Genomic DNA, 115343 nt, shown 5'->3' on the forward strand with positions numbered 1-115343 from the left:
CGCCGGCGCCTGGTACACCGGCACGCGCCTGGAAGGCGTGCTGCAGGATGCGGTTCGCCAGGCCAACGAACAATTCGCCCAGTCCGGCACCACCGCCGAAGGCAAACCGCAGTTCAGCGCCGAGCTGGTCTCCCTGGACCGCCACCTGTTCAGCAGCACCGCCCACTACCGCCTGAACGTGCAAATGCCGCATTCCCAGGTGGCCCACTTCCAGTTGGTCGACCATATCGAACACGGCCCCTTTCCTTTGTCGCGGGTGACATCCCTGCGCCTGACACCGGTGATGGCCGCCAGCAACACGCAGTTGGAAAAGACCGCCGACACCGAGAAGTGGTTTGCCCTGAACAAGGACCAGACTCCGGTGACCGGCCACGCGGTCATTCATTACGACCGCAGCAGCGAGACCACCTTCGAGTTCCTGCCCCTGGAAGCCAAGGAACCGGGCAAAACCGTGAAGTTCTCCGGGCTTACCCTGCAGGTCAACGGCACCGCCGACGCGCAGAAGTACGAGCTCAATGGCAGCATGGACAGCCTGTCCGTGGACGTGGCGGGCGAGAACGGCCCGGTACATGCCGACGCCAGCGGCCTGACGCTATACAGCGGCGGCACCAAGGGCCAGTCCGGCTTCTACCTGGGCCACACCGAATTGAAACTGGCCACCGCCAACGTGCAGGCGCCGAATGCGCCGGCGGTGGCCGTGAAGGACTTTTCCGGTGCTGGCCTGATGCAGGAAGTGGAAGGGAAACTGTCTGCCGAAGCCACCTACCAGATCGGCGGCCTGACCCTGGGCAACCAGGACGTAGGTAGCGCGCAGATGGTGTGGAAACTCGACAACTTCGATATCCAGGCCACCAAGTCGCTGTATGCCCTGTACCTGAGCAAGATCGCCCCGCAGCAGCAGGCGGCCGCGGCCCAAGGCGTGCCTCTGCAAGTACACCTGAGCGATACCGACCAACAGCAGCTCAATGCCGACCTGCTGACCTTGCTGGCCGCCAAGCCGCACATCGAACTGCAACGCCTGTCGCTGAAAACGGCCAATGGTGAGAGCCAGGCCAGCCTGGCGGTGGATTTGACCAGCCCCGGCTCGCTGGACGACCAGACCCAGGACCTGGGCAAGAAAGCCATTGGCCTGGTGGACGCCAAGGTGACCTTGTCCAAGCCCATGCTGGCGGACCTGGCGACCGTACAGGCGCACCTGCAGGGCCAGACCGACAAGGACGCCGTGGCGCTGCAAGCCAAGAACGTCAGTGACTCGGTCGGTGGCATGGCGGTGATGACCCAGTTGGGCAAGGTGGAAGGCGACAACATCACCAGCCGCCTGCATTACGCCGACGGCGTGGTCGACTTCAACGGCCAGAAGATGACGCCCGAGCAATTCGCCGGCTTCATCGCCAACCTGCTGGGTCAGCAGCAAACCCAACGCTGATCACCGGCGTTGCATCGCTCCGTGTGGGGCCGCTCCGGAAGGGGAGCGGCTCAATGGCTGAGCAACGCCGCCGCCCCCGCGCCGCCGAACAGGGCGGCGCTCACCCGGTTGAACCAGCTCTGCCCGCGCCCGGTACGCAGGTAGCGCGCCGCGCCGTGGGCGCCCAGGCCGTAACCCAGTTTGCACAGCAGGTCGAGCACCGCCCAGGTGGCGATCATGATGCCCAGCTGCGCCGCCAGGGAATGCTCGGCGTTGAGAAACTGCGGCAAAAACGCGGCGAAAAACAGAATGTCCTTGGGGTTGCTGGCGCCCAGCGCAAAGGCGCGCCAGAACAGCGGGCCAAAGCGTGGGGCGGGCAGGGCAGCGGGCACCTCGGCGGCGCTGGGCGCCTGGCGCGACTGCTGCCAGCTTTGCCAGGCCAGGTAGAACAGGTACAGCGCCCCCAGCAGTTTCAAGGCGCTGAACACCTGCTCCGACGCCATCAGCAACGCACCCAAGCCCAGCGCCGAAGCGCTGAGCAGGCAGATGGAGGCGCTGACCCCGCCCAGGAACGCCGGGTAGGAGCGGCGCACGCCGTAGTTCAGGCTGTTGCCGATCATCAGCAGCGACAGTGGCCCGGGAATCACGATCACCACCAGGGCCGCGGCGCTGAACAACAGCCAGGTTTCCACACTCATTGTGCTCTCCTCTACAGAAACACGAACTTGGCGATGAAAATGACGCACAGCACCCACAGGCTCAGGGAAATCTCCTTCCACTTGCCTGTGCCCGCCTTCAGCGCCACATAGGTAATGAACCCCAGGGCGATACCGTCCGCCACCGAGAAGGTCAGGGGCATCATGATGGCCGTGACGATGGCTGGAATGCTGTCGGTAGCGTCATCCCAGTTGATGTGCGCCATGCCGCTCATCATCAGCATGGCCACGTAGATCAGTGCGCCGGCCGTAGCATAAGCCGGAATCATGCCAGCCAGCGGCGCGAAAAACATCGCGGCGATGAACAGCAAGCCCACGGTGACGGCGGTCAGCCCGGTACGGCCACCCGCCGCCACACCGGCGGCGCTTTCCACGTAGCTGGTCACCGGCGGCACGCCGACCATGGCGCCGAACACACTGGACGCGCTGTCAGCCTTCAACGCCCGGGACAGGTTGTCGATGCGCCCATCGGCCTGCACCAGACCGGCCCGTTGGGCCACGCCCATCAGGGTGCCGGCGGTGTCGAACATGTGCACGAACAGAAAGGCGAGCACCACGCTGATCATGCTGACGTTGAACACCCCGGCGATGTCCATGGCCATCCAGGTAGGCGCCAGGCTGGGCGGCAGCGAGAACACCCCGCCGTACTGGACGATGCCCAGGCCCCAGCCGATCAAGGTGACCGTGACGATGCTGATGAGAATGGCGCCGAACACCCGGTGGTAGCTGAGCACGGCGATCATCAGAAAGCACAGGGCACTGAGCAGCGGCCCGGCCTGGTGCAGCGAGCCCAGCTTGATCAGCGTGGCGGAGCTGGCGACGATGATGCCCGAGGTCTTCAGGCCGATCACCCCCAGGAACAGCCCCACGCCCGCACCCATGGCATGGCGCAGGCTCACCGGGATGCTGTTGAGCAACCATTCGCGCACCCGCGACAGGGTCAGCACCATGAACAGCACGCCGGAAATGAACACCGCACCCAGGGCGGTCTGCCAGGAATAGCCCATGGTGCCTACCACCGTGTAGGTGAAGAAGGCATTCAGGCCCATGCCGGGCGCCAGGCCTACCGGCCAGTTGGCGTACAGGCCCATCAACAGGCAGCCCAGGGCGGCGGCGATGCAGGTGGCGACGAAGGCGGCGCCATGGTCGATGCCGGCGTCGGCCATGATGTTGGGGTTGACGAAAATGATGTAGGCCATGGTGATGAAGGTCGTCAGCCCGGCGATCAGTTCGGTGCGCACCGTGGTGCCGTGCAGGCTGAGCTTGAACAGGCGCTCCAGCAGGCCGCGGCGCGGCGGCGATGCGAGGTCCAGGGGTGCGGCTTCGGTTTTGTGGCTTTCCACAGCAAGTTACTCCTCAAGGCTTTTGTTGTTGTCCGGTGCCGCCGTGCGAAGGACGGCGGCACCGTGAGGCAGGTAAAAGTGGCGGAGCGCGCGACGGTTTGTTATTTGACCTTTGAGTCAGGTTTGTCGCTGTGACGGATTATGCGGTTGTATACAAATAAATCCAATAATGTTTTTTGATTTGTACTCAGGTTATTTTCCGATGCTGGCATATGGGGGCCAGGGGTAGTTGCCAAGTGCCGCTATGCTTGACCTGACACAAGCCCGTGGCCCTGTGTACAATGGGCCATACTGCCGCCGCAACCACGCCTTCGAGTGCCCATGAACGAACAGCTGCAACCCCTCAAGAAACCTTCGCGCACGGCCAAGGCCGGGCGCCTCGGTACCCAGGACGACATTGTCTACGCCCACATTTTCGAGGCCATCCTCGAACAGCGCCTGGCACCCGGGACCAAATTGAGCGAGGAAGCGCTGGGCGAGATCTTTGGCGTCAGCCGCACCATCATCCGCCGTGCCTTGTCGCGCCTGGCGCACGAAGGGGTAGTGTTGTTGCGGCCCAATCGCGGCGCAGTGGTGGCCAGCCCCAGCGTTGAGGAAGCCCGGCAGGTGTTCTTCGCCCGGCGCATGGTCGAGCGCGCCATCACGGAGCTTGCGGTAGAGCACGCTACGGGCGAACAGTTGGCCGAGCTGCGGCAGATGGTGCTGGATGAGCGCGAGAGCTTTTCCCGGGGCGACCGTGGCGCCGGCATTCGCCTGTCGGGTGAGTTCCACCTCAAACTGGCCGAGGCGGCGAAGAACGCGCCACTGATCAGCTTCCAGCGCAGCCTGGTATCGCAGACTTCGCTGATCATCGCCCAGTACGAAAGCGGCAACCGCTCGCACTGCTCCTACGACGAGCACACCCAGCTGATCGACGCCATCGAAGCACGGGACGTGGTCAAAGCGGTGGACCTGATGATGCACCACATGGACCACATCGACAGCAAGCTCAACCTGGACGACGACAGTGCATCGGATGACCTGCACGCAGTGTTCTCACACCTGCTGCAAGGCAAGAAAACCACCAAAGCGTAGCAGCGGACCCGGCCGCGTCACAGGCGCCGCGCGGCATCAGGCACACCGCATGCACCGCCGACGCGGCCAGGTCCGCTGCTACGCGGCTCGCAAGGACCCGGCCGGCGCGGGTTAACGCTGGTGTACCTTGGCGCCAGCGGCGTAGGTGGCCTGCACCGTGCGGTCGTCACCCAGGGTGGTCAATACGAACAGGGTCTCTTCGATGCTTTTGGACTGCTTGATGCGGTACGACAGCAACGGCGTTGCGTTGTAGTCCAGTACCAGGAAGTCGGCATCGCTGCCCGCCTGCAGGCTGCCCACCTTGTCTTCCAGGCGCAACGCCCGCGCGCCGCCCAGGGTCGCCAGGTACAGCGACTTGAAGGGGCTCAACCGCGCACCCTGCAGCTGCATCACCTTGTAGGCCTCGTTCAGGGTCTGCAGCAGCGAGAAGCTGGTACCACCCCCCACGTCCGTGCCCAGGCCTACGTTGAGCTTGTGTTTCTCGGCCATGGGCAGGTTGAACAGGCCGCTGCCCAGGAAGAAGTTCGACGTCGGGCAGAAGGACACCGCCGAGCCGGTTTCGGCCAGGCGCGCGCATTCGGCGTCGCACAGGTGCACGCCGTGGGCGAACACCGAGCGCTCACCCAGCAGCTGGTAATGGTCGTAGACGTCCAGGTAGCCCTTGCGCTCGGGGAACAGCGCCTTGACCCATTCGATTTCCTTGAGGTTTTCGCTGATGTGGGTCTGCATGTACACATCAGGGTATTCGGCCAGCAACTGCCCGGCCACGGTCAGCTGTTCTGGGGTGCTGGTGGGGGCGAAACGCGGGGTGACCGCGTAGTGCAGGCGGCCCTTGCCGTGCCAGCGCTCGATCAGCGCCTTGCTGTCGGTGTAGCTGCTTTGGGCCGTGTCCACCAGGTAGTCGGGGGCGTTGCGGTCCATCATCACCTTGCCGGCGATCATGCGCAGGTCGAGCTTCTCGGCCGCTTCGAAGAAGGCATTCACCGACTCGGGGTGCACGCTGCCGAACACCAGGGCGGTGGTGGTGCCGTTGCGCAGCAGTTCCTTGATGAAGATGTCGGCCACTTCGTCGGCGTGGGCCTTGTCGGCGAACTGGCTTTCAAACGGGAAGGTGTAGGTGTTCAGCCAGTCCAGCAGTTGCTCGCCGTAGGAGCCGATCATGCCGGTTTGCGGCAGGTGGATGTGCGTGTCGATGAACCCTGGGGTAATCAGGGCATCGGTGTACTGCTCGATGATGAGGTCGCCAGGCAGCGTCGGCAGCAACGCTTCGGCATGGCCGACGGCACTGATCTTGCCGTCCTCGACCACCAGCAGGCCGTCGGCGAAGTATTCGTACGAGGCGTCGATGCCCACGTCGGCAGGGTCGCCAATGCTGTGCAAAATGGCGGCGCGATAGGCTTTGCGGGTCAGGCTCATGGGGTTCCTTGTTTCAGGCTTGGCTGCGTCGCGAGTGCGGCAGCAGTTGGGCAATGGGTTCGGCGCTGGCAGTGGCCTGGCCGAAGTTTACGTTGTAGGTGGCAATGATTTCAGCGGCGACCGACACGGCGATCTCCATCGGCAATTTGCCTTTGACGTCCGCCAGGCCCATGGGGCACTTCATGCGTTGCACCACCTGCGGGTCGAAGCCGCGGTCGCGCAGGCGATGCTCGAACTTGACGCGTTTGGTTTTCGAGCCGATCAAGCCGAACCAGGCGAAATCGTTGCGCTTGAGGATGGCGGCGGTCAGTTCCAGGTCCAGGGCGTGGTTGTGGGTCATGACGATGCAATAGCAGCCCTTGGGCAGGTCAGCCACTTCATCCACCGGCTCTTCATTGACGATGGTGCGCACGCCTTCGGGGATGAGCGCAGGGAATTCCTGAGGCCGCGAGTCGATCCAGCGTACCCGGCAGGGCAGGCTGGCCAGCAAGGGCACCAGGGCGCGGCCGACGTGGCCGGCGCCAAACACGGCGATGTGGGCCTGCACCTGGCCCATGGGTTCGAACAACAACACCGTGACGCCGCCGCAGCACTGGCCCAGGCTGGCCCCGAGGCTGAAGCGCTCCAGGCGCGTGCCGTGCTGGCCGGTGGCGAGCATCTCGCGGGCGATGTGCATGGCCTTGTATTCCAGGTGGCCGCCACCGATGGTGTCGTACAGCCGGGTGGCGCTGACCACCATCTTGGAGCCAGCATTGCGCGGCGTGGAGCCCTGTTCCTCGATGATGGTCACCAGTACGCAGGGTTCGCCTTGCTGCTGCAGTTCGGCCAGGGCGCTGATCCAGTTGTTCATGATCGCATGCACCTCAAATTTCCGTGGGTGCGGGCGTTGCCCGGGAAGGGGACGGTGTGGCCACCGCCTTGCGCATCTGCTCACACCCCCACAACACCCGCTCGGGTGTCGCGGGCGCATCGATCAGCGGCTGCACCTTGTAGTCAGCCAGGCTCGCCACCGCGTCCTTGATCGCGCACCAGGCGGCAATCCCCAGCATGAACGGCGGCTCGCCCACGGCCTTGGAATGGAACACCGTGTCTTCCGGGTTCTTGCGGTTCTCCACCAGCTTCACCCGCAGGTCGGCGGGCATGTCGGCCACCGCCGGGATCTTGTAGCTGGCCGGGCCGTTGGTCATCAGCTTGCCCTTGGCGTTCCACACCAGTTCCTCGGTGGTCAGCCAGCCCATGCCCTGAATATAGCCACCTTCCACTTGGCCGATGTCGATGGCCGGGTTCAGCGACGCACCCACGTCATGCAGGATGTCGGTGCGCAGCATCTTGTACTCGCCGGTCAGGGTATCGACCACCACTTCAGCGCAGGCCGCGCCGAAGGCAAAGTAGTAGAACGGCCGGCCGCGCGCCTGGCTGCGGTCGTAGAAGATCTTCGGGGTTTTGTAGTAGCCGGTGCTGGACAGCGACACCTGGCCCATCCACGCCTGCACGATCAGGTCAGCAAAGGGCATGATCAGCTCGCGCACGCGCACGTGGCCGTTGCGAAATTCCACGTCTTCATCGCTGACGCCGTATTTGCGCGCAGCGAACTCCACCAGCCGCTGCTTGATGGTTTCGGCAGCGTTCTGCGCGGCCTTGCCGTTCAGGTCGGCGCCGCTGGAGGCCGCCGTGGGCGAGGTGTTGGGCACCTTGTCGGTGTTGGTGGCGGTGATCTGGATGCGGTCTATGCCCACCTGGAACACTTCGGCCACCACCTGGGCGACCTTGGTGTTCAGGCCCTGGCCCATCTCGGTGCCGCCGTGGTTCAAGTGGATGCTGCCGTCGGTGTAGATGTGGATCAGGGCACCGGCCTGGTTGAGGAAGCTGGCGGTGAACGAGATGCCGAATTTGACCGGTGTCAGCGCCAGGCCTTTCTTCAGCACCGGGCTGTGGGCGTTGAAGCGGCGGATGGACTCGCGGCGCTCGTGGTATTCGCTGCTGGCTTCCAGTTCCGCGGTCATTTCGTCCAGCAGGTTGTGTTCCACCGTCTGGTAGTAGTGGGTGACGTTGCGGTCGGTCTTGCCGTAGTAATTGGCCTTGCGCACGGCCAGCGGGTCCAGGGCCAGGTGGCGGGCGATGCGGTCCATCACTTCCTCGATGGCGACCATGCCTTGCGGCCCGCCGAAGCCGCGGTAGGCGGTGTTGGAGGCGGTGTTGGTCTTGCAGCGGTGGCCGTTGATGGTGGCATCGCCCAGGTAGTACGAGTTGTCGGCGTGGAACATGGCGCGGTCGACGATGGAGGCCGACAGGTCCGGCGAGTAGCCGCAGTTGCCCGCCAGGTCCATGTGGATGCCGTGCAGGCGGCCACTGTCGTCGAAGCCCACGTCGTATTCCACGTAGAAGGGGTGGCGCTTGCCGGTCATGGACATGTCTTCCACCCGCGGCAGGCGCATCTTGGTGGGCTGGCCGGTGAGGTGGGCGACCACCGCGCACAGGCAGGCAGGGCTGGCCGCCTGGGTTTCCTTGCCGCCGAAGCCGCCGCCCATGCGGCGCATGTCCACCACCACCTTGTTCATCGACACGTCCAGCACCTCGGCCACCAGTTTCTGCACTTCGGTGGGGTTCTGGGTGGAGCAGTAGACGATCATGCCGCCGTCCTCGGTGGGCATCACCGAGGAGATCTGGGTTTCCAGGTAGAAGTGCTCCTGGCCGCCGATGTGCAGGCTGCCTTGCAGGCGGTGCGGGGCGCTGGCCAGGGCGGTGTCCGAATCGCCGCGCTTGTGGGTGTGGCTGTCGAGCACATAGTGCTGCTTGCGGAAGGCTTCGACCACGTCGAGCACCGGTTCCAGGTCCTCGTATTCGATGATCGCCGCCATCGCGGCCTTGCGCGCAGTTTCCAGGTCGCGCGCGGCCACGGCCACCACCGGCTGGCCAACGAATTCCACCCGGTCGATGGCCAGCAACGGGTCGCCAGGCAGTAGCGGGCCGATGTCCTTCAACCCCGGGATGTCTTCGTGGGTGATGGCGATGCGCACGCCCGCGAAGGCGTAGCAGGGCGCGGTGTCGACCTTGAGGATGCGCGCGTGGGCGCGGTCGGACAGCCGTGCATACACATGCAACTGGTTGGGAAATTCCAGGCGGTCATCGATGTACTGTGCCTCGCCCGAGACATGCTTGTCGGCGCTGTCATGCTTGACGCTGCGGCCCACGCCAGTGGTCAGGCCGGCGGCGAAGCGCTCGGCCAGCTGCGCCTGGGTCAGGGGTTCTGCGTGGTGGTTAGACATAGGCGGTCACCCGGGTCTCGGTGTGGGGCGATTGCTGCTCGATGAAATACTTGCGCAGCAGGTTCTGGGCGGCCAGCAGGCGGTATTCCTTGCTGGCACGAAAGTCCGACAGCGGCGTGAAGTCTTCGGCCAGGGCCGCGCAGGCGGCTTCCAGGGTCGCGTTGTTGAACACCTTGCCCAGCAACGCCGCTTCGCAGGCGTGGGCGCGTTTGGGAATGGCGGCCATGCCGCCGAAACCGGTGCGCACCTCGGTGATCACCTGGTCTTCGATGCGCAGGCTGAACGCCGCGCACACCGCCGAAATATCGTCGTCCAGGCGCTTGGACACCTTGTAGGCGCGGAAGCGGTGGCTGGCCTGGGCGCGTGGCACGATGATCTTCTCGATGAACTCGCTGTCCTGCCGCGCGGTGATGCGGTAGTCGATGAAATAGTCTTCCAGCGCCAGGGTGCGAGTGGTGTCGCCCTTGCGCAGCACGACCTGCGCGCCCAGGGCGATCAGCAGGGGCGGGCTGTCGCCGATGGGCGAGGCGTTGCCGATATTGCCGCCCAGGGTGCCCTGGTTACGGATCTGCAACGACGCGAAGCGCTGCAGCAGGTCACCGAAGTCGGGGTACTCGGCCTTCAAGGCTTCGTAGCAATCGGTGAGCGGGGTGGCGGCACCGATCTCCAGGCGGTCGTCGAAGTGCTCGATGCGTTTCATCTCCGCCACGTTGCCCACGTAGATCATCACCGGCAGCGTGCGGTGGAACTGGGTGACTTCCAGGGCCAGGTCGGTGCCGCCGGCCAGCAGCCGGGCTTCGGGGTGCGAGCCATAGAGGTCGGCCAGGTCCGCCACGGTCAGCGGCACCATGCAGCGTTTGTCGCCGCTGTTGAGTTCACCGGTTTCGCGCGGGGCGATGGCTTTCAGTTGGGCGATGGTCTCGGCCCGGGCCTGGTCGAACTGGTCGGGGCCCTGCTGGCCGCAGGCCTGGTCGGCGGCGGCGAGGATGGGCCGGTAGCCAGTGCAGCGGCACAGGTTGCCAGCCAGGGCTTCATGGGCCTTGTGGGGGTCGGGTTGGTCGATGTTCTTCTGCAGGGCAAACAGCGACATCACGAAGCCTGGGGTGCAGAACCCGCATTGGGAGCCGTGGCAATCGACCATGGCTTGCTGCACGCTGTGCAGTTGGCCCTTGTACTTGAGGTCTTCGACGCTGATCAGCTGCTTGCCGTGCAGTGAGGCGACGAACGTCAGGCAGGAGTTGAGGCTGCGGTAGCGCAGGCCATCACCCTCCAGCTCCGCCACCACCACGGTGCAGGCGCCGCAGTCGCCGCTGGCACAGCCTTCCTTGGTGCCGGGCTTTTTCAGGTGCGTGCGCAGGTACTCCAGCACGGTCAGGTTGGGGTCCAGCGCATGTTCACTGCGCAATTCCCGGTTGAGTAGAAACTGGATCACGGTATGGCCTCACTGACACATTTTGTTGTTGTCGGCCCAGAATCTCGCAAGTCTGGCTGGGCGGTCAACAATTTTCTGACTTTAAAGTCAGGTTTTCAGGCGAGCGGCATTTCCCCAGTCCCAGGGGTGCTTTTTTGTGGGACCAGGCGAAGCTCGGGAAACAGGCGACGCGTTCTCTCTGCTGGACGGTGGTGTTGCCTTCCCGAGCTGCGCCCGGTCCCACAAAGGGGTGCGTGGCCTGTCCTTCCCCGATTTTTTTGCTTAATTCATGCCAATAGGCCATGAACCCCTCTGCGATTGTGGGGGGCAAGTGCGCTACACTTCGCCGCTTGCCACGTTCAACGAGTTTGAAGGACAACCATGACGTTCAAGGCGCCGGACAGTCTCTCCGAGCAAATCGCCGATTACCTGGCCGAACGCATCATTCAGGGCGAACTCGCGCCCGGTGAGCGCATTCAGGAACAGAAAGTCACGGCTGCCCTCAATGTCAGCCGCGGCTCGGTGCGCGAGGCGCTGCTGATCCTGGAACGCCGCCATCTGATCGCGATCCTGCCGCGTCGTGGTGCACACGTGACCGAGTTGAGCGCCCATAAGGTGCAGAGCCTGTGCGCGCTGATGAGCGAGATGTACATCCTGCTCGGCACCGCCGTGGCCGAACGCTGGAAAGCCCAGGCCGACCTGGCGCCGTTCCTGGTGATCCAGCAACGCTTGACGGCGAGCCTGGAGCGCAAGGACATCAAGGCCTTCGTTGAGGATAGCTTCAACGTGATGCGCGCGACCTATCCGTTCGCCGACAACCCGTACCTGCAGGAAACCGTCGAGAACCTGCAGCCGGCCATGAGCCGTACCTATTACCTGGCGCTGGAACAGCGCAAGGCCACCATGGGCGATTACATGCACCTGTTCAACAGCCTGCTCGAAGCCGTGGTGGCCCGTGACCTGCCGCGTATTCGCCAGGTGCTGGGCGACTACACGCAGCGCAGTTGCCAGTTGGTGCTGGCCGCGCTGGCGGCGGACTGACCATGCGGCTCAAATGCATCAAGCTGGCCGGGTTCAAGTCGTTCGTGGACCCCACCACGGTGAACTTCCCCAGCAACATGGCGGCGGTGGTAGGCCCCAACGGCTGCGGCAAATCCAACATCATCGACGCCGTGCGCTGGGTGATGGGCGAAAGCTCGGCGAAGAACCTGCGCGGCGAGTCGATGACCGACGTCATCTTCAACGGCTCCACCAGCCGCAAGCCCGTGAGCCAGGCCAGCATCGAACTGGTGTTCGACAACAGTGACAGCACCCTGGTGGGCGAATACGCCGCCTACGCGGAAATTTCCATCCGCCGCAAGGTGACCCGCGACAGCCAGAACACCTACTACCTCAACGGCACCAAGTGCCGACGCAAGGACATCACCGACATTTTCCTGGGCACCGGCCTGGGCCCGCGCAGCTATTCGATCATCGAGCAGGGCATGATCAGCAAACTGATCGAGGCCAAGCCCGAAGACCTGCGCAACTTCATCGAGGAAGCGGCCGGCATCTCCAAATACAAGGAGCGCCGCCGCGAGACCGAGAACCGCATTCGCCGCACCCACGAGAACCTGGAGCGCCTGACCGACCTGCGCGAAGAGCTGGAACGCCAGCTCGAACGTCTGCACCGCCAGGCCCAGGCCGCCGAGAAATACCAGGAGTACAAGGCCGAGGAACGTCAGCTCAAGGCGCAACTGTCGGCCTTGCGCTGGCAGGCCCTGAACGAGCAGGTGGCCCAGCGCGAAGCGGTCATCGGCACCCAGGAAGTCAGCTTCGAAGCCCTGGTGGCCGAGCAGCGCAACGCCGATGCCGCCATCGAGCGGCTGCGGGACGGCCACCATGACCTGTCCGAGCGCTTCAACCTGGTGCAGGGGCGCTTCTACTCGGTGGGCGGCGACATCGCCCGGGTCGAGCAGAACATTCAGCACGGCCAGCAGCGCCTGCGCCAGTTGCAGGATGACCTGCGCGAAGCCGAGCGCTCGCGCCAGGAAACCGAGTCGCACCTGGGCCATGACCGCACCTTGCTCGCCACCCTGGGCGAAGAACTGGAAATGCTCGCGCCCGAGCAGGAAATGACCAGCGCCGCCGCCGAAGAGGCCGCCGCCGCCCTGGAAGAATCCGAAGCCACCATGCAGGGCTGGCAGGAGCAGTGGGATGTGTTCAACACCCGCTCCGCCGAGCCCCGGCGCCAGGCCGAAGTGCAGCAGTCGCGCATCCAGCAGTTGGACCAGTCCATGGAGCGCCTGGGTGAACGCCAGCGGCGCCTGAGTGAAGAGCGCGCGCAACTGGCCGCCGACCCCGAGGACGCGGCCATTCTGGAACTGGGTGAGCAACTGGCCGCCAGTGACATGCTCATCGAGGAGTTGCAGGCCGGCGAAGCCCAGCAGGTGGAGCGCCTTGAACAGGTGCGCGAGCAACTGCAGCAGGCCACCCGCGAGCAGCAGCAGGCCCAGGGCGAACTGCAACGCCTGAATGGCCGCCTTGCCTCCCTGGAAGCCCTGCAACAGGCCGCCCTGGACCCCGGCACCGGTACCGCCGAGTGGCTGCGCGACCAGCACCTGGACCAGCGTCCGCGCCTGGCCGAGGGCCTGCGGGTGGACGCCGGCTGGGAGCTGGCGGTGGAAACCGTGCTGGGTGCCGACCTGCAAGCGGTGCTGGTGGATGATTTCAACGGCCTGGCCCTGGGCGCCTTCGAGCAAGGCGACCTGCGCCTGCTCACCGCCGCCAGTGGCAGCCCGAGCCTGCCTGGCAGCCTGCTGGACAAGGTGCACAGTAGCACCGACCTCAGCGCCTGGCTGGGCCAGGTCAAACCGGTGGAAACCCTGGACGACGCCCTGGCCGGTCGCGCTCAACTGCAACCGGGCCAAAGCCTGATCAGCCGTGACGGCTACTGGGTGGGCCGGCACTTCCTGCGCGTCAGCCGTGCCAGCGATGCCCAGGGCAGCGTGCTGGCCCGCGGCCAGGAGCTGGAAAACCTGGGCCTGGAGCGCGACGAACGCGAAGCGGCCCTGGCCACCCTGGAGGAGCGCCTTGAGCACCTGCGCGAGCAACAGGTCGTGCAGGAGGAAGCCCGCGAGCAGCTGCGCCGCCAGGTGGCCGCCGAGGCCCGCCAACAAGGTGAACTGAAGGCGCAGCTGTCCGCCGGCCGCGCCAAGGCCGAGCAGTTGGCCCTGCGCCGCCGTCGCCTGGATGAGGAACTGGCCGAACTGGCCGAGCAGCGCGCCCTGGAGAGCGAAGAGCTGGGCGAGTCGCGCCTGCAACTGCAGGACGCCCTCGACGCCATGGCCCAGGACACCGAACAGCGCGAACGGCTGATGGCCCAGCGCGACAGCCTGCGCGAGCGCCTCGACCAGGTGCGCCAGGACGCCCGCCAGCACAAGGACCACGCCCACCAGTTGGCCGTGCGCTTGGGCTCATTGCGCGCCCAGCACGATTCCACCCGCCAGGCCCTTGAACGCCTGGAATTGCAGGCCGAGCGCCTGACCGAGAAGCGCGAGCAGCTGTCGCTGAACCTGGAGGAGGGCGAGGCCCCCCTGGAAGAGCTGCGCCTCAAGCTCGAAGAATTGCTGGAACGGCGCATGGCCGTCGACGACGAAATGCGCCTGGCCAAGGCCGCCCTGGAAGACGCCGACACCGAGCTGCGCGACGCCGAGAAGCGCCGCACCCAGGCCGAGCAGCAGTCGCAGATGATCCGCGGCCAACTGGAACAGCACCGCATGGAATGGCAGGGCCTGAGCGTCAAGCGCACGGCCCTGCAGGAACAGTTGCACGAGGATGGCTACGACCTGCAAGGCGTCATCGCCACCCTCGACGCCCTGGCCAACGAAAAAGAAGCCGAGGAAGAACTGGAACGCATCAACGCCCGCATCCAGCGCCTGGGCGCCATCAACCTGGCGGCCATCGACGAGTACCAGCAGCAGTCCGAACGCAAACGCTACCTGGACGCCCAGAACGATGACCTGGTGGAAGCGCTGGACACCCTGGAAAACGTCATTCGCAAGATCGACAAGGAAACTCGCAACCGCTTCAAAGATACCTTTGATCAGATAAATGGTGGTTTGCAGGCCCTGTTTCCGAAGGTTTTCGGCGGTGGTAGCGCTTATTTGGAACTGACGGGCGAAGATTTACTCGATACAGGGGTCACAATCATGGCGAGACCCCCTGGCAAGAAGAACAGCACCATCCATTTGCTGTCCGGTGGCGAAAAAGCACTGACAGCCCTGGCCCTGGTGTTTTCCATCTTCCAGCTCAACCCGGCGCCGTTCTGCATGCTCGACGAAGTTGACGCACCGCTGGATGACGCTAACGTTGGACGCTATGCACGGCTGGTGAAAGAGATGTCCCAGACGGTTCAATTCATCTACATCACCCACAACAAGATCGCCATGGAAATGGCCGACCAGTTGATGGGCGTGACCATGCACGAGCCCGGTTGCTCGCGCCTGGTGGCGGTGGACGTAGAGGAGGCGATGGCGATGGTTGACGCCTGAAGCGCGAGCGAATTTGGACCGCTTGCACTTAATTGGCGTATCTGCTGCGACAGACGGTGTAAAGTTATCTTTGGTCGTGCTAGTTTATTGGACATATTTTCGTACGCGTGGGGAAAACGCCTGTCAGAACATAGAGTTGGCGCCACGTTTTAAAGGGGTTTAAACCCTTTATTTTTCAGCATTTTTCATAGAGGCACAGGATTAAATGGAAATCGGTCTGCGCGAATGGCTGATCGTCATCGGCGTGATTGTCATCGCCGGTATTCTCTTCGATGGCTGGCGCCGCATGCGCGGCGGCAAGGGCAAATTGAAATTCAGGCTCGACCGCAGCTTCTCCAACCTGCCGGACGAAGAGCACAGTGCCGAGGTACTGGGCCCGTCGCGGGTACTGGAAGAGGCCCGCGAGCCGTCGCTGGACGAGCATGACCTGCCGTCCATGAGCGCCCCTGCGCGTGAGCCGGTGGCCAAGCGCGGCAAGCGCGACAAACAGGAACAGCGTGAACGCGAGCGTGAGCGCGTGGCCGCCGAGTCCACCCAGGGCGACCTGGCGCTGGAACCCGAGCAACCGACCCTGTTCAGTGCCCGCGATGACGACTTCCCGGACGACAAGGCCCCGGCTTTCAATGCCTCCGGCACCGCGCCGGCCGAGCACCGCGACGTGCCCCAGGCCGAGGAAGTGCTGGTGATCAGCGTGATCTCCCGTTCCGAAGGTGGCTTCAAGGGCCCGGCCCTGCTGCAGAACATCCTGGAAAGCGGCCTGCGCTTTGGCGAAATGGATATCTTCCACCGCCACGAAAGCATGGCCGGCAACGGCGAAGTGCTGTTCTCCATGGCCAATGCGGTGAAGCCCGGCATCTTCGACCTGGACGACATCGACCACTTCAGCACCCGTGCGGTCAGCTTCTTCCTGGGCCTGCCAGGCCCGCGCCATCCCAAGCAGGCCTTCGACGTCATGGTCGCCGCGGCCCGCAAACTGGCCCACGAACTGGACGGTGAGCTCAAGGATGACCAACGCAGCGTGCTGACGGCCCAGACCATCGAACACTACCGCCAGCGCATTGTCGAATTCGAACGTCGGGCGTTGACGCAAAAGCGTTGAGCGGTGGTGGCTTGTTCCCGGGCTAAGCTCGGGAAGGCCACACCAGGAAAACCTCGCCGAACACCCGAAGAGCAGCCCAGGCTGCTCTTTTGCTTTACACGAGAACACACAAGATGACCGCCGCCAACACCCGGATCCTCGAGCTGCGCGCCGAACTGGACCAGCACAACTACCGCTACCACGTGCTCGATGAACCGAGCATCCCGGACGCCGAGTACGACCGCCTGTTCCGCGAACTCAAGGAACTGGAAGCCGCGCACCCCGACCTGGTGACCGCCGACTCGCCGACCCAGCGCGTGGGCAACGTGGCCCTGACCGCGTTCAGCCAGGTGCGCCACGAAATCCCCATGCTCAGCCTGGGCAACGCCTTCGAAGAAACCGACATGCGCGAGTTCGACCGCCGGGTGAACGAAGGCCTGGACCTGCCGGTGGGTGACCTGTTCGGTGGCGGCGCGGCGGTGGAATACAGCTGCGAACCCAAGCTCGATGGCCTGGCCGTGAGCCTGCTGTACCAGGACGGCCTGCTGGTGCGCGGCGCCACCCGCGGCGACGGCACCACCGGTGAAGACATCAGCGTCAACGTGCGCACCATCCGCAACGTGCCGCTCAAGCTGCACGGCAGCGGCTGGCCCGCCACCCTGGAGGTGCGCGGCGAAGTGTTCATGTCCAAGGCCGGTTTCGAACGCCTCAACGAAGGGCAGATGGAAGTGGGCGGCAAGACCTTCGCCAACCCGCGCAACGCCGCCGCCGGCAGCCTGCGCCAACTGGACTCGAAGATCACCGCCAGCCGGCCGCTGGAATTCTGCTGCTACGGCTTGGGCCAGGTCTCGGAAAACATCGCCGAGACCCACATCGGCAACCTGGAAAAACTCAAGACCTGGGGCATGCCCATCAGCCGCGAGCTGAAACTGGCCAAGGGCATCGACGAGTGCCTGGCGTACTACCGCGACATCGGCGAGCGCCGCAACGCCCTGGCCTACGAGATCGACGGCGTGGTGTTCAAGGTCAACAGCCTGGCCAGCCAGCGTGAGCTGGGCTTCCGCGCCCGCGAACCGCGCTGGGCTATCGCCCACAAGTTCCCGGCCATGGAAGAGCTCACCGAGCTGCTGGACGTGGAATTCCAGGTGGGCCGTACCGGCGCCGTTACCCCGGTCGCGCGCCTGAAGCCGGTGAAGGTGGCCGGCGTGACCGTGGCCAACGCCACCCTGCACAACATGGACGAAGTGGCGCGCCTGGGTCTGATGATCGGTGACACCGTGATCATCCGCCGTGCCGGCGACGTGATCCCCCAGGTGATGCAGGTGGTCACCGAGCGCCGCCCGGAAAACGCCCGCCCTGTGCACATCCCCGAAACCTGCCCGGTGTGCGGCTCCCACGTGGAGCGCACGCAACTGGTCAAGCGCAGCAAGGGCAAGGAAACCGTCAGCGAAGGCGCGGTATACCGCTGCGTCGGCCGCCTGGCCTGCGGGGCGCAACTGAAGCAGGCGATCATTCACTTTGTGTCTCGCCGCGCCATGGACATCGACGGCCTGGGCGAAAAAAGCGTCGAACAACTGGTTGACGAAGGCCTGGTGAGCTCGCCAGCGGACCTGTACATCCTCACGCCCGAGCAGATCATCGACCTGGAAGGCTTCGCCGAGGTGTCCACCCGCAAGCTGCTGGACGCCATCGCCGCCAGCAAGCGGCCGACCCTGGCGCGCTTCATCTTTGCCCTGGGCATTCCCGATGTAGGCGAGGAAACCGCCAAGGTGCTGGCCCGCTCCCTGGGCTCGCTGGAGCGCATCATGGTGGCGCTGCCCCAGGTGCTGACCTACCTGCCCGACATTGGCCTGGAAGTGGCCTACGAAATTCACAGCTTCTTCGAAGACCCGCACAACCGCAACGTCATCGCTGAATTGCTGGGCCATGGCCTGGAACTGCAAGACCAGGGTGATGTACACGCCGAATTCGCCGCCAGCACCAGCCTGGCCGGGCTGATCGCCAAACTGGACATCAACTCGGTAGGCCCCACCGGCGCCGAGAAACTGGTGGCCAAGCTCGGCAGCCTGGACAAGATCATCGCCGCCGACGGCATCGACTTGCGCCAGGCCCTGGCCGCCAAGCAGGCGGACGCGGTGCGCGATTACTTCCGCGACCCGGCCAATGCCGAGCGGGCACTGAAGCTGGAACAGCAGCTGCAAGCCTTCGGCATGCACTGGGCCAGCGAGAAAAAGGTCGTCGAAGGCCTGCCGCTGGCTGGCCAGACCTGGGTGCTCACCGGCAGCCTGGAGCGCATGAGCCGCGACGTGGGCAAGGAAAAACTGGAAAGCCTGGGCGCCAAGGTGGCCGGTTCCGTGTCGGCCAAGACCCATTGCGTGGTCGCAGGGCCCGGTGCGGGCTCCAAATTGACCAAGGCCAACGAACTGGGCATCAAGGTCCTGGACGAAGACGCGTTCATCGCCCTCCTTGAAGCCCACGGCGGTTGAAGCGGCTGCTTTCCAATGCAACGATCCGACCGCCAGGCACTCATAAGGAAATGCCAAAATAGCGGGGGTCACCCATGTCAAAGCCGGACAAGGACTACATTCAATGGCTCGTGGACCAGTCCATGCTCCACGCGGCCAAACAGCGCGCCCTTCACTACGCCGGCCAGGCCCGGCTGTGGCAACGGCCTTTCGCCGAAGCCCGGCCACGGGACGCCTCGGCCATCGCCTCGGTCTGGTTCACGGCCTACCCAGCCTCCATCGTCACCCGTGATGGCGGCTCGGTGCTGCAAGCGCTGGGCGATGAAACCCTGTGGCATGCGCTATCGGACATCGGCATCCAGGGCATCCACAACGGCCCGCTGAAACTCTCCGGCGGCCTGCGTGGCCGCGAACGCACCCCCAGCGTCGACGGCAACTTCGACCGCATGAGCTTCGACATCGACCCCGACCTGGGCACCGAAGCGGAAATGCTCAACCTCAGCCGCATCGCCGCCGCCCACAACGCCATCGTCATCGACGACGCCATTCCGTCGCACACCGGCAAGGGCGCCGACTTCCGCCTGGCCGAGCGCGCCCACGCCGACTACCCCGGCCTGTATCACATGGTCGAAATCAAGGAAGAAGACTGGACGCTGCTCCCCGAAGTCGCCGACGGCCGCGACGCCTGCAACCTGCACCCTGAAACCGTCGACCTGCTCAAGGCCAAGCACTACATCGTCGGCCAGCTGCAACGGGTGATCTTCTTCGAGCCGGGGGTCAAGGAGACCGACTGGAGCGTCACCCCGGTCATCGTCGGCGTCGACGGCAAGGCGCGTCGCTGGGTGTACCTGCACTACTTCAAGGAAGGCCAGCCCTCGTTGAACTGGCTGGACCCCACCTTCGCCGCGCAACAGATGATCATCGGTGATGCCCTGCATTCCATCGACATCATGGGCGCGCGCATCCTGCGCCTGGACGCCAACGGCTTCCTGGGCGTGGAGCGCCGCGCCGAAGGCAACGCCTGGTCCGAGAGCCACCCGCTGTCGGTCAACGGCAACCAGTTGCTGGCTGGCACCATCCGCAAGGCCGGCGGTTTCAGCTTCCAGGAACTGAACCTGACCATCGACGACATCGCCGCCATGGGCAAAGGCGGCGCCGACCTGTCCTACGACTTCATCACCCGCCCGGCCTACCAGCATGCGCTGCTGACCGGTAATACCGAATTCCTGCGCCTGATGCTGCGCCAGGTGCACAGCTTCGGCATCGACCCGGCCTCGTTGATCCACGCCCTGCAGAACCACGACGAACTGACCCTGGAGCTGGTGCACTTCTGGACCCTGCATGCCCACGACACCTACCTGTACCAGGGCCAGACGTTCCCGGGCAACATCCTGCGCGAGCACATCCGCGAGGAAATGTACGAGCGCCTGGCGGGCGAGCACGCGCCGTACAACCTGAAGTTCGTCACCAACGGCGTGTCCTGCACCACCGCCAGCATCATCACCGCGGCCCTGGGTATACGCGACCTGGACGCCATCACCCCTGAGGATGTACGCAAGATCCAGCACATCCACCTGCTGCTGGTGATGTACAACGCCATGCAGCCGGGGGTATTCGCCCTGTCGGGCTGGGACCTGGTGGGCGCCTTGCCGCTGCCGGCCGAACAGGTGGCGCACCTGATGCAGGATGGCGACACCCGCTGGATTCACCGCGGCGCCTACGACCTGGTCGACCTGGACCCTGAAGCCGAGGTGTCTGCCGGTGGCATGCCGCGGCCGAAAACCCTGTATGGCAGCATCACGGCCCAGTTGCAGCAGCCGGACTCGTTCGCCACCCAGCTGAAAAAGATCCTGGCCGTGCGCCGCGCCTACGACATCGCCGCCAGCCGGCAGATTCTCATTCCTGACGTGCAGCACCCGGGCCTGTTGGTACTGGTGCACGAATTGCCGGCGGGGAAGGGCACGCAGATCACCGCGCTGAACTTCAGTGCCGAAAGCCTGGTGGAAACCCTGCACCTGCCGGGCATCGCCCCAGGCCCGGTGGTGGACATCATCAACGAACGGGTGGAAGGCGACCTCACCGACAGCGGCGACTTCACCATCACCCTAGACCCTTATGAAGGCCTCGCCCTGCGCGTGGTCAGCAGCACACCCTTGTAAGTACCACCACCGCTGGCCCCTGTCGTCCGGAGAAAGTGCATGTACCGTCTTTTCGAACAGTTGAGCACCCGCATCGCCGCCCCCTTCGTGCGCCAGCCCGAACGCAACAGCAAGGTCTGGCAGTGCCAGTGTGGCCAGGCGGTGTTCTTTCGCAACAGCCAGTGCCTGGCCTGCACCGCGGCGCTGGGCTACTGGCCGGACGCCAACGTTCTCTCCTCGCTGCAGCCCGCTGCCGACCCCGGCACCTGGCAGCTCGACGCCCGCCCGGACGCCGGCCCGTTCCGCCGCTGCGCCAACCTGGAAACGGCAGCGGCCTGCAACTGGCTGATCCCGGCCAGCAGCGGCCAGACCTTCTGCGCCTCGTGCGCCCTGAACCGCACCATCCCCGACCTGTCCGTACCGGAAAACCCCGAGCGCTGGTGCAAAGTGGAAACCGCCAAGCGGCGCATGGTTGCCCAACTGATCAACCTGGGCCTGCCCGTGGTGCCCAAGAGCGTGGACGAGGCAACCGGCCTGGCCTTCGACTTCGTCGGCATCGACCTGGAAGGCAACGCCCCCACTACGGGCCACGCCAACGGCCTGATCACCCTGGACATCAAGGAAGCGGACGACGCCCACCGGGAAAAAGTGCGGGTGATGATGCGCGAACCCTACCGCACCCTGCTGGGCCATTTCCGTCACGAAGTGGGCCACTACTACTGGGACCGTCTGGTAGCCCCCAGCCATTGGCTGGGTGAATTCCGCAGCCTGTTCGGCGACGAAACCCAAAGCTACGCCGACGCCCTGCAGCGCCACTACGACCAGGGCGCGCCGCTGGACTGGCAACAGTCCTACGTCAGCGCCTACGCCACCATGCACCCCTGGGAAGACTGGGCCGAAACCTGGGCCCACTACCTGCACATGATGGACGCCGTCGACACCGCCCAGGGCTTCGGCATGAGCGCCCACGACATGGACCTGGACTACCAGCCGTTCCCCCTGGACACCCTCTACGACCCCCAGGACCCTCACGGCCCCGCATTCCTGGCCTTCGTTAACGCCTGGATCGAACTGGCCGGCATGCTCAACGAACTCTCGCGCAGCATGGGCCAACCCGACTTCTACCCCTTCGTGGTACCGCCCGCCGTCATCGCCAAACTGCACTTCATCCACCTGGTGGTGCAGCAAGCCGGCGGCCGCGCCGACAGCGTCCTGTAGCAGCGGACCCGGCCGCGTCCCAAGCGCCGCGAAGCATCAGGCACACAGCAGCCGCCAACGTCAGCCCAACAAAAAAGGGCGCCCTGAGAGGCGCCCCTTTTCTACCGAATCACGTCTTACTGCAGCGCAGGCTGCTGAACCCCATTGATCGGGATACGTTTGGCCTTGGCCTCTTCCGGCACCACGCGCAGCAGATCGATGTTCAACAGGCCATTGCTCAAGCCTGCGGCCTTGACCTCGATATGGTCGGCCAGGCGGAACGACAACTTGAACGCACGCTGGGCGATGCCCTGGTGCAGGTAGGTCACGGCCTCACCGTTGCCTTCACGCTTGCCACCGCTGACGGTGAGCACGCCTTTCTCCACTTGCAGCTCCAGGTCGGATTCCTGGAAACCTGCCGCGGCGACCACGATACGGTACTGATCATCGCCATGTTTCTCGACGTTGTAGGGTGGGTAGCTGCTACCCGATTCATTGCGCAACGCCGACTCGAACAGATCATTGAAACGGTCGAAACCCACGGAATGGCGGAACAGTGGGGCGAGGGAAAATGCAGCAGTCATGGTAAATCTCCTGAACAATCAGCAAGGTTGAATGCGCGACCCGACTTCGGCATCGCGTACTAAACAGATAGGGCTGGCCAATTGGATTTCAAGAAACGACCCAAAAATTTTTTTCAACTCGTCAATCGCAATGCCTGCTCTTACCGCTGTGCTAACGCCCACCCCTCAAGACTTGCACAACCCCCCTGTGGGACCGGGCGAAGCTCGGGAAGCAGACACCGCGCACCACCAGACACACCGCGGCGCTCCCTTCCAGAGCTAACGCCCACCCTCAAGACCTGCACAAATCCCCTGTGGGACCGGGCGAAGCCCGGGAAGCAAACACCGCGCACTACCGGGCACACCGCGGCGCTCCCTTCCCAAGCCAACACCCACCCCTCAAGGCTTCCATAAATCCCCTGTGGGACCGGGCGAAGCCCGGGAAGCAAACACCGCGCACCACCAGACGCCCCGCAGCACTCCCTTCCCAAGCCAACACCCACCCCTCAAAACTTGCACAAATCCCCTGTGGGACCGGGCGAAGCTCGGGAAGCAGACACCGCGCACCCTCCAGGCACACCGCAGCGCTCCCTTCCCAAGCCAACGCCACCCCTCAAGACTTGCACAAATCCCCTGTGGGACCGGGCGAAGCTCGGGAAGCAAACACCGCGCACCCCCAGACACATCACGGCGCTCCCGTCCAGAGCTAACGCCCAGTCCCACGCTGTATCTGAGCAACATTGCACCGTGGGACAAAAGTGTGCCCGCGAAGAGGCCCACGCTATCTCTACAGCTCTAGAAGACCTGCACGATAATCCCGTCAAACAACCGTCAAATCCGGCCGCCCCAAAGCCCGCGGCTCTGGCCCGTCCCGCCCCTCCACCCGCCGCTCGATCACACCCATCACCCCGCAGCCATCCTCCAGCAGCACCTGGGCGGCACGGGCGAGGTAGCGGTAATCACACTCGTCTGCACCTTCAAGGGCGGCGAGTACATGGCGGGCGAGGTTCAGGCGTTGGTCAGCAAAACCGAAAATGTCGGAGAGTGCGGCTTGAGTGTCCAGATGGACGACAGGCGATTGAGTCAGCGAAGAGGGAAGGGCAGAAAATCGAGGATCCATGATAAGCACTCCTAGCAGTATGAGGAGCCGCCAACATCCACTTCCACATGAAGGGTGGCAGCTGTACACAGGTGTGGAAGACCGGGCATAGGCCGGCACACCCGAAGGTGTCCTGCATACAGCCGCCATGACGCGAACGCGTCTATCCACAAAATTCGGGATAGTCGTTCAAAGCTGTATCACTATGCTCGGGCTTCCACACCCGTTCGCTGATTTTGCAGCGAAGCGCGGACTATAAGCGCTCCTCGCCGTCCCCGCAATCCATCCCGCAGGCAAGTGCTTGACCCACCTCAAAATTTTTTCTGCAATCAATGGTTGTATCTTCGCCCCAGACCGGTACAATGGCACCGCTCGCTGCCAGGCGAGTGTTGTTATGGTGACCCCATCGGTCCCCCCGCAACGATTACCCGTTAACCTGGTCAGGCCCGGAAGGGAGCAGCCACAGCGGGAACATTGTGTGCCGGGGTGTGGCTGGTGGGGTTGCCTCCATTCTGTTTTAAATCCCTGATTTTAAACGACTTTTCGCTCTTTCACCGCGTAGTGATCCAGAGCGATGATCCATCGCATCCTGTATCCCGCCCGACCTTTGGTTGTTCCGACACTCGGTTTCCTACTTCCGAATGGTTGTGCCCGATGTAATTTGTCCTCTCTTTCCTAAACTTAAAAAACCGAAGATCTTTACAGGCCCATTGCAAGCGCGAAACGTTGATCCGTACCGGCCTAAGTGAACAGGCTGCCTCAGCGAGGCTATAGCCTTGGTCGACCACTAAGATGGCAGCTTCTCGCTTGAACTCGCGCGTAAAGGTACGTCGTTGCTTGCTCATCGGACATCTTCCTATGGCGAGCATTCTCGCCTAAACGGGTGTCCGGTTTCATTCGACCGCTACACCATGTGCCGAACTATTAAACACCACATTCGGCACCACCGGCCGCATCCCCCGCGCAGCCCAAGGCATCATGACCGGCGGCGAGTTGACCACAAGCATCGCAATCAACAACGCCAACTGATACCGACGCATCACCTATACCGCCCGTGAGTAGGATGTTCCGCGTCCACCAGCAAGTGCCCGCTCAACGCGCGAATCCGGCTTTCCGAGTGGTAGGCGCCGTCGTCGTTGTAGCGCAGGTAGCTGCGGTTGCACGCCGTGCATTGCCATACGCCACACTGGTTATAAGGGTGGTAGAGCGGGGCGATGGGCGCTTCGGCGGACCAGTAGCTGGTGCCCTGGGGGTGGTATTCGTCCAAGGTGGCTTCTTCTTCCTCGAATTGGGCCAGGGTGCCGATCTGCTGCAATTGTGTTTCGCGCAGGGTCACGGGCCAGCCTTCCCAGCCGGTCAGGGGTTTGAGGGTGCACTCGCACGGTTCAGTGATAGCGGAGGTTTGAGTGGCCAGGTCGAGGAGGGTGGCGTAATCCATTACGGCTTGCATGGGAATTCCTTGTTCTTTTTTGTGTAGGGCTGTTGAACGCGATGTTCGCCGCCTCCCTGCAGGGCCGGGTGATACTCGGGAAAACTACGCCGCGTATAGCCGTTTTACCGCGGTGCTGCTTTCCCATGCTTCACCCGGCCCCACGAGGAGGCGTGGGAACGAGTTAACAGGTCCCCCCACATTACCGCTGCCTAGCAATTTCTGAAAGGTGGGGTACTCCACCTAGCCGGCTGGTGTGCGTATTACGCCCTTGGCGGTTTCTGGTCGCCCTTGCTTATGCATGACCGGCAACCTGTTCATCTTCATCACATTTTTTTCATCTGTTTCAGGCTATGATGCAAGCCTTCGTTGGGGAGTAACCTGTTTCAGGCCCGGTGCCTGAAGCGTTCGCATCAACATTCTCGGCCACCTGCCGTGGTGCGAACACCCATTTGGGTTGGAGAGACCAGCGACACTGCCATGCCGATAGTCGGGCGTGTGGCTGTGTCGTTGATTCCTGGCCCGACTGGAAGTGAACCGTGAATCCCGTTGCCCTCGTTTTTCTTGCCCTTGCCATGTCCACCGACGCCTTCGCGGCGGCGATCGGCAAAGGCTCCAGCCTGCATAAGCCGCGCTTTATCGAGGCCCTGCGCACCGGCCTGATCTTTGGTGTCATTGAAGCCATCACGCCCATGATCGGTTGGGCCATCGGCCATGCCGCCACCCGCTGGGTGGAGAACTGGGACCACTGGATTGCGTTCACCCTGCTGGTTGCCCTGGGCCTGCACATGATCTGGAATGGGGTGAAGCACGAGGCCGAAGAGGAAGAGAAACCTCAGCAGCATTCCTTCATGATTTTGGCGGTGACCGCCGTGGCCACCAGCATCGATGCGCTGGCGGTGGGGGTTGGCCTGGCCTTTGTGAACGTGAACATTCTGGTGGCCGCTGCCGCGATCGGCCTGGCCACCATGACCATGGTGACCCTGGGCGTGATGCTGGGCCGGGTGCTGGGGCATCTGGTGGGCAAGCGGGCGGAGATTGTCGGGGGCGTGGTGCTGATGCTGGTGGGCGCCACTATTCTTTACGAGCACCTGAGCGCGTGATGCATTACCCGGCTGCGGGTCATCGCGCAAAGCGCCGCGCCCCGACCACGCAGCCGATCACCCCCACCGTCACGGCCAGCATGCCCGGGCTTACCTGTTCACCCAGCAAGGTGGCCGCCAGGGCCAGGCCGAAGAACGGCTGCAGCAATTGCAATTGCCCCACCGCTGCAATGCCGCCCTGGGCCAGCCCGCGGTACCAGAACACAAAACCGACGAACATGCTGAACACGGACACGTAGCCCAGGCTCCACCATCCCGCCGCATGCACCTGGGTGAAGCTGGCGGGCATCAGCAGCCAAGTGGCGATGCCCATGAAGGGCAGCGACAGCACCAGCGCCCAGGAAATCACCTGCCAGCCGCCCAGGCTGCGCGACAGCCGCGCGCCTTCGGCGTAGCCCAGCCCGCACACGATGACGGCGCCCAGCATCAGCAGGTCGCCCAACGGCGCGGCGGCCACGCCCTGGGCCAGGGCGAAGCCCACCACCAGCGCGCTGCCCAAGGTTGAAAACAGCCAGAAGGCCGGACGTGGCCGCTCGCCGCCACGCAGTACGCCGAACACCGCCGTGGCCATGGGCAGCAGGCCGAGGAAGACGATGGAGTGGGCGGAGGTGACATGCTGCAGCGCCAACGCGGTCAACAGCGGAAAACCGACGACCACGCCCAGGGCGACCACCACCAGGGGGATCAATTGCTCGCGGGCAGGGCGTCGCTGCCTGAACATCAGCAATACGCACAGCGCCAGCAGGCCGGCCAGGGTGGCGCGGGTGACGGTGAGCCACAGCGGGCTGAAGTCCAGCACGGCCAGGCGGGTGGCGGGCAGCGAGCCGCTGAAGATCAGTACGCCGATGAACCCGTTGAGCCAGCCGTTGCTGGTGCGGATGAGGGGAGTGGTGGGAAAAGGCCCGGTCTGTTCCATGATAAGTCTCTAAGGGTGAAGGTGCTGCCAGGGATGCGAGGTGCTGTACGAAATGCATCCCTGCTCGGCCATGCTGCGTTGAAAACAGGCTCGCCTGGCTTCGCTGGAATCCAGTTCATACAGACCCTAGAGTGTGTGGGTAGTACAATCAAATAATTGTCATGGATACATCCGTATGCCCACCTCGCGCTATCAATTGCTGGTCGACCGCTTTGCCGCTGATATTCGTGCCGGGCGCTTGCAGGCGGGCGTGCGTTTGCCCACCCACCGTGCGCTGGCCCAGCGCGAAGGGGTGGCGTTGGTCACGGCGTCGCGGGTATACGCGGAGCTGGCCGCGCTGGGGTTGGTGAGCGGTGAGACCGGGCGGGGCACCTTCGTGCGCGAAACGCAGCTGCCACCGGGGCATGGCATTGATCAGGCGACCGTGGCCAGGGGCATGCTGGACCTCAACTTCAATTACCCTTCGGTGCCCGGCCAGGCCGAGCTGCTGCGCACGGCGCTGCGCAACCTGGCCGCGGCGGGCGACCTGGAAGCCCTGCTGCGCTACCAGCCCCACGCCGGGCGCCCGGTGGAACGCGCGGCGGTGGCCGACCACCTGGCGCAGACGGGCCTGCACGTGAGCGCCGAGCAGGTGCTAGTGGTGACCGGCGCCCAGCATGGGCTTGCCGTGGCGGTGCTGGGCCTGTTGCAGCCCGGGAATGTGGTGGCGGTGGATGCGCTGACTTACCCGGGCTTCAAGATTGTCGCCGAAACCCACCGGGTGGAACTGGCGCCCATCCCGGCCCGGGGGCAGGGGCCCGACCTTGAGGCGCTGGATGCCTTGTGCCGGCAGCGTCGGGTGCGGGCGGTGTACTGCATGCCCACCCTGCAAAACCCTCTGGGCTGGGTGCTGGACCGCCCGCAGCGCCAGCGGCTGGCCGAGATTGCCCGCCAGCACGACCTGATACTGATCGAGGACGCTGCCTATGCGTTTCTGGTCAGCGACGTACCGCCGCCGCTGGCGGCGTTCGCCCCGGAGCGCACGGTGTACGTGTCCGGCTATTCGAAAAGTGTCGCGGCGGGCCTGCGGGTGGGTTTCGTGGTGGCGCCGCTGCGCTGGGTCGCCACGCTGGAGCGGGTGATTCGCGCCACCAACTGGAACACCCCGGGGGTGATGACCGCCATCGCTTGCCAGTGGCTGAAAGATGGCACCGTGGCCCGCTGCGAAGCGCAGAAGCGCCTCGACGCTCAGGCGCGCCAGGCCTTGGCCGCGCAGGTACTGGCCGGCATGCCGACGGTGGGCCACCCCAGTTCCTATTTCCTGTGGCTGCCATTGCCCGAGGACATGCGCGCCGACCAGGTGGCCATGGCGCTGATGCGCGAGCAGGTGTCGGTGTCCACCGCCGAGCCGTTCGCGGCGTCTGCCCAGGTACCCCATGCGCTAAGGCTGGCGCTGGGCTCGGTGCCCCTGGGGGCGTTGCGTGGGGCACTGGAGCAGGTCAGGCGGGCAGTGGGTGATTATTGAGGCTCGGCACGTATGACAGTCGCCTGAATGCTTTAGGAAATTTCACTCCAACCCTTGGGAACGGTCCCGCTTCTTTCTCTCGGGGCTTTGCCTAGAGTCTGCGCTCTGGACCAGCCGTGCGAGACCCGCCCCATGAGTGAACAACCCGCCCTGCACATCGAATACGTGGACGCCGACCCCGTGACACAGGCGCTGTGCCTGCGTTATTGGCGCGTGGAGGGTGGGCGCTTCGTCGAGACCGTGGCCAGGATCTACCGCGACGAAGGCATCAGCCAGACCGAGTTCACGGCCCTGGTCAAGCGTCACTCCCGGGCCTGGTCGACGGTCATCAAGTGCATGCGCTGTGGCGAACCGATGCAGTTCGCCACCCGCAGCGACTACATTTCCCGCGCCGAGCGGCGCCTGTTCCGATGCCCGGCGTGCATCGCCACCGAGCAGGAGCAGCTGGAAACCGCCAAGCGGCTACGCATCATCGAGGCCCTGGACCGGGGCATGGCCAACGCACGGCCACTGGCGCAGCTGGACCCCCGCCATTGCCTGTACCTGTGGGCACTGCTCAAGTATGCCGGCAGCGAAGACCTGGGCTACATTCGGGCTTACTGCAAGGTTCGCCACGAGCGCCTGACGCCCATGCGCGACTTCGACCGTGAGCTGATCAACGAACTGTGGCGCAACGGTGTGATCGCCGTGGACCCGGACTCGATTTCCACCGCGGTGGAGCTCGACAGCGAACAGAATGCCCGGGTGCATTTCACCGAGGTGCAGTGGCTGCCCACGGTGCGCGGCGCCAGCGGCGTGTTGCTGTACGAGCTGCTGGAGGCCCACGTGCTGGATCCCGGCTTCATCACGGCGGGCGCCGCCTCATTGCAGGCCTGCTGTGATCACCTGGCGTTGCTCGAATGCCTGGCGTTCCTGGAAATGGCGCTGGAGGAATATCGCCTGGGTTACCGGGCGGGGGAGAAGACCCGGGCGATGATCGTCACGGCGTTGAAGGTATTTACCGTGGCCCAGGTGTGCAACATTCTGTTCCGCGCCGCGCGCGATGCGGCCGCGTTCTACCAGCGCGGCGGGGTCAGCCGCGACCATGCGGCGAAGTCGGTGGTGGGCAGTTTCGAGCGGTTGATGGAGAAAAGCATCGCCAACGAATGGGTGGTGACCCCCTTTCGCCGCAACTACAACTTGCCGCAATCGGTGCTCAGCCGGCTGTTGTACAACCGCTTGCTGGGCACCGATGACGGTGGGTTCACCGGCGGCGGGAGCCTGTTGCAGGGGCACGCCGCGGCGGTGCCATAGGGCGGGTCAGCCGTTGCGCTTGAACAGCTTGCGCAGGAACGCGCCCACGGCCACGACGCCGACGATGATGAACTTCTTGAACGCCAGCAACAGCACGCCCAGCTTGGCGAACAGGCCGGCCTTGCTGGCCACGCCGCCGGCGACCAGGGCCGCCAGGCCATAGGAGGCCAGTTTGTCCGTGGCCGGGCTGTAGTCCGCGTAGCGGTTGCCATCGGTGAAGTCGGCAAAGCGCATGACCTGTGGCAACTCACGCTTGATGGTGGGCAGGTCGTTCATGGTCGCGACGGCATTGAGTTCCAGCACGCCTTTGCGGCCCAGTACGCGAATGCTGTAGTTCAGGCTGTTGATGTCGGCGTGGTCGGCCCTGAGCTCCTTGGCCCAGTAGATCTTGTGGGTCTGGCCGTCGTAGTGCGGCGGCTCGGCCCAGCCCACCAGGCTGATGCCGTCATAGCCTTGTTCGCGGCGCTGCTTGTTGTCGTCCTCGTCCTCGGCCTGCATGTCCTTGAGCAATTGGCCGTAGTCGATCTTGGCGGCGTCGTCGTCGGAAATATGACCGTCTTCCTGGTAGCTGACGATCACCCCCCAGCCACGTTCCGACAAGGGGTTGGTGGCCTTGGGGACGATCATGCCCAGGGTTTCGATACCGGGCGGGTTGCCCCAGCCGATGTTGAGCACGCGCTCGGTGTCTTCCGGGGAGAGGTAATAGAAGTCGCCGTTGAGCGTGAGGGTGGCAATGCCACCGGGCAGCTCGATGGTGCCGTGCTGGGGCTTGAGCGAGGCCAGCAATTGTTCGGCGGTCATGTGTGGCTGCGCCTGCGGGGTGCCGGGCGGGGTGGCGGCGTGGGCAGGCAAATGGACGGCGCACAGCAGGGCTGCGGCCAGGAGGGGGCGCAGGTATTTCATCGTAGTCCCTTACATTTGGTATCAAATTTGACGCACAGGATACAGAGACGGCTGCGTTGCCACCAGCGCCTAGGGTCTCAGGGCGCTGCCGCCTGGGTGTAGTGCTCGACCAGCCGATCGATTTCACCGCTCATCTTCATGCGCAGCAACGTGCGCAGAATGCGTTGCACCGGTACCGCCGGGTCATTGCGCACGTAGCAGCCCAGTGCCTGCTCCTCGACGAAGGCCACCGGGCGCAGTTGTTGCGCGGCGGGCAGCAGGTGGTTGAACCAGTCCAGCGACAGCTGGTTGGCCACGGCATAGCGATAGCGCCCGGCCTGCAGCTTCTGTAGCACCTGGTCCTGGCTGCGGGCGTCGTCGCGGCTCAGTTGGCCGCTGGCGAAGCGCGCCTCCAGGGCGTCATAGGTGTAGCCCAGCACCGTGCCGATGACCTGTGGGGCGAGGGTGGCCAGGTCCACAGGGGCATTGTCGCCAGGCTGGGCCACCAGGTAGTCGCGCTGGGTGATCAGCGGCAGGCTCCAGATATAGTCGCCACTCAGGCCCGGCAGCCACGACTGGGCGGCGTAGCAGCGCACATCCACATCGCCGTGCTCCATGGCGGCGCCCAGGCGCAGGCGGGCAATCACATGGAATTCGGCGGGCGCGCCCACCTGTTGGGCGAGGCTGCGCATCAGATCATAGAGAATGCCCTGGACGGGCTGGCCGTCCACCACCTGCGCCAGGGGCATGGCCCAGCTCTCGGCGATGGGAAAGCGCAGGGGGGCTTCAGCCCCCAGGCAGTGGCCAGCGACCAGGGCCAGCGCGGTCAAGGTCAGACGCATCGGCTGCTCCGTGCCATGAAAAGACGTGCACGCCATAGCGTAGCCACTATCTGCCTGGCCGAGATGAAAAGGGCAGCATTGCCGGATGCTTCCGGCTTCTGCTTGGGAAGGGTCTGATGGTCGAGTTTGCCCGCCTTGCCTATAGTCGCTGTTCCGACTGGCACCACGGGGGCATTTCCCATGTTTGACCTGAGCGAATACCTGCACGATTTCACCTTGCCTGCCTGGCAACCCTGGGCCGGCATGACGCCTTGGGCGCTGGTCGCCGATGCCCCTGGCCAGGTGGCGGCCTGGCTGGCGATGCTTTCCCCCCACGACTACCGCATCGCCGATGGCCAAGCCATTCATCGCACGGCCACGGTGGAACCTGGCGCGTTGCTCAAAGGGCCGCTGGTGGTCGGGCCAGGGTGTTTCATCGCTGCCGGCGCCTTGCTGCGCGGTGGCTGTTGGCTGGGGGAGGGGTGCATCATCGGCCCCGGGGCGGAATTGAAGACGTCTTTCGTCTTCGCCGGCAGCAAACTCGCCCATTTCAACTTCGTCGGTGACTCGGTGCTGGGGCGGGATGTGAACCTGGAGGCGGGCAGTATCGTCTGCAATTACCGTAACGAGCGGGACGACAAGCAGGTGCGGGTGCGCCTGGGTGGCGCGCTGGTGTCCACCGGCAGCGACAAGTTCGGTGCGCTGATCGGCGACGGTGCGCGCCTGGGCGCCAACGCCGTGCTGGCCCCGGGGGCCCTGTTGGCACGCGGGACGGTGATCGGCCGGGCGGCGCTGTATGATGCCGAGGCGCTGTAATACAGGTTACGCGAGCCATTGGATGCTTTTTTGCCCCTGCTCCGCTACGATTAGCGGTCTTTGGCATTCTAGTTGCGACGGTTTTCGATGAGTTATCAGGTTCTTGCACGTAAATGGCGTCCGCGCTCCTTCCGCGAAATGGTTGGCCAGACCCATGTGCTCAAGGCTCTGATCAACGCGCTGGACAACCAGCGGTTGCACCACGCCTACCTGTTCACCGGTACCCGCGGGGTGGGCAAGACCACCATCGCCCGTATCATCGCCAAGTGCGTGAACTGCGAAACCGGCATTACTTCCACCCCGTGCGGTGAGTGCTCGGTGTGCCGGGAGATCGACGAAGGGCGCTTCGTCGACCTGATCGAGATCGACGCCGCCAGCCGCACCAAGGTCGAGGATACCCGCGAACTGCTCGACAACGTGCAGTACGCGCCAAGCCGCGGGCGCTTCAAGGTCTACCTGATCGACGAAGTGCACATGCTCTCCAGCCACTCGTTCAACGCCTTGCTCAAGACGCTGGAAGAGCCGCCGCCCTACGTCAAGTTCATCCTCGCGACCACCGACCCGCAGAAGCTGCCGGCCACCATTCTGTCGCGGTGCCTGCAGTTCTCGCTGAAGAACATGACCCCCGAGCGCGTGGTCGAGCACCTGAGCCACGTGCTGGGTGCCGAGAACGTGCCGTTCGAAGACGATGCATTGTGGTTGCTGGGCCGCGCTGCCGACGGTTCCATGCGTGATGCCATGAGCCTGACCGACCAGGCCATTGCCTTCGGCGAGGGCAAGGTACTGGCCGCCGACGTGCGGGCCATGCTCGGTACCCTGGACCACGGCCAGGTGTATGGCGTGCTGCAGGCGTTGCTCGAAGGGGATGCCCGTGCGCTGCTGGAAGCCGTGCGCCACCTGGCCGAACAGGGCCCGGACTGGAATGGCGTGCTGTCGGAAATGCTCAATGTGCTGCACCGCGTGGCGGTGGCCCAGGCCCTGCCGGACGCCGTGGACAACGGCCATGGCGACCGCGACCGCGTGCTGGCGGTGGCCCAGGCGCTGCCCGCCGAGGACGTGCAGTTCTACTACCAGATGGGTTTGATCGGGCGCCGTGACCTGCCGCTGGCCCCGGACCCGCGCAGTGGTTTCGAAATGGTCCTGCTGCGCATGCTGGCGTTCCGCCCGGCGGATACCGGCGACGCCCCCAGGCCGGTGTTAAAGCCGGTGGGGACCAGCCAAGCCACGGCTGAGTCCCCGCAAGCCCCGGCTATCGCAGCTGCTCCGGTGGCCATTGCTGCCCCGGCGCCGGCCCCAGCGCCAACACCGGTCGCTGCGCCTGCGCCCCCGCCAGCACCTGTGTCGGCGCAGGCAGCGCCCGCGCCCGTGGCCGAAGAAGTCGACCTGCCGTGGAACGAGCCCAAGCCCATCGAGCCGTCGCCGGCGCCGGCGGTCGAGCCCGACCCGCTGCCCGTTCCCACCGAAGAGCCGGTGCTGGACGTGGTCGCCGAACAGCCCGCCCTGACGCCAATGCCGACGCCAGTGCCCGCCAGCGTGGTGCCGCCGGCGCCGGAAGCCGATTCGCCGCCCATCGAGTACGTGCCCGCAGGCATGGACCGCGACGACGAGCCGCCGCTGGACGAAGATTATTACGAGCCCGACGTCGACAGCGCTTCGTATAGTTACCTGGACGACCTGGCCAGCGAGAGCGTGCCGGAGCCGACGCCTGAGCCTGAGCCGTTGCCGGCCTCGAAGCCGGCCACGGGCCTGGCCCTGCAATGGCTGGAACTGTTCGCGAAACTGCCGATTTCCGGCATGACCGGCAGCATTGCCGCCAACTGCAGCCTGATCGCCGTGGACGGCGACCACTGGTTGCTGCACCTGGACCCGGCCCACAGTGCGCTGTTCAACAGCACCCAGCAGCGGCGCCTGAACGACGCCCTGAACCAGTACCACGGGCGCACCCTGACGCTGACCATCGAGCTGATCCGCCCCGAGCAGGAAACCCCGGCCCAGGCCGCCGCCCGTCGGCGTGCCGAGCGCCAGGGCGAGGCCGAGGCGTCCATCCACAGCGATCCGTTCATCCAGCAGATGATTCGGGAGTTCGGTGCGGTGGTGCGTGAGGATACTATTGAACCTGTCGAGGCGTTGGTCAGCCAAAGCCAGTAACCCGTTAACCACGTGCGGTACGTTGCCTTGGCGCGTGCCGCACGGCAAACCAAACAACCGATGAGGTGATCCCCATGATGAAAGGTGGCATGGCCGGCCTGATGAAGCAGGCCCAGCAGATGCAGGAAAAAATGGCCAAGATGCAGGAAGAACTGGCCAACGCCGAAGTGACCGGGCAATCCGGCGCAGGCCTGGTCAGCGTGGTGATGACCGGTCGTCACGACGTCAAGCGTGTCAGCCTGGATGACAGCCTGATGCAGGAAGACAAGGACGTGCTGGAAGACCTGATCGCCGCGGCCGTCAATGACGCCGTGCGCAAGATCGAAGCCGCCAGCCAGGACAAGATGGGCGGCATGACCGCCGGCATGCAACTGCCGCCGGGCTTCAAGATGCCGTTCTAAGGCACCTTGCGCTGCACCCCGATGCCAGGCTCATGCCTGGCATCGTCGTTTCCACCACCGCGATTCCCCCGGTAGCAGCGGCCCCGGCCGCGTCACGAACACCGCGCAACGTCAGGCCCACCGCGTGCATCGCCGACGCGGCCAGGTCCGCTGCTACGCGGACGAGGTAGCAGCGGACCTGGCCGCGTCACAAACGCCGCGCAACATCAGGCCCACCGCGTGCACCGCCGACGCGGCCAGGTCCGCTGCTACGCGGACGAGGTAGCAGCGGACCCGGCCGCGTCACGAACGCTGCGCAACACCAGGCCCACCGCGTGCACCGCCGACGCGGCCAGGTCCGCTGCTACGCCGACCGCTGTAGCAGCGGACCCGGCCGCGTCATAAACACCGCGCAGCATCAGGCACACCGCCTACACCGCCGACGCGGCCGGGTCCGCTGCTACGCAGACGAGGAAGCAGCGGACCCGGCCGCGTCACGAACACCGCGCAACGTCAGGCCCACCGCGTGCACCGCCGACGCGGCCAGGTCCGCTGCTACGCGGACGAGGTAGCAGCGGACCTGGCCGCGTCTCGAACGCCGCGCAACATCAGGTCCACCGCATATTCCCCTCAAATGCCTTCACCCAACACGGTGTCGCTGCAAAAGGTTGAACGCCTTCAACCCCGTCACGGTCTGGTCTAGAGTGTTGTTCTCACCAAGGAGCCCCCCATGTCCCAGGACCTGATCCTCAACCAGCGTTTCGTGCTGGCCTCGCGCCCCAAGGGCGCGCCAACCCCCGAGAATTTCCGCCTGGAACGCCAGGCGTTGCCTGAGCTGGAAGACGGCCAGGTGCTGCTGCGCACGCTTTACCTGTCACTGGACCCCTACATGCGCGGGCGCATGAGCGACGCCCCTTCCTACGCCGCCCCCGTGCAGATTGGCGAAGTCATGACCGGCGGCGCGGTCAGCGTCGTCGAGCAGTCGCGCCACCCGAAATTCCACCCCGGTGACCAGGTGGTAGGCAGTACCGGCTGGCAGACCCACAGCATCGCCAAGGGCGATGACCTGGTGGTGCTGCCCGCTGGCATCCCGTCGCCCTCGCTGGCATTGGGCGTGCTGGGCATGCCCGGCATGACCGCCTACATGGGCCTGATGCACATCGGCCAGCCCCAGGCCGGAGAGACCCTGGTGGTAGCCGCCGCGTCGGGTGCCGTGGGCTCCGTGGTGGGGCAGGTGGCCAAGTTGAAGGGCTTGAAGGTAGTGGGCGTGGCCGGCGGTGCCGACAAGTGCCGCTACGTGGTGGACGAGCTGGGCTTCGATGCCTGCGTCGACCACAAGTCACCCACCTTCGCCCAGGACCTGGCCGCGGCCTGCGACCAGGGTATCGACGTGTACTTCGAGAATGTCGGCGGGGAAGTGTTCGAAGCGGTGATGCCACTGCTCAACCCGCGCGCCCGAATCCCGGTGTGCGGGCTGATCGCCGCCTACAACGCCACCGATCTGCCCGAAGGCCCCGACCGCTTGTCGCTGTTGCCGCGCCTCTTGCTGACCAAACGCATCCGCATGCAAGGCTTCATCGTCTTTGACGACTTCGGTGACCGCCATGCCGAATTCCTCGCCGCCATGGTGCCGTGGGTACGGGACGGCAAGGTGCGTTATCGCGAGCACGTGGTCGAGGGACTGGAGCAAGCGCCCGAAGCGTTTATCGGCCTGCTGCAGGGGCACAATTTTGGCAAGCTGGTGGTCAAAGTGTCTGAGGCGTGAGCATTTGACGCCACCCCGGGGCGCGGGTATAAACCGCGTCTCGTTGTTTTTTGCCAGGCATTGACCCCATGAGTTTCAGCCCCTTGATCCGCCAACTGATCGACGCCTTGCGCACTTTGCCCGGCGTGGGTCAGAAAACCGCGCAGCGCATGGCGCTGCAATTGCTGGAGCGCGATCGCAGTGGCGGCACGCGGCTGGCCCAGGCCCTGAGCCAGGCCATGGAAGGTGTGGGCCATTGCCGTCAGTGCCGCACCTTGACCGAAGAAGAACTGTGCCCGCAATGCGCCGACCACCGGCGGGACGACACCTTACTGTGCGTGGTGGAAGGGCCGATGGACGTGTACGCGGTGGAGCAGACCGGCTATCGCGGCCGCTACTTCGTGCTCAAGGGCCACCTGTCGCCGTTGGACGGCCTGGGCCCGGACGCCATCGGCATACCGCAGCTCATGGCGCGTATCGAAGAGCAGGGCAGCTTCACCGAGGTGATCCTGGCCACCAACCCCACGGTTGAAGGCGAGGCGACCGCCCACTACATCGCGCAACTGCTGACCAGCAAGGGCCTGACCGCCTCGCGCATTGCCCACGGCGTGCCGTTGGGCGGCGAACTGGAAATGGTCGACGGCGGCACCCTGGCGCATTCGTTCGCCGGGCGCAAACCGATCAGCCTGTAGCGGCCGCGCCGCTGGCAGGGGCCACCTGGCGGCCCTGGGCCAGCACTCGCCAGCCGGCCAATGCCGACAAGAGGATGCTGGCGACCAATAGCCCGGCAATCGACCAGCCCTGACGATCGAACCAATAGATCAACAGCCCGACCACGGGCAGGATCGACTGGTTCACGAGGCTGATCATGGCCGACACGCTGGCCAAGTGCGCCTGGGGAATCAGGCTGATGCGCATGACCCGCATGTAATTGCCCATCATCACCTTGGCGGCGATGCCCAGCGCGTAGCAGGCCAGGAATGCCCACAACGCCTCCATCACCGCGACCAGCAGGGCGCTGGCCGCGAGGGCCAGGGCCAGGGATGCGGCGAACAGCCCATGACGTCCCAGGCGTCCGATCAGCCGGGCGTACAGCATCGTGGCCGCGACGCCGCACACGCCGGCGCACAGGTCGATCAACCCGTAATACTGGATGGGCAGCGCCATGAGCCGGTCCACCAGCGCCGCACCGCTGGCCTCGATGGTGCCATCGAAGGCGTTGTTGCCCACGGCAAGCAAGGTCATCAGCCATAACAGTGGGCTGCCCATGAAAATCAGCAACGCTGCTCGCCAGTGGCCAGCAGGGGGCTGGCCGGCCAACCGCTTGTCGGCCGTGTCGGGAAGCCCGGTATAGAAAAGAAAGAACAGTGCGTTGGCCAGATACAGGCTGGCAGCCAGTGCCAATAGCAGCGTATAGCCGGTTGTGAAGAGCATCATGCCCAGCAGCGGTCCGAGCACCATGCCCCCTTGGTCGAGACGACTCAGGCGATTCGCGTCACGATCCAGGTGCTGGGGGCGGGCCGCGATGATTTTCTCGCAACTCAGCAGTGTCTGGGCATTGCCAATGCTGATCAGGCTACCCAGCAACCCGGCGCCAACCGTCAGCACCAGACCAGGCGCCTGGCCCTGAATCAGCGCCAGCACGCCCAGGCAGGCGGCGCATTTGATCAGGTCGGCGGTGATGGACAGCGGCCGTACGCCCCAACGGTCGATCGCGCCCCCCACCAACGGCATCAGCACCAGGCGCGGCAACCAGGACACCAGGTAGGCCAGCCCGGCGTAGCCGAGGCTGCCGGTCAGGCCGTACACCACCAGCGGCACCAGAAAATTCATCAGGCCGTCGCCCACCAGGATGGCGCCAATGAAGTACAGCAGGGTTCGGTGCATGGCGGGTCTCTGAGGGATCAGTCGCGTTGAGGGTGCCTTGGGGGATAAATAGCGGGTGGGCGACAGCAAAACAAGAACGACAAAGCAGATGGCCGGCCTCCCTGTTTGCTGGTCCTACAGGGTTTTGGCCAAACGTTAGGAAGCAGACCACGGCTACCGATACACCGAGCCGTCTGCCACACGGCGAGCGTGTTTCAGGTGGGAGAAATGTGTAGGACGTAAAGCGGCAGAGGCATTGCCTGCTTTCTTGTATCTTGATGTTTCGCGTGGCCGGCAAACGCAGCTGCCGGCCACAGGGGCGTTTACATATCGGTCAAGGCGAAGTTGGTCAGGCAGAACGTCGGGATGCCCATGTCTTCCAGGCGCTGGGAACCCAGCAGCTCCGGCAGGTCGATGATGGCGCTGGCTTCGTGCACGCGCGCGCCCATGCGGCGCACCAGGTTGGCAGCGGCGATCAGGGTGCCGCCGGTGGCGATCAGGTCGTCGAACAGGATGACCGAGTCACCTTCGCACAGGCTGTCGGCGTGCACTTCCAGGAAGGCTTCGCCGTACTCGGTCTTGTAGCCCTCGGCCAGCACGTCGGCGGGCAGCTTGCCTTGCTTGCGGAACAGGATCAGCGGCTTGTTCAGTTCATGGGCGACGATGGAGCCGATCAGGAAGCCGCGCGCGTCCATGGCGCCGATGTGGCTGAAGTCGGCGTCGATGTAGCGGTGCACGAAACTGTCGATCACCATGCGCAGGGCCTTGGGCGACTGGAACAGCGGGGTGATGTCACGGAAGATGACACCGGGCTTGGGGAAGTCCACGACGGGGCGGATCAGGGATTTGAAGCTGAAGGTGTCGATAACCATCGTGGTGAAGTCCTGGCAGGCAAAATATGCCCGCCAGTATACCTGTTCGATCGGTCAGGTCGTAGTCACGCTTCCAGGGTGCCACCGGCCAGGGCACACAGTTGGATAGGGTCCAGGATATGGATCTCCTTGCCTTCGGCGGCCAGCAGTTCGCTCTGCTGGAAACGGGTGAAGACCCGCGACACCGTCTCCACGGCCAGCCCCAGGTAGTTGCCGATTTCGTTGCGCGACATGCTCAGGCGAAACTGGTTGGCCGAGAAGCCACGGGCACGGAAACGCGCCGAGAGGTTGACCAGGAAGGTGGCGATCCGTTCGTCGGCTGACTTCTTCGACAGCAACAGCATCATCTGCTGGTCATCACGAATTTCGCGGCTCATGACCCGCATCAACTGGCGGCGCAACTGGGGCAGTTGCACACTCAGTTCATCCAGGCGCTCGAACGGAATCTCGCACACCGAGGTGGTTTCCTGGGCCTGGGCCGAGACGGGGTAGGCCTCGGCGTCCATGCCCGACAAGCCCACCAGTTCGCTGGGCAGGTGGAAGCCGGTGATCTGTTCTTCACCGCCATCGCTGAGGCTGAAGGTTTTCAGCGCGCCTGAGCGCACCGCATACACGGAACCGAAGCGGTCCCCCTGGCGGAACAGGAATTCGCCTTTCTTCAGCGGGCGGCCGCGCTTGACGATTTCGTCCAGGGCTTCCATGTCTTCGAGGTTCAACGACAGGGGCAGGCACAGGGGTGCCAGGCTGCAATCCTTGCAGTGGGCCTGAGTGACAGTGCGCAGTTTGACTGGCTCGGACATCGGTACAAATCCTTTGGTGAAACACACAATGACTGTAAGGGTACCCCTTTGATACGGATCAAACCAGCCGCGCTTTAGTCGCACCCTGCGGCTCCGACCAGATGTGCGGCGCTCAGATCACCCGGGAAAAGCGTTGGCGGTTCTGCTCGCCCAGGTGCACGTCGAACAGCATGCACACCCCCCGCACCAGGAGCCGGCCCACTGGCAACACCCGGATGCCGTGGGCATCGAGGCTGACCAGGCCTTCCTCGGCCATGGCGCGCAGGGGCGCCCAGACGGGGGCGAAGTAGCCGTGGAAGTCGATGTTGAAGCGCTGCTCGATGGCGGCGAAGTCCAATTCGAAATGACAGATCAGTTGCTGGATCACCGCCCGGCGTATGCGGTCATCGGCGTCGCACACCAGGCCGCGCGCGGTGGCCAGTTGTGCGTCGGCCAAGGCGTTCTGGTAGTCGTTGAGGTCGCTGCTGTTCTGGCAGTACAGGTCGCCCACCTGGCTGATCGCCGAGACGCCCAGGCCGATCAGGTCGCAGTGGCCATGGGTGGTGTAGCCCTGGAAATTGCGTTGCAATTGCGCCTCTTCCTGGGCGATGGCCAGTTCATCGTCGGGCAGGGCGAAGTGGTCCATGCCGATGTACCGATAACCGGCCCGGGTCAGTTGCTCGATGGTGGTCTTGAGCATTTGCAGCTTCGCGCCGGGGGGCGGCAACTGCACGTGGTCGATGCGCCGTTGGGGCATGAAGCGTTCTGGCAGGTGCGCATAATTGAACACCGACAGGCGGTCGGGTTGCAGCTGGATGACCTCGTCCACCGTGCGCGCGAAGCTGTCGACGCTTTGCCGGGGCAGGCCGTAGATCAGGTCCAGGTTCACCGACCGAAATTGCAGGGTGCGCGCGGCCTCGATGATGGTGCGGGTCTGTTCCAGGCTTTGCAGGCGGTTGACCGCCCGCTGCACCTGGGGGTCGAAATCCTGCACGCCAATGCTGACCCGGTTGAAGCCCAGTTCGCGCAACAGCCCCATGGTCGACCAGTCGGCCTCGCGGGGGTCTATCTCGATGCCGTAATCACCGCTGTCGTCCAGGCGCAGGTTGAAATGGCTGCGCAGGCAGGCCATCAGCCGGCGCAATTCGTCATGGCTGAGAAAGGTGGGGGTGCCGCCGCCCAGGTGCAGTTGCTCGACGCTCTGGCGTGGGTCCAGGTGGCAGGCGATCAGCTGGATTTCCTGCTCCAGGCGCTGCAGGTAAACCTGGCTGCGGCCGCGGTCCTTGGTGATGACCTTGTTGCACGCGCAGTAGTAGCAAATGTTGGCACAGAACGGCACATGCACGTACAGCGACAAGGGGCGCATGGCCTTGCGGCTGTCGCGCAGGGCGTGCAGCAGGTCGAAGGAACCTACCTGGTTGTTGAACTGGACGGCGGTCGGGTAGGAGGTGTAGCGGGGGCCGGGCTGATCGTGGCGGCGGATCAGGTCATCGTCCCAGACAAGAGTGTCGAGCATGTGGGTGGTTCCCGGTTGGCGTGCGTGTTCGCCAGTCTAGGGACGCCCGTGCCAAGGGGTATTGATGTGCATCAAAAGGCCTTCAGTGGCCCATCAGCCAGTGCTGGTGGGGCCCAGGCAGTGTCCACAGGCCGAACAAGACCACCAGCAGGCCCGCCGCGGCCCGCACCCCGCGCCGGCGCAACAGCTGGCGCGTGCGCTCCGCCGCCAGCCCCGTGGCCAGCAGCACTGGCCAGGTGCCCAAGCCGAAGGCCAGCATCAGCAGGGCGCTGTGGCCGGCATTGCCCTGGCTGGCGGCCCACAGCAAGGTGCTGTAGACCAGGCCGCAGGGCAGCCAGCCCCATAGCGCGCCCAGCAACAAGGCGCGCGGTAAACTGCTGACCGGCAGCAGCCGGCCGGCCAGCGGCTGCACCCGGCGCCACAGGCCGCGGCCGGCGCGCTCTATATAGGTAAGCCCGCTCCACCAGCCGCCCAGGTACAAGCCCATGGCGATCAGCAAGAGCGCCGCGGCTACCCGCATGGCCGTGACGGCGGGGCTGTTGGCCAGCGCCCAGCCGGCCAGGCCCAGCAACAGGCCGGCGGCTGCGTAGCTGAGGATGCGGCCCAGGTTGTAACCCAGCAGCAGGCGCAGGCGCCGGCCCCGCTGCTCGGCGGGGATGGCCAGGGTCAGGGCGCCCATCAGGCCGCCGCACATGCCCAGGCAATGGCCGCCACCCAGCAGGCCCAGCACCAGCGCCGAGGCCAGTTGTGGCGCCAATTCAAGCATCGGGCGGGGCCTTGTCTTCACCGCGGGGTGGTTTTACCGCCGCCTGGTGCATCGGGTCCTGGTCGTCGAACAGGATGCTGTGGGCCGGGCTGTCGAGGTCGTCGTACTGGCCGCTGTCCACGGCCCAGAAAAACACGTAGAGGGCGATGGCGACGATGACCAGGGCGGCGGGGATCATGATATAGAGCGCGGGCATGCTGGCTCCGGTTCGGCAGGGGCAACGGTGGCGGGTGCCGGCCGTGGCGGGGCGGGCGTGCGCGCCAGGCGCAGGGCATTGAGCACCACGGTGAGGGAACTGATCGACATGCCCACCGCCGCCCACACCGGGGTCACCCAACCGGCAGCGGCGAAGGGCAGCATCAGGCCATTGTACACCGCTGCCCAGGCCAGGTTCTGAATGATGATGCGGCGGGTGCGACGGGCCAGCGCCACGGCCTGCACCAGGGTGCCCAGGTGGTTGTTGAGCAGCACCGCGTCGGCATGGGTCTTGGCCAGGTCCGTGGCACTGCCCATGGCCACGCTGATGTCGGCGGCCGCCAGCAAGGGCACGTCGTTGACGCCGTCACCCACCACCAGCACCGTGCGGCCTTCGCGGCGCAGGCGTTGCAGCTCGGCCAGCTTGGCCTCCGGTGCCAGGCTGCCCTGGGCCTGGTCGATAGCCAACTGGTTCGCGACCCGCTGGACCATGGGCGAGCTGTCGCCGGACAGCAGCAGGGTCTGCCAGCCCTGGGCCCGACACGCGGCCAGCAGCTGGGGTGCATCATCGCGCAGGCGGTCGTCCAGGCCGAACCAGGCCAACGGGCGTTGGTGGTCCGCCAGTAACAGCCACTGGCCTTGGGCATCGGGTGCCCGTGGTGGCGGCACGGTTGCCAGGCCGCACGCCCACGCCGGGTTGCCAATGCGCAGACGCTGGCCGTCCACCCAACCTTCCAGGCCCTGGCCCGGCTGGCTGGTAACCTGCTCGGCAGGTTGCTGGCTCAGGCCGAAGGCACGGGCGATGGGGTGTTCGGAGCGGCTTTCCAGCGCGGCCGCCAGGGCCAGGCAATGGTCGCTGTCCCAGTAGGCCAGGGGGCGAATGCTGTGCAGGTGCAGGCGCCCTTCGGTGAGGGTGCCGGTCTTGTCGAAAACCACCGTGTCCACCTGGTTGAGACCCTCCAGCACATGCCCGCGGGTCAGCAGCAAGCCCAGGCGGTGCAGGGTGCCGGTGGCCGTGGTCAAAGCCGCAGGCGTGGCCAGCGATAGCGCGCAGGGGCAGTTGGCAACCAGCATGGCCAGTACCACCCAGAAGGCGCGGTCCGGGTCCAGGTGCCACCACAGCAGGCCCACCAGCACGGCGCAGACCAGGGAGAACAGCAGGAACCACTGGGCCGCGCGGTCGGCCAGTTGCGCCAGGCGCGGTTTCTCCGCCTGGGCCCGTTCCAGCAGGCGCACGATGGTGCACAGGCGCGTGTCCTGGCCCAGCGCGCTGACCTGCACGGTCAGGCTGCTATCGACATTGAGTGTACCGGCGGTGACGGGTTGGCCCAGCTGGCGCGGCTGGGGCAGGTATTCGCCGGTCAGCAGCGACTCGTCGACGCTCGATTGCCCTTCCACCACCAGGCCGTCGGCGGGTATTACCGTGCCTGGCAGCACCTGCACCCGGTCGCCCACGGCCAACTCACTGAGCAGCACGCGCTCACCGATGCCTTGCGGATCGAGGCGCACGCAGGATGGGGGCAGCAGGTTGACCAACTGCGCGGTGGCGGCGGCGGTGCGCTCGCGGGCACGGCGTTCCAGGTAGCGGCCGGCCAGCAGGAACAGGGCGAACATGCCCACGGCGTCGAAATACAGGTCGCCCTGGCCGGTGACGGCGGTCCAGATGCCGGCGCAGTAGGCGCCGCCGATGGCCAGGGAAACCGAGACGTCCATGGTCAGGTGACGGGTACGCATGTCGCGGGCAGCGCCACGGAAAAACGGCGCACAGCTGTAGAAAACGATGGGCGTGGTCAGGAACATCGCCACCCAGCGCAGAATGATGTGCAGTTCCGGGCTGAGGTCGAGGTTGAAGGTGGGCCAGGTGGCCATGGTCGCCATCATCGCCTGGAACCACAGCAGCCCGGCCACCCCCAGCTGGCGCAGGGCGCGGCGGTTGTCGGCGGCCAGTTGTTCGGTGGCGCGGTCAGCCTGCCAGGGGTACGCGGCATAGCCGATGTGGCGCAGTTCGCCGAGCAGCGCGCTGAGGGCGCGCTGGCCGGGGTGCCACTGCACGAACAGACGGTGGTTGGACAGGTTCAACCGGGCCTCGACCACACCGGGCAGGGCGCGCAGGTGTTTTTCGATCAGCCAGCCGCAGGCGGCGCAGGTAATGCCTTCGACCATCAGGGTAGCGTCGCGCAGTTCGCCCTGCAGGTGCACGAAGGGTTGCTGGACATCGTCGCGGTCGTACAGCGCCAGTTCGTCGGGCCATTGCCTGGGCAGCGCCTGAGGGTTGGCCGAGGCCTGGTCGCGGTGTTGGTAGTAGCTTTGCAGGCCACCGGCGACAATGGCTTCGGCCACGGCCTGGCAGCCCGGACAGCAGAAGGCGCGGGGCTGGTCGAGCACCGTCGCGGTGAAGCGCTGGCCGGCGGGAACGGGCAGGGCGCAGTGGTAGCAGGTGGCAGGTGTGTTCATAGGGTTCACAAGGGGCGCCGCTCGGCTTGCCGGTCAGCGGCGCAGGTCTTCGGCGCCTTGCAGCGGTTCATCGCCGAGCACCAGGGGTTTGTCGGGCGCCACTTGTTCTTCCTCGAACAAGCGCCAGGTCTGGCCATCCTGCACGCCCAGCAGTTCGACGAAACGCCGGCCCTGGACGTTGTCCACCACGTGGCCGACATAACGGCCGCCACCCGCGGTGTTGAGGTCGATGCGCCGGTCTTTCTCGGGCTGGGTGGGCGAGATCAGGTTCAGGGTCAGTTGCGCCGGCTGGCTGCGCCCGCTCAGGCGCACGTCGACCTCGCCAGTCAGGCTGTCCAGGCTGACTTCGGCGCGCTGCTGCAGGTCCTGGGCCAGGCGTTCGCGGTCCAGCGAGCGGTTGATGCCCTTGCCGGCCTCGTAGTAGTTGTCGTTCACCAGGTTGTCGGGGTGGCGCACGGCGATGGTCACCATCGACAGGGTCAGGGCCACCGAACACAGCAGCATGCCGATCAGAATCCAGGGCCAGAGGTGTTTGTACCAGGGGGTGGCGGCGGTGGCCGTGGCGTTGAACATGGGGATTCCTTAGCGTACTTGGGGGCCGATGAAACGGCTGTTGGCCTGCACGTGGACATCGCCGTCGTCGACATCCCGGAGGCTGAACCGCACCTCGTTGGTGCTCGACGGCAGGTGCTCCGGGGCCACGGACAATTCGGCCGGCAGGCTGACGATATCGCCCGCCGCCACCTGCACCTGGTTCCGGCCTTGCAGGCGCAGGTCGGGCAGGCCGCTGGCTTCGATCAGGTAGGTGTGCGCGCGCTGGTCCTTGTTCATGATCTTCAGGCTGTAGACATTCTCGATGCGGCCTTCGGCGTTCTCGCGGTACAGCACGCGGTCCTTGCTGACGTCGAAGCCCACCAGGCTGCGGGTCATGAACGCCGTGGCCAGCACGCCGATCATTACCAGCAGCACCACTGCGTAGGCAATCAGGCGCGGGCGCAGGGGGTGAGTCTGCTGGCCGTTGAGGTTGTGCTCGGTGGTGTAGCTGATCAGCCCGCGCGGGTAGTCCATCTTGTCCATGACGCTGTCGCAGGCATCGATGCACGCCGCACAGCCGATGCACTCGATCTGCAAGCCGTCGCGGATGTCGATACCGGTGGGGCACACCTGCACGCACATCGTGCAGTCGATGCAGTCGCCCAGGCCCATGGCCTTGTAGTCGGCGTCTTTCTTGCGCGGCCCGCGCTTCTCGCCCCGGCGCGGGTCGTAGGACACGATGAGGGTGTCCTTGTCGAACATCACGCTCTGGAAGCGCGCGTAAGGGCACATGTAGATGCACACCTGCTCGCGCAGCCACCCGGCGTTGCCGTAGGTGGCCAGGGTGAAAAAACCGACCCAGAAATACGCCCAGCCGTCGGCATGGCCGGTGAAGAACTGGGTCGCCAGTTCGCGAATGGGCGAAAAGTAGCCGACGAAGGTCATGCCGGTGACGAAGCCGATCAGCAGCCACAGGCTGTGCTTGGCCAGTTTGCGCGCGAATTTGCTGGCGCTCATGGGCGCCTTGTCCAGCTTGATGCGCTGGTTGCGGTCGCCTTCGGTGACCTTTTCACACCACATGAAAATCCATGTCCACACGCTTTGCGGGCAGGTGTAGCCGCACCACACCCTGCCTGCGAAGACGGTGATGAAAAACAGCCCGAAGGCGCTGACGATGAGAATCCCCGACAGCAGGATGAAGTCCTGAGGCCAGAACGTGGCCCCGAAAATGTAGAACTTGCGCTCCGGCAGGTTCCACCATACCGCCTGGTGGCCGCCCCAGTTCAGCCACACCACGCCGAAGTACAACGCGAACAGCAACGCCCCGCCTACCCGCCGCAGGTTGCGGAACACCCCGGTGAAGGCCCGGGTGTAGATCTTCTCCCGTGAGGCGTACAGGTCGACGCCCTCGCCCTTGGGGGGCGGCGGGGTGACGTCGTGCAGCGGAATCTGCTTGCTCATCAGTGAGCCTCACGGTGTGCCGCCTCGGTACTTGCCGCAGCGGTCATTGTCGATCTGGTGCGAGGAGTCAGTCTTGCACGTCTGCTGTTTTCGCTTCCCCATGCGACAGGCTGTACACATACGCCGCCAGCAAGTGCACCTTGTCCTTGCCCTGCAACAGTTCCTGCGCCGGCATCTGGCCCTGGCGACCGTAGCGGATGGTCTGTTGCAACTGGGCGAAGCTGGAGCCGTAGATGAACGCCTGCGGGTGGGTGAGGTTGGGCGCGCCCATGGCCGGGGTGCCTTTGCCTTCGGGGCCGTGGCATGCCACGCAATTGGCGGCGAAGATTTTCTGGCCGTTGGCGGCGTCGGCCTTGGCGCCTTCGGGCAGGGGGCGGCCGTCCAGTTGGGCGATGACGAAGGCCGCCACGTCGGCCACGCCCTGTTCACCGATCACCTCGGCCCAGGCTGGCATCACCGCATGGCGGCCACCGAGGATGGTGGTTTCGATGGTTTGCGGGTCGCCGCCCCAACGCCAGTCCTGGTCGGTGAGGTTGGGGAAGCCGTAGGCGCCCTTGGCGTCGGAGCCGTGGCACACCGAACAGTTGCTGGCGAACAGCCGGGCACCCATTTTCAAGGCCTGCGGGTCCTTGGCCACCTCATCGATGGGCATGGCGGCGAATTTGGCATAAATGGGGCCGAAGCGCGCATCGGCCCGGGCCATTTCCTTTTCCCATTCGTGCGCGCCCGTCCAGCCGGTCTTGCCGTCGGAAAACTGCTTCTGGGTGTCGTTGTCCAGGTACTGGTAGCCTGGCAGCAGCCCGGTCCAGCTGCCCAAGCCGGGATACAGGCTCAGGTAGCCGAGGGCGAAGACGATGGTGCCCACGAACAGCAGGAACCACCACTTGGGCAAGGGGTTGTCGTATTCCTCGATGCCGTCGAAGGAGTGCCCCACCGTTTCCTCGGTGGCCTCGCTGCGCTGGCCGCGGCGGGTGGAAAACAGCAGCCAGGTCAGGGCGACGATGGTGCCCAGGGTCAGGATGGTTACGTACAGACTCCAAAACGTGGTCATTGCTTGTCACTCCTGGACGCGCGCTGTTGCGCCTGGGCTTGTTCTACCTTGGCGATGGCGTCGGGGTCGTCGGCGAACGGCAGCAAGGTGGCTTCGTCGAAGTCCTTCTTGCGCCGGCTGCTGAACACCCATAACGCCAGGCCGATGAAGGCCACCATCACCACGACGGTGCCCAGGCCTCGGATGGTTCCGATATCCATGTGCGTCACCGTTTGCTTTTGATGAGGGTGCCAAGGCCTTGCAGGTAGGCCACCAGTGCGTCCATTTCGGTCTTGCCCTTGACGGCCGCTTCGGCGCCGGCGATGTCGGCGTCGGTGTAGGGCACGCCCAGTTCACGCATCACTTGCATCTTGCGCGCCGTCAGCTTGCCGTCCAGGCGGTTTTCCACCAGGAACGGGTAGGCCGGCATCACCGACTCGGGCACCACGTTGCGTGGGTTGTACAGGTGCGCGCGGTGCCAGTCATCGGAGTAGCGCCCACCCACCCGGGCCAGGTCCGGGCCGGTGCGCTTGGAGCCCCAGAGGAAGGGGTGGTCCCACACGCTTTCGCCGGCCACCGAGTAGTGGCCGTAGCGCTCGGTCTCGGCGCGGAACGGGCGGATCATCTGCGAATGGCAGCCCACGCAGCCGTTGGCGATGAACACGTCGCGGCCTTCCAGCTCCAGGGCCGGGCGCGGCTTCATGCCTTCGATGGGCTTGTTGGTCACGTCCTGGAAAAACAGCGGGACGATCTGGGTCAGGCCGCCGATGCTCACGGCAATGACCATGAAGAAGGCCAGCAGGCCGATGTTCTTCTCCAGCGTTTCGTGTTTCATCAGTGAGCCCCCACGACGGCGATCCGGGTGGCGGCTTCGGCTTCCTCGGGGGTGGCCGCGCGCACGGTGCGCCATACGTTCCAGGCCATCAGCAGCATGCCGCTGGCGAAGAACGAGCCGCCCAGGGCGCGTACGATGTACCCCGGTTTGCTGGCCTGCAGGGCCTCGACGAAGGAATAGGTGAGGGTGCCGTCATCGTTGATGGCACGCCACATCAGGCCTTGGGTGATGCCGTTCACCCACATGGAGGCGATGTAGAGCACGGTGCCGATGGTGGCCAGCCAGAAATGCGCGTTGATCAGGCCGATGCTGTGCATCTGCGGGCGGCCGAACAGTTTCGGGATCATGTGGTACACGGCGCCGATGGAAATCATCGCCACCCAGCCCAGGGCACCGGCGTGCACATGGCCGATGGTCCAGTCGGTGTAGTGGGACAGCGAGTTCACCGTCTTGATGGCCATCATCGGGCCTTCGAACGTGGACATGCCGTAGAAGGCCAGCGACACCACCAGGAAACGCAGGATCGGGTCGGTGCGCAGCTTATGCCACGCGCCTGACAGGGTCATCATGCCGTTGATCATGCCGCCCCAGCTGGGCGCCAGCAGGATGATCGACATCACCATGCCCAGCGACTGCGCCCAGTCGGGCAGCGCGGTGTAGTGCAAATGGTGCGGGCCGGCCCAGATGTACAGCGTGATCAGCGCCCAGAAGTGCACGATGGACAACCGGTAGGAGTAGATGGGCCGCTCGGCCTGCTTGGGCACGAAGTAATACATCATGCCCAGGAAACCGGTGGTGAGGAAAAAGCCCACGGCGTTGTGGCCGTACCACCACTGGATCATGGCATCGGTGGCGCCGGCGTAGGCGGAGTAGGACTTGAACAGGCTCACCGGCAGCGAGATGTGGTTGACGATGTGCAGCATCGCCGTGACCAGGATGAACGCGCCGTAGAACCAGTTGCCGACGTAGATATGCTTGGTCTTGCGCTTGACGATGGTGCCGAAGAACGTGATGGCGTAGCACACCCAGACAATCGCCAGCAGGATGGCGATCGGCCATTCCAGCTCCGCGTATTCCTTGGTGGTGGTGTAACCCAGCGGAAGGGTGATGATGGCGCTGACGATCACCGCCTGCCAGCCCCAGAACGTGAACGCTGCCAGGCCGTCGGAGATCAGCCGCGTCTGGCAGGTTCGCTGCACCACGTAGTACGAAGTGCCGAACAGCGCGCAGCCGCCGAAGGCGAAAATCACCAAGTTGGTGTGCAGGGGGCGGAGGCGACCGAAGGTGGTCCAGGGCAGGTCGAAGTTCAGTTGTGGCCAGATGAGCTGCGAGGCGATGAACACCCCGACGCCCATGCCCACAATTCCCCAGACCACCGTCATGATGGCGAACTGCCGCACCACTTTGTAGTTGTACGCAGTCGGAGCGAGTGCTGTGCTCATTGCTGGTTGTCCACGGTTTAGGTGTTGTTATTAGGGTTGTAAACCGGCGGCAGTATGGAGAATGCGTGGGGGCGATGCAAGGGTTGCTAGCAATCTTGGCTAGCAATTATTGCCTGCGCTCCGAGGTCCATCTGGCGGGCCCTCCAGCGAACCGGGAGCCTTGCCGGAATCGACGGCGGCCGCGTTTTCGAACATTCGGAAACACATTCGCCGAGCCCACTTTGTCATCCGTTTGAGCTTAGCCCCTGCGGCGCGACTTGTCCCTTGGCCCACAAGCCGCTGCCCACTCGTTATGATGGCGGACGATTCTATTTGGGTGGGTAAAGCATGAAACAGGCGCAACGTTGCCACATTGACGCAGATCAGTTGGCCGCACTGGCGCAGGACCACGGCTGGCTCTGGACACCGCCCCAGGGCCAGGCCGTGGCCTGCCTGATTCTGGCTCACGGCGCGGGGGCACCCATGGACAGCGGCTTCATGAACCTGATGGCCGGTAAGCTGGCCGCCCGTGGGGTAGGGGTGGTGCGTTTCGAATTTCCCTACATGGCCCAGCGTCGAATTGACGGCAGCAAGCGGCCGCCCAACCCCACGCCTAAGCTGCTGGAGTGCTGGCGCCAGGTGTACGAGCAGGTAGAGCCGCGGGTGCAGGGCACCCTGGCCGTTGGCGGCAAGTCCATGGGCGGGCGCATGGCTAGCCTGCTGGCCGACGAACTGGGGGCCGATGCGTTGGTGTGCCTGGGGTACCCGTTCTATGCGGCCGGCAAGCCGGAGAAGCCGCGTACCGAACACTTGGCGCAGCTGCGCACGCCCACGCTGATTGTCCAGGGCGAGCGGGACGCGTTGGGCAATCGCCTGGCGGTCGAGGGGTATACGTTATCCCAGCGTATCGAGCTGTGCTGGCTGGTGGCAGGGGACCATGACCTGAAGCCGTTGAAGGCGTCGGGGTTCAGCCATGAGCAGCACCTGGAGGCGGCGGCGGAGGCGGTGGCGGGGTTTCTGCAGGCCGACGTCAGCAGCGGGCCAGGCGGCGCGCGCGGCGTACCGGCTGCATCGCGGCGCCTGTGACGCAGCCGGGTCCGCCGCCATGCGGCGGCGGTGACCCGGCAGCGTGGGTCAGCGGTTGAAGCGCTCCACCAGCGAATACTGGCTGTGGGCAGTGCGCGTCAGTTCCTCGCTCAGCAACGCCGAGCTCTGCGCCTGCTCGCTGGTCTGGTCGGCCAGGTGGGCGATGGTGCTGATGTTACGGCTGATTTCTTCGGCCACGGCGGTCTGTTCTTCGGTAGCGGCGGCGATCTGGGTGGTCATGTCGGTGATGTTGGCCACCGCTTCGCTGATGCCCACCAGCGCCTGGTCCGCTTCCAGTACCCGCGCCACGCCTTCTTCCGCCTGGCGGTGACCGGCGTCCATGGTCTGCACAGCGTTGCTGGCAGTCTGTTGCAGCTTGGCGATCAGGGCGTGGATCTGCCCGGTGGATTCGCTGGTGCGTTGCGCCAGTTGCCGGACTTCGTCGGCCACGACCGCGAAGCCACGGCCCATCTCGCCAGCGCGGGCGGCCTCGATGGCGGCGTTGAGGGCCAGCAGGTTGGTCTGGTCGGCAATGCCTTTGATCACATCGACCACACCGCCGATTTCATCGCTGTCCTTGGCCAGCTGGGTCACGGTGTGGCCGGTTTCGCCCACCACCACCGACAGGCGCTGGATGGCTTCGCGGGTTTCCCCGGCAATGCTGCGGCCCTGGCTGGTGAGCAGGTTGGCCTGCTGGGTGGCGTCGGCGGTCCGTTGGACGTGGCTGGCCACTTCCTGGGTAGTGGCGGCCATCTGGTTGACCGCAGTGGCCACCTGTTCGGTTTCCACACGCTGGCGCTCCAGGCCTTCGGAGCTCTTGTGGGCCAGGCTGTCGGACTGGGTGGCCTGGTCGTTGAGGTGCTCGGCGGTGTCCTGCAGCCGGGTCAGGCAGGTTTTCAGGCGCGCGTCCTGGCTCAGGATGGACATCTCCAGGCGCGCCTGGGCGCCGCGGCTGTCGGTGTACATCTGCGCGATCAAAGGGTCGGACGTGGTCTGTTCGGCCAGGCGCAGCAGGCGCTTGATGCCCCGTTGTTGCCAGCTCAGGCCCACCAGGCCCAGCGGCACCGAGAGCACGGCGGCCACGGCGAAGCCCCAGGAGGTGCCTAGCCAGCTGCCAATGCCAAAACCGACCTGGCTGACCAGGATGAACGGCAGCCAATCCTGGACCACGGGCAGCCACTGGTCACGGCGCGGCACGGCGGGTTTGCCCTGGTTCAGGCGCTCGTACAGGTTCTGGGCCCGGCGGATCATCTCGGCGGTGGGCTTGACCCGCACCGACTCGTAGCCCACCACCTGGTTGTTCTCGAAAATAGGCGTGACGTAAGCGTTCACCCAGTAGAAGTCGCCGTTTTTGCAGCGGTTCTTGACGATACCCATCCACGGTTGACCTTGGCGCAGGGTCGCCCACATATGCGCGAACACCGCCTGCGGCACGTCCGGGTGGCGCACGGTGTTGTGCGGCGCGCGGATCAGTTCTTCACGGGAAAAACCGCTGATCTCGACGAAGGCGTCGTTGCAATAGGTGATCACGCCTTTGGCGTCGGTGGTGGAGATCAGGCGCTGTTGGGCAGGGAAGGTCCGTTCGCGCTGGGTGACTGGCTGGTTGTTACGCATGGCAAGAGGGTTCCGCAAGGCTTTCACAGGTTGTCGGCCTGAACGGACTAAAATTGAATATATATTTTGATCAGAGACAGGGCGCAGCCTTGTCTATACCCCTGTGGGACAGAACCCACAGGGGCTTGCGTGCGGGCGCTGTTACCCGGCGATCAACTGCCGCAATACGTAATGCAGAATCCCCCCGGCCTTGAAGTACTCCACTTCATTGAGGGTATCGATCCGGCACAACACCACGGCTTTTTCCGTTTCGCCGCTTTCACGGGTGATACGCAGTTCCAGGTCCATGTGCGGTTTCAACGGCACGCCGGCAAGTCCGCTGATGTCCAGCGTTTCGCGGCCGGTCAGGCCCAGGGTCTTGCGGCTCTGGCCATTCTTGAACTGCAAGGGCAACACGCCCATGCCCACCAGGTTGGAACGGTGGATGCGCTCGAAGCTTTCGGCGATGACCGCTTTCACCCCCAGCAGGTTGGTGCCCTTGGCGGCCCAGTCGCGGCTGGACCCGGTACCGTATTCCTGGCCCGCCACCACCACCAGCGGCGTGCCGTCGGCCTGGTACTTCATGGCCGCGTCATAAATGGCCAGCTTTTCATCGGTGGGAATGTACAGGGTATTACCGCCTTCTTCGCCGCCGAGCATTTCGTTGCGGATACGGATGTTGGCGAAGGTGCCGCGCATCATCACTTCATGGTTGCCGCGCCGCGAGCCGTAGGAGTTGAAATCGCGCGGCTGCACGCCTTTTTCCTGCAGGTAGCGGCCGGCGGGGCTATTGGCCTTGATGTTGCCCGCGGGCGAGATGTGGTCAGTGGTGACCGAGTCACCCAGCAAGGCCAGAATGCGCGCGCCGTGCACGTCGGTGATGTCTTTCAGCGGCGCGGTAATGTCGTCGAAGAAGGGCGGATGCTGGATGTAGGTCGAGTCGTCCTGCCACACGTAGGTAGCGGCCTGGGGCACCTCGATGGCTTGCCATTGGGCGTCACCGGCGAAAACCTCTGCGTATTCCTTGTGGAACATGGCGGTATCGACGCTGCGCACCGCGTCGGCGATTTCCTGCTGGCTGGGCCAGATGTGCCGCAGGTATACCGGTTGGCCGTCGCTGCCCGTGCCCAGGGGCTCGCGGCTGAGGTCGATGGTCACGCTGCCCGCCAGGGCGTAGGCCACTACCAGAGGCGGGGAGGCCAGCCAATTGGTTTTGACCAGCGGGTGCACGCGGCCTTCGAAGTTGCGGTTGCCCGACAGCACCGAGGCGACCGTGAGGTCGGCCTGCTGGATGGCTTTTTCGATGGGGTCGTCCAGGGGGCCGGAGTTGCCGATGCAGGTGGTACAGCCGTAGCCCACCAGGTCGAAGCCCAGTTGGTCCAGGTATGGGGTCAGGCCCGCCGCCTTGTAGTAGTCGGTGACCACTTTGGAGCCAGGCGCCAGGGAGGTCTTCACCCACGGCTTGCAGGTCAGGCCCTTTTCCACGGCCTTTTTCGCCACCAGCCCGGCGGCCATCATCACGCTGGGGTTGGAGGTGTTGGTGCAGGAGGTGATGGCCGCGATGACCACGGCGCCATCCTTGAGCCGGTGGTGCTTGCCCTGCCAGCTGTACTGCGCTTCGCCGGCCTGGGCGGCGTTGCCCACGGCCACGCCCCCGCCGCCTTCGCTTTCCAGGCGGCCTTCCTCCTTGTTGGACGGCTTCATCTGCAGGCCAACGAAATCGGAGAACGCCTGCGGTACCTTGGCCAACGCGACCCGGTCCTGGGGCCGTTTGGGGCCGGCCAGGCTGGCTTCCACTTCACCCATGTCCAGCGCCAGGCTGTCGGTGAACTGCGGTTCCTGCCCAGGCAGGCGCCACAGGCCCTGGGCCTTGCAATAGGCTTCAACCAGTTTCACCGTGGCGGCCGGGCGCCCGGACAGGCGCAGGTAGTCCAGGGTGACGTCGTCCACCGGGAAGAACCCGCAGGTAGCGCCGTATTCCGGGGCCATGTTGGCGATGGTGGCGCGGTCGGCCAGGGGCAGGTCCGCCAGGCCGTCGCCGTAGAATTCGACGAACTTGCCCACCACGCCCTTCTTGCGCAGCATTTGCGTGACGGTCAGCACCAGGTCGGTGGCGGTGATGCCTTCGCGTAGCTTGCCCGTGAGCTTGAAGCCGATGACCTCGGGAATCAGCATCGAAACCGGTTGGCCGAGCATGGCCGCCTCGGCCTCGATACCACCCACGCCCCAGCCCAGCACGCCCAGGCCGTTGATCATGGTGGTGTGCGAGTCGGTACCCACCAGGGTGTCGGGGAACGCATAGGTGCGGCCGTCTTCGTCCTTGGTCCACACAGTGCGGCCCAGGTATTCGAGGTTCACCTGGTGGCAGATGCCAGTGCCCGGCGGCACCACGCTGAAGTTGTCGAACGCGCTCTGGCCCCAGCGCAGGAAGGCGTAGCGCTCGCCGTTGCGCTGCATCTCGATGTCGACGTTTTCGCCGAACGCCTGCTCGGTGCCGTATTTGTCGACCATCACCGAGTGGTCGATCACCAGGTCCACGGGTGACAACGGGTTGATGCGTTGCGGGTCGCTGCCGGCCTTGGCCACCGCGGCGCGCATGGCGGCCAGGTCGACCACGGCGGGTACCCCGGTGAAGTCCTGCATCAGCACACGGGCAGGGCGGTACTGGATCTCGCGGTCGCTGCGCTTGTCGCGCAGCCAGCCAGCCAGGGCCTTGAGGTCGTGACCGGTGACGGTAGTGCCGTCTTCCCAGCGCAGCAGGTTTTCCAGCAGCACTTTCAGCGACATGGGCAAGGCATGCAGGTTACCCAGGCTCTTGGCGGCTTCGGGCAGGCTGAAATAATGGTACTCAAGGTCGTCGATCTGCAGCGCCTTGAGGGTCTTCAGGCTATCAAGCGAGGGCATGAAATCACTCCTTGGCAGGTGCCGCGAAGGCCGGTGGATGCAGCCCTCGCCGCCTCTGTGAACGTCCGCACGGTACGGACCCGGACAAAAAGCATAGCTAACTATCAATACACTGGACTGCCTCGGCGTGTCGCTGGTTCCGAACTTCCTTTATCATGCGCCGTTTTGTGCGGTGTGCCAGTGGCGCGCCTGCCATGGCGGTGGCCCAGTGTCGGGCGGCCGTTCCAGGAGTGCTGAATGAATACGCTGTTTATGCATTGCCGCCCGGGCTTCGAAAACGAAGTCTGCGCCGAAATTTCCGAACTGGCCGCCTACCTCGACGTGCCCGGTTATGCCAAGGCCAAGCCGGCCAGCGCCTGTGCCGAGTTCATTTGCCACGAGCCCGAGGCCCTGGCCCGGCTGATGGACGAGGTACATTTCAGCGACCTGATTTTCCTGCGTCAGTGGGCGCGGGGTTCGTTCGTCGAGCTGCCGGAAACCGACCGCATCAGCGTACTGCTGGACGCCCTGAGCGCTTATCCGACCTGCGGTAGCCTGTGGTTGGAGGTGCTGGACACCAACGACGGCAAAGAGCTGTCGACCTTCTGTCGCAAATTCGAAGGGCCACTGCGCAAGGCGCTGCTCAAGGCCGGCAAGCTGGTGGACGACCCTGCACTGCCGCGGTTGTTGCTGACCTTCAAGAGTGGCCGGGAAGTGTTCCTGGGCCTGGCCGACGCCGACAATTCGGCCATGTGGCCCATGGGTATCCCGCGCCTGAAATTCCCCCGCGAGGCCCCCAGCCGCTCGACCCTGAAGCTGGAAGAGGCCTGGCACCACTTCATTCCGCGCGAGGAATGGGATGAGCGCCTGAATGGTGACATGACCGGTGTCGACCTGGGCGCCGCCCCAGGTGGCTGGACCTACCAACTGGTACGCCGCGGCATGCTGGTCACCGCCATCGACAACGGCCCCATGGCGCAGAGCCTGATGGATACCGGGCTGGTGACCCACCTGATGGCCGACGGCTTCACCTACAAGCCTCGCCCGCCGGTGGACTGGATGGTGTGCGACATCGTCGAGAAACCCGCCCGCAGCGCCTTCCTGCTGGAAACCTGGCTGGGCGAAGGCCTGTGCCGTGAGGCGGTGGTCAACCTCAAACTGCCGATGAAACAGCGTTACGCCGAAGTACGCCGCCTGCTGGAACGCATCGCCGACGGTTTCAAGGCCCGCGGCATCGAGGTGGAAATCGGTTGCAAGCAGCTGTACCACGACCGCGAGGAAGTGACCTGCCACCTGCGCCGCCTGGCCACGCCCGCCAAGAAGCCCGCACGCAGGGGGTGACCCGTGCCGGAGCGTTAGGCGACAATACCCGTCAGATTCTGGAGCCTTTTATGTCTGAAACCACTGAAATGGCCGTGGATGGCGTACTCGACGCCACCGGTCTGAACTGCCCTGAACCGGTGATGATGCTGCACCAGCACGTGCGTGACTTGCCGGCCGGGGGCTTGTTGAAGGTCATCGCCACCGACCCGTCGACCAAACGGGACATTCCCAAGTTCTGTGTGTTCCTGGGGCATGAGTTGGTAGAGCAGCAGGAAAGCGCCGGGACCTACCTGTACTGGATTCGCAAGAAGGCCTGACGGTTACGCCGATTACAGCCGGTAGAAGTCCCGCGCATTGCCCCACAGCACCATCTGCACGCCGTCGTCATCCAGCTCGTCTTCGATCAGGGTCAGGTCATCGGTCTGGAAGGGGCGCGGGGCCCGGGTGGACGGCAGGTCGGTGCCAAACATCAGCGCATGGGGGTTGGCCGCATACAGCGACTGCAACGCCGGCCCCACCGGAAAATCCACCCGCCCGAACCCGCAGGCCTTCACCCGTACCCCACGCTCGGCCAGGCGCAGCAGCGTGGGCAAGCCATCGCGGCTCAGGCCCAGGTGGTCGATACTGACTTCCGGCAGGCGCAGCAAGCGCGCCTCCAGCGCGTGCAGGTCGCGAGAGTCGACGTACAGCTCGGCGTGCCACCCCAGCAGTTCATGCACGCGCTTGGCGAAGGGCTCCAGTTTGTCCAATTGCTCCGAACCCCCACGGCGAAGGTTGAAGCGCACGCCCCGCACACCGCAGGCGTCGAGGCGTAGCAGCTCCGCGTCGCTGACCGATGCCGGCAACTGGGTGACCCCCACGTAGCCCGGGCCCAGTTCCTTCAGTGCGGCCAGCAGGTACTGTTGGTCAAACGCCTGGAACGACCCCGACACCACGGCGCCGCCACGCACGCCCAATGGCGTGGCCTGGGCCAGGTATTCCTCCACCGGGAACGGTGGGGGCAAATAGCCGTCATTGGCGACCAGCGGGAAGCGCGGGTCGATGATGTGGCAGTGAGCGTCGAATACCTGGCGGATCATGGTGCGCTCCTGGGGGGAATCAGCGGGCGATATGGCTCACGTAGGTGCCGGTGCCGTCGAGGATGTTGCGCAGGGTTTCTTCCACTTCCGGCAGGTCTACCTGGCTGCTGTCATAGTGGATCACCAGTTCCACGTCGCCGTTCAATACGTCGGCGTCGTCGGCGGCCAGTTCGAACGTCAGGGTCTTGTCGTCCAGGGTCACCTTGAAGTCGCGCACGTAGCAGGGGTCTTCATCGCCCAGGGTGAACTCCACGTCCTTGTCTTCGGCCAGGCGGGTGATCAGGATCATGCCGCCCTTTTCGTCATGGCAGCACACCAGCGCCATGTTGTCTTCTTCGTCATCGCACGGGTTGACCATCAACTGGCTGGCTTGAAATTGCATGATTATTACCAAGGTAAGAGGGCAGGCAGCGATTCTGACACTGTTTGCCCGGAATCCGAAATTGGCGTGTGCAACGCCCTGTGTAGCTCGTACGACAACTCCCGGTTGACCGAATATGTCGCAGCCTCGCAAGTATCCGACTGCCGCCACTGGGTAAGCTGGGCAGTTGAGGGGGGTGTTCCATTTTGGTGCAACGTCCAATGGGCCTTATGGCTACCCTTTCGTTTCGGGCCCGTACCGGAATTTCCTCCCCTGTTGCAGCGGGTTGGCTATGGTTGATCCCAGCAGGGGAATACACGCGACGCTTCATTCAAAAACAAGCCCAAGCGGAGTACCACAGATGGCGTTCTTCACCGCGGCCAGCAAAGCCGACTTCCAGCAACAACTGAAAGCGGCCCTGGCGCAGCACATCAGCGAACAGGCACTGCCACAAGTAGCGCTGTTCGCCGAGCAGTTCTTCGGCATCATCTCCATGGACGAACTCACCCAGCGCCGCCTCAGCGACCTGGCCGGCTGCACCCTCTCGGCCTGGCGCCTGCTGGAGCGCTTCGACCACGCCCAGCCCCAGGTTCGGGTGTACAACCCCGATTACGAACGCCATGGCTGGCAGTCCACCCACACCGCCGTGGAGGTCCTGCACCACGACCTGCCATTTCTGGTGGACTCGGTGCGTACCGAGCTCAACCGCCGTGGCTACAGCATCCATACCCTGCAGACCACCGTGCTGAGCGTGCGCCGCGGCGCCGACGGTACCCTGCTGGAAGTCTTGCCCAAGGGCAGCCAGGGCGAGGGCGTGCTGCAAGAGTCGCTGATGTACCTGGAGATCGACCGCTGTGCCAATGCCGCTGAACTGAACCTGCTGGCCAAGGAGCTGGAGCAGGTGCTGGTGGAAGTGCGCGTTGCCGTCGCCGATTTCGAGCCGATGAAGGCCAAGGTGCGCGAAGTGCTGGCGTTGGTGGACCAGAGCGCCTACGCCGTGGATGAAGGTGAGAAGGCCGAGGTCAAGACCTTCCTGGAATGGCTGGTGGGCAACCACTTCACCTTCCTGGGTTACGAAGAATTCGTGGTGGCCGATGAGGCCGATGGCGGCCACCTGGTGTATGACGAACAGTCGTTCCTGGGCCTGACCCGCCTGCTGCGTGCCGGTCTGACCGCCGATGACCTGCGCATTGAAGACTACGCCGTCAGCTACCTCAACGAACCCCTGCTGCTGTCGTTCGCCAAGGCCGCGCACCCCAGCCGCGTGCACCGCCCGGCCTACCCGGACTACGTGTCGGTGCGCCAGATCGACGCCACCGGCAAGGTCATCAAGGAATGCCGCTTCATGGGCTTGTACACCTCGTCGGTGTACGGCGAGAGCGTGCGCCAGATCCCCTACATTCGCCGCAAGGTGGCCGAGATCGAACGCCGCTCCGGCTTCGACCCCAAGGCGCACCTGGGCAAGGAACTGGCCCAGGTGGTGGAAGTGCTGCCCCGCGACGACCTGTTCCAGACCCCGGTGGACGAGCTGTTCACCACGGTGATGTCCATCGTGCAGATCCAGGAGCGCAACAAGATCCGCGTGTTCCTGCGCAAGGACCCGTACGGGCGTTTCTGCTATTGCCTGGCCTACGTGCCGCGTGACGTCTATTCCACCGAAGTGCGGCAGAAGATCCAGCAAGTCCTGATGGAGCGCCTGAAGGCCAGCGACTGCGAGTTCTGGACCTTCTTCTCTGAATCGGTGCTGGCGCGGGTGCAACTGATCCTGCGGGTAGACCCGAAGAACCGCATCGACATCGACCCCCTGCAACTGGAAAACGAAGTGGTGCAGGCCTGCCGCTCGTGGCAGGACGACTACGCCGCGCTCACCGTCGAAGCGTTCGGTGAAGCCCAGGGCACCAACGTGCTGGCCGACTTCCCCAAGGGTTTCCCCGCCGGCTACCGCGAGCGCTTCGCCGCCCACTCGGCGGTGGTCGACATGCAGCACCTGCAGACCCTGTCGGAAAAGCGCCCGCTGGTGATGAGCTTCTACCAGCCGCTGGCCCAGACCGGCAAACAGCAGTTGCACTGCAAGCTCTACCACGCCGATACGCCGCTGGCGCTGTCCGATGTGCTGCCCATCCTGGAAAACCTCGGCCTGCGGGTGCTGGGTGAATTTCCTTACCGCCTGCGCCACACCAATGGCCGCGAGTTCTGGATTCACGACTTCGCCTTCACCGCCGCCGAAGGGCTGAACCTGGATATCCAGCAGCTCAACGACACCCTGCAGGACGCCTTCGTGCACATCGTGCAGGGCGACGCCGAGAACGATGCCTTCAACCGCCTGGTGCTGACCGCGGGCCTGCCATGGCGCGACGTGGCGCTGCTGCGTGCCTATGCCCGCTACCTCAAGCAGATTCGCCTGGGCTTCGACCTGGGCTATATCGCCAGCACCCTGAACAACCACACCGACATTGCTCGCGAGCTGACCCGGTTGTTCAAGACCCGCTTCTACCTGGCCCGCAAGCTGACCGCCGAAGACCTCGATGACAAGCAGCAGCGCCTGGAACAGGCCATCCTCACTGCGCTGGATGACGTGCAGGTGCTCAACGAAGACCGCATCCTGCGTCGCTACCTGGACCTGATCAAGGCCACCCTGCGCACCAACTTCTACCAGCCGGATGCCAAGGGCCACGCCAAGTCGTACTTCAGCTTCAAGTTCAACCCCAGGCTGATTCCCGAACTGCCCAAGCCGGTGCCCAAGTTCGAGATTTTCGTCTACTGCCCGCGGGTGGAAGGCGTGCACCTGCGCTTTGGCAACGTCGCCCGTGGCGGCCTGCGCTGGTCGGACCGCGAGGAAGACTTCCGCACCGAGGTGCTGGGCCTGGTGAAAGCCCAGCAGGTGAAGAACTCGGTGATCGTGCCGGTCGGCGCCAAGGGTGGCTTCGTACCGCGCCGTCTGCCTCTGGGCGGCAGCCGCGATGATATCCAGAACGAGGCCATCGCCTGCTACCGCCTGTTCATTTCAGGCCTGCTGGACATCACCGACAACCTCAAGGAAGGCGGCGTGGTGCCGCCGGCCAATGTGGTGCGCCACGACGATGACGACCCCTACCTGGTGGTGGCGGCCGACAAGGGCACCGCGACGTTCTCCGACATCGCCAACGGTATCGCCATCGACTACGGCTTCTGGCTGGGCGATGCCTTCGCCTCGGGTGGCTCGGCAGGCTACGACCACAAGAAGATGGGCATCACCGCCAAGGGTGCCTGGGTGGGCGTGCAGCGCCACTTCCGCGAGCGCGACGTCAATGTGCAGCAGGACAGCATCAGCGTGATCGGCATCGGCGACATGGCCGGTGACGTATTCGGCAACGGCCTGCTGATGAGTGACAAGCTGCAACTGGTGGCCGCGTTCAACCACCTGCACATCTTCATCGACCCGAACCCGGACCCGGCCACCAGCTTCGCCGAACGCCAGCGCCTGTTCGACTTGCCGCGCTCGGCCTGGAGCGACTACAACACCGCCATCATGTCCGAAGGCGGCGGTATCTTCCCGCGCAGTGCCAAGAGCATTGCCATCACCCCGCAGATGAAAGCCCGCTTCGATATCCAGGCCGACAAGCTGACGCCTACCGAGCTGCTGCATGCGCTGCTGAAGGCGCCAGTGGACCTGCTGTGGAACGGTGGTATCGGCACCTACGTCAAGTCCAGCAAGGAAAGCCACGCCGACGTGGGCGACAAGGCCAACGACGCCCTGCGCGTGGACGGCAACGAACTGCGCTGCAAGGTGGTGGGCGAGGGCGGCAACCTGGGCATGACCCAACTAGGCCGGGTGGAGTTCGGCCTGCTGGGCGGCGCCACCAACACCGACTTCATCGACAATGCCGGTGGGGTGGACTGCTCCGACCACGAGGTCAACATCAAGATCCTGCTCAACGAAGTGGTGCAGGCCGGCGACATGACCGAGAAGCAGCGCAACCTGTTGCTGGGCAGCATGACCGACGAGGTTGGCCACCTGGTGCTGGGCAACAACTACAAGCAGACCCAGGCCCTGTCCCTGGCGGCGCGCCGTGCCTACGAGCGCATCGCCGAGTACAAGCGCCTGATGGCCGACCTGGAGAGCCGCGGCAAACTGGACCGGGCCATCGAGTTCCTGCCCACCGAGGAGCAACTGGTGGAGCGCGTGGCCGGCAACCAGGGCCTGACCCGGGCAGAGCTGTCGGTGTTGATCTCCTACAGCAAGATCGACCTCAAGGAAGCGCTGCTCAAGTCCCAGGTACCGGACGATGCCTACCTGACCCGCGACATGGAAACGGCGTTCCCGCCTACCCTGGTCAACCAGTACGCCGAGTCCATGCGTCGCCATCGCCTCAAGCGCGAGATCGTCAGCACCCAGATCGCCAACGACCTGGTCAACAACATGGGCATCACCTTCGTGCAGCGCCTCAAGGAGTCCACGGGCATGAGCCCGGCCAACGTGGCGGGGGCTTACGTGATCGTGCGTGACATCTTCCACCTGCCCCATTGGTTCCGGCAGATCGAGGCCCTGGACTACCAGGTCTCGGCGGATGTGCAGCTGGCGCTGATGGACGAGTTGATGCGCCTGGGGCGCCGTGCCACGCGCTGGTTCCTGCGCAGCCGGCGCAACGAGCAGGACGCAGGGCGCGACGTGGCGCATTTCGGGCCGCACATTGCCGCGCTCGGCCTCAAGCTCGACGAATTGCTGGAAGGGCCGACCCGCGAACACTGGCAAACCCGCTACCAGGGCTACGTGGAAGCGGGCGTGCCGGAGCTGCTGGCGCGCATGGTGGCCGGCACCAGCCACCTGTACACCCTGCTGCCGATCATCGAGGCCTCGGACGTTACCGGCCACAACGCGGCGGAGGTGGCCAAGGCATTCTTCGCCGTGGGCAGCTCGCTTGACCTGAACTGGTACCTGCAGCAGATCAGCAGCCTGCCGGTGGAAAACAACTGGCAGGCGCTGGCCCGCGAGGCGTTCCGCGACGACATCGACTTCCAGCAGCGGGCCATTACCATCTCCGTGCTGCAGATGGCCGACGCGCCGGCGGACATGGACGAGCGCATGGCGCTGTGGCTTGAACAGCATGCGTCGATGGCCCAGCGCTGGCGCACCATGCTCGAAGAGCTGAAGGCCGCTACCGGGACCGATTACGCCATGTACGCGGTGGCGAACCGCGAACTGATGGACCTGGCCCTCAGCGGCGCCACCGTCGCCGCCTGATGGACCGCGGTGGTGCAGTTGTTTGCACCACCGCGCTCCAACCTCCACGCGCTGCCATGGCGCTCGATCCATCGCCCACTATAACTTCATGCAGAGAATGACTGTGAATTCGGAAGTGTGTCGTCCGAATCGTTGTTTATTCGCTTGTGTGTAGTCGGTTATATACATCAAGTTGCCCTGTCATGATTAGATGCTGTCGTGTCCCCAGGCGCTTAGCCGTCGTGGATATATACGACTGTCAATCAATAGGAGTCTTTGACTATGAGCGATCTCATAGGGAGTTCGTTTCGCGCTCGGCTTGTGTGCGTAACGTCTGGTCATACAGGATGGGTGGCTCCTTTCAATGGTGAGCGAAGCTTGGTATTGAAGGGGCGCCAGGCGCCGGCTGCTTTCTTTGACTTCAACTATTCGGGTGGTGATGGGCGTCACTTTCATTACGCCATTACCGCGGCATCGAACGAAAAAGAGTATGCAGACGCCGCCGTCGAGATCAGCGCCAATGGCTACGTGGGGTTCTACCCTCCTGCGAGGACAAGCACTGCGTGGCGGTTGGAGGTCACGGTCAATGGTTACGCGGGTACCGCTATGCGCTTCAAGTTGCAGGACGCGGAAGGGCGAAAAGTCGGTGTGCTGAATGTTCCCGGCGCGCGAAAGATATTGATGGGCGGATTTTACACCGTGAATAGACTGCCCGGGAATATCGCCTATTTAAAAGTTGGACACGGGGCCAGTCTGGAATTTGAAGTGACGGATGTCAAACGCCGCGACTGACGGCTGCGCCGTAGGGAATAATAATATTATCAAAGGACGTTTTCATGAATACATTGAACGCATCGTTCGTGGCAGCGCTGTATTGTGTCGCGCAGAAGCATCATGGGCCTGTCAATGTCGTAACCGCCCCAGGGCGGTCGGCAACGGGCAGGTTACGCATTGAAAGGGGCGACCACTCGCCTACTTTATTTTCCTTTAGCTCGGTGGGCGGTGAAGATACTTCGTTGGGCTTCGAAGTGCTGTCCATCGACGGCGCAGATACCTATGTCGGCACCGCCTTGGGTATCGACAGCGCGGGTTACCTGGGGCTGCATTCCGCCGATCAGGGTATGGATAGATGGTACTTGCAAGCCATGGACGAAGGCGAAGCGCAGGCGCCTGCGCGCTTCACCCTTCAGGATGAGTATGGCCAGGCTGTGTTTATCGAGGCGTTGGGGGATACCAATGACCGGTTTTTCAATGTCATGGACGGCAACGTGCCCGCCATTTTCGAGCTGCGAGCCGTTGTATAGCGCTCGGGCCATTTCCTGGAGGATTTCATGATGAGCGATTTAATGGGTTGCACATTCTCGGCTCAGCTTCACGCGGCCAGTGACCAGGTCAATGGCTACATTGCCCTTGCGCCGAAAACCCCATGGCTTGTGGTCGGCAAACATCGAGAAGCAGCGGTGTCGCTGCGCTTCGAATACTTGGGGCGGCTGGAGCAGAGGTTTCATTATGCGATTACCGCTGCTCAGGGGGCGGGGGCGTATGAAGGGTGGGCATTGGGTATCAGCCTCAATGGTTACCTGGGCTTTTATCAGCCAGGCAGCGTGCGTAATCAATGGAAGGTCGAGGTGACCGCCAAAGGTAACGGCAAGGAGCCCATGCGCTTCTGGCTGAGGGATGCCGAGGGCTCGCGGGCGGGCGTTTTCAGCAAGTCCTCCTACCGCCTGCCAGGGGTAGGGCAGCTCGAAATTCCCGTGGAGCAGAATGATTACTTGAACGTCAAGAGTGGCCCGATCCTGGAGTTTCAGCCTGATTTGACGCGGTGCGTCAGGGAGACATAAGGAACCAGGCCCCTGGTCGCAAGACCAGGGGCTTTGGGTGCCGCAAGAACGGGGTCAACATCGCCGGGCGTTAATGCGGTGATACCCATTCCAGAATCCTTGCCTTGAAGCGCAATACATAAGCGGCATTTTTGTCCACGCTCAGATAATCGATAAACCGGCCATTGGGTTTCGCCGGGCCTCTGTCCGATGGGGCGCCTTCGTATTCCCGGCGTAGTGATACCCGGTGGCCCTGATGGTCGCGCCACGTGAAGTGCAGCTCCTGGTTGGGCTCGCTGAACCGCACCACTTCCACCTTCCAGAAGTCGGTGACGGCCGAGACGCTGTAAGCGCCCAGGTAGCCATTGCGACTGATGCCTACCCTGGCCCCCTCATGGTTCCCTCTCCCGGCCGCGACGCTGACGTGATAGTGGTGCCGGTCAGGGGTGTGTTCGATGTAATCGAAGCGGAAGGTGGTCAGGCTGGTTGGCGTACTTTCACAGATCAGCCAGCCATTTTTGGCCGGCCCCCACTCTTCGCTGAGCCCTATGGTGCCTTCAACACCCGTGCTGAGGCTGTCGATGCGCGCGATAAACGACTTCCCATTCAGATGATGCATGCGGACCTCCTGGTCCTGTTCGGTGAGGCTGACGAGCATGAAATATCCAGGGGAGTAGGTTCAGCAGGAAACGCTTCATGACAATGTCCACGCCTTGAATGGGCCTATTTCACCCTGTCTTGCCCGTTCGCCCCCGGTTTATCTTCCCCTTGCGCCGTGCCACGGCGCTCGATGACGGCCACGGGGTGGCCGTGCAAAGGTTCACTACAACAGGGGCACTATCATGGATGATCTCCTCAAGGCAGGCTCTTTCACCGCCAAGGTGTATTGCGATACACCGGGGTATCTGGGGGCACTGAGCCATACCTCATCCGGCGAGCCCGGCCAGAGCGGCTGGCTGGTGCGGCGCGGAGGTAGCGGGGGCACGCTGGAGCTGTGTTTCAACTACCTGGAACACACCGCGGACCGTATTCACTACCGCATTACGGCGGCGCCCGGCGGCGATTATGGGGGGGCCGGGCTCGGGGTGAGTGCCCGAGGCTACCTGGGGTTTTATCACCTGGCCTCCGTAGGGTTCTGGAAGGTGGAGGTGCTGGAGTACGACGAGCAGGCGCAAGCGTTCTCGTTTTCGTGGCGCGATCAATGGGGCCATCGGGTATCCATCACCCAGGAAGGCTTGACGCTGAAGCCAGCCTACCCTGGGGCCAGGCCCACCATCGCCCAGTACCTGTGCATTGGACGGGAGGGGGCATGGCCGTTGCAGTTCCGCGCTGAGCTGTGACCCAAAAAAAAGGTTCTTCACGGATTGCCGGGAAGGTTGTGGCACCACCACAGATCTGTAGTGAGCACACAGAGCGGACCAGGTAATGCCCCAGGCATAACTGGCCCGAAACAAATGTGGGAATGGGGGGGGCGCCGAGCCCTTGCCCGGGAAGCGCCGCGCGGGCGGCGCTCGATCTTAGCAGCGACACTCCAACATCGCCTGGCACTTGGAGGCCCTGATGCAATCCCCAGTCAGGAGCTTCGATGAACATTTTGTCGGCCTGCCTTGCAATTGCATCAAGGCCATCAGATACATGCCTTGGTATTCTCTGCGCCCTCGAAACCGAGCGCCGCCCGCGCGGCGCTTCCCGGGCAAGGGCTCGGCGCCCCCCCATTCCCACATTTGTTTCGGGCCAGTTACGCCTGTGAGATCACCTGGTCTGCCTTGGTTGTTCACTGCAGATCTGTGGTCGCGCCACCCACGTTCCCGGCAATCCGTGAAGAACCAAAAAAAAACCGCCCACATCAGTGGGCGGTTTTTTCATTGCCGGTCAGGCTCAGGCCTGGACCACCGGGATGTTCGCGTTGGCAGCAGCCTCGCGGAACTCGGCGATCTGGTCGAAGCTCAGGTAGCGGTAAACGTCGGCAGCCATGCTGTCGATGTTCTTCGCGTATTCCATGTACTCTTCCACGGTTGGCAGCTTGCCCAGGATCGAGGCAACGGCGGCCAGTTCAGCGGAAGCCAGGAACACGTTGGCACCATCGCCCAGACGGTTCGGGAAGTTACGGGTCGAGGTCGACACCACGGTGCTGTTCGGCTCGACGCGTGCCTGGTTACCCATGCACAGCGAGCAGCCCGGCATTTCCATGCGCGCGCCAGCCTTGCCGTAGATGCCGTAGTAGCCTTCCTCGGTCAGCTGGTGAGCGTCCATCTTGGTCGGCGGCGACAGCCACAGGCGGGTCGGCAGCTGGCCTTTCACCTGGTCCAGCAGTTTGCCGGCGGCACGGAAGTGACCAATGTTGGTCATGCACGAACCGATGAACACTTCGTCGATCTTCTGGCCCTGGACAGTGGACAGCAGACGCGCATCGTCCGGGTCGTTCGGGGCGCAGAGGACGGGCTCCTTGACGTCGGCCAGGTCGATTTCGATGATTTCGGCGTATTCGGCATCGGCGTCGGCCGACAGCAGCTCAGGGTTGGCCAGCCAGGCTTCCATGGCCTGTGCGCGACGCTCCATGGTGCGGGCATCGCCGTAGCCTTCGCTGATCATCCAGCGCAGCAGGGTGATGTTCGACTTCAGGTACTCGGCGATGGCCTTTTCCGGCAGCTTGATGGTGCAACCGGCGGCGGAACGCTCGGCCGAGGCGTCGGACAGCTCGAATGCCTGTTCAACGGTCAGCTCGTCCAGGCCTTCGATTTCCAGGATGCGACCCGAGAAGGCGTTGATCTTGCCTTTCTTCTCGACGGTCAGCAGGCCTTTCTGGATGCCGTAGTAAGGAATGGCGTGTACCAGGTCACGCAGGGTGATGCCCGGTTGCAGCTTGCCCTTGAAGCGCACCAGCACCGACTCCGGCATGTCCAGCGGCATGACGCCGGTGGCGGCGGCGAAGGCCACCAGGCCGGAACCGGCCGGGAACGAGATGCCGATCGGGAAGCGGGTGTGCGAGTCGCCGCCGGTGCCGACGGTGTCAGGCAGCAGCATGCGGTTCAGCCAGCTGTGGATGATGCCGTCGCCTGGGCGCAGGGACACGCCACCGCGGGTGCGGATGAAGTCCGGCAGGGTGTGGTGGGTGACCACGTCGATCGGCTTCGGATAGGCAGCGGTGTGGCAGAACGACTGCATGACCAGGTCGGCGGAGAAGCCCAGGCAGGCCAGGTCTTTCAGCTCGTCGCGGGTCATCGGGCCAGTGGTGTCCTGGGAGCCCACGGTGGTCATCTTCGGTTCGCAGTAGGTGCCAGGGCGCACGCCTTTGCCTTCTGGCAGGCCGCAGGCCTTGCCGACCATCTTCTGCGCCAGGGTGAAACCCTTGCCGGTGTCGACCGGGGCTTCGGGCAGCTTGAACAGGTCGGTAGGGCCCAGGCCCAGCTCGGCGCGGGCTTTTTCGGTCAGGCCACGGCCGACGATCAGCGGAATACGGCCGCCGGCGCGGACTTCGTCCAGCAGCACGGGGGTTTTCAGTTCGAAGGTGGTGATGACTTCGTCGCTGTCATGCTTGCAGACCTTGCCCGCATGCGGGTACAGGTCGATCACGTCGCCCATGTTGATGTTCGAGACGTCGAATTCGATCGGCAGGGCGCCGGCGTCTTCCATGGTGTTGTAGAAGATCGGGGCGATCTTGGAGCCGAAGCAGAAACCACCGGCGCGCTTGTTCGGCACGTAAGGGATGTCGTCGCCGAAGAACCACAGCACCGAGTTGGTTGCCGATTTACGCGACGAACCGGTACCGACCACGTCACCGACGTAGGCGATCGGGAAGCCCTGGCCGCGCATTTCTTCGATCTGCTTCATCGGGCCGATGGAGCCTTGCACATCCGGCACGATACCGTCGCGGGCCATTTTCAGCATGGCCAGGGCGTGCAGCGGGATGTCCGGGCGCGACCAGGCGTCAGGCGCCGGGGACAGGTCGTCGGTGTTGGTTTCGCCGGTCACCTTGAACACGCGCAGGCTGATCTTGTCGGCCAGGGTAGGGCGCTTCTTGAACCACTCGCCGTCAGCCCAGGACTCGATCACGGCCTTGGCGTGGGTGTTGCCGTTCTTGGCTTTTTCGGCCACGTCGTGGAAGGCGTCGAACATCAGCAGGGTGTGCTTGAGCTGCTCGGCCGCGACCGGGGCCAGCTCGGCGCTGTCCAGCAGTTCGACCATGGTGGCGATGTTGTAGCCGCCCTGCATGGTGCCCAGCAGTTCAACGGCGCGCTTCTTGTCGATCAGTGGGGAGGTGGCTTCGCCTTTGGCGATGGCGGAAAGGAAACCGGCCTTGACGTAGGCTGCTTCGTCCACGCCTGGCGGCACGCGGTTGGTGATCAGGTCGACGAGGAAGGCTTCTTCGCCAGCGGGAGGATTCTTCAGCAGCTCGACCAGGCCGGCTGTCTGTTCGGCGTTAAGCGGCTGGGGCACGATACCCTGGGCGGCACGCTCTTCGATGTGTTTGCGGTAGGCTTCAAGCACAGTTATTACCCTCATCAGTGGTCCCTGTCCGGGACGCTCATCCAGTCATTCCCGCGCCCATGCGCTGCACGGCTTTCCCGCCGTTGGGGCCGGGGCTGCAGGAATTCCTTGTAGAAGCTGCTTTCAAAGTTTTACGCCTCCAGAACGGGGAGCTGATGAGGGCTGGCGCCAGGTATCTTTGCCTGAAAATACCTGCGCCAACGCCGTTCTGTCGGATAACTGTGCTCGTGACGCTTTGAAAACAGCTTCTAGCGGACATTGGTGCCTAAAAAGGCAGCGTGATTCTACGGCAAAAAAACAAGAAAGGTAAGTTTAGCCCTACCACTTCGGGGGTGATCATCCTTAGACAAAGGGCTAACATGGCCGCCTGTCTTACTTTTCAAAGCGTTGCCAAGCCATGTCCAACCAGTCCATCAAGACCCCCTGCGTAGGCCTCTGTTCCACGGTTTACGGGGACCTTGTGTGCCGCGGCTGCAAGCGCTTCCACCACGAAGTCATCCACTGGAACGGCTACGACGACGAGGCCAAGCGCGCGGTGTGGCTGCGCCTCGAGCAACTGCTGGTACAGGTGATGGAGGCCAAGCTGGAAATCTTCGACAAGGACAAGCTGCGCCAACAACTGGAACAACGCAAGATCCGTTTTGTGCCGCAGCAGTCCGAGTACTGCTGGGCCTACCAGTTGATTGCCCGTGGTGCACGGGTGATCAACCAGCTGGAGGCCTACGGCATGGTGTTGCTGCCGGAATTTCGCGACTGGGAGCTGCCGGCGTTGCGCGATGCCATTGATCGGGAATTTTTCCTGCTCTCCGAAGCGCACTACGAGCGCTACATCGCCCCGGGGTTCCTTCAGGATGCGTTTCCGGCCGGTTGAATACCAGGCGCGACTCGGCCTCAGCCACGCGCCAACTCTTCGAGATGCGCCACGATCGCGTCGGTCTTGAGCACCAGCACATCACTTTCCAGCGTGTCGAGCACCACTTCGGCGGTGTTGCCGATCAGCGCGCCGGCCACGCCCGTGCGCGCCACGGTGCCGATCACGGTCACGGCGGCGTTGAGTTTCTGCGCGGTGAACGGGATCAGCACGTCCGCTGGCCCTTCGGCGATGTGCAGATGCGCATGGTCGATTTCGAATTCAGCCTGGAACGCCAGGCATTGTTCCCGGTATCGCGCCTCGATGGTTTCCGAGCGCTGAAAGGTCGGGTCGGGCGCCGACAGCATGGGCGAGGGGTGCGCGGCGATCACATGCAGGTCGCCTTTGGCCAGCCGGGCAATGTCGAAACCATGCTCGACGATGGCCGCGTGCAGCTGCCGATGCTCGCCGTCCGCATTGCCCACGTCTACCGCTGCCAAGATCACCCCATGGCTCCAGGGCCGTTCGCTCTTGACCATCAACACCGCGCAAGGGCAGTGGCGCAGCAGTTTCCAGTCATTGGGGGTCAGTAAAAAGCGCTTCAAGGCGCTCTCGTGACGGTGCTGCTTGATCACCAGCCCGCAGCCTTCGCTTTGCTGGACCTTGATGATGGTTTTCTCCAGGCTGCCTTCCCACGCCTGTTCGGCGCTGGCGCTGAAGCCATCGTCATGCAGTTGCTGCTTGAGCAGGGTCAGCAGGGCGCTATGGTCATGATGAGCGTCGCACATCAATAAATGCAGATGGGCCTGGGTGACGCCGGCGATCAGTTTCGCGCGGGCCAGCGCCAGGCTGTGCGCGTGCTCGGGGTCCAGTACCACCAGAAGGCTGCGAATCGCTTGCATGACGGGTCTCCTGCGAGGTAGGCATGCCACTACTATAGACAGCCGTCAGTCCGCCGCCCTGTCCTGTATCAAGCATAGCGGCTGGCGCTTGGCCGTGGCGTCCGTATAATCGCCGGCTTTTGCGCCCCTTGAGGAGTCGAGCATGCTGTCTGAAATCCATGAGTTCCTCGGTTGCAGGACGCCGCAGGCCTGGGTCGACGCGGCCCTGGCCGACCAGGAAACCATGCTCGTGGACCACAAGAACTGCGAGTTCAAGGCCGCCAGCACGGCATTGAGCCTGATTGCCAAATACTGCACACACGCCGACCTGATCAACATGATGTCGCGCCTGGCCCGCGAGGAGCTGGTGCACCACGAGCAGGTCATCCGCTTGATGAAAAAGCGCAAGATCGAGCTGCGTCCACTGTCGGCTGGCCGCTACGCGTCGGGCCTGCGCAAGGTGGTGCGCAACCATGAACCGGTCAAGCTGGTGGACACCCTGGTGGTGGGCGCCTTCATCGAAGCGCGCAGTTGCGAGCGTTTCGAGGCCCTGGTGCCGCACCTGGACGAAGAACTGGGGGCGTTCTACCACGGGCTGCTCAAGAGTGAGGCGCGGCACTATCAGGGTTACCTGAAGCTGGCGCATCAGTATGGCGAGGCCGAGGATATCGCCCGCACCGTGGAGAAGGTGCGGGCGGTGGAAGCTGACTTGATCCTCAGTCCTGACGCGGAATTCCGCTTTCACAGCGGCGTGCCCGCCGCCTGACACCCCGCCGAACCCTGTGGGACCGGGCGAAGCTCGGGAAGGCCGCACCACAGGGACACTGAATTTCCCCCGCCCCTGAACGTCTGAATAATAAGCAAGCTAACAAATTTATTTGACATTAGCTGCCTAGGCAGTAACATCGTGTATAAATTACTGCCTAGGCAGGCTTTTGCACGATGAAACATTTCACTCCGGAAAATTTCCGTACCTGCACCATCGGCCTGCTGCTGGGCCGGGCTTCGTCCGTTAAAGACCGCATCCTGGACACCCACTTGGTGGCCGAAGGGGTGACCGCGGCGCAGTTCAAGGTGCTGATCATCATCGAACAGTTTGATGTCGACCGGCCGGCTGAGCTGTGCCGCTACCTGTCGCTGGACAGCGGCTCGATGACGCGCATGCTCGACCGCCTGGAACAAAAGGGCTTCATCAGCCGTCGACCTTGTGCCGATGACCGCCGACAGGTGCGCGTGAGCCTCACCCCCGCCGGCCTGGAATTGGCGGGCAAGCTGCCGGTAGTGGGCGCCGAGGCCATGAACGAACTGGTGGGCGTGCTGGCACCGGACGAACTGGAAAATCTGGAACGAATCTTAACCAAAGTATTGCTGGCGGCAGGGGACACCCTCACCGCCTTGCGGGTAGGTGCTAAATGAGCGGCAATTCTTTACGCAACCGGTTCAGCCTGGTGTTCCTGGCCATGAGCCTGGCCGGCTGCGCCAATTTCCACGGCCTCGATACCTCGGGCGTCGCCACTGATGCAAAAACCCTTCACGCCGACGCCACGCTCAAGGGCGTGACCCTGTCGCCGGCCGCATGGCCGCGGGCCGATTGGTGGAAGAGCCTGGGCGATGACCAGCTCGACGGCCTGATTCGCGAAGCATTGCGCGACAGCCCCGACATGCAGGTGGCCGCGGCCCGTGCCCACCAGGCCGACGCCGCCGCTTACGCCGCCGATGCCGCGCGCATGCCCACCCTGGATGCCCAGGCCGGCGTGACCCGCGAGCGCCTGCCCAAAGTGCAGGACCCGCAAGGCATCGGCGGCCTGTATGCCACCGTGCGCCAGGCGGACCTGTCGTTCAACTACAACTTCGACCTGTGGGGCGGTCAACGTGACGCCTGGGAAGCGGCCCTGGGCCAGGCCCGTGCCGCCGAAGTGGACCGCCAGGCCGCGGCCTTGACCCTGGCCGCCGACGTCGCCCGTGCCTACAGCAACCTGGGCCAGGCCTACATCATGTACGACCTGGCCCAGGACGACCTCAAGCGCACCCAGCAGATGCTCGAACTGGGCCAGCGACGCCTGACGGCGGGTATCGACAGCGACTATCAGTTCCAGCAAACCGAAAGCCTGGCCGCCAGCTCCCAGGCGTCGGCCGAAGACGCCAGCAAGCGCTTGCAGAGCGCCAAGATCGCCCTGGCCGTGCTGCTGGGCAAAGGTCCGGACCGGGCTAACGACATCGCTCGCCCCAAGGTGTTGCAACCTGCCGCCGTGGCGTTGCCATCGGTGCTGCCCGCCGAACTGCTGGGCCGTCGCCCCGACCTGGTGGCTGCCCGCTGGCGCGTGGAAGCGGCGAGCAAGGACGTTGCCGCGAGCAAGACGCGGTTCTACCCCAACCTCAACCTGAGCGCCGCCGCCGGCACCCAGTCGCTGTTGGGTGATGCCCTGTTCGGCAGCGCCAGCAAGTTCTTCAACATCGCCCCCACGGTGTCGCTGCCGATCTTCGACGGCGGCCGCCTGCGCGCCAGCCTCGACGCCACCGACGCCGACTACGACCTGGCCGTGGCGCAGTACAACAAGAGCCTGGTGAAGGCCCTCGGCGATGTCAGCGATGCGATCAACCAATTGCACGCCATCGACCTGCAGATCAAGGCCCAGCAGCGCGCGGCCAGCATCGCCAAGCAGTCCTTCGACACCGGCACCCTGCGCTATGGCTCGGGTATCGGCAACTACGTGGACGTGCTGACCATCGAACAGCAACTGCTGCAGGCACAACGACAACTGGCCAGTCTCAACGCCGAACAGATCGACCTGTCGATCCAGTTGATGCAGGCCCTGGGCGGTGGTTATCAGGGTGAAGACGTCGCCCAGGCCGCCACCCCTTCCGCACACGCAACGCAGACTGAATAAGCAAGGTATCTGTCATGGCTACTGCCTCCGCTACACATGCACCGGACAAGGCTCCGCAATCGGACACCCCCAACGCCGGCAACCCGCGCAAGCGCAAAGTACTGCTGTTCCTTCTGTTGCTGGTGGTGATCCTGGGTGGCCTCGGCGTATGGGGCTGGTACGAATTGTACGGCCGCTGGAATGAAAGCACCGACGACGCCTATGTGAATGGCAACGTGGTGGAAATCACCCCGCTGGTCACCGGGACCGTCACCAGCATCGGTGCCGATGACGGTGACCTGGTGCATGCCGGGCAAGTGCTGCTGGAGTTCGACCCGGCCGACGCCAAGGTCAACCTGCAAAGCGCTCAGGCCAACCTGGCCAAGGCCGTGCGCCAGGTGCGCGGCCTGTACAGCAACGTCGACGGCGCCAAGGCGCAGTTGCTGTCGCGCCAGACCGACCTGAAGAAGGCCCAGGACAACTACGACCGCCGTCGTACCCTGGCCGCCGGCGGGGCGATTTCCCAGGAAGAGCTGTCCCATGCCCGTGACGACCTGAACGCCGCCCAGGCCGCGGTCGCCAACGCTCAGCAAGCCCTGAAGAGCAATACCGCCCTGGTGGATGACACCACCGTGGCCACCCACCCCGAAGTGATGGCTGCCGCGGCGCAACTGCGCCAGGCCTACCTGGCCAATGCCCGCACCACGCTGATCGCGCCGGTGACCGGCTACGTGGCCAAGCGTACCGTGCAACTGGGCCAGCGTATCCAGCCAGGGACCGCGACCATGGCGGTCATTCCCCTGGATCAGGTGTGGATCGACGCCAACTTCAAGGAAACCCAGCTGAGCAAGATGCGCATCGGCCAGCCGGTGGATATCACCGCCGACCTGTATGGCAGCGACGTCAAGTTCCGCGGCACCGTGGACAGCCTCGGCGCCGGTACCGGCAGTGCCTTTGCGTTGCTGCCCGCGCAGAACGCCACCGGTAACTGGATCAAGATCGTTCAGCGGGTGCCGGTGCGTATCCACCTCAACCCCGACGAACTCAGCCAGCACCCGCTGCGCATCGGCCTGTCCACCGTGGTCGATGTCAACCTGCACGACCAGAGCGGCCCGGTACTGGCCCAGCAGCCGCCGCAGAAAGCGTCGTTCAGCACCCAGGTCTACGACCGCCAACTGGGTGAGGCCGATGAGATGATCAGCCGCCTGATCCACGACAACAGCGTCGGCGCCGGCAATACCGCCCAACGTTGATTCGCCAATCCGCAGGCCCGGGGCGCAAGCCCCGGGCCTGACTGACTTCTTTTCCGGGGATTTGCGATGAGCAACGCTTCCTTCAAGCCGCCCAGCCTGCTGCTCAGCACCATCGGCCTGTCGCTGGCGACTTTCATGCAGGTGCTCGACACCACCATCGCCAACGTGGCGCTGCCGACCATTTCCGGCAACCTGGGGGTCAGCTCCGAGCAGGGCACCTGGGTCATCACCTCGTTCGCGGTGAGCAACGCCATTGCCTTGCCACTGACCGGTTGGTTGAGCCGACGCTTCGGCGAGGTGAAGCTGTTCCTGTGGGCCACCATCCTGTTCGTGCTGGCGTCGTTCCTGTGCGGTATTTCCACCTCGATGCCAGAACTGGTGGGCTTCCGCGTGCTCCAGGGCGTGGTGGCCGGGCCACTGTACCCCATGACCCAGACATTGCTGATCGCGGTGTACCCGCCGGCGAAGAGGGGGATGGCACTGGCACTGCTGGCCATGGTGACGGTAGTGGCCCCCATTGCCGGCCCGATTCTGGGGGGCTGGATCACCGACAGCTACAGCTGGCCGTGGATCTTCTTCATCAACGTGCCGATCGGTATCTTCGCCTGCCTGGTGGTGCGCCAGCAGCTGGCGGCGCGGCCGGTGGTCACCAGCCGCCAGCCCATGGACTACGTGGGCCTGATTGCCTTGATCATCGGGGTCGGGGCGTTGCAGATCGTGCTCGACAAGGGCAACGACGCTGACTGGTTCGAGTCCAACTTCATCATTATCGGCGCAGTGATATCGGCCATTGCCCTGGCGTTCTTCGTGATCTGGGAGCTGACCGACGAGCACCCGGTGGTGAACCTGAAGCTGTTCAAGTACCGCAACTTCCGTTTCGGCACCATTGTGCTGATATTGGGTTATTCCGGGTTCTTCGGCATCAACCTGATCCTGCCCCAGTGGTTGCAGACGCAGTTGGGCTACACCGCCACCTGGGCGGGCCTGGCGGTGGCGCCGCTGGGCATACTGCCGGTGCTGATGTCGCCGTTCGTGGGCAAATACGCCACCCGGTTCGACCTGCGGATTCTCGCGGGGCTGGCGTTCCTGGCCATCGGCACCAGTTGCTTCATGCGGGCGGGCTTCACCAATGAGGTGGACTTCAACCATGTGGCGCTGGTGCAGATGTTCATGGGTATCGGGGTGGCGCTGTTCTTCATGCCGACCTTGACCATCCTGCTCTCGGACCTGCCGCCCGCGCAGATCGCCGACGGCTCGGGCCTGGCGACCTTTCTGCGGACCCTGGGCGGCAGCTTCGCCGCCTCGCTGACCACCTGGATCTGGATTCGCCGGGCGGACCAGCACCATGCCTACCTGACGGAAAGCATCACGCCGTACGACCCGGCGACCCAGCATGCGATTCAGCAGATGGGCGGGGCGGGGCTCAAGACCTATCAGCAGTTGGATGGGATTGTCGAGGCGCAGGCCTACATGCTTTCCACCGTCGATTACTTCACGCTGCTGGGCTGGATGTTCATGGGCTTGATTCTGATCGTCTGGCTGGCCAAGCCGCCGTTCAGCGCCAAGGCCGGGCCGGAAGCCGCGGGCCACTGACGATTCGCCCCCCCTGCGGCCGCTGGCTTGCCAGGGGGGTCAGAAGGTCAGTGCTGAGCCCAGTACCATCCCCAGCGCGTTGCGTGCATCGTCCAGTTGCACCAGCGTGGCCTGGCGGGCCGCCAGGGCATCACGGTTCTCGATCGCCGTGAGGATCGCCTTGTGCCGCGGCATCGCCAGTTCATGCAGGTTGGGCCGCTGGTTGGAGTGTTTCAATGCCTCGCGCAGCGCCAGCGCCAGCATGTTGCACAGGTGGGCCAGCAGGTCGTTGTGGGTGGCTTCGGCGATGCGGCTGTGAAAGTCCAGGTCCGGCTGCAACAGCGCTTCGGGCGTGGGCGCCGCTTCCATGCGCCCATAGGCTTCGCCGATCGCCGCGATATCCTCGGCCGTGGCGTGCTGCGCCGCCAGGGCCGCGGCGGCCGGCTCGATGATTGCCCGTACGCTGGTCAACAGCGCGAAGAATTCGTTCTGCGGGCTGCTTTGCATCAGCCAGTGCAGCACGTCAGGGTCCAGCAGGTGCCAGTCGCGTCGGCCCTTGACCACCGTCCCCACCCGCGGCTTGGAATACACCAGGCCCTTGGCCACCAGCACGCGGGTCGCCTCGCGCAGCACCGGCCGACTGACCGCATATTCCTCGCACAACAGCGCCTCGGCGGGCAGCTTGTCATCGGGCTTCAGCCGCCCGGAAACGATCTGCATGCCGATGTCCTGGACGATGCGCGCGTGCATGCTTTTGCGGTCGGAGGGTTTGCGGTAGTCCATGGGGTGGGTGGGGGTCCTGAGCGGTGATGGGGGCGATCATAGCATTGCCTGGCAATAGCACCCCACTGGTGAGTGTGCGGCGCCTGGCGGCGCCGCCTCCCCAGGCGCGCTAGTGCGAATGCCGTGGCACCTCCGCCCCTCGGCAGCCTACCAGGAAGTCAAAGTCACAGCCCTGGTCGGCCTGCATCACATGGTCCACATACAGTTGCCGGTAGCCCCCGGCCAGCAGGTTGTTCACCGGCGCCTGCCAGTCCGCCAGCCGCGCCGCCAGCTCCGCCTCGCTGATGTCCAGGTGCAGGCGCCCGGTGCTGCAGTCCAGTTCGATGTAGTCACCTTCCTTCACCGCCGCCAACGGGCCGCCGGCCGCCGCTTCGGGGGCGACGTGCAGCACCACGGTGCCGTAGGCGGTGCCGCTCATGCGGGCGTCGGAGATACGCACCATGTCGGTCACGCCCTGGGCCAGCAGCTTGGCCGGCAGGCCCATGTTGCCGACTTCAGCCATGCCCGGGTAACCCTTGGGGCCGCAGTTTTTCATCACCAGGATGGAGTCGGCGTCCACGTCCAATTCCGGGTCGTTGATGCGCGCCTTGTACTGGTCGAAGTTCTCGAACACCACGGCACGGCCGCGGTGTTTCATCAGGGCCGGGGTGGCCGCGGAAGGCTTGAGCACCGCGCCCAGGGGCGCGAGGTTGCCGCGCAGCACACAGATGCCGCCGTCGGCCACCAAGGGGTTGTCGATGGCGCGGATGACTTCGTCGTCTCCGTAGATGGGCGAGTTGCGCACGTTGTCCCACAGGCTCTTGCCGTTGACGGTGAGGGCTTCGGGGTGGGGGATCAGGTTGTTCTCGCCCAGCCGGCGCAGTACAGCGGGCAGGCCGCCGGCATAGTAGAACTCCTCCATCAGGAAGCGCCCGGACGGTTGCAAGTCCACCAGGGTGGGGGTGCCGCGGCCGATGCGGGTCCAGTCGTCCAGTTCCAGGTCCACGCCAATGCGCCCGGCGATGGCTTTCAAGTGGATGACGGCATTGGTCGAGCCCCCGATGGCCGCGTTGACGCGGATGGCGTTTTCGAAGGCCTGGCGGGTGAGGATCTTCGACAGGCGCAGGTCTTCCTTGACCATCTCCACCGCGCGCATGCCGGACATGTGCGCCAGCACGTAGCGGCGCGAGTCCACGGCGGGAATGGCGGCGTTGTGGGGCAGGGAGGTGCCCAGGGCTTCGGCCATGCAGGCCATGGTCGAGGCGGTGCCCATGGTGTTGCAGGTACCGGCCGAGCGCGACATGCCGGCTTCGGCCGAGAGGAATTCATCCAGGCTGATCTGCCCGGCTTTCAGCGATTCATGCATTTGCCAGACGATGGTGCCGGCGCCGATGTCGCGGCCCTTGTGCTTGCCGTTGAGCATCGGCCCACCCGTGACGACGATGGCCGGCACATCGCAACTGGCAGCGCCCATCAGCAGGGCCGGGGTGGTCTTGTCACAGCCAGTGAGCAACACCACGCCGTCGATGGGGTTGCCGCGGATGGCTTCCTCCACGTCCATGCTTGCCAGGTTGCGGGTGAGCATGGCAGTGGGGCGCAGGTTCGACTCGCCATTGGAGAACACCGGGAACTCCACCGGAAAGCCGCCGGCCTCCAGCACGCCACGCTTGACGTGTTCGGCGATGGTGCGGAAGTGGGCGTTGCAGGGGGTCAGCTCCGACCAGGTGTTACAGATACCGATGATCGGCTTGCCATGAAATTGATGGTCGGCGATGCCCTGGTTCTTCATCCAGCTGCGGTACATGAAGCCGTTCTTGTCGGCAGTGCCGAACCACTGGGCCGAGCGCAGGGTAGGTTTCTTATCAGACATGGGAGTTCTCTTATTGTAAGACTTAATGGCGGCGCTGATAGGTAAAATAGGCCTAAACGCTCGGCTTGTGAAGCCGTTGTCGGTTAAATAGTAATACTATATAGTCGGTCGCAACGGAGGACGAACAGCCGCCCCGCGCGCCTGACGATCCCCATTTCCATAACAAGAACAATTGGAGACCGTTGCCATGAGCGAAGAACTTCGCCTGGTCAGGCGTATCACCCTCAAGCTGATCCCCTTCCTGATCCTGCTGTACCTGGTGGCCTACGTGGACCGCTCTGCCGTGGGCTTCGCCAAGCTGCACATGGGCAGTGACGTGGGCATCGGTGATGCGGCCTACGGCATGGGCGCGGGGCTGTTCTTCATCGGCTACTTCCTCTTGGAAATTCCCAGCAACCTGCTGCTGTCGCGCTTTGGCGCGCGACGCTGGTTCGCGCGCATCATGATTACCTGGGGTGCCATCACCATCGGCATGGCATTCGTGCAGGGGCCCAACAGCTTCTACGTGATGCGCTTTCTGCTGGGGGCCGCTGAGGCGGGCTTCTTCCCTGGCGTGTTGTACTACATCACCCAGTGGTTCCCGGTGCGCCACCGGGGCAAGATCCTCGGCCTGTTCATCCTCTCCCAGCCCATCGCCATGATGATCACAGGCCCCGTGTCCGGTGGCCTGTTGGGCATGGACGGCGTCCTCGGGCTCCACGGCTGGCAGTGGCTGTTCATCGCCATCGGCACCCCGGCCATCCTGCTGACCTGGCCGGTGCTGCGCTGGCTGCCGGATGGCCCTGCGCACGTGGCGTGGATGACCGACGTGGAAAAAGGCTGGTTGGCCGGTGAGCTGAAAAAGGACCTGGAGGTATACGGCCAGACCCGCCACGGCAACCCGTTGCACGCGCTCAAGGACTACCGGGTGCTGCTGCTGGCGCTGTTCTACTTGCCCGTGACCCTCAGCATCTATGGCCTGGGCCTGTGGTTGCCGACCCTGATCAAACAGTTCGGCGGCAGTGACCTGGTGACCGGTTTCGTCTCGGCGGTGCCGTACATCTTCGGCATCGTCGGCCTGCTGATCGTGCCGCGCAGCTCCGACCGCCTCAATGACCGCTATGGCCACCTGGCCGTGCTGTATGTGCTGGGCGCGGCAGGGCTGTTCTTCAGTGCCTGGCTGAGCGTGCCGGTGCTGCAACTGGCGGCGCTGTCGCTGGTGGCCTTCTCGCTGTTTTCCTGCACGGCGGTGTTCTGGACCCTGCCGGGCCGTTTCTTCGCCGGTGCCAGTGCTGCTGCCGGGATTGCCCTGATCAACTCGGTGGGCAACCTGGGCGGCTACATCGGCCCGTTCGTCATCGGTGCGCTCAAGGAGTACACCGGCAACCTGGCCAGCGGCCTGTATTTCCTCACTGGCGTGATGCTCTTCGGCCTGCTGCTGACCGGCGTCGTCTACCGCTTGCTGGAGCGCCGCCATGCGCTGCCGGCCGAGCAGTTCGCTGCCAGTGCCCGCAGCGCGCAACCCAGCGCGCGTACCTGATCAAACAAGGGAGTTTTCACCATGCGTCTAGTGCAATTCCAATTGATGGATGGCCAGCGCCGCGTCGGCCTGGTCGATGGCGACCGCGTTCATGAAGTGCGCGGTGCCGACAGTGTGCGCGAGCTGGCCCTGGCGGCCATCGAGGCCGGCACCGGGCTGGCGCGCCAGGTCGATGACCTGGGGCTGGGCCAGCATCACGACTACCTGCAATTGCTGGACGAAGGCCGCATCCTGCCGCCCCTGGACCACCCGGACCCGGCGCACATGCTGGTCACCGGCACTGGCCTTACCCATCTCGGCAGCGCGGCCACCCGGGACAAGATGCACCAGCAGGTGGGCGACGAAAGCGCTATCACCGACAGTATGAAAATCTTCAAATGGGGTCTGGAGGGAGGCAAGCCGGCGGTGGGGCAGGCCGGCGTGCAGCCGGAATGGTTCTACAAAGGTGATGGCAGTATCGTGGTGCCGCCTGGTGGCGAATTTCCCGTACCGCCGTTTGCCGAGGATGCGGGCGAGGAACCCGAGCTTGGTGGGCTGTATGTCATCGGTCACGACGGCAAGCCCTACCGGCTGGGTTTCGCCTTGGGCAACGAGTTCTCCGACCATGTGATGGAGCGCAAGAACTACCTGTACCTGGCCCATTCCAAATTGCGCCATTGTTCTTACGGGCCGGAGCTGCGCGTGGGTGAATTGCCCCAGCACCTGGCAGGCACCAGCCGTATCTGGCGCGACGGCAAACTGCTGTGGGAGAGGGAATTCCTCAGCGGCGCGGCGAACATGTGCCACAGCTTCGACAACCTTGAATATCACCACTTCAAATATGCGCAGTTCCTGCGCCCGGGCGATGTGCACATCCATTTCTTCGGCACCGCCACGCTGTCGTTCGCCGACGGCATCAGTACGCAAGTGGGCGACCGGTTCGAGATCAGCCTGGATGAGTTCGGCGCGCCACTGAGCAACCGCGTCGGCCGGGGCGAAGCGGTGTTCACCCCAAGCACTGTCGGCATTCTGTGAGGAGGTTCCATGATTCGTGGTCATAACTACATTGGCGGCGGCCGCAGTGCCCAGGGCAGCGTGGTGGTCAAAAGCGTGGACGCCAGCACCGGCGCCGAGCTGCCGTTCGATTTCCACCAGGCCACCCCGGCTGAAGTGGACGCCGCTGCCCGGGCCGCCCAGGCGGCATACCCCATTTACCGCAGCCTGAGCAGCGAACGGCGGGCGCAGTTTCTGGAAGCCATCGCCGACGAACTCGATCACCTGGGGGATGATTTCGTCGCCCTGGTGACCCAGGAAACCGCGCTGCCTGCCGCGCGTATCCAGGGCGAGCGCAGCCGCACCAGCGGGCAGATGCGCTTGTTCGCCAAGGTGCTGCGCCGAGGGGATTTCTATGGGGCGCGCATCGACCGTGCCTTGCCCGAGCGCGCCCCGCTGCCGCGCCCGGACCTGCGCCAGTACCGCATCGGCGTAGGCCCGGTGGCCGTGTTCGGCGCCAGCAACTTCCCGCTGGCATTTTCCACCGCAGGGGGCGACACCGCCGCAGCCCTGGCTGCTGGCTGCCCGGTGGTGTTCAAGGCGCACAGCGGCCACATGGCCACCGCCGAGCGCGTCGCCGATGCGATCCTGCGGGCCGCCGTCAGCACCGGCATGCCTGCTGGCGTGTTCAACATGATCTACGGCGCCGGGGTAGGGGAGGCGCTGGTCAAGCACCCGGCCATCCAGGCGGTGGGGTTCACCGGCTCGCTCAAAGGCGGGCGCGCCCTGTGCGACATGGCGGCTGCGCGGCCCCAGCCCATTCCGGTGTTCGCCGAGATGTCCAGCATCAACCCGGTGATTCTGCTGCCCCAGGCGCTGGAAGTGCGCGGCGAAACCGTGGTCCGGGAACTGACCGCCTCGGTGGTGCAAGGGGGCGGGCAATTCTGCACCAACCCTGGCCTGGTGATCGGCCTGAAGTCGCCAGGTTTCAGTGTGTTCGCTCAGCAACTGGCCGCAGCCATGGGCGCGCAGCCGGCGCACACCATGCTCAACGCCGGTACCTTGCGCAGTTACGGTAAAGGGCTGACGGCGCTGCACGCCCATGAAGGCATCCGCCACCTGGCCGGTGAGGCGCAACAGGGCAACCAGGCGCAGCCACAGTTGTTCCAGGCGGATGTCAGCCTGTTGCTCGAGGGCGATGAAGTGCTGCAGGAAGAGGTCTTCGGCCCTGCCACTGTTCTCGTCGAGGTGGCCGATACGTACCAATTGCAGGCGGCGTTGCACGCCCTGCACGGCCAACTGACGGCGACCATCATCGGTGAGCCCAGTGACCTGCGTCAGTTTGGTGAGCTCACCGCGCTGCTGGAACAGAAGGTCGGGCGCATCCTGCTCAATGGTTACCCCACAGGGGTTGAAGTGTGCGAAGCCATGGTGCATGGCGGCCCGTACCCGGCCACTTCCGATGCCCATGGCACGTCGGTGGGCACCCTGGCCATCGACCGTTTCCTGCGGCCGGTGTGCTTCCAGAACTACCCCGACGAACTGCTGCCCGAGCCCTTGCGCAATGCCAACCCCCTGGGCTTGACCCGACTGGTGGACGGCGCCCCGAGCCGCGCCGCGCTCTGAGCGTCGGCTGCGCCCGCAGGACCGGCACAACCCCTATAACAACAACAGAGGTGTGACATGGCCACGCAAACCGCTGCACTGGGCGCCGCCACCGGCGAGCTGTCCGAGGACGCGCTGTACCGCAAGGTGAACTGGCGGATCGTGCCGCTGTTCATCCTCTGTTTTCTGTTCGCCTACCTGGACCGGGTCAACATCAGTTTCGCCAAGCTGGAAATGCAGAGCGACCTGGGCTTCAGCGATACCGTCTACGGCCTGGGCGCCAGCCTGTTCTTCGTCGGCTATTTTCTCTTCGAGGTGCCCAGCAACCTGTTGCTGCACCGCGTGGGGGCGCGGTTGTGGATAGCGCGCATCATGATCACCTGGGGCATCACCTCGGCGTGCATGATGCTGGTGCAGAGCGAGTTCTGGTTCTACACCCTGCGGTTTCTGATCGGGGTGATGGAGGCGGGGTTCGTGCCGGGCGTGCTGTATTTCTTCACCCAGTGGTACCCGGCCACGCGACGCGCCCGGGTCAACAGCTACTTCAAGAGTTCCATCTGCCTGTGCGGCGTGGTGGGTGGCCCGCTGGCGGGTTTGATCCTGGGCAGCCTCGATGGCGCCTATGGCCTGGCGGGGTGGAAGTGGCTGTTCCTGCTCGAAGCCATCCCGTCGATCATCCTTGGTTTCGTGGTGCTGTGGTTCGTCAGTGATCGTATCGAACAGGCTACGTGGCTCAGCCCCGCGCAGAAGGCGTTGATGCTTGAACGCCTGTCCCAGCAGCCATCGACCCCGGCGTCCCACTCCCTGAGCGGGTTGTGGAAACATCCGACTACCTACGTGATGTCAGCGATTTACCTGTGCCTGGTCATGGCCTTGACCGGGCTGTTGTTCTGGATGCCGCAATTGATCCGCAGCGCGGGGGTGGCCGACAGCCTGCACATCGGCCTGCTGACCACGCTGCCCTATATCGGCGCCGCGGCGTTCAACGTGCTGATGGGCATCAGCTCCGACCGCCATGGCGAGCGGCGCTGGCACATGGCGAGCTGCGCCATGCTCTGCGCGGTGGGCTACCTGGTGTGCGCGGCCTTCGCCGGCCAACTGCTGCCGCTGATGCTGGGCCTGAGCCTGATCATGGCCGGGCTGATCGCTTGGATGCCGATCTTCTGGACCATCCCGCCGCGTTTTCTCAGTGGCGTGGCCGCGGCCGCCGGCATTGCCCTGATCAACTCCCTCGGCCAGTTGGGCGGGGTGATCGCGCCCTACCTGATCGGCCGTATCAAGGACCTCACCGGTGCGGCCACCCCGGCCCTGTACGTGCTGAGCATCATCAGCCTGTTGGCGGTGGCGTTGATCCTGTGGGGGGTGCCGCGACGTTATTACGCACGGGAGGGTGCGACAAATTGAAGCAGAAACCGGTTTCAAATTGGCCGATTTGGCATATCATGGGCGCCTCTCCACCCCTTTTACGAAAGATGGTCATGACCGGCCTTACCGAACAACTAGAAACAAGCGGCATGTTGTTGATCGATGATCTGCATGCCTTTGATTTTGTCCTGGACGCGGGCGAACTGCGTATCGAATGCATGGATGGCCGCGAGCTCAAGCGCTGGCGGTTTACCGACGCGCAACTGGCGGCGGCACACTTCGATGACGCGCTGCAGGCCTGGCAAATCAGCAACGACACCGGCAGCCATCGTCTAGTCTGCCTGAGTGCTTTCTCCCCAAGCGACGAGGATGACGAGCAGGAATAAACCGCCTGCCCGCCTAACTTCTGACATTGACCGGGGTCTGTTTGACCAGGACCCGTCGAGGATATAACTACAATGAAACGCCATCTCCTGCCCCTGCTGCTGGCCAGCGGAATCACCGTGCTCTCGTCCCACGCCATGGCCGCCAGCGGCTATGACCTGCTGGTGGGCACCTACACCAACAACACCAGTGAAGGCATCTACCGCTACCACTTCGACAGCGCCACCGGCCAGATCGGTGCCAAGCCGCTGCAAGTGACCAAGGTGGAAAACCCATCCTGGCTGACCATCAGCAAGGACCAGAAACACCTGTTCGCGGTCAACGAAAACGGCCCTGACTCCACCCATGACAAAGTGGGCAAGGTCAGCGCCTTCAAGATCGACCCCAAAAGCCACGACCTGACCCTGATCAACCAGGTCGAGGCCAAGGGTGAGGACCCGACGTTCTCGAGCCTGGCCAAGGGTGAAAAACACCTGTTCGTGGCTAACTACGAAGTCCACCCGAACCCCAACGGCAGCCTGTCGGTATTCGGCGTGGGCGCCGACGGCACGCTGAGCGAGCTGGTTCAACAGGAAAGCCACGACGCGGCCTCCAAGGTGGTTGCCGATCGCCAGGCCAGCGACCACGTTCACTCGGTGGTTTCCAGCCCTGATGGCCGTTTCGTCTACGTCCAGGACCTGGGCGCCGACAAGGTGTTCGTCTACCACTACGACGCGGCCAACACAGCCAAGCCGCTGACCGCTGCATCGCCCGCCTCCATTGACCTGCCGCCAGGCAGCGGCCCGCGCCACCTGCTGTTCAGCGCCGACGGCAAGCACGCCTACCTGACCACCGAAATGAGCGCCCAGGTGTTCGTGTTCGACGTCAAGGCTGGCAACCTGGTGCAAAAACAAGTGGTGGAACTGGCCGCTGGCGGCGACGCCAAGCACAAGGCCGCTGCCGCGTTGCATTTTTCGGCCGACGGCAAGTTCTTCTACGTCACCAACCGTGGCGAAGCGAGCGAGCTGCTGGCGTTCACCGTCGACAAGGCCACAGGCGAGCTGAAGGAAGTGCAGCGTCGTTCCGTGGAAGGCGTCGAACCGCGCGAATTCACCGTCGACCCCAGCGGCAAGTTCGTGCTGATCGCCAACCAGAAGAGCAACCAGATCGTCGTGGTCAAGCGTGACCCGGCCAGCGGCAAGCTGGGTGAGACGGTGCAGAAGTTCGACATCGATGCGCCGTCGGATGTGAAGTTCCTGCGCTAAGCAAGGACGTTCGCGGCGTCTCGTTCCCAAGCTTCGCCCGGTCCTGCAGGGGTATGCGTAAACCCTGCTGCACCGGACGAAGCGCGGGAAGCCGCCGCCGCAGGATTCAAGTCGATTTCAGTGCATCACCATGATGCATCGCCAGGTGCCCGGTCTTGTCACTCTTGACCTCGTATTGCGGCTCCTCCCGGGACGCGCGACGCGTCTTGCCGAGAAACTCCACGTCATGGGTATGCACCTTGACGACCTTGCCGTGAATCTCTCCGGCCTCTGAGTTCCAGCGCACGGCATCGCCTGCCTTGAAGGGGGTGTTCATGTGCTTCTCCTGTCATGCGTCACCGAATGTCACTCGCGCGGGGAAAACCTGCTCGCGCCGTTGTCCATAGCCAGACGACCCTCATCTCAAGGCCCAGGTTCCATGTCCCACCCTCGCATCGGCTTCGCCTGCCAGTATCGGCACTCCATCCGCAGCCTGTCGCTGGCCGACTTGAAGGCTATCGAGACTGCCTTCAACCCACGTACCACCACCTTGCGCTGGATGTCCGGGGTGGCGCCGAAGGTCGCCCAGGCCAAATTGATGGAGGTGGTGACCCATAACCTCGACGCGCAATTGCGCCTGCTGGGGTACGTTGCCGACCTGCCGCAGACCCTGCGCATGCTGCGCCTGAGCAGCGACTTGCTGCCGTTCTACAGCCACGCCGATGTGCGCGCCTTCTACCAGGACCCGGCCATGCGGCAATGGCTGGGCGAGCGCTTCGCCGCCATTGGCGAGCTGGCGCGGACGGCGGACATACGGCTGTCGTTTCACCCCGGGCAATTCTGCGTACTGGGCTCCGACAAGCCGGGCGTGGTGGAAAACAGCCTGGCGGAATTTGAGTACCACGCCGACATGATCCGCATGATGGGTTACGGCGTTCAGTTCCAGGACTTCAAATGCAATGTGCACATTGCCGGCCGCCTGGGCGGGGAGGGTGTGCGTGCAGTCTGGCCACGGCTTTCAGAAGTAGCGCGCCGTTGCATCACCTTCGAGAACGAAGAAAAAACCTACGGCGTCGATGACTGCCTGCAATTGGCCGACCTGGCGCCGGTGGTGCTGGATATCCACCATTGCTGGATCAACGAGAACGACTACATCGCTGTGGATGACCCGCGGGTGGCGCGCATCATCGACAGTTGGCGCGGGGTGCGGCCCGTGATGCATTACTCGCAGCCCCAGGAGCGTTTGCAACAACTGGGTTTCAGCGCCGACCAGAAGCTCGAAATGGCCGACTTGCTTGCCGTACTGCCCAAGCGCGACCTGTACGCCCACAGCGAGCGCATGTGGAACCGCTGGACCAACGCCTACGCGCTGCAGTTCAGCGAGCGCTTCGACATCATGTTCGAAGCCAAGGACAAGAACCTGGCGGTGCTGGATTTCTACCGCCAGTACCTGGCCTGACGAGCCCGGTAGCAGTCGCCGTGAAGCCGCGGCTGAAGGGAAAATCGTGGAAGCACCTGTTTTCAAAACATTTTTTTGCATTTGGGCTTCCCAAGTGCAAAACAAGCTGGTAAATTTGCGCACCTGTCACCGAGACACACCAGTGACAGTCAAAAACGAGTGCCAGCCACTCGCAGCAACAGATACAGGGGCGTCGCCAAGCGGTAAGGCAGCAGGTTTTGATCCTGCCATGCGTTGGTTCGAATCCAGCCGCCCCTGCCATTCATCTCATCTTGTGCATCACTCAGCTTCCTAGGCACCTAGTGTCGTAGGGGTTTTCTTGTGCCTGGTATCCGGGAACATATCAATCCCAGTGATATCCGCTACCACCCCAATGAATTTCACCCCGCCGTACCCCGGGCGTAAGTTTGACCCATGGCCTCACCGGCCCCAGCCAAACCACCGACCTCGAGGACTACCGCCATGAACTTCAACCTCTTCTCCGTGATCGCCGCCTCCGCCGTTTCCGCCACCGTGGCCCTGCCTGCCCACGCCAGTGCGCAGATTCAGGAACGCAAGGCCGCGGTCAGCAGCTACACCCAGCAGTACCTGCAGAAAAGCGCCAACTTCTACGCAGCGCTGGACCACAAGGTTCAACACTGATCCGCGTTGAGCAAGCCCAGCAGTCGCCTGGCCCTGGGCTACAATCAAAAAAGTCGATGACTGCCATTGATCTTTGTCACTGGTTTTCGACCCCGCGATACCCGATGCTGTCCGCCTGAATTCGTTGCCACGGAGCCTTCATCATGGCCAGTGCCCTGCTGTCTTCCGCCCGCCAGGGTGCCTACCTCGCCATCGGCCTGTACGTGGCCGTGATGCTTGCCGCCACACTGGCCACCCAGCTGGTCGTGGGGTAGCAGCGGACCTGGCCGCGTCCCGGGCGCCGCGTGGTGCCGGGCATACCGTATGGCGCGCGCGGATTCGCTGCTCCAGGCCGTTCAACGAGCCATGATGGCGGTGAACAGCGATGATTCGATGAAGGCCTCGATCCACTCGCGCACTCGCGGGTAGGGGGCCTGGGCGAACCACGCCAGGTCTACGCCGCGAAACTGGCGAACGAAGGGGGCGAGGGCGACGTCGGCCAGGCTCATGCGATCGCCGCAGAGCCAGGGGCCGCGTTCAAGGCGGCCTTCCAGCACCTGCAGAAACTCACAGCCCTGGTCCCGGTAATGGGTCATGGGGTGTTCCGGGTGGCGTTCGGCGTATTTGTAGCGGTTCAGCGCCTGCTTGAAGCGGCCATCGTTGTCGGCCAGCAACGTTGCCATCGCCTCGGCGTCGGCTTGCAGCCAGCCGTCGGGGTCATGGCGCGCCAACGCCCAGCGCATGATGTCCAGGCTCTCGTCGATGACGCGGCCGTCATCCAGCAGCAGCACCGGCACGGTGCCCTTGGGCGATGCGGCGAGCATGTCGGCAGGCTTGGCCTTGAGGCTCACTTCGCGAATCTCCACGGCCGCGCCGCTGTAGCGCAGCGCCATGCGCGCACGCATGGCGTAGGGGCAGCGGCGGAATGAATACAGAATCACCCCACCACCTCCACATGGCTCAAACCGTTGCCCTGGCGCTTGACCTGGATCTGCACCGGGATGCGTTCATGCATTTCTTGCACGTGGGAGATCACCGCCACCTTGCGGCCCTGGGCCTGCAGGCCGTCGAGGGCGTCCATGGCCAGTTGCAGGGATTCGGGGTCGAGGCTGCCGAAGCCTTCATCGATGAACAGCGATTCGATACGCAGGCTGCTCGACGCCATGGAGGCCAGCCCCAGGGCCAGCGCCAGGGAGACCAGGAAGGTTTCACCGCCGGACAAGGAATGCACCGAGCGCAGCTCGTCGCCCATTTCCGTGTCCAGCACCAGCAGGCCCAGCATGCTGCCACCCCGTTTCAGGCGATAGCGGCGCACCAGTTGGCGCAGCTGCGCGTTGGCATGGTGCACCAGCAGGTCGAGGTTGTAGGCCTGGGCAAGCTTGCGGAACTTCTCCCCTTCGGCCGAGCCGATCAGGGCGGCCAGGCGGGCCCAGCGCTGGTACTCGGCGTAGGCCTGGTCGATCTGCACCTGCAACTGGGCGTGGGCGGCCAGGCGGCGCTGGTCTTCGACTTGGCCGGCGCGCAGTTCGGCGCAGGTTTCCTCGCAGGCGCTGCATTGCTGTTGCGCGTGCAGCAGGCTGGCTTCCAGTTCCGAAAGCGCGACGGCGCCGTTGGCGTGGGCCTGGTGGGCCTGGAAGCGCTGTTCGCGTTCCTGGACCAGGACGCGGGCCTGTTCCACGGCCTTGTCGGCGTCGTTCAATTGCTGGCGCAGTTGCGCGACCTGTTGTTCGTCGATGGCCAGCAGGGCCGTCAGCCCGGCGTCGTCGAGCTGCGGGTGCTGCTGGCGCCAGGCGGCGAGGCTGGCGTCCAGCGTGGCCAGGGCTTCGCTCAATTGGTGTTGGCGCTGCTGCTCGGCCTTGAGTTCACTGGCCAGTTGCACCGCTTGGGTCTCGGCAGCCTGCTGTTGGCCAGCGGCGTCGGTTTCGCCCGCACGCGCCTGGTTGACGGCGCGCTCAAGGGCGCTTTGCCAGGCGGCCGCGTTGGGATGCTCGCCGAGCAGGGCGCTCAGGCGTTCGCTGATGGCCTGGCGCTGCTGCTGACACTGGGCCCGTTCATCGGCCTTGGCCTGGGCCTGTTGCTCGCGACCCTGTTGCAGCAGGCGTTCGTGTTCCAGGCGCTGGCGACGTTCGTCATGTTCCTGCTGCTCTTCACGGTACTGTTCGCGTTGCTGCAAGCGTTGGCTGACGCCGTTGTCGAGCGCCATGAAGGTGGCGGCGGGGCTGGCCAACAGCCCGTCGCGCTCGGCCGCCGTCAGCACGTCGGCAAACGCCAGCAGTTCCTCATCCAACCGTTGCTGGTCGCTGTGCAGGTGTTGGCGCTGTTCGGCCAGCAAGCGGCCGGCTTCCTGGGTGGCCTGCTGGGTTTGTTGCAGCTGTTGTTGCAGGTGGCCGGCCTGTTGTTGCAGGGTCAGCAGCGCGCCTTGTTGCTGTTCCAACGTCTGGATGCGCTCGGCCACCACCTGTTGCTGCTGTTTCAGCCACGGCGCGTCGTGTTCGGCGGCGAACAGCGGGTGGCCGTGCAGTTGGGGCTCGACGGCCTGCAGTTGGCCTTGAAGCTGTTCATCCTGTTGTTTGTACTGCTGTTGCTGATCGCGCAGGGCAGCCACTTCCACCCGCAATTCGGCCAGGCGTGCGGCAAGCTTTTCCACCCCTTGGCGGGCGCTGCGCTCTTCGCTGTCGTCGTGGCCGGCCAGAGCCTGCAACAAGGCTTCGGGCTGGTGCCAAGGGTGTTCGGCGCTGCCGCACACCGGGCAGGGCTGGTCGGGCTGCAACTGGCCGCGCAGTTCTTCGACGCTGGCGCTGCGGGCCAGGCGCTGGCGGTTGAGCAGGGCGACGGTGATGTCCAGTTGCTGCACGGCGACTTCGTGTTCGCCCTTCAGCTGCAGGCCCTCGCGGGTGCGCAGTTCGCGTTGCTCGGTAGCGCTGCGTTGCTGTTCGGCCAGGCTCTGCTGCTGAGCCAGCAGCTCCTGGTGGCGCTGCCAGTGCCGTTGCAATTCCTCGATGCTGCGCAGGTGCTCGCGGCTTTCCTGGACCTGGCGGGTCAGGGTGCCCAGGCGTTCCGCCAGCTCATGAGGGGCACACCCGGCCTGTTGGTACAGGGTGTTCAGGCTCTGTTGCTGCTCGGCCAATTGCTGGCTGTTGGCGGCGGCACGATGTTCGAGGACCGGTAACTCCTGGCGGCCCTTGAGCAGGCGGGCGCTGAGGGTGATCGCCTGTTGCAGGCGCGGGCGCCACACGCCCCAGGCGTCGGCCAGTGGCCCCATGGCCTGGCTGGCCTGCAGCTGTTCGGTGATGGCGTTCAGGCGCAGGGTGCTGGCCTGCTGGCGTTGCTCCAGCTGCTCTATGACCGCGCGGCCTTGGTCGCGGGCCTGCTCGGTAGTGGCCAGGGCCGCCTGCAACGGTGCCGCCTGTTCATCCAGGCGGGCCAGGTGGCTTTGTTCGTCGAAGGCCTGGCGCAGGGCCGGCGCGGCCTTGGCGTGCGCATCGAGGGCGGTGGCCAGGGCGTTGTGTGCTTGTTCGCGGATTTGTTGCAGCTGCGCCTGGCGTTGATGCAGGTGGTCGCGGGTCTGCTGTTGGTCGTGGATATGTGCCGCCAGCGGTTGCAGCTCATCGTTCAGCTCGGCCTGGCGACTGAACAGGTGGCGCTGGGGCGCCAGGGTGTCAAGGCGCACCAGGGTATCGCGTTGCCCGCCCAATTGCTCCGCGCGCGCCTCGGCCTGCTGCAATTGCTCGGCGGCGGCCTGCTGGTCGCCTTGCAGGCGTTGGTTTTCCTGGTGCCACTGGCGCTGTTGTTCGAGCTGCTTGAGGCGCGCCTGTTCGGTGCGCAACTGGACGAGGGCTTCGCTGTACTGCTGGTCCAGGGCCTGGCGTTCGTCGGCAGCCAAGGGGGCGGTGTTGCCGATCTGGTCCTGCAGTTGCTTGTGGGCATCGCGGGCGTCACGGCTCTTCTCGAAGGCACGTTTGCCCAGGCGGGTGTACAGCGCCGTGTCGGTAAGTTTTTCCAGCAGCTCACTGCGCTCGTTGTCGTCGGCCTTGAGGAAGGCACTGAATTCGCTCTGGGCCAGCAGCACGGCACGGGTGAACTGCTCGAAGTTCAAGCCCAGGCAGGTTTCCAGCAGGCCCTTGTATTCGCTTTTCTGGCTGGTGAGCAGTTGGTCGTTATCCAGGTCACGCAGGCTCTGGCGGCTGTGCTGCAACTTGGCGCCAGCCTTGTCGCGGGCGCGGTTGGCTTCCCAGCGCGCGCGGTAGCGGCGCCCGTCGATACCGACGAAATCGACCTCGGCAAAGCCTGCCCCGGTGCCACGACGCAGCAGGGTGCGCGGGTCGCCGGTGCTCAATTCGCTGTCCACGTCCGGCACCTTGCCGTCACGCCCGGTCTTGCTCAGGCGCGGAACGGCGCCGAACAACGCCAGGCACAAGGCATCGAGCAACGTGCTTTTGCCGGCGCCCGTGGGGCCAGTGATGGCGAACAGGCCGGCACTGGCCAGGGGTTCGGCGGTGAAGTCCAGCTCCACGGGCCCGGCCAGGGAGGCCAGGTTCTTCAGGCGAATGGCGAGGATCTTCATGGCTGCTCTCCTTGCAGTTGCACTTCCTGCAACAGCAGGGCGAAGTCATCCAGGGTGGCGGTGTCCACGTCGCTGCCATAGCTGTCCAGCCAGGCGCGGCTGAACAGTTCCTGGGGGCTGAGCTGGTCCAGTTCGATCAGCGGGGTGTCGCCGTCATCGCTGCTGCGGCTGCCGGCGTATTCGGCACCGATGCGCACCAGGCGCACGGCCCTGTTCTGCAGCGCGGTTTCGATCTGCTGGCGCAGGTCCGGTTGCGGCTCGTCGAGGATCACCCGTACTTCCAGCCAGGGCTGATGCGTCAGGTCGGCGAGCAAGTCGACTTGCGGCAATCGTCCCAGTTGTTCGACGACGTCGCTCAGCCGCGCCGGGCCCAGGCGAATCAGGTCCACGGCGCGGGGGATCAGGTGTGGTTCGACGCTGAGCAGTTGCTCGCCGTCGCAGTGGATTTCGAGGACCTGGTGTGGGTAGTCCACTTCCGAGAACGACAGCGGGATCGGCGAGCCGCTGTAGCGAATGCGCGACTCGCCATTGACCTGCTGGGGCTTGTGCAGGTGCCCCAGGGCCACGTAGCTGATGCTGTCGCCGAACAGGCTGGCGGGCAGGGCTTCGGCGCTGCCAATGACCAGGCTGCGTTCGGAGTCCACCGACACCGAGCCGCCGGCCATGTGCGCGTGGCTGATCGCGATCAGGGCCTGGCCGGGCTGGCGCTTGGCTTCGGCCGCGGCGATCAGGCGTTCATGCACATGGGCGATGCCTTTGATGTAGTCGTCGCCCAGGGTGGCGCCGGTGACTTCGGCCGGGCGCAGGAACGGCAGGGCCAGGCACCAGGCCTTCACCGCGCCGCTGGCGTCGGGCAGGGGAATGAGCAGGCGTTCGCTGTCCAGCTGGCCGTCATCCAGCCATACCACGCGGCCCAGTGCGTGAGTGCGCAGGCGGCGCATCAAGGGCGCGGGCAGCTCGATGCGCGAGCCGGAGTCGTGGTTGCCGGCGATCATCACGATGGTCAGCGCGGGTTGCTGTTCGTGGGCGTGGACGATGAAGTCGTACAGGCGTTCCTGGGCTTTGACCGGCGGGTTGACGGTGTCGAAGATGTCCCCGGCGATCAGCAGCACATCGGGCTGGCGCTCGCCCAGGCGGGCCAGCAGCCACGCCAGAAAGGCGGCATGTTCGAAGTCGCGCTCCTGGCCGTGGAGGCTTTGGCCCAGGTGCCAGTCGGAGGTGTGGAACAGACGCATCGGGTAAATCCTTGGTTAACTCGTCGTGGAACAGAGGGTAACGCGTTGCCCGGTCCCACAGGGTTCAATCATCGGGCCGGCGGCGGCTTCATTTGGGGTACAGGGGCGGCAAGGTGCCGTTGTCCGGGCTGGCGGGCTGCACGGCTTCGCACGCCGGAATTGTGCCGATGGCGCGCCACAGTTCCTGGCCTTGCCATTGTTGCCCGGTCTCGCTGTAGAGCGCGCCATTGAGGCCGTCCAGGGCGTCGGAGAGCGGCACGAAACGCGCGGCCATGTCGGCCAGGGTTTCCGGCTGCTGACGCGCCCAGGCATCCAGGGCCTGGCGGGTGGCCTGGGGGTCGTTGGCCAGGCAGGCACGCTTGAGGTCGTCAAGCAGGGTGCGCGGGCTGGGGCCGGTCTGGGCGGCGCGCGCCACGGCCGGTTGCGAGCGGGCGCGCCACCACAGCACGAAGCCTGCCAGGGTGGTCAGCGCCAGCACCAGGGTGCTCAGTTGCCAGGGCCACAACAAGGCCGGCTCGCCGGTGCCCGTGGCAGGCGTGTCCACCGTCATCGCCGGGTTTGGCGCCACTTGCAGGGTGCGCGCTGGCAGGCTGGTGTGGTCCAGGTGGTCTTCCAGGGTGTTCCACCACACCACATCGACGCTGGGTACCTCGATGGCGCCGTCCCGGGCGGGGACCAGGGCCTCGCGTTCGTCGCGGCTGCCGATCAGCCCCCGTTCATTGGTGCTGTTGCTCAGTTGGGCCTGGTCAGGGTAGCGACGCAGCGCCGGGTTGTCGGTGCCCGACAGCGGCGGCACCTGCGCTGCCGTCAGGCCCTCGGCCTTGACGCTGACGGTGCGGGTCACCGAGTCGCCGACCTGCAGGTGGTCGGGCTCGGGGCTCCAGGCTTCCGTCAGCGTCAGGCTGCGGGCCGGCAGCCATGGCGCATCGGCCGGGTAGCTGGGAGGTTTGGGTTTGACGCTCAGGGCCAGCGGGGCAGTGCTGACATGCACCAGTTGCCCGGGGTGGGGCGCGCTGGCCGCAGCGTCCTGCCCTTGGGGCGCCGGGGCGACCTCGGTAGCGCTGAAGGTCAAGGCCGGTACCTGCAGGCTGCCGCTGTGCTGGGGGTAGATGGCGTAGCGGGTTTCGATCACACCATGGCGCACGCCGTTGATGAGCTTTTCATAGGTGCGGGGCTCGCCCACCGGCTCGATGCGCGCGTCGGTAAGTTGCAGCGGCGTCAGGCTGCTGTCGTCGTACAGCGATACCGAGTGATACACCCGCACGGTCAACACTGCCTGGGCCTGCACGTAGACACTGTCGCTGTCCAGGCTGGCCTCGATGGACACCGGCGCCTCGGTATTGGCGTCGGGCGCCTGGCCGGCCTGCACCTGCACGGTGATGGGCTCGCTGCGCAAGTCGCCGATCTGCAGGGCCGGGATCACCATGGTGCCGGTCTGGCGCGGCAGCAAGGTGATCAGCCAGCGGGTGGTGGCCTGGCTGTCGGCGCCCAAGGTACGCAGTTGGTTGACCTGGCGCGTGTCACGGACTTCGAAAGCACCGTCCAGTGCGGAAAGGTCGGGCTTGCCGAACTGGGTCACATCCGTGGTTTCCAGGGTCAACACCAGGGTTTCGCCGACGTCCAGGCGGGCGCGGTCGACGCTGGCGGTCAGCACGGCGGCGTGGGCCTGGCTGGCCAGGGTGGCCATCAGCAGGGTGAGGGGCAGGACGCTTGCGCGACTCATCGGGTCTTTTCCTGATGCTGTTGCTGTTCGTACCAGAATTTGCGCCGCAGCAGTTCCGATGGGTTGTCGGGTATCTGCCGCAGCCATTGTTCCAGCGCCTGGCGCTGCTCGTCGGTGAGGTCACCGTCGGCCGGTGGCTGTGGCGCAAACACCGGCGCCTGGGCCTCCGGGGGCTGGTTGCTGGTATCGGCATTGTCATTGTCGCGGGAGGCCGCGGTGGTGCTGGTGGTGCTCTGCGCCTGGGGCGGTTTGTCCTGGGGGGCGCTGTCGCTGGGTTGCGCCTGTTGCTGGGCGGCAGGATCCGGCTGGCCGGTCTGCGCGGGGGCCGTGGCGGCACTGGCGGCAGCGCGCGCGGCCTCGGCAGCGGCGTCGGCAGCGGCCTGGGCCTGGCGTCGCTGCTGGTTGAGCAATTGCTCCACCAAGGCTTTGTTGCGCAGGGCCGGGCCCAGGTCAGCCTGGCGTTCCAGGGCCTGGTCGTAGGCATCCAGCGCTGCTTCCAGCTCGCCGCTCATGGCCAGGGCGTTGCCCCGATTGTAATGGTCGCGGGCTTCGTTGCCTTCCGCGAACCGCTGGGCGGCGCCGGCGTAGTCGCCGGCGCGGTACAGGGCAAGCCCCTGCCATTGCGGGTCTTGAAAGCGCTGGGCGGCTTCAGCCGGGTGCTGCTGTTGCAGCAGGCGCTGGCCCTGCTGGTCGGGGCGCAGCCACAGGTCCTGCCAACTGGCGGCGAAGCTGTGCTGGGGCAGGCACAAGAGCAAGGGCAGGCAGAACAGCCAGCCACGGCGGCCGGCACAGGCGGCCAACAGCAACAGCGGCAACAGCAGCCAGTAGCCCTGGTCGGCCCAGCTGTCGAGCTGTACGGTCTGGCCGTTGCTGCGCAGGCTCAGGGGGCCGTCGAGCAGGCCCAGTTCGCCCAGGTCGTCGTCTTCCAGGTGGGCCTGGCGGTAGGCCCCATGCATTTCGCCGAGGAAGGTCTTGAGGCCGATGCTGTCCAGGCGCGGCATGAGGATGCCGCCCAGGGCGTCCTTGAGGTAGTCACCGTGCTCGTCGCGCACCGGCGCCCCGTCGCGGGTACCCATGCCCAGCATCAGCAGGGGCGGGGCCTGGCGGTCAAGGCGCTGAATCAGGCCGTCGCGCTCGGCGTCGCTGAGTGACGAGCCGATCAGCAGCAAGCGGCCCTGGCCCAGGCCGGCCTGGTGCAGCAGGGTCAGGGCCTTCTCCACGGCGAGGTCGGCCCGATGGCCGCTTTGCGGCATGATCGATGGCTTGACCGCGTCCAGCAGGTTGCGGCTGGTGGCCAGGTCATCGGACAGTGGCACCAGCACATGGGCGGAACCGGCATAGACGATGATCGCCGTCTGCGAGTCGCGGCGCGCCTGCAGCAGGTCCAGCAGTTTGCGCTTGGCCTGCTCCAGGCGGTTGGGGGCCACGTCGGTGGCGAGCATGTCGGGGGTCAGCTCCAGCATCACCACCAGCGGGTCGGCAGGCTTCTGGCTGGTTTGCTCGACACGCTGCCAGCTGGGGCCCAACAGCGCCAGCCAGGCCAGCAGCCAGGCTAGCCCCAGGGCGACCCAAGGCGTCTTGCTGCCACGGCCGCTACCACCGCGCAGCAGTGTGGTGTGGAAGGCCTGGGGCAGCAGCAGTTGCCAGCGGCCCGTACGCTTTTCACGGTGCCACAGCTTCCACAGCAGCCAACCGAGCACGGGCAGCAGCAACAGCCAGGCGGGCCGGAACCAGTGGGGCCACAGGGCGATCATCGACGCCTCCGCAGGCGCAGGCGCTTGAGCCGTTCGCGCCAGTCGCTGGTGGGTGGCAGGTAAGTGCGGCGTTGCAGCAGGCGCTGCCAGGGGGCGCCAGACCATTGCTCGCGCACCACCCACAGCAGGCTGATCAGCAGGGCGCCGGCCAGGGGCCAGCTATACAGGGCCTGGACAGGGCGTGCCTGGGTCGGCTGCTGGGTCACCGGTTCCAGGCGGTCCAGGGCCGCGCCGATGGCCTTGAGTTCGTTGCCGTCGCGGGCGCGGAAATACTGGCCGCCGGTCATGCGCGCGATTTCGGTCAGGCTGGCTTCGTCCAGGTCCATGGTGGCGTTGATGCCCAGCATGCCCACCGCGCCGTCTTCGGATGGGTCGGCGCCGATGCCGATGGTGTACACCTTCACATGTTCCTCGGCCGCCAGCTTGGCTGCGGTGAGCGGGTGGATTTCGCCACCGTTGTTGGCACCGTCGGTGACCAGGATCAGCACCCGGCTCTGGGCCGGGCGCAGGCGCAGGCGCTTGAGGCCCAGGCCGATGGCATCGCCGATGGCGGTGTTCTTGCCAGCGATGCCGATGCGCGCTTCGTCCAGCCAGATGCGCACGGTGTGGCGGTCGAAGGTCAGCGGAGCCTGCAGGTAGGCCTGGCTGCCGAACAGGATCAACCCCACCCGGTCGCCCTTGCGGTTCTCCAGGAAGTCGCCCAGCAGGCGTTTCACCGCGGTCAGGCGGCTGACGTCTTCGTCGTCCCAGTGCATGTCGGGGTAGTCCATGGAACCCGACACGTCCACCGCCACCAGCAGGTCGCGGCCACTGGCGGCGATCGGCAGCGGTTGGCCGAGCCATTGCGGGCGCGCCGCGGCGGCCAGCAGCAACAGCCACAGCAGGATGAACGGCGCCTGCTGGCGCCAGCTCGGCAGGCTGATGCGCGCGCGGCGCCGGGCCAGGCCCTCCAGTTCATCGAGAAAGGTGACCTTCAGTGCCGGCTCACCGCTGTCGGCCACCGGCAGCACGGCACGCATCACCCAGGGCAGAGGTGCCAGCAGAAAAATCCACGGCCAGGCGAACTCAAACATGTTTGCGGATCCAGGTCTCGACCGAGTGGTTCAGGCCGGCGATGGCCTTGTCGTCGAGTTTGCATTCGGGCTTGTAGGCGCCCTCTACCAGTACCATCCAGCGGGTCAGGCCGGCGGCCGGGCAGCGGTTGTCCAGGAACGCCAGCCACTGGCGGCCGTTGAGTGTGTGGCTGTGGGCGTTGGGGTAATGGTTGCGGCACAGGCGCTTGAGCAGGGCGTTGATCTGCTGCAGCCAGGCACCGGCCGGCGCGCCGTCGTAGGGTTTGGGCAGGCGCGCCAGTTCCGCCAGGGCTTCCTGGCGAACCGGGTCCAGCGGCTGCTCCGGGGTTTGCTCGGCGGCGCGCTTGGGCAGCAAGTGGCGCAGCCGCCACAGGCCCCAGGCCAATGCAGGTAGCAGGGCCAGCAGCACCCACCAGCCCGGCGCCGGTGGCCACAGGCTGATGGCCGGTGGCGGGATCAGCGGTTGCAGCTCGGCCAGGCTGCTCATTGGCTTTTGCCCGGTTTGTGTGGGTTCAGGTAGGCGCGCAGTTGTTCGATCATTTCGCTCTGGGTGCTCAGGGAAATCATCAGCACCCGCAGCTTCTGCGCCAGGCGCTCCCAGCGGGCGATACGCGCCTCGCTCTGGGCACGGTAGGCCTTGCGCAGTTCCGGGTTGAGGGTGTCGATTTCCAACTGCGCGTCGTTCTGGGCGAAGCGCAGCAGGCCGGCAGCGGGCAGGGCGTGGTCCAGAGGGTCGGACAAAGGCAGCAACAGCAGGTCGCAGTGGCGCGACAACAGGCTCAGTTGTTGCTCGGCGGCGCTGCTCAGCGCCCGTTCGTCACAGATGATGAACGCCAGGCTGCCCGGGCGAAGCACTTCCCGGGCGCGGCGCAGGGCCATGCTCAGGGCTTCGTCGTCGTGGCGACGGTCGGCGTGCAACGACTGGTTTACGCGCACCAGGCGGTTGAGCAGTTGCAACAGACTTTGCTTGCTGCGCCGCGGCTTCACCTCGTAGAACTCGCCGTCGCCGTACACCAGGCCGCCGATGCGGTCATTGTGCCCCAGTGCGGCCCAGCCGATCAGCGCGGCGGCCTGGGCGGCCAGCACCGACTTGAACATCAGCCCCGAGCCAAAGAATAGCCGCTGGCTTTGCTCCACCAGGATGTAGATGGGCCGTTCACGCTCCTCATGAAAGAGCTTGGTGTGCGGTTCCTGGGTACGGGCGGTCACCCGCCAATCTATGCTGCGCACGTCGTCGCCGGCCTGGTAGACGCGCACCTGGTCGAAGTCCACGCCGCGCCCGCGCAGCTTGGAGTGGTGCAGGCCGATCAGCGGGCTGCGCTGGCCGGGGGTGGAGAACAGCTGTACTTCGCGCACGCGGTGGCGCATCTCGATCAGCTCGGCGAGGCTGACGCAAATGCCGGGCTCGGCCTGCAGTGGGGTCGACATGGTGGTCAAGCGACGGCGACGACGTCAAGAATGCGTTGCACCACCCGGTCCTGGTCGATACCGGCGGCTTCCGCCTCGAAGGACAGGATGATGCGGTGGCGCAGTACGTCGAAGAGCACGGCCTGGATGTCCTCGGGGCTGACGAAGTCGCGCCCGGCCAGCCATGCATGGGCGCGCGCGCAGCGGTCCAGGGCGATGGAACCGCGTGGGCTGGCGCCGTAGGCGATCCACTCGGCCATCTCGGGGTCGAACTTGCTGGGGGTGCGGGTCGCCATGACCAGTTGCACCAGGTATTCCTCCACGGCGTCGGCCATGTACAGCCCGAGGATTTCCTTGCGCGCGGCGAAAATCGCCTGCTGGCTGACCCGCCGTTCCGGCTTGGTTTCACCGTTGAGCGCTTCGCCGCGGGCCTGCTGGAGAATGCGACGCTCCACGGCGGCATCGGGGAAGCCGATTTTCACGTGCATCAGGAAGCGGTCGAGCTGGGCCTCGGGCAAGGGGTAGGTGCCTTCCTGCTCGATGGGGTTCTGGGTGGCCATCACCAGGAACAACGGGGATAGCTCGTAGGTGCTGCGCCCCACGCTGACCTGGCGCTCGGCCATGGCTTCCAGCAGGGCGGACTGCACCTTGGCCGGGGCCCGGTTGATTTCGTCGGCCAGCACCAGGTTGTGAAAGATCGGGCCCTGCTGGAACACGAAACTGCCGGTTTCCGGGCGGTAGATCTCGGTGCCGGTGATGTCGGCGGGCAGCAGGTCGGGGGTGAACTGAATGCGATGGAACTGCGCCTCGATGCCCTCTGCCAGCTCCTTGATGGCCTTGGTCTTGGCCAGCCCCGGCGCCCCCTCGACCAGCATGTGGCCGTCGGCGAGCAGCACGATCAGCAAGCGGTCGATGAGCTTTTCCTGGCCGAGGATCTGGGTAGAGAGAAAGGTTCGCAGCGCGATGAGCGCTTCACGATGTTCCATCGATGAAGGTTCCTGGAGAGGGTGGCCGGGGCGGGCGTCGAGGTAACGGCCGGGCCGGGGGCACTACTTTAATCTATCCAGGGGGGGCGGGGGGAGGTTGGCAGGTGGGAAATGTTGGATTTGCGAGGTGAGACGGTTTTCGGGTGCTCCCGTATTTCAAGATGGCAGGTAGGGTGGCCTGCAGATCGAGCGCCGCCCCCCGCGGCGCTCGATCAGCGCTTCTCCCGCTCATAGCTGTCCAGCGTATCCCGAGCGATCTCGCGTCCCAGGGCAATCAGCTCCGGCGCCTTGTAGAACTCGAAAAACCGGCACACCCGCTTGGGCACATTGATGAGTATGTCCGGTGGGTAGCCGGCGATCTTGTACTGCGCCAAGGAGGTCTGCATCACCTCGAAACTCTGGTTGATCAGGTCCAGCAACGACGCTGGCCCGATGTTCTCGACGATCACCGAGCCGGTCGCCGAACTGGGCGCGCCATCTTCCTCCGGCGCCGCCGGCTGCCGGGCGCTGGGCACGGTCGCGTCCGCCAACCAGGGGTTGGGCAACTCTGCCGCCGCAGGTTTGAGCGCTCGCTGCTCCAGTTGCAGCAAAACCTCGGCCTGCTTGCGCCGAAACGGCAAGTGCGACCCCAGGGAGTTGAGCAACGCGTCAAAACGCATCTTGAACGCTGCCGGCCGTTCGATCACCGGCAACTGGTACTGTTTCTGGTTGGTGGAGTTGAGGTTCACCGCAATGATCAGGTCGCAATGGCTGGACACCACCGGCACGATGGGCAAGGGGTTCAACAACCCGCCATCCACCAGCGTGCGGTTGCCTTGCACCACCGGGGTGAACAGGCTGGGAATGGCTGCCGAGGCGCGCATGGCCTGGTGCAGGCAGCCTTCCTGGAACCAGATTTCCTGCTGGTTGGTCAGGTCGGTGGCGACCGCCGTGTAGGGAATGCGCAGGTCTTCGATGTTCAGCTCGCCGACGATCTTGCGGATCTGCCCGAACACCTTTTCCCCGCGAATGGCCCCCAGGCGGAAGCTCACGTCCACCAGGCGCAGTACATCCAGGTAGTCCAGGCTTTCGATCCAGCGGCGGTATTCGTCCAGCTTGCCGGCAGCATAGATGCCGCCGACCACCGCGCCCATGGAACAGCCCGCCACGCAAGCGATGTCATAACCCCGACGTTCGATTTCCTCGATGACGCCAATGTGCGCATACCCCCGGGCGCCGCCGGAGCCCAGTACCAATGCAACGCGTTTCTTCATGTGTGAGCCCCCCGGGACCGTTGCGGTGGTTGGTGCGCTCACAATGCGCCATCGGGTGGGGGAGGGACAAGGGCGATGGGTTGGCTTTCATTATTCTTTACGTTCTGTGAAATACGCTTACAGGCTATCGAACTCCGGCGCCAGTTCCTGCAGCATCCGCAGCCCCTGCATAGGAACGGCTTCCCTTGCGTTTGCCCGTACCGCTCAGCACTTTTGCCCATGCGCCGTCCAGGCTGTCGTATTGGTAGCGTCCCTCGCTATGAACTTGCGCCCCGACGATGGTCTGTGACCACACTAAGCGGTTCTTGTGGTTGTACTTGAAATACTGCACCTGCCGCTGCCCACTACGCTTCTCGATCAGGTTGGCCCACGGGTCATATCGGTAGTCGTTGAGCAGCACCCGCGTCGGCACGCTGGGGTTGGTGACCTTCGAGAGCTTTTCTGCCGGAACGCTGAATGAGTATTCTGGGAAAGAGCCTAATCGATTTTGTTTCCGCCAATCCACAGCCCTCTTCTGGATAAAGAACAACCTAATTCGATAAAAGCACAACCAATCATTTCATCATTGACAACAATGCAATCCCCAGAAAACACATCGCTTTTCATTGGGTAAACTCTAACCTTCTCCTCACCGACAAGCAATGACAAGCTTTCAGCCAACTCAGCTAACCCTATAGTCTTTTTATCAAGATCGCCAGACTTGACTACTCGCTGATTAATCTTAAATAGCAGCAGCCTAACACTCTCCTCATAAGGAGTGCCAACGTGCAGACTGTCAGAACTAAGGATTTCATTCAAATCCAAAACCCAACTTTCTGTTTTTTTTGGAAGAGTGGACTTCAGGTAATTTATATTTTCCATAAATTTAGCCATCAAAAAGGGTTGACTGTAACATCGGAGCGCGTTCCTAGTTGCAGCATCTCAACCTCACCCCAATCATTTATGTGGGTCCAGCCCCATGACCATGAAGCCCCCTGAGGAGGAGCACCCACAGGAACGCTGAGGAGTATCCCTCCGGGCCCGTCTTTGTTGGCATGCCCCAGAGCCAATTCTCTGTTTGGGGTCCATGATACATATTGGCTTTGCCCTGTTAGTCCGCCATCGGCGTGCTGTTCTGGAGTCAGGTCGGCATGTGGATTTGCGGGTTTGACGACACCATTTTTGGCATTTTCCAGTTCCGGGTGTTTTGCGCTTACCCCTCGATACAACCTGCTCTCGCCGCAATTCAAGCCTAGCGAATCAATCCACCCGATAGGGCTAGGCGCATACCGATATAGGTTAAAACCGCCATCCAAACCTATCGGATCCTGCGTTATAAACCGCCCAATCTCAGGATCGTAATACCGAAACGTATTGTAGTGCAGCCCCGTCTCACCATCGAAATACTGACCCTGGAACCGTAGGTTCTGCTCAACCTCAGCCACCGCCAGTGTCTCGATGCTCCCCCACGCCTTGTACGTCGCCTGCCAGACGATCCGCCCTTCGCCGTCGGTCATCTCCAGCGGCGTACCGATCTGGTCCGTGTGGTAGTAGTAACGCTGCTGGGCCTCGCCTTCCGTGCGGTCCACCCGCGCCAGCGGCGCATAGCTCCCCGGCTCATAGAGGTACAGGCTATCGCGCTCCGGCGTCAGCTCCTGCAGCATTCGCAGGCCCTGCCAGAGGAACCGCTTCTCCTGCACCTGCCCGTCCTGTTCAGCACTCTTGCCGATCCGCCGTCCCAGGCTGTCGTACTGGTAGCGCCCCTTGCTGTGCAGGCGCCCCTGCACCAAGGTCTCCGAAGCAACCAGCCGGTTCTCGCAGTCATACTTGAAATACTGCACCTGCCGCTGCCCGCTGCGCTTCTCGATCAGGTTGCCCCACGGGTCATAGCGGTACTCGTTGTTCTGCCAATTGCGCAGGCGGTTGTCCTTCACCTTGTCGAACTGGCTGGTGCCGAAGTTCAGCCGGTTCGCCGCCGGGTCGTAACGAAACTCCTCGCTGGTCATCAGCTTGCCGGTTTCGCGGCCGTGCAATTGGCCGTTGGCTTCATACTCGTAGCGGATTTCACCGCGCAGTTGATCCAGGGTACGGATCAGCTCGCCGGCAGGGTCGTATTCGTACTGACGCTGCACGGCATTGCGGTAGTCGTTGAGCAGCACCCGCGTCGGCACGTTGGGGTTGGTGACCTTCGAGAGCTTTTCGGCCGGGACGCTAGACGCGTATTGCCAGGCCTTGCGGCCCATGGCGTCGTAGCCGAAGCAGCTGGTGAGTTTGCCCTGGGTGCGGTAGACCTCGCGGTGCAGGTCGTCGCGTTCGAAGTCGCTGATGACCTGGCCGTCGAGGGCAATTAGGTAGATGCATGTTGGATATATGACCTAGTATTATGGTCTAGAAACTACTGGCATACCGCTCCCGCATTCTTAATAGACGTAATTTTTGATCCATATCCTAGATTTTTAGGAAAAAAGCCATCTCCCCAACCAAGTTCTAGACCACTCCCACTCGGCGACATTACTCCTCTGCCCCGGACTCAACCGCGGAGAGAAACTCCTCAAATGAAGAAATGACTTTTTCTAAACGAGACTCGCCTTGAATCCAGAGGTATACAACACCGCAATCCGCATCCCTTACGGAAAGCATAAAGGTATTCCCTCCATCATCGTAAGCGAACGGAACCAGCCCTTTCAGCAAGCTATATTCTTCGCCGAGACGCATCAAAAGCTGCTCAATAGATGGCCTGCCATACTTGACTGGATTAAATCCATTTATACTAAATACATACTCATCCCCATCAAAGTCCCCACTAGGAGGAAACCCTCCATTATGCCGAAGATAAAGGACCTTAAAGGCATTTGGAAGAGTGCCACCAGCGAGTCGCTCCAACTCAGAAAAATCGCCAATATCAATATTTTGCGAAGCATCATCTAACGTTAGCATGCTGTTCCTCCAACTTTTTTTGCTGCACTAGGGCGTCGGGCCGGGAATGTGTAGGACTTACCTGTGGCGGGTTTCGACGGCGGTGTCGCCGACCACGCGCTTGACGTCGGTCAGGCGGCCCAGGGGGATGATCGTAGGTTACTTCAATAATCAAAATCTTTCGCAGCCCAAACAGCGCTGCGAACTCCAAACTTAGTTATTCATAGGCTACTCATCTAGCCCGGATTCCAACTCTAGATTGTCCAAAAACACGCTGAATGAAGAAGCTAGAATTTTTTGGGCAGCTAGGTGATTAGCTGCCGAACTCCTATCCGGGCGAAAGGCATCCGTAGCATAAAACTGCACCGTGCCATTAAGCATATCCAAACAGAAAAAATTACCACCATCATCAACCGCGAACGGTAACAGGGTGTGAGGTATTACATCACGCATCAACATAAATTGATAGCATCCCAAAATATCTTCTGTACCAGCTGAATCAACATCCTTAGCAATAAACTTGAAATCTGCTATCTGCATAGGATCATAACCATCATCAGTTACTACCCAGCTTTTTTCTGGCAAAACTCCACCATTATAATTTAAATATAGATCCACAAATTATTTGGGTAGTTTGAACCCCAACTTATATTCCAACCTATGAATATCTTCCAGAAAAATTTTAGAATACGGTCGACGCAGAACAAAGTCACTCATATTGACTCCTTTAGAACGTCACGCTTGATGTTTTAGGAGCTCGCCCTTTGAGCCAGCCCTGCGAATGTGAAATTCCACAGGCTATCGCGCTCCGGCGTCAGCTCCTGCAGCATCCGCAGGCCCTGCCACAGGAAGCGTTTTTCCTCTAGGCGGCCATCCTGCTCAGACGTCTTGCCGATCCGGCGCCCCAGGCTGTCGTACTGGTAGCGCCCCTCGCTGTGAACTTGCGCCCCGACGATGGTCTGTGACCACACCAACCGGTTCTCACGGTCGTACCTGAAATACTGCACCTGCCGCTGCCCGCTGCGCTTCTCGATCAGGTTGCCCCACGGGTCATAGCGGTACTCGTTGTTGCCATGTGACGCAGAGACTCCACCCACGCCCTCCGGGGAGCAACCTTTTATAGCCCACCTCAATTCAAACGGCCGCAACTCTAGTGTCAGGGTAGAACTGGCGGCCGTTCTGGCATGACACAAGGGATAGCAAAAACTAACAAACTTGTCCCTTTATGCAGCAAGTCCTTTCTCAAAAAACTCGAAACTGTCAAAGACTGGTTTAAGCTCCTCCTCATCGTGTAACCAAATATAAATTTTTCCATAGTCCTCAGCCCTAAGCGACACTAGGTAGTTATTACCCCCCTGATCGAACGCGAAAGGAACTAAACCAGCAAGAAATTCGTAGCTTTCTACTAGATCCTGATAAAGCTGCTCAATTGGTAAGTCCCCATGCTTTAGTGATTCAAAGCCATGAATATCATACACACACTCATCGCCGTAAAGCTCTTTACTTTCAAGGTATCCGCCGTTGCGCAGCAGGTAAAACTTCTTAAAAGAGCTGGGTAATGCACCACCCGCCAGTGATTCAATATGCGAAAAATCACCGAGATTTATCGGCAACTCTGAATCCTCAAAATCTAACACGCAACACCTCCTACTTTTTTAGATGCACTTTTATATTTTTCAAAAATGTATGACTTGCCAGTAGCAGCCTTATACTGAGCTACGCCACCCTTGTGTGGAATACCGTTATGAGCTGCTTTCTTGACCAGTTGCATTGTACCTTTATTGGTTGCATGGTCATAATCATCCAGGTGGTGCCACACGTAACCAGCAGGAGTAGTTTTTTGGTTTAACCCCGCCGCTTTATTTGCCACTTCAAAGTCCATATGATAATCACCAGTGTACTCAATGGACACAATCGGGTTAACATTTGGATTCTTTGCATAAAGAGCATTACTTTCTGAGAAGTCTAGCCCTCCGCCGCTTGTTTTGGTAGCCCCTGTAAACCCTCTGGATTCAAGTTTACTAATCGGATCTACAGCTAATCCTAGAGGATCTATCCATGTGAGAGCATTAGACGCATAGTGATAGAGATTGAACCCGCCACGAACCCCAATCGGATCCTGCGTTATAAACCGCCCCACCTCCGGATCGTAATACCGAAACGTATTGTAGTGCAGCCCCGTCTCATCATCGAAATACTGACCCTGGAACCGCAGGTTCTGCTCAACCTCCACCACCGCCAGTGTCTCGATGCTCCCCCACGCCTTGTACGTCGCCTGCCAGACGATGCGGCCATCGGCGTTGGTCATCTCCAGCGGCGTACCGATCTGGTCCGTGTGGTAATAGTAAAGCTGCTGTGCCTCGCCTTCCGCGCGGTCCACCCGCGCCAGCGGCGCATAGCTCCCCGGCTCGTACAGGTACAGGCTATCGCGCTCCGGCGTCAGCTCCTGCAGCATCCGCAGGCCCTGCCACAGGAAGCGCTTTTCCTCTATGCGGTCATCCTGCTCAGACGTCTTGCCGATCCGGCGCCCCAGGCTGTCGTACTGGTAGCGCCCCTCGCTATGGACTTGCGCCCCGACGATGGTCTGTGACCACACCAACCGGTTCTCACAGTCGTACTTGAAATACTGCACCTGCCGCTGCCCGCTGCGCTTCTCGATCAGGTTGCCCCACGGGTCATAGCGGTACTCGTTGTTCTGCCAGTTGCGCAGGCGGTTGTCCTTCACCTTGTCGAATTGGCTGGTGCCGAAGTTCAGCCGGTTGGCCGCCGGGTCGTAACGAAACTCCTCGCTGGTCATCAGCTTGCCGGTTTCGCGGCCGTGCAATTGGCCGTTGGCTTCATACTCGTAGCGGATTTCACCGCGCAGTTGATCCAGGGTACGGATCAGCTCGCCGGCAGGGTCGTATTCGTACTGACGCTGCACGGCATTGCGGTAGTCGTTGAGCAGCACCCGCGTCGGCACGTTGGGGTTGGTGACCTTCGAGAGCTTTTCGGCCGGGACGCTGGACGCGTATTGCCAGGCCTTGCGGCCCATGGCGTCGTAGCCGAAGCAGCTGGTGAGCTTGCCTTGGGTACGGTAGACCTCGCGGTGCAGGTCGTCGCGTTCGAAGTCGCTGATGACCTGGCCGTCGAGGTTGAGTTGGTGCAGGTGGCCGCTGCCGTAGTACAGGTGGTTGAGTTGGCGGCCGTCGGGCAGGGTCAGGGTGGTGAGGTTGCTGAGCGGGTCGTATTCGTAGCTCAGGTCACCTTGTGAAGTGCTTTCCGTGAGCAGGCGACCCAGCAGGTCGTAGCTGAAGGCCAGGGTTTCTTTCTTGATGCCCAGGCGTACGCCGATGTTGGTCGGGGTGCGCTGGATGCTCAGCAGGCGGTCGGCATCGTCATATTCGTAATCAAGACGGCTGTCATCGTTGGTGCGGGCCATTAAACGGCCGATGGTGTCGCGCTCGAACTCCGTGATGCGCTGTGGGGTTTCGGCCCGTTCGCCGTAGCCGATTTCTTCGACCTGCGTCAGATGCCCACCCACGCTGTAGTGGAAACGCCGGGTCAGGTTGTCGATGCGCCGCTCTTCGATCAGCCGGTCGCTGGCGTCGTACGCAAACTGGTAGGCCGCGTTGTTTTCGTTGACCAGGGCCGTCAGGCGGATGGCCTTGTCGTACTGGTAGCCGATGCGCTGGCCCTTGGCGTCCTGGCGGCTGCTGGGCAGGCCGCGGGCGGTGCGTTGCAGGCGGGTGATCTGGCCCTTGCCGTCGGTGTGCGTGAGTACCTGGCCCAGGGCGTTGTAGGTGAACTGCTCCGAGGTGCCGTCAGGATGCTCGATCTTCAGCACTTCGCCCGCGGGCTTGCGCTGCAACGAGGTAGTCTGCCCCAGCGCATCGGTCACGGCCTGCAGGTGCTGGTGCTCGTCGAAGCGGTAGGCGGTGCTCTTGCCGGAGCAGTCCTGGTAACGCTCCACCTGGGCCAGCGTGTTCCACCACAGGTGCTTGGACTTGTGCGTGGCGTCGACGATGGTGTGCGGCAGGCCGTCGTCGCTGTAGTAGTACTCGGTGGTGTTGCCCAGGGCATCGGTTTCAGCCAGCAGGTTGCCCTTGTTGTCGTACTGGGCTTTCCAGCTGGAGCCGTCCGGGTAGTCCACCTGTTTCACCAGGGTGGTGAGCTGGTGGTGTTTGTAGCGGGTGGTGCGGCCCAGTGGGTCGGTTTCCTCGACCAGGCGCGAGTATTGATCGTACTGCAGGGTGATCTGGTTGCCGTCGGGCAGGGTCAGGCCGGTCAGGTTGCCGCGGTCGTCCAGGGCCATCTGGTAGCGCTCGCCGCCAAAATCGGTGCTGGCCACCACACGGCGGTCGGCGTTGTAGTGCACCTGGGCTTCGCGGCCCAGGGCGTCGGTGACCCAGGTGGTACGGGCGCCGAAGTCGTAGCGGAAATCGAAGTGTTCGCCGTCGCTGGTCCAGTGCTCGACCACCCGGGGCTGACCGTCGAGGGTTTCCCAGCGGTAGTGGCAGCTCAGGCCCAGGGCGTTGGCGTGGCGGGTCATGACGCCGTCGGTGTAGGCGAAACTGCGGACGGTGTCGCCGTTGCGGTTCACCACCTCCAGCAGTTGGCCGCGGTCGTCGTAGCGGTATTGCACCAGGGTTTCGACGGCGGTGTCGCCGACCACGCGCTTGACCTCGGTCAGGCGGCCCAGGGGGTGGGCGTAGTGCAGGTGTACGCGCTGCTCGCCGGTGGCGGTGATGTCGGTGAGTTGGCCGTCGACGCTGCGGGTGAAATGCAGGTAGTGGCCCAGGGCGTTTTCGATGCGTTGCAGCGGTACCGCGATATTGTCGTCGGCAACTTCGCCGAAGTAGAAGAAGAGGTTATCCAGGGTTTGCAACAGGTAGTGGCCACCCTCGCTGCGTACCAGGTAGACCTGCTCGTGGGGGTTGTAGATGCGCTCGCCCGGCTCCAGCGTCACGAACGGCACGCTACGGCCCTGGTTGTCGGTGAGGTAGATGAAGTCGCCGCGCCGACGCAGGCTTTGCTCCCACGGCAGTACCCAGCCGCGGCCCAGAACGCTGTCCACGGTGAGGTCGCTGGCGTAGAAGCGCGACCATTCGATAGGCATCAGGCCCGGCAGGACGAAGTCGGTCTCGTCCGGCAGCAGCTTGCGGCCGGTGGTGGTGTCGACCGGGTTGCCGTGCAGGCCGCCCATGACTTTCTCAGCGACTGGCGCGACACCGAAACGCATGATGGCATCGCCGGCCACGACGCCGGCCATGAAGCGCAACGCACAGGGCCCAGCGGCCTTGAGACCTTGCTGCAAGCCCAGTTTGTAGATGCTGAGCACGGCCCTGGCGCCGCCGGCCACGGCCATCAGGATGTCGACGGTGTAACGCAGCCATTTCGGTACTTCGTCGTTGACCGGCAGGTAGCCGTAGGTGCCGCCGCCGATGAACACGTTGCCCGACCCCGAAGCGATCTTGGCGCCGCAGGTCAGCTTGTCACCTTTGCGTGCGGCACCGAAACCGTTGATGAACACGTTGGCCGAGCCTTCGGCCACCTGCACGGTAGGCGAATGCTTTTCGCACACCCCCACGCTGCCTTCGGCATAGGCCGCCGCGCGGCCGTTGATGAACACGTTCGGCGAGGCAGATTCGATCTGCCCCGCGGGCGAGCTGAAGGCGCTGCCTAATCGCTCCCCCAGGCTGACGATGCCCCCGCCCACAATGCCTGCCGCCACACCCAACAGGAAGCCACCCACGCCGCAGGTGGCAAAGGTGAAGGCAACGTAGGCCACCAGGGCAATGCCCGCCACGGCGCCCAGCAGGAAGCCGGCGAGCGCGCTGGTGTGTTCGATGCCGTCGTGTAACCGGGCTGCTTCGAACATGGCCTTACTCCTGTGCGCCGCTGGCTGCCGGGTCCGGGTTCAATTGCCTGGGTTGGTAACTGGCGAGCAGGTCGGTCCAGTTGCGGTTCTGTTCGGCCGTGAAGTCAGCCTGGCTGGTGCACGCGAATACCAGGACACGGCCGGGCGCGATGATGAAAGCCGCCTGGCGTTGATGAATGGGGCGTTTGTCGCTCATGTAGTACGCTTCGATCTGCACCCCTGGTACGGGGTGGGAAGCGGATAGCTCGACGGTTTTCTGTTCAAGCACGGTGTAGCCACGCAGCTTCGACGCCAGCAGTTTCAGTTGGCGCTTCAGGTAAGCGCCGAGGTCTTCACCGGGCAGGTGCGTGTCGCGCGAAAGGGTGATGCTCAAGGGGGCGGGCGTCGTCGTGCCGAACACGAACATGTTGACGGTGCGGTCCTGGAAACCTTCAGGCAACGTGAAGCTGCCTTCCTGAAACTGATAATCCATTTTAAATTCTGTCCTGTTGAATATAGGAGGCTGCTCGGAAGCCTCCAAGTCCGCCGCGCATGTTATCAAAACCAGCAGACTGCTTTTTAGTGCAGATAGCCCCACAGGCAATAGTCGGCTTTGAAAATGAAAAAAACGCCTCTCACGCGGCATTCTGTCGGGAGGCGATCAAGCACTCGCAGACGCAGTTTTACCTCCCGTCGTGATCCAGCAAGGGGGGCGTTTCCCTGGGTATGCATGATGCGGGGAGGGGATAGCACTTGATGTAGGGGATTTCCCGCCGCTGTATCGGAAATTTCCCAAATGCAAATGCAGGCGGGAATTTGTGAGCGTTCACGCGGTTGACCGGCTAGCCTACCGACCTTCCTTGTGTAGCTGTTAAGCGGGCCACACGGATATGGGAACATACCCTCAACACTGGCCTTCCACCCCCCTGCTACGCTACTTTCAGGGCACTTTTTCCCCCGCTGGCCGTCTGAGCCAGCACATAACGCTGTTTTTCTTCAGAGGTGTCACCCCATGAAAGCCTGGATCTGCCTGCCGTTGTTTGCGTTGGTTCTGACAGGTTGCGCCGGCAAGACGGCCTATCGCGATAATTGCGCCACCCAACTCGATGCCGCCTGGCATGAGCTGGACCTGGCCAAGGCGGAAGGCTTTGCCGGTACCGTGAGTTATTCCAAGGCGCTGTCGCTGCTGACCGGGGCCAAGACCCAGCAGCAGTTCGAGGCCTATGAAGGTTGTACCGACAAGGCCGAGAAAGCCCGCTTCTACATCAAGGAGTCCCGCGCCGGCCGTTGATCGTTCTGTCCTGCAGGCGCTGGCTGGCCAGCGCCTGCAGACCGCTCCCCCTGTCGGGGCGCCCATGGAAGGAGGTGCCATGCACAGCCAATTGAACGCCTGCCTCGAAGCCGTCAACGAGGTATTGCTGGGCAAGCAACACCAGGTTCGCCTGGCGCTGACCTGCCTGATCGCCGGCGGGCACCTGTTGATCGAGGACTTGCCGGGCATGGGCAAGACCACCTTGAGCCACACCCTGGCCCGCGTCATGGGCCTGCGCTTCCAGCGCATCCAGTTCACCTCCGACCTGTTGCCCAGTGACATCCTGGGGACGTCAGTGTTCGACAAGGACAGCGGGCAGTTCGTCTTTCACCCGGGGCCTGTTTTCGCCGAGCTTGTGCTGGCCGATGAGATCAACCGCGCCACGCCCAAAAGCCAGAGCGCGCTGCTGGAGGCCATGGAAGAGGGCCAGGTGACCATCGAAGGCGCCACTCGCCCCTTGCCGCAACCTTTTTTCGTCATCGCCACCCAGAACCCCACGAGCCAGGGCGGGACCTTTGCGCTGCCCGAGTCGCAGCTGGACCGATTTCTCATGCGCCTGTCCCTGGGCTACCCGGCCAAGGCGGCGGAAAAGGCGTTGTTGCTGGGCGAGTCGCGTCGCGACCTGCTGCCGCGCATGGCGGCGGTGCTGGACCATGAAGAGCTGGCGATGCTGCAACAACATGCCCGCGAGGTACGGGTCAGCGATGCGCTGGTGGACTATGTGCTGCGGCTGGTAGAGGCCACCCGTACCCAGCCACAGTTCGCCTGGGGCCTGTCGCCTCGCGCCAGCCTGGCACTATTGGCTGCGGCGCGGGCCTGGGCCCTGGTGCTGGGGCGTGACTATGTGATTCCCGAAGACGTGCAGGCGGTGTTGCCCTCGGTGGTCAGCCACCGCCTGCGCGAGCGTGCCGACCCCACCGGCCAGGGGGGTGGGGCATTGGTGCAGTGGTTGCTCAAAGAAGTGGCGGCGCTGTGATCGCCCGCCTGCGCCAGGGCGTGCGACGGTGGCAGGACCGCCGCGCACCGCCCGTGGCACAGGTGCAGTTGGGCCAGCGGCAGATCTACATCATGCCCGACCGCAGCGGCGCAGGGTTTGCCGTGGTGCTGTTGTTGATTCTGCTGGCGGCCATCAACTACCAGAACAGCATGGCCTACGCCCTGGTGTTCTTGCTGGGCTCGGTATTCGTGGTGGCCATCCTGCATACTTTTCGCAACGTCAGTGGCTTGCGGGTCGCCGGCGCGGGCACCCCGGCGGTGTTCGCCGGTGAGCATGCGCGGTTCCTGCTGCGCCTGGAAAGCGCGGGGCGCGAGCACCAGGCCATCGCGGTGGGCTGGTCGGCGGACTCGCTGCAAAGCGTCGACGTGGCCGCCGGTACGGCGCTGGAACTGGAACTCAACCTGCCCACCGTGACGCGCGGCTGGCTGGCCGCACCGCGCATGCGCCTGCAAAGCACGTTCCCCCTGGGCGTGCTGCGGGCCTGGAGCTATCTCAACCTGGGCCAGCGGGTGCTGGTGTACCCGCGCCCCCTGGAAGGCGAGTTGCCGGTCATGGCCAGTGCCGCCGACGACATTGAAGGCGAGGGCCAGCGAGTTGCCGGGCAGGGGGTGGATGACTACCAAGGCTTGAAGGACTACCAACCGGGCGATTCGTGGCGGCGCCTGCACTGGAAGGCCTATTCCCGGGGCGGCAGGCTGCTGGTCAAGGAATTCGCCGATGTGCGTGGCCGCGACCTGTGCCTGGATTTCATGGCCTTGGGCGGCGACCTGGAGCAGCGCCTGTCGCGGCTGTGCCACTGGG

At 64.0% G+C, this 115343-nt stretch carries 94 protein-coding genes, 1 tRNA gene, 1 other RNA gene, 2 pseudogenes and 1 riboswitch (2 of these 99 running past the window's edge); of the genes and pseudogenes, 43 read left to right on the plus strand and 55 right to left on the minus strand.

The window, feature by feature from the left end:
• Positions 1-1426, plus strand: partial view of a YdgA family protein gene (locus tag HWQ56_RS07865; protein ID WP_158157615.1) — the 3' portion only. It extends 59 nt beyond the left edge of the window; the window shows 1426 of its 1485 coding nt (coding positions 60-1485); its start codon lies off the left edge, out of view; it ends in the stop codon at positions 1424-1426.
• A 50-nt stretch (positions 1427-1476) separates the two neighbouring features.
• Here the strand turns inward: HWQ56_RS07865 and HWQ56_RS07870 are convergent, their stop codons facing one another.
• A complete protein-coding gene (locus tag HWQ56_RS07870; RefSeq protein WP_158157614.1) occupies positions 1477-2103 on the minus strand; it encodes a LysE family translocator in 627 nt (208 codons plus the stop codon).
• Positions 2104-2114: 11 nt separating this feature from the next.
• A complete protein-coding gene (locus HWQ56_RS07875; protein WP_158157613.1) occupies positions 2115-3464 on the minus strand; it encodes an NCS2 family permease in 1350 nt (449 codons plus the stop codon).
• A gap of 321 nt (positions 3465-3785) precedes the next feature.
• Here HWQ56_RS07875 and HWQ56_RS07880 point away from each other — a divergent pair, with 321 nt between their 5' ends.
• Positions 3786-4538, plus strand: a complete 753-nt coding sequence (locus HWQ56_RS07880) for a GntR family transcriptional regulator (RefSeq protein ID WP_176570149.1) — start codon at positions 3786-3788, stop codon at positions 4536-4538.
• A 111-nt stretch (positions 4539-4649) separates the two neighbouring features.
• On the opposite strand, the gene guaD is transcribed toward HWQ56_RS07880, so the two are convergent.
• From guaD to xdhA, 4 genes are read right to left on the minus strand one after another with little or no spacing between them, the layout of a single operon-like run.
• Positions 4650-5954 carry a guanine deaminase gene (gene guaD, locus HWQ56_RS07885; protein WP_158157611.1) on the minus strand — a complete coding sequence of 435 codons (1305 nt, stop codon included), beginning with the start codon at positions 5952-5954 and terminating at the stop codon, positions 4650-4652.
• Between the two features lie 13 nt (positions 5955-5967).
• Positions 5968-6804 carry a xanthine dehydrogenase accessory protein XdhC gene (gene xdhC, locus HWQ56_RS07890; protein ID WP_158157610.1) on the minus strand — a complete coding sequence of 279 codons (837 nt, stop codon included), beginning with the start codon at positions 6802-6804 and terminating at the stop codon, positions 5968-5970.
• A gap of 13 nt (positions 6805-6817) precedes the next feature.
• Positions 6818-9220 carry a xanthine dehydrogenase molybdopterin binding subunit gene (xdhB, locus tag HWQ56_RS07895; protein WP_158157609.1) on the minus strand — a complete coding sequence of 801 codons (2403 nt, stop codon included), beginning with the start codon at positions 9218-9220 and terminating at the stop codon, positions 6818-6820.
• Positions 9213-10652 (minus strand): xanthine dehydrogenase small subunit, encoded by a 1440-nt coding sequence (gene xdhA, locus HWQ56_RS07900; protein ID WP_176570150.1) that lies wholly within the window; start codon positions 10650-10652, stop codon positions 9213-9215. The genes xdhB and xdhA overlap by 8 nt, the downstream gene beginning before the upstream one ends.
• A 360-nt stretch (positions 10653-11012) precedes the next feature.
• Between xdhA and HWQ56_RS07905 the strand changes: the two genes are divergently transcribed.
• The 6 genes from HWQ56_RS07905 (at position 11013) to HWQ56_RS07930 (ending at position 22062) form a co-directional block, all read left to right on the plus strand.
• Positions 11013-11672, plus strand: coding sequence for a GntR family transcriptional regulator (locus HWQ56_RS07905; RefSeq protein ID WP_158157607.1), 660 nt, complete (start codon positions 11013-11015; stop codon positions 11670-11672).
• A 2-nt stretch (positions 11673-11674) separates the two neighbouring features.
• Positions 11675-15163: a chromosome segregation protein SMC gene (smc, locus tag HWQ56_RS07910; RefSeq protein WP_176570151.1), complete on the plus strand. Its 3489-nt coding sequence runs from the start codon at positions 11675-11677 to the stop codon at positions 15161-15163.
• 205 nt (positions 15164-15368) lie between these two features.
• Entirely contained in the window at positions 15369-16262 is an 894-nt protein-coding gene (gene zipA / locus HWQ56_RS07915) for a cell division protein ZipA (protein ID WP_158157605.1), read from the plus strand.
• 113 nt (positions 16263-16375) lie between these two features.
• A complete protein-coding gene (gene ligA / locus HWQ56_RS07920; protein ID WP_176570152.1) occupies positions 16376-18727 on the plus strand; it encodes an NAD-dependent DNA ligase LigA in 2352 nt (783 codons plus the stop codon).
• A 74-nt stretch (positions 18728-18801) separates the two neighbouring features.
• Positions 18802-20865 (plus strand): maltose alpha-D-glucosyltransferase, encoded by a 2064-nt coding sequence (treS, locus tag HWQ56_RS07925; RefSeq protein ID WP_176570153.1) that lies wholly within the window; start codon positions 18802-18804, stop codon positions 20863-20865.
• A gap of 39 nt (positions 20866-20904) precedes the next feature.
• A complete protein-coding gene (locus HWQ56_RS07930; RefSeq protein ID WP_158157602.1) occupies positions 20905-22062 on the plus strand; it encodes a zinc-binding metallopeptidase family protein in 1158 nt (385 codons plus the stop codon).
• A gap of 116 nt (positions 22063-22178) precedes the next feature.
• Here HWQ56_RS07930 and HWQ56_RS07935 read toward each other — a convergent pair whose 3' ends face one another.
• Together HWQ56_RS07935 and HWQ56_RS07940 are read right to left on the minus strand one after the other, a co-directional pair.
• A complete protein-coding gene (locus tag HWQ56_RS07935) occupies positions 22179-22625 on the minus strand; it encodes an Hsp20 family protein (protein WP_158157601.1) in 447 nt (148 codons plus the stop codon).
• A 799-nt stretch (positions 22626-23424) separates the two neighbouring features.
• The gene (locus tag HWQ56_RS07940) at positions 23425-23724 is read right to left on the minus strand and encodes a hypothetical protein (RefSeq protein ID WP_176570154.1); all 300 of its coding nucleotides are present in this window, start codon (positions 23722-23724) and stop codon (positions 23425-23427) included.
• Between the two features lie 383 nt (positions 23725-24107).
• Here HWQ56_RS07940 and ffs point away from each other — a divergent pair.
• An RNA gene (gene ffs / locus HWQ56_RS07945) (signal recognition particle sRNA small type) lies at positions 24108-24204 on the plus strand.
• A 215-nt stretch (positions 24205-24419) separates the two neighbouring features.
• Here ffs and HWQ56_RS07950 read toward each other — a convergent pair.
• Both HWQ56_RS07950 and HWQ56_RS07955 read right to left on the minus strand, forming a co-directional pair.
• Positions 24420-24548: pseudogene (locus tag HWQ56_RS07950) on the minus strand (transposase); the annotation flags it as partial.
• A gap of 194 nt (positions 24549-24742) precedes the next feature.
• Complete coding sequence (locus tag HWQ56_RS07955) at positions 24743-25153, minus strand: hypothetical protein (protein ID WP_176570155.1); 411 nt, start codon at positions 25151-25153, stop codon at positions 24743-24745.
• Between the two features lie 338 nt (positions 25154-25491).
• A riboswitch (yybP-ykoY riboswitch) is annotated at positions 25492-25664 on the plus strand.
• Between the two features lie 7 nt (positions 25665-25671).
• Here HWQ56_RS07955 and mntP point away from each other — a divergent pair.
• Entirely contained in the window at positions 25672-26235 is a 564-nt protein-coding gene (gene mntP, locus HWQ56_RS07960) for a manganese efflux pump MntP (protein ID WP_158159061.1), read from the plus strand.
• Positions 26236-26254: 19 nt separating this feature from the next.
• On the opposite strand, the gene HWQ56_RS07965 is transcribed toward mntP, so the two are convergent.
• Complete coding sequence (locus HWQ56_RS07965) at positions 26255-27151, minus strand: DMT family transporter (protein WP_176570156.1); 897 nt, start codon at positions 27149-27151, stop codon at positions 26255-26257.
• 175 nt (positions 27152-27326) lie between these two features.
• Between HWQ56_RS07965 and HWQ56_RS07970 the strand changes: the two genes are divergently transcribed.
• Together HWQ56_RS07970 and HWQ56_RS07975 are read left to right on the plus strand one after the other, a co-directional pair.
• On the plus strand, positions 27327-28655 hold the full coding sequence (locus tag HWQ56_RS07970) for an aminotransferase-like domain-containing protein (protein ID WP_176570157.1): 1329 nt from the start codon (positions 27327-27329) through the stop codon (positions 28653-28655).
• A gap of 132 nt (positions 28656-28787) precedes the next feature.
• Positions 28788-29948 carry a hypothetical protein gene (locus tag HWQ56_RS07975; protein ID WP_176570158.1) on the plus strand — a complete coding sequence of 387 codons (1161 nt, stop codon included), beginning with the start codon at positions 28788-28790 and terminating at the stop codon, positions 29946-29948.
• 6 nt (positions 29949-29954) lie between these two features.
• Here the strand turns inward: HWQ56_RS07975 and HWQ56_RS07980 are convergent, their stop codons facing one another.
• Together HWQ56_RS07980 and HWQ56_RS07985 are read right to left on the minus strand one after the other, a co-directional pair.
• On the minus strand, positions 29955-30851 hold the full coding sequence (locus tag HWQ56_RS07980) for a DUF2167 domain-containing protein (protein WP_158158568.1): 897 nt from the start codon (positions 30849-30851) through the stop codon (positions 29955-29957).
• A 77-nt stretch (positions 30852-30928) separates the two neighbouring features.
• Complete coding sequence (locus tag HWQ56_RS07985; RefSeq protein ID WP_176570159.1) at positions 30929-31672, minus strand: substrate-binding periplasmic protein; 744 nt, start codon at positions 31670-31672, stop codon at positions 30929-30931.
• Positions 31673-31852: 180 nt separating this feature from the next.
• Between HWQ56_RS07985 and HWQ56_RS07990 the strand changes: the two genes are divergently transcribed.
• From HWQ56_RS07990 to recR, 5 genes are all read left to right on the plus strand, one after another.
• Complete coding sequence (locus HWQ56_RS07990) at positions 31853-32467, plus strand: LbetaH domain-containing protein (RefSeq protein ID WP_176570160.1); 615 nt, start codon at positions 31853-31855, stop codon at positions 32465-32467.
• 87 nt (positions 32468-32554) lie between these two features.
• Positions 32555-34615, plus strand: coding sequence for a DNA polymerase III subunit gamma/tau (dnaX, locus tag HWQ56_RS07995; protein WP_158158743.1), 2061 nt, complete (start codon positions 32555-32557; stop codon positions 34613-34615).
• Positions 34616-34689: 74 nt separating this feature from the next.
• Positions 34690-35016, plus strand: coding sequence for a YbaB/EbfC family nucleoid-associated protein (locus tag HWQ56_RS08000; RefSeq protein ID WP_158158741.1), 327 nt, complete (start codon positions 34690-34692; stop codon positions 35014-35016).
• A 709-nt stretch (positions 35017-35725) separates the two neighbouring features.
• Positions 35726-36760, plus strand: coding sequence for an NADP-dependent oxidoreductase (locus tag HWQ56_RS08005; protein WP_158152651.1), 1035 nt, complete (start codon positions 35726-35728; stop codon positions 36758-36760).
• 68 nt (positions 36761-36828) lie between these two features.
• Positions 36829-37431, plus strand: coding sequence for a recombination mediator RecR (gene recR / locus HWQ56_RS08010; protein ID WP_158152650.1), 603 nt, complete (start codon positions 36829-36831; stop codon positions 37429-37431).
• Here the strand turns inward: recR and HWQ56_RS08015 are convergent.
• The 13 genes from HWQ56_RS08015 to ccoN form a co-directional block, all read right to left on the minus strand.
• Complete coding sequence (locus tag HWQ56_RS08015; RefSeq protein ID WP_158152649.1) at positions 37421-38626, minus strand: MFS transporter; 1206 nt, start codon at positions 38624-38626, stop codon at positions 37421-37423. The two genes, recR and HWQ56_RS08015, sit on opposite strands and share 11 nt — an antisense overlap.
• 302 nt (positions 38627-38928) lie before the next feature.
• Positions 38929-39477 carry an adenine phosphoribosyltransferase gene (locus tag HWQ56_RS08020; protein ID WP_158152648.1) on the minus strand — a complete coding sequence of 183 codons (549 nt, stop codon included), beginning with the start codon at positions 39475-39477 and terminating at the stop codon, positions 38929-38931.
• 65 nt (positions 39478-39542) lie between these two features.
• The gene (gene fnr / locus HWQ56_RS08025; RefSeq protein ID WP_158152647.1) at positions 39543-40277 is read right to left on the minus strand and encodes a fumarate/nitrate reduction transcriptional regulator Fnr; all 735 of its coding nucleotides are present in this window, start codon (positions 40275-40277) and stop codon (positions 39543-39545) included.
• Between the two features lie 112 nt (positions 40278-40389).
• A complete protein-coding gene (hemN, locus tag HWQ56_RS08030; protein WP_176570161.1) occupies positions 40390-41772 on the minus strand; it encodes an oxygen-independent coproporphyrinogen III oxidase in 1383 nt (460 codons plus the stop codon).
• Positions 41773-41854: 82 nt separating this feature from the next.
• Entirely contained in the window at positions 41855-42538 is a 684-nt protein-coding gene (locus tag HWQ56_RS08035) for a sulfite exporter TauE/SafE family protein (RefSeq protein WP_158152645.1), read from the minus strand.
• The gene (gene ccoS, locus HWQ56_RS08040; protein ID WP_158152644.1) at positions 42531-42734 is read right to left on the minus strand and encodes a cbb3-type cytochrome oxidase assembly protein CcoS; all 204 of its coding nucleotides are present in this window, start codon (positions 42732-42734) and stop codon (positions 42531-42533) included. The genes HWQ56_RS08035 and ccoS overlap by 8 nt, the downstream gene beginning before the upstream one ends.
• On the minus strand, positions 42713-45187 hold the full coding sequence (locus tag HWQ56_RS08045) for a heavy metal translocating P-type ATPase (RefSeq protein WP_176570162.1): 2475 nt from the start codon (positions 45185-45187) through the stop codon (positions 42713-42715). The genes ccoS and HWQ56_RS08045 overlap by 22 nt, the downstream gene beginning before the upstream one ends.
• Positions 45188-45220: 33 nt before the next feature.
• Entirely contained in the window at positions 45221-45760 is a 540-nt protein-coding gene (locus tag HWQ56_RS08050) for a FixH family protein (protein ID WP_158152642.1), read from the minus strand.
• Positions 45761-45769: 9 nt separating this feature from the next.
• On the minus strand, positions 45770-47182 hold the full coding sequence (gene ccoG / locus HWQ56_RS08055) for a cytochrome c oxidase accessory protein CcoG (protein ID WP_158152641.1): 1413 nt from the start codon (positions 47180-47182) through the stop codon (positions 45770-45772).
• A 67-nt stretch (positions 47183-47249) separates the two neighbouring features.
• Complete coding sequence (gene ccoP, locus HWQ56_RS08060) at positions 47250-48233, minus strand: cytochrome-c oxidase, cbb3-type subunit III (protein ID WP_158152640.1); 984 nt, start codon at positions 48231-48233, stop codon at positions 47250-47252.
• Complete coding sequence (locus tag HWQ56_RS08065; protein WP_158152639.1) at positions 48230-48433, minus strand: cbb3-type cytochrome oxidase subunit 3; 204 nt, start codon at positions 48431-48433, stop codon at positions 48230-48232. The genes ccoP and HWQ56_RS08065 overlap by 4 nt, the downstream gene beginning before the upstream one ends.
• 5 nt (positions 48434-48438) lie before the next feature.
• Positions 48439-49047, minus strand: a complete 609-nt coding sequence (gene ccoO / locus HWQ56_RS08070; RefSeq protein WP_158152638.1) for a cytochrome-c oxidase, cbb3-type subunit II — start codon at positions 49045-49047, stop codon at positions 48439-48441.
• Positions 49047-50489, minus strand: coding sequence for a cytochrome-c oxidase, cbb3-type subunit I (ccoN, locus tag HWQ56_RS08075; protein WP_158152637.1), 1443 nt, complete (start codon positions 50487-50489; stop codon positions 49047-49049). Before ccoN ends, ccoO begins: the two co-directional genes overlap by 1 nt.
• Positions 50490-50816: 327 nt before the next feature.
• Here ccoN and HWQ56_RS08080 point away from each other — a divergent pair, with 327 nt between their 5' ends.
• Complete coding sequence (locus HWQ56_RS08080; RefSeq protein ID WP_176570163.1) at positions 50817-51554, plus strand: alpha/beta family hydrolase; 738 nt, start codon at positions 50817-50819, stop codon at positions 51552-51554.
• 48 nt (positions 51555-51602) lie between these two features.
• Here HWQ56_RS08080 and HWQ56_RS08085 read toward each other — a convergent pair whose 3' ends face one another.
• Positions 51603-53168, minus strand: a complete 1566-nt coding sequence (locus HWQ56_RS08085) for a methyl-accepting chemotaxis protein (RefSeq protein WP_158152635.1) — start codon at positions 53166-53168, stop codon at positions 51603-51605.
• A 141-nt stretch (positions 53169-53309) separates the two neighbouring features.
• Positions 53310-56051 (minus strand): aconitate hydratase AcnA, encoded by a 2742-nt coding sequence (gene acnA / locus HWQ56_RS08090; RefSeq protein ID WP_176570164.1) that lies wholly within the window; start codon positions 56049-56051, stop codon positions 53310-53312.
• A gap of 237 nt (positions 56052-56288) precedes the next feature.
• On the opposite strand from acnA, the gene rlmM reads away from it, so the two are divergent.
• Positions 56289-57371, plus strand: coding sequence for a 23S rRNA (cytidine(2498)-2'-O)-methyltransferase RlmM (gene rlmM / locus HWQ56_RS08095; protein WP_176570165.1), 1083 nt, complete (start codon positions 56289-56291; stop codon positions 57369-57371).
• A gap of 68 nt (positions 57372-57439) precedes the next feature.
• Entirely contained in the window at positions 57440-57670 is a 231-nt protein-coding gene (gene tusA, locus HWQ56_RS08100) for a sulfurtransferase TusA (protein WP_176572357.1), read from the plus strand.
• A 12-nt stretch (positions 57671-57682) separates the two neighbouring features.
• On the opposite strand, the gene HWQ56_RS08105 is transcribed toward tusA, so the two are convergent.
• Positions 57683-58429, minus strand: a complete 747-nt coding sequence (locus HWQ56_RS08105; RefSeq protein ID WP_176572358.1) for an amidohydrolase family protein — start codon at positions 58427-58429, stop codon at positions 57683-57685.
• Between the two features lie 22 nt (positions 58430-58451).
• Positions 58452-58814 (minus strand): hypothetical protein, encoded by a 363-nt coding sequence (locus tag HWQ56_RS08110; RefSeq protein ID WP_158152631.1) that lies wholly within the window; start codon positions 58812-58814, stop codon positions 58452-58454.
• Positions 58815-59154: 340 nt separating this feature from the next.
• Here HWQ56_RS08110 and HWQ56_RS08115 point away from each other — a divergent pair, with 340 nt between their 5' ends.
• The 4 genes from HWQ56_RS08115 (at position 59155) to HWQ56_RS08130 (ending at position 65834) form a co-directional block, all read left to right on the plus strand.
• The gene (locus HWQ56_RS08115; RefSeq protein WP_176570166.1) at positions 59155-64014 is read left to right on the plus strand and encodes an NAD-glutamate dehydrogenase; all 4860 of its coding nucleotides are present in this window, start codon (positions 59155-59157) and stop codon (positions 64012-64014) included.
• Positions 64015-64275: 261 nt separating this feature from the next.
• Positions 64276-64785, plus strand: coding sequence for a hypothetical protein (locus HWQ56_RS08120; RefSeq protein ID WP_176570167.1), 510 nt, complete (start codon positions 64276-64278; stop codon positions 64783-64785).
• Between the two features lie 44 nt (positions 64786-64829).
• Complete coding sequence (locus HWQ56_RS08125; protein WP_176570168.1) at positions 64830-65297, plus strand: hypothetical protein; 468 nt, start codon at positions 64830-64832, stop codon at positions 65295-65297.
• 27 nt (positions 65298-65324) lie between these two features.
• Positions 65325-65834 carry a hypothetical protein gene (locus HWQ56_RS08130; protein WP_176570169.1) on the plus strand — a complete coding sequence of 170 codons (510 nt, stop codon included), beginning with the start codon at positions 65325-65327 and terminating at the stop codon, positions 65832-65834.
• Between the two features lie 70 nt (positions 65835-65904).
• Here the strand turns inward: HWQ56_RS08130 and HWQ56_RS08135 are convergent, their stop codons facing one another.
• Entirely contained in the window at positions 65905-66471 is a 567-nt protein-coding gene (locus tag HWQ56_RS08135) for a hypothetical protein (protein ID WP_176570170.1), read from the minus strand.
• 184 nt (positions 66472-66655) lie between these two features.
• Between HWQ56_RS08135 and HWQ56_RS08140 the strand changes: the two genes are divergently transcribed.
• Positions 66656-67153 carry a hypothetical protein gene (locus HWQ56_RS08140; RefSeq protein ID WP_158159285.1) on the plus strand — a complete coding sequence of 166 codons (498 nt, stop codon included), beginning with the start codon at positions 66656-66658 and terminating at the stop codon, positions 67151-67153.
• Positions 67154-67691: 538 nt separating this feature from the next.
• On the opposite strand, the gene acnB is transcribed toward HWQ56_RS08140, so the two are convergent.
• Positions 67692-70301 (minus strand): bifunctional aconitate hydratase 2/2-methylisocitrate dehydratase, encoded by a 2610-nt coding sequence (gene acnB / locus HWQ56_RS08145; protein ID WP_158158038.1) that lies wholly within the window; start codon positions 70299-70301, stop codon positions 67692-67694.
• Positions 70302-70698: 397 nt separating this feature from the next.
• On the opposite strand from acnB, the gene HWQ56_RS08150 reads away from it, so the two are divergent.
• The gene (locus HWQ56_RS08150) at positions 70699-71172 is read left to right on the plus strand and encodes a DUF1289 domain-containing protein (protein WP_158158036.1); all 474 of its coding nucleotides are present in this window, start codon (positions 70699-70701) and stop codon (positions 71170-71172) included.
• A 20-nt stretch (positions 71173-71192) separates the two neighbouring features.
• Here the strand turns inward: HWQ56_RS08150 and HWQ56_RS08155 are convergent, their stop codons facing one another.
• Complete coding sequence (locus HWQ56_RS08155; RefSeq protein ID WP_158158035.1) at positions 71193-72053, minus strand: universal stress protein; 861 nt, start codon at positions 72051-72053, stop codon at positions 71193-71195.
• A 142-nt stretch (positions 72054-72195) separates the two neighbouring features.
• On the opposite strand from HWQ56_RS08155, the gene HWQ56_RS08160 reads away from it, so the two are divergent.
• From HWQ56_RS08160 to HWQ56_RS08180, 5 genes are all read left to right on the plus strand, one after another.
• Positions 72196-72798: a MiaE family protein gene (locus HWQ56_RS08160; protein WP_176570171.1), complete on the plus strand. Its 603-nt coding sequence runs from the start codon at positions 72196-72198 to the stop codon at positions 72796-72798.
• Between the two features lie 176 nt (positions 72799-72974).
• Positions 72975-73448 carry a MarR family winged helix-turn-helix transcriptional regulator gene (locus HWQ56_RS08165; RefSeq protein WP_158158033.1) on the plus strand — a complete coding sequence of 158 codons (474 nt, stop codon included), beginning with the start codon at positions 72975-72977 and terminating at the stop codon, positions 73446-73448.
• Positions 73445-74920, plus strand: coding sequence for an efflux transporter outer membrane subunit (locus HWQ56_RS08170; protein ID WP_158158032.1), 1476 nt, complete (start codon positions 73445-73447; stop codon positions 74918-74920). The genes HWQ56_RS08165 and HWQ56_RS08170 overlap by 4 nt, the downstream gene beginning before the upstream one ends.
• A 14-nt stretch (positions 74921-74934) precedes the next feature.
• On the plus strand, positions 74935-76152 hold the full coding sequence (locus tag HWQ56_RS08175; RefSeq protein ID WP_158158031.1) for an HlyD/EmrA/EmrK family protein: 1218 nt from the start codon (positions 74935-74937) through the stop codon (positions 76150-76152).
• Between the two features lie 66 nt (positions 76153-76218).
• A complete protein-coding gene (locus HWQ56_RS08180) occupies positions 76219-77745 on the plus strand; it encodes a DHA2 family efflux MFS transporter permease subunit (protein ID WP_158158030.1) in 1527 nt (508 codons plus the stop codon).
• 39 nt (positions 77746-77784) lie between these two features.
• Here the strand turns inward: HWQ56_RS08180 and HWQ56_RS08185 are convergent, their stop codons facing one another.
• Positions 77785-78507 carry a FadR/GntR family transcriptional regulator gene (locus HWQ56_RS08185; RefSeq protein WP_158158037.1) on the minus strand — a complete coding sequence of 241 codons (723 nt, stop codon included), beginning with the start codon at positions 78505-78507 and terminating at the stop codon, positions 77785-77787.
• Positions 78508-78616: 109 nt separating this feature from the next.
• On the minus strand, positions 78617-80356 hold the full coding sequence (locus HWQ56_RS08190; RefSeq protein WP_158157995.1) for an IlvD/Edd family dehydratase: 1740 nt from the start codon (positions 80354-80356) through the stop codon (positions 78617-78619).
• A gap of 187 nt (positions 80357-80543) precedes the next feature.
• On the opposite strand from HWQ56_RS08190, the gene HWQ56_RS08195 reads away from it, so the two are divergent.
• From HWQ56_RS08195 to HWQ56_RS08220, 6 genes are all read left to right on the plus strand, one after another.
• On the plus strand, positions 80544-81875 hold the full coding sequence (locus tag HWQ56_RS08195) for an MFS transporter (RefSeq protein ID WP_176570172.1): 1332 nt from the start codon (positions 80544-80546) through the stop codon (positions 81873-81875).
• Between the two features lie 21 nt (positions 81876-81896).
• The gene (gene araD1 / locus HWQ56_RS08200) at positions 81897-82889 is read left to right on the plus strand and encodes an AraD1 family protein (RefSeq protein WP_158157993.1); all 993 of its coding nucleotides are present in this window, start codon (positions 81897-81899) and stop codon (positions 82887-82889) included.
• A gap of 9 nt (positions 82890-82898) precedes the next feature.
• Positions 82899-84473, plus strand: coding sequence for an aldehyde dehydrogenase (NADP(+)) (locus HWQ56_RS08205; protein WP_176570173.1), 1575 nt, complete (start codon positions 82899-82901; stop codon positions 84471-84473).
• 57 nt (positions 84474-84530) lie between these two features.
• Positions 84531-85856: an MFS transporter gene (locus tag HWQ56_RS08210; protein WP_176570174.1), complete on the plus strand. Its 1326-nt coding sequence runs from the start codon at positions 84531-84533 to the stop codon at positions 85854-85856.
• Between the two features lie 74 nt (positions 85857-85930).
• The gene (locus HWQ56_RS08215; protein WP_176570175.1) at positions 85931-86203 is read left to right on the plus strand and encodes a DUF5629 family protein; all 273 of its coding nucleotides are present in this window, start codon (positions 85931-85933) and stop codon (positions 86201-86203) included.
• Between the two features lie 72 nt (positions 86204-86275).
• Positions 86276-87445: a lactonase family protein gene (locus HWQ56_RS08220; RefSeq protein ID WP_176570176.1), complete on the plus strand. Its 1170-nt coding sequence runs from the start codon at positions 86276-86278 to the stop codon at positions 87443-87445.
• A gap of 106 nt (positions 87446-87551) precedes the next feature.
• On the opposite strand, the gene HWQ56_RS08225 is transcribed toward HWQ56_RS08220, so the two are convergent.
• Positions 87552-87761, minus strand: a complete 210-nt coding sequence (locus HWQ56_RS08225) for a hypervirulence associated TUDOR domain-containing protein (protein ID WP_158157988.1) — start codon at positions 87759-87761, stop codon at positions 87552-87554.
• Between the two features lie 102 nt (positions 87762-87863).
• Between HWQ56_RS08225 and uvsE the strand changes: the two genes are divergently transcribed.
• The 3 genes from uvsE (at position 87864) to HWQ56_RS08240 (ending at position 89525) form a co-directional block, all read left to right on the plus strand.
• A complete protein-coding gene (gene uvsE / locus HWQ56_RS08230) occupies positions 87864-88883 on the plus strand; it encodes a UV DNA damage repair endonuclease UvsE (RefSeq protein ID WP_176570177.1) in 1020 nt (339 codons plus the stop codon).
• A 186-nt stretch (positions 88884-89069) separates the two neighbouring features.
• A tRNA-Gln gene (locus HWQ56_RS08235) sits at positions 89070-89144 on the plus strand.
• Positions 89145-89345: 201 nt separating this feature from the next.
• The gene (locus tag HWQ56_RS08240; protein WP_158157658.1) at positions 89346-89525 is read left to right on the plus strand and encodes a hypothetical protein; all 180 of its coding nucleotides are present in this window, start codon (positions 89346-89348) and stop codon (positions 89523-89525) included.
• A gap of 335 nt (positions 89526-89860) precedes the next feature.
• On the opposite strand, the gene HWQ56_RS08245 is transcribed toward HWQ56_RS08240, so the two are convergent.
• The 19 genes and pseudogenes from HWQ56_RS08245 to HWQ56_RS08335 all read right to left on the minus strand — a co-directional run bounded on the left by HWQ56_RS08245 (position 89861) and on the right by HWQ56_RS08335 (position 112726).
• Positions 89861-90409 (minus strand): glutathione S-transferase, encoded by a 549-nt coding sequence (locus HWQ56_RS08245; protein ID WP_245217870.1) that lies wholly within the window; start codon positions 90407-90409, stop codon positions 89861-89863.
• A gap of 32 nt (positions 90410-90441) precedes the next feature.
• Positions 90442-94068, minus strand: coding sequence for an AAA family ATPase (locus tag HWQ56_RS08250; protein ID WP_176570179.1), 3627 nt, complete (start codon positions 94066-94068; stop codon positions 90442-90444).
• Positions 94065-95303 (minus strand): exonuclease SbcCD subunit D, encoded by a 1239-nt coding sequence (locus HWQ56_RS08255; protein WP_176570180.1) that lies wholly within the window; start codon positions 95301-95303, stop codon positions 94065-94067. The genes HWQ56_RS08250 and HWQ56_RS08255 overlap by 4 nt, the downstream gene beginning before the upstream one ends.
• Before the next feature lie 88 nt (positions 95304-95391).
• Positions 95392-97026, minus strand: coding sequence for a protein BatD (locus tag HWQ56_RS08260; RefSeq protein ID WP_176570181.1), 1635 nt, complete (start codon positions 97024-97026; stop codon positions 95392-95394).
• A complete protein-coding gene (locus tag HWQ56_RS08265) occupies positions 97023-98780 on the minus strand; it encodes a vWA domain-containing protein (protein WP_176570182.1) in 1758 nt (585 codons plus the stop codon). Before HWQ56_RS08265 ends, HWQ56_RS08260 begins: the two co-directional genes overlap by 4 nt.
• Positions 98777-99853 (minus strand): vWA domain-containing protein, encoded by a 1077-nt coding sequence (locus HWQ56_RS08270; protein ID WP_176570183.1) that lies wholly within the window; start codon positions 99851-99853, stop codon positions 98777-98779. The genes HWQ56_RS08265 and HWQ56_RS08270 overlap by 4 nt, the downstream gene beginning before the upstream one ends.
• Positions 99846-100340: a DUF4381 domain-containing protein gene (locus HWQ56_RS08275; RefSeq protein WP_158157651.1), complete on the minus strand. Its 495-nt coding sequence runs from the start codon at positions 100338-100340 to the stop codon at positions 99846-99848. The genes HWQ56_RS08270 and HWQ56_RS08275 overlap by 8 nt, the downstream gene beginning before the upstream one ends.
• Positions 100337-101281, minus strand: coding sequence for a DUF58 domain-containing protein (locus tag HWQ56_RS08280; protein WP_158157650.1), 945 nt, complete (start codon positions 101279-101281; stop codon positions 100337-100339). The genes HWQ56_RS08275 and HWQ56_RS08280 overlap by 4 nt, the downstream gene beginning before the upstream one ends.
• Before the next feature lie 5 nt (positions 101282-101286).
• Entirely contained in the window at positions 101287-102246 is a 960-nt protein-coding gene (locus tag HWQ56_RS08285) for an AAA family ATPase (RefSeq protein ID WP_158157649.1), read from the minus strand.
• A gap of 212 nt (positions 102247-102458) precedes the next feature.
• Entirely contained in the window at positions 102459-103499 is a 1041-nt protein-coding gene (locus HWQ56_RS08290) for a patatin-like phospholipase family protein (protein WP_158153700.1), read from the minus strand.
• 124 nt (positions 103500-103623) lie between these two features.
• A complete protein-coding gene (locus HWQ56_RS08295) occupies positions 103624-104004 on the minus strand; it encodes a hypothetical protein (RefSeq protein WP_176570184.1) in 381 nt (126 codons plus the stop codon).
• Positions 103977-104360, minus strand: coding sequence for a hypothetical protein (locus HWQ56_RS08300; RefSeq protein ID WP_176570185.1), 384 nt, complete (start codon positions 104358-104360; stop codon positions 103977-103979). The genes HWQ56_RS08295 and HWQ56_RS08300 overlap by 28 nt, the downstream gene beginning before the upstream one ends.
• 11 nt (positions 104361-104371) lie before the next feature.
• A pseudogene (locus HWQ56_RS08305) lies at positions 104372-105835 on the minus strand (RHS repeat-associated core domain-containing protein); the annotation flags it as partial.
• A 154-nt stretch (positions 105836-105989) separates the two neighbouring features.
• Positions 105990-106415, minus strand: a complete 426-nt coding sequence (locus HWQ56_RS08310) for an SMI1/KNR4 family protein (protein ID WP_176570186.1) — start codon at positions 106413-106415, stop codon at positions 105990-105992.
• A 207-nt stretch (positions 106416-106622) separates the two neighbouring features.
• A complete protein-coding gene (locus HWQ56_RS08315; protein WP_176570187.1) occupies positions 106623-106979 on the minus strand; it encodes an SMI1/KNR4 family protein in 357 nt (118 codons plus the stop codon).
• A 164-nt stretch (positions 106980-107143) separates the two neighbouring features.
• Positions 107144-107491, minus strand: a complete 348-nt coding sequence (locus HWQ56_RS08320; RefSeq protein ID WP_176570188.1) for a hypothetical protein — start codon at positions 107489-107491, stop codon at positions 107144-107146.
• Positions 107492-107617: 126 nt separating this feature from the next.
• Entirely contained in the window at positions 107618-108031 is a 414-nt protein-coding gene (locus HWQ56_RS08325) for an SMI1/KNR4 family protein (RefSeq protein WP_176570189.1), read from the minus strand.
• Entirely contained in the window at positions 108025-112254 is a 4230-nt protein-coding gene (locus HWQ56_RS08330; RefSeq protein WP_176570190.1) for an RHS repeat-associated core domain-containing protein, read from the minus strand. Before HWQ56_RS08330 ends, HWQ56_RS08325 begins: the two co-directional genes overlap by 7 nt.
• Positions 112255-112258: 4 nt before the next feature.
• Complete coding sequence (locus HWQ56_RS08335; RefSeq protein WP_176570191.1) at positions 112259-112726, minus strand: DcrB-related protein; 468 nt, start codon at positions 112724-112726, stop codon at positions 112259-112261.
• A gap of 519 nt (positions 112727-113245) precedes the next feature.
• Between HWQ56_RS08335 and HWQ56_RS08340 the strand changes: the two genes are divergently transcribed.
• From HWQ56_RS08340 to HWQ56_RS08350, 3 genes are all read left to right on the plus strand, one after another.
• Positions 113246-113524: a hypothetical protein gene (locus tag HWQ56_RS08340; protein ID WP_158153701.1), complete on the plus strand. Its 279-nt coding sequence runs from the start codon at positions 113246-113248 to the stop codon at positions 113522-113524.
• Positions 113525-113603: 79 nt separating this feature from the next.
• A complete protein-coding gene (locus HWQ56_RS08345; protein WP_176570192.1) occupies positions 113604-114521 on the plus strand; it encodes an AAA family ATPase in 918 nt (305 codons plus the stop codon).
• Positions 114491-115343 carry the 5' portion of a DUF58 domain-containing protein gene (locus tag HWQ56_RS08350; protein WP_176570193.1) on the plus strand. Its footprint extends 134 nt past the window's final position, so only the first 853 of its 987 coding nucleotides appear in the window; it begins with the start codon at positions 114491-114493; its stop codon lies off the right edge, out of view. The genes HWQ56_RS08345 and HWQ56_RS08350 overlap by 31 nt, the downstream gene beginning before the upstream one ends.

Origin of the sequence: Pseudomonas eucalypticola, assembly GCF_013374995.1 — a bacterium.
Lineage (GTDB): Bacteria > Pseudomonadota > Gammaproteobacteria > Pseudomonadales > Pseudomonadaceae > Aquipseudomonas > Aquipseudomonas eucalypticola.

Excerpts from the sequence above, each read along its gene's own strand:
- HWQ56_RS07870 (WP_158157614.1), bottom strand. The coding sequence starts at position 2,103 with ATGAGTGTGGAAACCTGGCTGTTGTTCAGCGCCGCGGCCCTGGTGGTG.
- HWQ56_RS07880 (WP_176570149.1), top strand. The coding sequence starts at position 3,786 with ATGAACGAACAGCTGCAACCCCTCAAGAAACCTTCGCGCACGGCCAAG.
- guaD (WP_158157611.1), bottom strand. The coding sequence starts at position 5,954 with ATGAGCCTGACCCGCAAAGCCTATCGCGCCGCCATTTTGCACAGCATT.
- xdhC (WP_158157610.1), bottom strand. The coding sequence starts at position 6,804 with ATGAACAACTGGATCAGCGCCCTGGCCGAACTGCAGCAGCAAGGCGAA.
- xdhB (WP_158157609.1), bottom strand. The coding sequence starts at position 9,220 with ATGTCTAACCACCACGCAGAACCCCTGACCCAGGCGCAGCTGGCCGAG.
- HWQ56_RS07905 (WP_158157607.1), top strand. The coding sequence starts at position 11,013 with ATGACGTTCAAGGCGCCGGACAGTCTCTCCGAGCAAATCGCCGATTAC.
- smc (WP_176570151.1), top strand. The coding sequence starts at position 11,675 with ATGCGGCTCAAATGCATCAAGCTGGCCGGGTTCAAGTCGTTCGTGGAC.
- zipA (WP_158157605.1), top strand. The coding sequence starts at position 15,369 with ATGGAAATCGGTCTGCGCGAATGGCTGATCGTCATCGGCGTGATTGTC.
- ligA (WP_176570152.1), top strand. The coding sequence starts at position 16,376 with ATGACCGCCGCCAACACCCGGATCCTCGAGCTGCGCGCCGAACTGGAC.
- treS (WP_176570153.1), top strand. The coding sequence starts at position 18,802 with ATGTCAAAGCCGGACAAGGACTACATTCAATGGCTCGTGGACCAGTCC.
- HWQ56_RS07930 (WP_158157602.1), top strand. The coding sequence starts at position 20,905 with ATGTACCGTCTTTTCGAACAGTTGAGCACCCGCATCGCCGCCCCCTTC.
- HWQ56_RS07935 (WP_158157601.1), bottom strand. The coding sequence starts at position 22,625 with ATGACTGCTGCATTTTCCCTCGCCCCACTGTTCCGCCATTCCGTGGGT.
- HWQ56_RS07940 (WP_176570154.1), bottom strand. The coding sequence starts at position 23,724 with ATGGATCCTCGATTTTCTGCCCTTCCCTCTTCGCTGACTCAATCGCCT.
- HWQ56_RS07955 (WP_176570155.1), bottom strand. The coding sequence starts at position 25,153 with ATGCAAGCCGTAATGGATTACGCCACCCTCCTCGACCTGGCCACTCAA.
- HWQ56_RS07965 (WP_176570156.1), bottom strand. The coding sequence starts at position 27,151 with ATGGAACAGACCGGGCCTTTTCCCACCACTCCCCTCATCCGCACCAGC.
- HWQ56_RS07970 (WP_176570157.1), top strand. The coding sequence starts at position 27,327 with ATGCCCACCTCGCGCTATCAATTGCTGGTCGACCGCTTTGCCGCTGAT.
- HWQ56_RS07975 (WP_176570158.1), top strand. The coding sequence starts at position 28,788 with ATGAGTGAACAACCCGCCCTGCACATCGAATACGTGGACGCCGACCCC.
- HWQ56_RS07980 (WP_158158568.1), bottom strand. The coding sequence starts at position 30,851 with ATGAAATACCTGCGCCCCCTCCTGGCCGCAGCCCTGCTGTGCGCCGTC.
- HWQ56_RS07985 (WP_176570159.1), bottom strand. The coding sequence starts at position 31,672 with ATGCGTCTGACCTTGACCGCGCTGGCCCTGGTCGCTGGCCACTGCCTG.
- HWQ56_RS07990 (WP_176570160.1), top strand. The coding sequence starts at position 31,853 with ATGTTTGACCTGAGCGAATACCTGCACGATTTCACCTTGCCTGCCTGG.
- dnaX (WP_158158743.1), top strand. The coding sequence starts at position 32,555 with ATGAGTTATCAGGTTCTTGCACGTAAATGGCGTCCGCGCTCCTTCCGC.
- HWQ56_RS08000 (WP_158158741.1), top strand. The coding sequence starts at position 34,690 with ATGATGAAAGGTGGCATGGCCGGCCTGATGAAGCAGGCCCAGCAGATG.
- HWQ56_RS08005 (WP_158152651.1), top strand. The coding sequence starts at position 35,726 with ATGTCCCAGGACCTGATCCTCAACCAGCGTTTCGTGCTGGCCTCGCGC.
- recR (WP_158152650.1), top strand. The coding sequence starts at position 36,829 with ATGAGTTTCAGCCCCTTGATCCGCCAACTGATCGACGCCTTGCGCACT.
- HWQ56_RS08015 (WP_158152649.1), bottom strand. The coding sequence starts at position 38,626 with ATGCACCGAACCCTGCTGTACTTCATTGGCGCCATCCTGGTGGGCGAC.
- HWQ56_RS08020 (WP_158152648.1), bottom strand. The coding sequence starts at position 39,477 with ATGGTTATCGACACCTTCAGCTTCAAATCCCTGATCCGCCCCGTCGTG.
- fnr (WP_158152647.1), bottom strand. The coding sequence starts at position 40,277 with ATGTCCGAGCCAGTCAAACTGCGCACTGTCACTCAGGCCCACTGCAAG.
- hemN (WP_176570161.1), bottom strand. The coding sequence starts at position 41,772 with ATGCTCGACACTCTTGTCTGGGACGATGACCTGATCCGCCGCCACGAT.
- HWQ56_RS08035 (WP_158152645.1), bottom strand. The coding sequence starts at position 42,538 with ATGCTTGAATTGGCGCCACAACTGGCCTCGGCGCTGGTGCTGGGCCTG.
- ccoS (WP_158152644.1), bottom strand. The coding sequence starts at position 42,734 with ATGCCCGCGCTCTATATCATGATCCCCGCCGCCCTGGTCATCGTCGCC.
- HWQ56_RS08045 (WP_176570162.1), bottom strand. The coding sequence starts at position 45,187 with ATGAACACACCTGCCACCTGCTACCACTGCGCCCTGCCCGTTCCCGCC.
- HWQ56_RS08050 (WP_158152642.1), bottom strand. The coding sequence starts at position 45,760 with ATGTTCAACGCCACGGCCACCGCCGCCACCCCCTGGTACAAACACCTC.
- ccoG (WP_158152641.1), bottom strand. The coding sequence starts at position 47,182 with ATGAGCAAGCAGATTCCGCTGCACGACGTCACCCCGCCGCCCCCCAAG.
- ccoP (WP_158152640.1), bottom strand. The coding sequence starts at position 48,233 with ATGACCACGTTTTGGAGTCTGTACGTAACCATCCTGACCCTGGGCACC.
- HWQ56_RS08065 (WP_158152639.1), bottom strand. The coding sequence starts at position 48,433 with ATGGATATCGGAACCATCCGAGGCCTGGGCACCGTCGTGGTGATGGTG.
- ccoO (WP_158152638.1), bottom strand. The coding sequence starts at position 49,047 with ATGAAACACGAAACGCTGGAGAAGAACATCGGCCTGCTGGCCTTCTTC.
- ccoN (WP_158152637.1), bottom strand. The coding sequence starts at position 50,489 with ATGAGCACAGCACTCGCTCCGACTGCGTACAACTACAAAGTGGTGCGG.
- HWQ56_RS08080 (WP_176570163.1), top strand. The coding sequence starts at position 50,817 with ATGAAACAGGCGCAACGTTGCCACATTGACGCAGATCAGTTGGCCGCA.
- HWQ56_RS08085 (WP_158152635.1), bottom strand. The coding sequence starts at position 53,168 with ATGCGTAACAACCAGCCAGTCACCCAGCGCGAACGGACCTTCCCTGCC.
- acnA (WP_176570164.1), bottom strand. The coding sequence starts at position 56,051 with ATGCCCTCGCTTGATAGCCTGAAGACCCTCAAGGCGCTGCAGATCGAC.
- rlmM (WP_176570165.1), top strand. The coding sequence starts at position 56,289 with ATGAATACGCTGTTTATGCATTGCCGCCCGGGCTTCGAAAACGAAGTC.
- tusA (WP_176572357.1), top strand. The coding sequence starts at position 57,440 with ATGGCCGTGGATGGCGTACTCGACGCCACCGGTCTGAACTGCCCTGAA.
- HWQ56_RS08110 (WP_158152631.1), bottom strand. The coding sequence starts at position 58,814 with ATGCAATTTCAAGCCAGCCAGTTGATGGTCAACCCGTGCGATGACGAA.
- HWQ56_RS08115 (WP_176570166.1), top strand. The coding sequence starts at position 59,155 with ATGGCGTTCTTCACCGCGGCCAGCAAAGCCGACTTCCAGCAACAACTG.
- HWQ56_RS08120 (WP_176570167.1), top strand. The coding sequence starts at position 64,276 with ATGAGCGATCTCATAGGGAGTTCGTTTCGCGCTCGGCTTGTGTGCGTA.
- HWQ56_RS08125 (WP_176570168.1), top strand. The coding sequence starts at position 64,830 with ATGAATACATTGAACGCATCGTTCGTGGCAGCGCTGTATTGTGTCGCG.
- HWQ56_RS08130 (WP_176570169.1), top strand. The coding sequence starts at position 65,325 with ATGATGAGCGATTTAATGGGTTGCACATTCTCGGCTCAGCTTCACGCG.
- HWQ56_RS08135 (WP_176570170.1), bottom strand. The coding sequence starts at position 66,471 with ATGCTCGTCAGCCTCACCGAACAGGACCAGGAGGTCCGCATGCATCAT.
- HWQ56_RS08140 (WP_158159285.1), top strand. The coding sequence starts at position 66,656 with ATGGATGATCTCCTCAAGGCAGGCTCTTTCACCGCCAAGGTGTATTGC.
- HWQ56_RS08150 (WP_158158036.1), top strand. The coding sequence starts at position 70,699 with ATGTCCAACCAGTCCATCAAGACCCCCTGCGTAGGCCTCTGTTCCACG.
- HWQ56_RS08155 (WP_158158035.1), bottom strand. The coding sequence starts at position 72,053 with ATGCAAGCGATTCGCAGCCTTCTGGTGGTACTGGACCCCGAGCACGCG.
- HWQ56_RS08160 (WP_176570171.1), top strand. The coding sequence starts at position 72,196 with ATGCTGTCTGAAATCCATGAGTTCCTCGGTTGCAGGACGCCGCAGGCC.
- HWQ56_RS08165 (WP_158158033.1), top strand. The coding sequence starts at position 72,975 with ATGAAACATTTCACTCCGGAAAATTTCCGTACCTGCACCATCGGCCTG.
- HWQ56_RS08170 (WP_158158032.1), top strand. The coding sequence starts at position 73,445 with ATGAGCGGCAATTCTTTACGCAACCGGTTCAGCCTGGTGTTCCTGGCC.
- HWQ56_RS08175 (WP_158158031.1), top strand. The coding sequence starts at position 74,935 with ATGGCTACTGCCTCCGCTACACATGCACCGGACAAGGCTCCGCAATCG.
- HWQ56_RS08180 (WP_158158030.1), top strand. The coding sequence starts at position 76,219 with ATGAGCAACGCTTCCTTCAAGCCGCCCAGCCTGCTGCTCAGCACCATC.
- HWQ56_RS08185 (WP_158158037.1), bottom strand. The coding sequence starts at position 78,507 with ATGGACTACCGCAAACCCTCCGACCGCAAAAGCATGCACGCGCGCATC.
- HWQ56_RS08190 (WP_158157995.1), bottom strand. The coding sequence starts at position 80,356 with ATGTCTGATAAGAAACCTACCCTGCGCTCGGCCCAGTGGTTCGGCACT.
- HWQ56_RS08195 (WP_176570172.1), top strand. The coding sequence starts at position 80,544 with ATGAGCGAAGAACTTCGCCTGGTCAGGCGTATCACCCTCAAGCTGATC.
- araD1 (WP_158157993.1), top strand. The coding sequence starts at position 81,897 with ATGCGTCTAGTGCAATTCCAATTGATGGATGGCCAGCGCCGCGTCGGC.
- HWQ56_RS08205 (WP_176570173.1), top strand. The coding sequence starts at position 82,899 with ATGATTCGTGGTCATAACTACATTGGCGGCGGCCGCAGTGCCCAGGGC.
- HWQ56_RS08210 (WP_176570174.1), top strand. The coding sequence starts at position 84,531 with ATGGCCACGCAAACCGCTGCACTGGGCGCCGCCACCGGCGAGCTGTCC.
- HWQ56_RS08215 (WP_176570175.1), top strand. The coding sequence starts at position 85,931 with ATGACCGGCCTTACCGAACAACTAGAAACAAGCGGCATGTTGTTGATC.
- HWQ56_RS08220 (WP_176570176.1), top strand. The coding sequence starts at position 86,276 with ATGAAACGCCATCTCCTGCCCCTGCTGCTGGCCAGCGGAATCACCGTG.
- HWQ56_RS08225 (WP_158157988.1), bottom strand. The coding sequence starts at position 87,761 with ATGAACACCCCCTTCAAGGCAGGCGATGCCGTGCGCTGGAACTCAGAG.
- uvsE (WP_176570177.1), top strand. The coding sequence starts at position 87,864 with ATGTCCCACCCTCGCATCGGCTTCGCCTGCCAGTATCGGCACTCCATC.
- HWQ56_RS08240 (WP_158157658.1), top strand. The coding sequence starts at position 89,346 with ATGAACTTCAACCTCTTCTCCGTGATCGCCGCCTCCGCCGTTTCCGCC.
- HWQ56_RS08245 (WP_245217870.1), bottom strand. The coding sequence starts at position 90,409 with ATGCGTGCGCGCATGGCGCTGCGCTACAGCGGCGCGGCCGTGGAGATT.
- HWQ56_RS08250 (WP_176570179.1), bottom strand. The coding sequence starts at position 94,068 with ATGAAGATCCTCGCCATTCGCCTGAAGAACCTGGCCTCCCTGGCCGGG.
- HWQ56_RS08255 (WP_176570180.1), bottom strand. The coding sequence starts at position 95,303 with ATGCGTCTGTTCCACACCTCCGACTGGCACCTGGGCCAAAGCCTCCAC.
- HWQ56_RS08260 (WP_176570181.1), bottom strand. The coding sequence starts at position 97,026 with ATGAGTCGCGCAAGCGTCCTGCCCCTCACCCTGCTGATGGCCACCCTG.
- HWQ56_RS08265 (WP_176570182.1), bottom strand. The coding sequence starts at position 98,780 with ATGATCGCCCTGTGGCCCCACTGGTTCCGGCCCGCCTGGCTGTTGCTG.
- HWQ56_RS08270 (WP_176570183.1), bottom strand. The coding sequence starts at position 99,853 with ATGTTTGAGTTCGCCTGGCCGTGGATTTTTCTGCTGGCACCTCTGCCC.
- HWQ56_RS08275 (WP_158157651.1), bottom strand. The coding sequence starts at position 100,340 with ATGAGCAGCCTGGCCGAGCTGCAACCGCTGATCCCGCCACCGGCCATC.
- HWQ56_RS08280 (WP_158157650.1), bottom strand. The coding sequence starts at position 101,281 with ATGTCGACCCCACTGCAGGCCGAGCCCGGCATTTGCGTCAGCCTCGCC.
- HWQ56_RS08285 (WP_158157649.1), bottom strand. The coding sequence starts at position 102,246 with ATGGAACATCGTGAAGCGCTCATCGCGCTGCGAACCTTTCTCTCTACC.
- HWQ56_RS08290 (WP_158153700.1), bottom strand. The coding sequence starts at position 103,499 with ATGAAGAAACGCGTTGCATTGGTACTGGGCTCCGGCGGCGCCCGGGGG.
- HWQ56_RS08300 (WP_176570185.1), bottom strand. The coding sequence starts at position 104,360 with ATGGAAAATATAAATTACCTGAAGTCCACTCTTCCAAAAAAAACAGAA.
- HWQ56_RS08310 (WP_176570186.1), bottom strand. The coding sequence starts at position 106,415 with ATGCTAACGTTAGATGATGCTTCGCAAAATATTGATATTGGCGATTTT.
- HWQ56_RS08330 (WP_176570190.1), bottom strand. The coding sequence starts at position 112,254 with ATGTTCGAAGCAGCCCGGTTACACGACGGCATCGAACACACCAGCGCG.
- HWQ56_RS08335 (WP_176570191.1), bottom strand. The coding sequence starts at position 112,726 with ATGGATTATCAGTTTCAGGAAGGCAGCTTCACGTTGCCTGAAGGTTTC.
- HWQ56_RS08340 (WP_158153701.1), top strand. The coding sequence starts at position 113,246 with ATGAAAGCCTGGATCTGCCTGCCGTTGTTTGCGTTGGTTCTGACAGGT.
- HWQ56_RS08345 (WP_176570192.1), top strand. The coding sequence starts at position 113,604 with ATGCACAGCCAATTGAACGCCTGCCTCGAAGCCGTCAACGAGGTATTG.